Genomic DNA, 115,343 nt, shown 5'->3' with positions numbered 1-115,343 from the left:
GAATAAATAAATGAGTAATATCAAAATAATATGCAAAGATTTATGCATTAAATCAACTTTAGAAAATCTACCTCTTACCTTTCATGAAAAAGAAAAATTTAGACTATTTACTGATAAATACTTTATCGATGATTACATGACTATTTTTGTTAATCCATTTTGTAATAGCTACTTAGTAAATGATGTACGTAATCTAAACATCTTCATCAAGGAATTTAAGGAAATTGCTAGTAATAGAAATGTAATAAAGAGCCTTGAGGGTTGTGAAGGATTGATACCTTACTTATCAGCAGCAGTTGGTAAAAAACGTATTCATCTCGTGAGGTGGCGTGACGGGTCATTTTGGGTCAACGGTGAGAGAGTCTCTTTTTTGTGTCAAGAAGGGCTAAGTGCAAAGACGCACGCAAGATGCACAGATACTCAACCATCTCGTATAAAGCACTTAGAGGATTACACAATTTCCACAGGGTATTCCTCAACCGTGACTGAATTGTAGCACGCAGGTTACTCACCTACCGAGATTGCAACCTATTTGAGCTTGCATGTACCGACTTATGGACTTGAATCAGAACGACACGATAGTTTTACGTTAACTTATGCAGAAGCAGGAGAAGACGTACACGAGGTTCAAAAAGCTTATCGTGAACAATATAAAGAAAGCTGTCCAGAATCCCAAAGCAAGCAATAATATTTAACTTCTGTTAATCATGGAGTTAAAAAGTTGATTATTCTTATCTATCTCCCTAAATCTAATACTCTTTTAACACTTAAGTTATTTGTACGAGGTGTATTTTTGTACGAGATTTTACAAAAACGGAGTATGAGAGATGACAAGTTATTTACTACAACTAATCATAAACATTTTAAAAACAGAGGGATTAAAAAAGTCGAAAAAAAAATGCACTATATGTACTTATATTCACGCTTAGAAAACACCCGAAAGTTTTTAACGTGTTCGATAATAATAATATTAGCGAGGTCGGATTGGCTATAGATTGGCTTTGTTCTAACCCTGAAATCACAGGGACATACCCTAACGATGTATTTAGAGAAGATTTGCGTGTAATGCTTAGAATGTGTGAACACAATTTTAGTAAAAAAGTTGTTGGAGAAGTTCAGCTACTTCTTGCATGAAAAAGTTAAAAAAAAATCCTTCACTTGATGAAGGATTCATTACTTGTATTGCTAGTTACAGACTAATATACATTTTAATATAACAATTAATATCATAATCTATTGACATTGACTTATAGTAAAAAAACTTAAATACTAAGCCCTTTAGTACCAACACATTTACAGAAAATCATATAGATTTTTGCACAGATAACCCACTGATTTTGTGGATAACTGAGAAAAGATCCAGAACGATTAGATCGAAGGCTGTTGATATCTTGATGATACCATCTTATAAATACTATTTTTAACTACTAAAATCAATAAGATAAATGTTATTACAGGTGTTATGAGCCAAAGATCAATATGCCATTGAGGATCACTGTCAAACACTTGTAGCATAATCAATGAACTGAGTAAGTCAGAGATCATACTGGAAACCAACCCTGCGACAAGCGCCATTACGCCGAACTCGGCCCATAGCGTCATGGTGATGGTTTTACGGCTCGACCCTAAGATTCTATAGAGTGACATCTCTTGAGTTCGTTGGGCCAAACTTAGCTTCAGTAATGTCGCAATTAACAGAACCCCTGCAGCGACACCAAATAATGCCAAAATGGAAACGGCGGAGACTATCTGATTCAGCAAGCCTTGGATTTTCTCCAACATCGACGACATATCCACAACACTCACAGTAGGATACATCTTTGACAATTCGTTCAGCCGTTCTTTTTCCTGATCGCTGATTCGATAGCTCACCAACCAGGTAGCTGGAAACTCAGCCATCACATCGGGCGTAAAAATAAAGTAGAAATTAGGTTTCATTTCACGCCATTCGACCTGACGAATAGAATTGACCTTAGCACTAAAATCGCGACCATTGATCGCAAAAGTTAAACGATCACCCAGTTTTAGGCCAAGATCTGATGCGACTTCAGATTCAACAGAAACCCCATCATTTCCAACCCACTCGCCTTCTAATACCCCATTGTATTCGGGAAGGTCATTTGCCCAAGTAAAGTTGACTTCACGCCTCAAAGAGTCACTAGTTTGTTCTCCTCCCGCGTATTCTTTGGCATCGGAACCATTAATATGAGTGACACGACCGCGAGCGATAGGAAACATCGGAGAAGAATCCAATCCTTGTAACTTCGCTTGATACGCGTCTTTGTCCTGATCGGCAATATTAAATGCGAAAACATTCGGCGCATTTTCAGGAATGACGCGATTCCAATCAGAAAGTAAGTCACTTTTCACCAACCACAATGTTGTTAGGAGCAACAAAGATAAGGTCAATGATCCCAATTGCATCCCCGAAGTTACGGGGGTTCGGTTTATACGGCTAAGTGCTAGTTTTAGAGGTGCTCTCACGGTCACATAACCCATCAGTTTAAACAAGCCCAAACTAATACACCCTAGCAACACAATCAGCAGGACAATAGCGAGAATAATTAACCATATTATCGGGTTATTGCCGTACGCGACCAATCCAACCACAATCGTAGGTAGCAACAATAGCCACCACTTCGGATCAAATCGTGTATTCTGCACCGTTTGAATAACCGCCATTGCAGGTAGATTGATCAAACGTAAAATAGGTATTCCCATTGCCGGTATAGAGACTGCAATACAAGTCAATATCGCCACTGTGAATGGTTGGCCACCAAGAGAAGGTAATGGGTCGGGAAGAAGATCCGCCATAGGAATCCGTAAGATATATTCAAAACCCAACCCAAGTGCGACACCAATAACCATGGCCACAGAAAGAAGTATTGCAATTTGTGTTAATAACCACGCTGAAAGCCAACGTTTGTTTGCTCCCAAACTTTTCAGCATTGCGATTGTTTTACGACGAGATTGCGCATAGTGATGACAGGTTAAAAACTGCGTTGCACTTGCCATGAGAACCACAATAACGACCACCAGAGATAAATATTGCTGCGTCTTGGTAAAAATATCCGTGGTACGACTGCGCCGATCAGTATCTCGCCATTCATCTCCCGGTCCTAATTCCACCCCCTGCTTGAGTAATGCTATTTGCTCGGCATCACCATCAATAAAAAGGCGGTATTGAACACGGCTACCAATTTGTGTTGCCCCAGTTTTATCAATGTCGCTTGCGTGCATAAATACGGTGGGTCGTTGACGGAAAGGATTGAAATTTAATCCAGGCTCCTCGCTAATGACACCGGAAACCTTCGCGGCAAAATCCCCAACGGCTGCTTCTTCTCCCGTTTTAGCCTTTAAAGACGCGGCTAGTTCAGGATCTAGCCATAACTGACTTGAGGAAACAGAAGAAAATTCCGTCCCATTTTGATCAAGAACTAAATTCCCTTGCAACGGAAAAAGATTTTCTACCGCTTTTACCGTCACGAGCTTCATTTCATCACCCACAAACATCATGCTGGTGAAGCGAGTCATTAAGCTTGAAGTTAAGTCCCTTTCTTCTAGCTGATCGAGCAGTGTTGCAGGAATAGGGTTCGATGAAACAAAAACGATGTCGGCCATCAACGCATCTTTGCCTTGTTTGATGACGACTTGCTCCATCCTGTACGCTAACGACGAAAGTGCAAATACACTCGCGACAACCAAAATCATCGCCATTAAAACAGGCCATAAGTCACCTTGGCGTACTTCTTTCCAGCTCCATCGGAATAAAGCTTTTGCTAGTGAAGCGTTCATCTATTCGACCTCCCGCAATACACCAGATTCCATATGTAATCGTCGATCACAGCGAGCAGCAAGCGCAAGATCGTGAGTCACCAACACGAGGGTTGTTCCATTTGACTGATTGAGTGAGAACAGTAACTCTATGATTTTGTCTGAAGTAGCGCTATCTAGGTTTCCTGTAGGCTCATCAGCGAATAAGATTTGTGGATTAAGCATAAAAGCACGAGCAATAGCTACGCGTTGTTGTTCACCACCAGATAATTGAGAAGGTAAATGGTGAATACGTTTACCTAAGCCCACCTGTTCAAGCAATTTTGTTGCTCGCACTGGATCTTCATTATCTCCTCGTAAAAGTGAAGGCAATGTCACATTTTCTAACGCACTTAAGGTAGGGATAAGTAAAAAGCTTTGGAAAACAAACCCTATTGACTGACTTCTTAACTGAGCACGTTGTTCATCGTCCATCGCATTCATCGACTTACCCATAATCGCGACGTCTCCTTCACTCGCGGTATCCAATCCGGAGATTAACGTCATTAATGTCGACTTACCTGCCCCTGAAGTCCCAACTATCGCCACACTCTCTCCAGCAAAAATCTCAAAATTTGCATCAGAAATGATTGTTAATTGTTCTTCATTAGTAGAGACTATTTTTTTTACTGAATTTACTGCAATAATTGGAGAATTCATGATTCGACTGATTTCCTTTATGTCATTATTTATTTTATCAGCACAAGCGCACTGTTCGTCGCTTCTCATTCTTGGTGATAGCTTAAGCGCCGGCTACCAAATGGCATTTGAAAAAGCATGGCCAACATTATTAATTGAAGAAATGGAACAACTCGATACTCCTGTTACTGTCATCAATGGTAGCGTATCAGGCGATACCACTGCCAATGGGGTGATCCGTCTGCCTTCTTTGCTCAGTCATCACCAACCCCAATTTGTTTTGATAGAGCTCGGTGCGAATGATGGTTTGCAAGGTTTTAACCCTTCGATTGCTCGAAACAACCTGCAGAAAATCATTGACCTTGTAGCGCAATCAGGTGCAACCCCAATTCTGATGCAAATCCGAATTCCAACCAACTATGGTCAACGCTACAGCGATTCTATCAAGAATCTTTACCCAGAATTGGCCAAAGAAAATAGTATCAACCTAATACCATTTTTCCTTGAAGGTGTGATTACAAAACCTGGCTGGATGAAACAAGATGGCATTCACCCGAATGAGCTTGCCCAGCCATGGATTGCTCAATTTATGGCAACACACCTTGCGCCTATAATCCAAAGTTCGACAACTAATTAATTATACGACAATAGGAATTGTTTGCATTTACTAGTGTTTACAACAATATATTTACTGCGTTAACTCAATGATATTTACCAAGATTTACAATAGTGTTAACGCAGACTGAGTTCTACCATATTAAGTAACTTATTATCTCTAAACATAACGAGCTGAAAATTATAATATTTTATTTAAATCAGCTTGAACAAAATTATATATATCCTCATGTCTCGTCTGAAAGACTTATTCTCTCCAAAGTAGCAAATGAAAAATACATCTCATTTTTGAGAGGTTATTAATAATCATGTTTATATGCGATGTTTAAAATGTGAATATTTGCTAATATTTCCACTTATTTTTCAAAGAAACATTTCGAGCAAGATGAAGGTAATAGAAACAAAAACAGGCACTTTAGCTACTGGCGTACATTATTCTGAGGCAAACGCTCTCAGAGGTTCACGTCGTGCTTTAGTTATAATTCAGTGACCGAATCATGATGAAGAAACTATTTGGTAACTGGCGCATTATTGTCGATTCAATATCTGATTATTTGGATGTTTCAACGATCGAAATCGTGCTCTGCCAAGACGAGCGCACAGAGATCATTTGTCGCAGTAAAAATCTTAACCAAGTCGGCGATACTAACTATATTGATGTTGAGAACATTAAAAACGCTCTTTTCCATTCGCTAACGCCAACTTCCTGCAACGAATTCATGGAAGGTCAAATAATTCAAAAGTCTGAATCCATTTGGTATTGCGGCATAGCCTTGTGTGATCCTCAACTAAAACCATTTGGTTTACTACTGATTGCTGATAATAAACCGCACCAACTACAAGATTCGCATTACCTACTTCTCAATAGCTATAAGTTGATTATTGAAGCTCAATTGAAAATGGAAATACAAGAGATAGAAATTAATCAACTCAAGATTAGTTGCGGGCAAGAACTGTCAACGGCGCTAGATACACCATGTAACTTAGTCACCGACGCGCTAAATCAAGAGATTATTAAACGAAAAAGTGTCGAAGAAGAACTCAATTACCATCGATATTACGATACAGGGACAGGGTTTCTTAATCGATTCGCTTTAGAAGTTGAGTTAAAAAATCACTTTTCCAACACAAAAAATGTGCAACCATTTGCACTTATTCATATTGGATTTAGCAATGCCAAAAGCCTACAAACGCGATTTGGCTATAAAGAATGGGAAACGGTATTAACTCAATACCACGATCGCCTAAAAATACTGGAAAATACCACTGGTATAAAAATAGCACGCCCAAATTCCATCGATCTTGCGCTGTTGGTTCGTTCTCACAATCTCCATCATCAGGTTGAGTCAATTTGTTCCCAGCTTCTAGCAATTAACAAGTCTGTTTTTAATATTCATAATCAAGTAACCCATTTACACAGCTATATTGGGATTTCTACATCACATAACAGTTCATCCGTCGATGAGATACTTGATCAAGCATCCTCTGCAATGTTGTCATGTCGAGATTCCGGATTAAGTCACTGTTATCATTCTCAAGCACTATCTGACTCCCAATCTCACCACCATCAATTGGAAGATTATTTGCTGCAAGCGGTTCGCAATGAAGATCTCATGCTTTATTTTCAGCCTAAAGTTTGTGCGAAAAGTAAACGTTGGACTGGTGCAGAAGCCCTGTTACGTTGGAGTCACCCTACATTAGGCGATATATCCACTGAAACATTAATCCATATGGCGGAAAAAAATGGTCTTATTTTTGAAGTCGGGAGCTTTGTTCTAAGAACTGCGATAGAAAAAGCGAGCCAATGGGTTGGCCACATTAATGACTTTAAGATGGCTGTCAATATTTCGGCTAAACAGTTAAAAGATGTTCGATTTGTTGAGCAAGTTAAGCAGCTACTTAAGGATTACAAACTGCCACCTCATTTCCTCGAGATTGAAGTGACCGAAAGCAGCTTAATCACAGATGAACATATAGCGTCTGACACTCTAAAAGTATTGCACAAGCTTGGCGTCACAATATCACTCGACGACTTTGGTACTGGATATGCTTCGTTCAACTATTTAAAAAAGTTTCCGTTTGACTGCATAAAAATCGACAAAAGCTTTATTCATCCACTTGAACATAGTGAAGACGATCGGGAAATTGTGCGTTCAATAATCCAAATTGCGAAAATTCTAAAGCTGAAGGTGATTATTGAAGGAGTCGAAACGAAAGAACAAGAAGCCTTTCTTATGGGAGAAGGCTGTGACTATAACCAAGGTTTCTTATATGGTCATCCAATGCCCGCTGACGATTTTGAAAATGGCTTAATCAATCAATATCCGTCTTTTAGCCAAACATGGACGCGTCACTGAGTACGTTTGTACTACCCCAGTTCCATTGCATTCGCTATAATCAGTTCAAATTTAAAATTAGAGTATTCATTTACTCTAATTTTTTTGTTCAACAACAGCGAAAGGCTCCATGGATCATTTAATCTCAATTCTTAAACCATTAGAAAAACAGAACTTTCGCGCCTATCAGAAGATAAAAGGCCAGTATGAATTTGGAGATTTCTCCCTAATCATTGATCATGTCCAAGCAGACCCTTATGCCTCATCATCGAGGTTTCGTAGCATAAAGCCATGGGCTCCGAGTGGACTTGGATGGTTGAGAGAAAAATCGCAACAGTACCAAATCGCAGCTCGAGATTACATCGCTCGTCATTTTGCTCAATTGGCCCATAGAGACAATGCATTGCAAATGGCAAGCAGCGGACAAGTAGTGCTAAATAGTACCTCTGTCGTTTTTACTGAAGAAGGTATCGAACTTAGATTTCGCGTAAACCTGCCTGCTGAAGGACGAGATATTTTAGGTAAAAAAGCCGTCAACCTCCTCACCTTTCACTTACCAAAATATATTCGCCGTAGTACTTCCGAACGTGAATTGGACATTGAAGCCCTCGAACGTCACTGCGAAGTCATTGAAGATCAGGCCTATCTAAGAGAACAACTTGCTCAACATGAGCTAGTTGCCTTTGTCGCCAATGGAAGTCTATTACCGCGAACATCGGGTAACAGTGATACGCCAATGAAAGAGGCTATCCTTTTTCAATCGCCTGAATCAATGCAAATAGAGCTCGACTCTATTTATCATGGCAAAATTAGCGGAATGGGGATAAAGAAAGGGATAACCTTGATCGTTGGTGGCGGTTTCCACGGAAAATCTACACTTCTCACTGCGTTACAAAAAGGCATCTACAACCACATTCCCGGAGATGGTCGTGAATTTGTAGTCACAGATGAAAGTGCTGTAAAAATCCGAGCTGAAGATGGACGCTGCGTTCATGAGCTTGATATTTCAAATTATATCAATCATTTACCACTAAAGCGTGATACTCACTGCTTTAGCACACAAGATGCTTCTGGCTCAACGTCGCAAGCTGCTTGGCTGCAAGAAGCGTTAGAGGCAAACTCAAAAACACTTTTGATCGACGAAGATACCTCAGCAACCAACTTTATGATCCGTGATGAGAGAATGCAGGCTTTGGTCAACAAAGGTGACGAGCCCATTACTCCTTTAGTCGATAGAATCGGTCAACTAAAAGAAGAAGCAGATATATCGACAATTATCGTTATGGGTGGGTCGGGAGATTATTTGGATCTTGCAGATTGTGTCATTCAAATGCATGACTACAATGCGCTGGATCTCACTGATAAAGCGAAACAAGTGGTCGCGCTTCATCCTTCAACGCGTACCAATGAAAGTGAAGCGAAACTCTCTTTTCCAAATGCCCGTTCGATTCGAGTTAATCCTCTAGAGAAGTTGCTCAAGGAAGGTAAATATCGCGTATCTTCAAAAGGAGAGAAGTTTCTCCGTTTTGGTGCTGAATCTATTGATTTAACCGCACTAGAGCAGCTTGAATCTAACCAAGAAATTAACGCAATAGGTTGGCTATGGTTCCAGTTAGTACAACAAGGTCAAAATATTGTACCAACTTCTTGCTTTGAAGCCATGCTTGACGATGATTGGTACGCTAGAATGCCGCCACATGGCGATCTTGCCAAACCTAGAAGCATCGATATTTTAGCGGCGCTTAATCGATTGAGAAAAGCGCAGTTCTTATCAAATTAAACTATGCCTCTCTATCAACGAGCCTATAGACAGAGTACAAATGCGAATTAAGCTTGGTCATTGTGTCTTAACACATGCCAAGCTTCACACATAAGCCTAAACTGCTCAACATCACCATCATCTCTATCAGGATGCCAACGTAAAGCGAGTTTTCGCCAACGTTTTCGAATATCTGAGAAACTCGCGTCGGAAGATAACTGAAAAAGATTCAGCGCATGAGTCCGGTCCATATTGAGCGCTGGACCACAGCCAACATAATCACGGTACTGCTGCCAAAATTGATTCAACAAACGCTTTACTTCTGTATCTGATGTTTCGTAGTTGGCCCAATCGGTATAGTAGCTACGTAAAGGGTCTTCAACATCAATACCCATCCGTTGACTATCTGTAGCAGATTCTTGAGATGACAATACAATATTCATCGAGTTAACTTGCAGCCAGTTGTCGGGTAACAGCGCCTCTTGAAGCTGGTATAAGCCATTCATGATGAGAAAGTTTCGCTTAAACATATCTCGGTCTGGTGACGCATCAAGATCGGAAATATAACCCTGTTCATTTAGTTTCGCTGCGAGCGTATGCACTTTCCAAATTTTCGGCTCACTACGCAGCACGTCAAAGATAGGCCAAACTAAAGGATTATCCATCAACGCTTGTTCTGTCACTATCGTATCTTGGATCGAACTCATCAACATTGCCTCCTAGCAATCCCACTATTGAACTGCAATCGTCTAAGTTTGTCGACTGTTCAAATCAATAACACGCAATATCTGAGGTTAAGATCAAAAAATTAATTGTACATTGTTCGATTGGGTAGCATAATGAGATTTTAATGATGTAGCTGGATGAATTATGTTCTCACGAGTCCCCAAACCACTGTCGATTTTCTCATGTTGTTTCCTGTTGCTAGTGCTTTTTTCACTTTGGCGTCCAGCATCGATGGAAGTTTGGCTTGCTGAAATGATACCTGTTTTCGCCATACTCTCTTTAGTTTGGGTAATCAGCTTCTCATTCAAATTTAGTATCGCAAGTTACTTATTTATGTTTGCTTGGCTTACTTTACATACCATTGGTGCTCGATATACCTTTGCGGAAGTGCCGTTTGATTGGTTCAACAATCTAATAGGGTCAGAGCGAAACAATTTTGACCGCGTCGCGCACTTTTCTATCGGGCTTTATGCCTTCCCCATCGCTGAATATTTAATCAGAAAACAATACTGTAATACACAATTAGCCACTCTTGTGGGTTTGTTGTCCATTATGAGCCTTGCCGCTGGCTACGAGATTATTGAATGGTGGTATGCGGTACTTGCTGGCGGAGATGCTGGGATAGCTTTCTTGGGCTCTCAGGGGGATATTTGGGATGCACAAAAAGACATGCTATGCGATACACTGGGGGCAGTCTTAGCTCTTGCTTTCATCCCGTTTGCCGTTAAAGCCAACTTTTGGACAAGAGATTATGTTTCATTATTCCTAAAATAAGAGTCACAATTAACTATCGCTCTAATAGAACGTAAAAAAGCCCGCGATAACTGCGGGCTTCTTAATGACGTCAATGTTCTAAATGAACTTACAGAAGATTGATACAATCTTGAGCAATGACCAACTCTTCATTGGTAGGAATAACTAATGCAACCGCACCAAGCATTTCCGACCGAGCAATCACGCCAGATTCACCAAATCTAGCCTGTTCGTCTCCAGCTTCATCTTCGACAAATCCAAGAATTTTAAGCTTTTTCAAAATTTCACGGCGAATAGGCAATGCATTCTCACCGATGCCGCCAGTAAATACGATTGCATCTAAGCTATCTAGTGGAATTAAATAAGAACCAATGTATTTAGCAACACGATAAGTAAAGACTTCAAATGCTAACGTTGCTCCTTCGTGACCTTCGGCCATTGCATCTTGAATACCTCGAGCATCAGAGGTTAGGCCTGATACACCCAAGAAGCCGGACTTTTTATTCAACACTTCAAAAACTTTTTCAGGTTCCCAGCCTTTCTTCAATAGAAACTCAATAATACCTGGATCTAAATCTCCTGAACGCGTGCCCATCATCAAACCAGCAAGCGGAGTGAAGCCCATTGAAGTATCGTAGCTCTGTCCATTTCTCACGGCACACACTGATGCGCCATTACCTAAGTGAACAGTAATTAAGTTACACTCTTCTGCGGGCTTGTTCAGCATTTTTGCAGCTTCACGGCTGACAAAGTAGTGGCTAGTGCCATGGAAGCCATAGCGACGAATACCATATTCAGTGTAAAGCTCATTGGCAATCGCACCAGTGAAAGCGCGTTTTGGCATGGTTTGGTGGAATGCAGTATCAAATACAGCAAATTGAGGTAAGCTAGGAAATGCCTCCATAGCGGCACGAACACCAATAGCACCAGCGGGGTTATGCAGCGGCGCTAAATCACTTAGGCTTTCAATTTCTTCAAGTACCGTGTTATCAATTCGAACTGAAGATGTGAATTTCTCTCCACCATGAACAATACGGTGTCCTACCGCAACAATATCTTTATCAAACCCTAAACTTTCAACAAGAGCAACAATACGATTTATGGCATGCTGGTGATGACTGTCTGGATGAGAGATAGCTTCTTCTGTTTTCTCACCTTGATATTTCCAGCTCACTACAGCTTCAGGTAAACCAAAACATTCACCTAAACCACTCACAATTGCATCACCAGAATTTGAATCGATGACAGCAAATTTTAGCGATGAACTACCAGAGTTGATAACCAATACATACGAATTTGACATGGGGGGTACATTCCTGTTTGCGGATTAATTAAGAAGCGCTCCGCTTCTCCATCTTACATACCCCATTATTCAATATCTTTTGAAATACTCAACTTTTTTTTAATCTATTCATTTTTTTTATAATCATTTGTATGATCTAACTCAAAAAATTAATTATTTTTTGGCTAAAAGTAAATAAATAGTACAAAGAACACACCGTTCATTACTGAAATGTTAAATCTAGAAAAATATGAGAATTATCACATTCAAAAATATTTTAATATGATCGTTATAACTTTAAGGTTTGAAAATAAGGAAGTGATAAAAGAAGAAATGCTGCAAAGAATACATATGCAATTACAGCACAACTCAATTGATTTGCAGAGGCTAGCGGTATCGACGCTCTCGAACCCCTTTCTTCTGAACATTATGATGCCCAGTATCGTGGTACACTGGCTTACCACCACCTCGACCATGCGTTGGCCCCCAATGTCCAACACAACCCGATAGTATCGTCACCAATACTCCAACAGCAATAAATCTAAGCATCTAATCCCCTTATTAAGAATCTAATTGAACGCTGTTCATTAAATTTACTAAAATTTAAGAATCAGCGCTACTCCAATTACTTAAATTTACATTAAGTCTCAACATTCTTAGTATTGGATATAGCACTGGAGTTGTTCTGAAGAGACGTTCAGTTTTGCATGAAGCTGCGCAACAAAATTATTTATATCACCAAACTGACTGTTTGCCTTTACTACAACATCTGATACTAGTAGATCATTGTCTTTCAATGTCACTATGGCACAAGCGACAGGATCACCATTTTCATAACCAAGATATAACTCACATGGCTCGGAATAGATAACTTGAGTAAGAAACTCGATAATGTGGCCTTTATCTAAATCACTATCATATTTTTCTGCTTGCAATAGCGCAAATGTCACTGTTAATCGATGAAAATCAACCAAGTAAATGTCGTCAAGGTACTGTGGTAATATTGGTAACGGGCACCATGCCTCACACAAATAATGCTTCTCTTGTTCCATATATAAATCACATCCAGCAAGGCTTTCTTTGGTTGGATGCTCTACCTCGACTTGCTGACGTAGCCATTGATTTTTTAGTTTTACAATGGCATTAGCACTATCTCTCATATTGTTCCGTATAATATTGGTTAAAAATATTACTCAACAAAGGTCAGACTTAAATAAGTCACGTTTCATTCAGTCAGTGATATTGCTATTATGACCTTTACTTCAGTTAGTTGGAAATTGTTATGAAAAAAACTTTACTGCTTGCTCCTCTTCTCGCAACAATGCTAAGCGCTTGTGATAACAGTGAAGTAGGTGATGTGAGTCTTGGCTTGTTCACAACTCAAGATATTAAAATTAATAACCTTGTTGATCCCATAGTAACAGGCGTGACCTGTCACGTGGCGAGTATTGAGGCGGATTTAAGTCTTGCAGATCCATCAGATTCTTCAATCGCTTGTCGTCAAACCGGTCCGATTACCGCGGAAATGATTGCTAAAATTGATAAGTCTAATTCAGGTGATGTGGTCTTTAAAAAATCAAAAAGTATTTTCTTTAAGACAATGAAGATTCGTAGAATTTTAGACGCTGATACGCAAACTTTGTTGTATGTATCATACTCAACCAAAGAAACTTCTGGTAGCTTCAAACACAGTTTGTCGACGGTTCCGCTTTGGGGTACTCCTGCTTATACAGAGCCACAGCCAAAACCATAACGAAATCGAAAGCCAACACAAGCAGTAAAGATTTAGAGCGACAATATTACTTCATGTCGCTCTAAATACCTTTTCATTTAGATATGCCCGTAACTTTGTGCTCTCGTTAACGAACTGAGCGCATTCTCACGCGACGAATGACAGCAACCAACGCCATCAGCAATAAACCAACCTCGTGAATAGCACCAGCAGCAGCGCCACTTGCCGATGCCGCTACGATATCGTTGTCTAATGATTCGTCACCGGTAAAGTCTTCATCTGCAGGGTCCTCACCTGAAGTGCTCTCCGATGTATCTTCGTCAGAAGCATTGTCATCAGAAGTGTTATCACCCGAAGCCTCGTCATCTGGCGTATTATCATCTGAAGTGCCACCACCCGAAGCGCCGTCATCTGATGTATTGTCATCTGAAGTGTCATCACTCGAGGCCCCATCATCTGATGTATTGTCACCAGAAGTGTCATCACTCGAAGCCCCATCATCTGATGTATTGTCACCTGAAGTGTCATCACTCGAAGCCCCATCATCAGACGTGTTTTCATCTGATGTATCCGAAGAATCATCAATCGCTGAAACATCATCTAGTGGTTCACCGTTAACAAACGCTTCTCGTTTTGCTTCCGTTGCAACATAGACTGATGTAACACTTGAATCGTAAGTGCCGGCCATTACGCCTTCTATCCAACCAATATAGTCAGCTAGCTCAGTATAGTAGGAAGTCACGTCTTTACTACCACACCTTGATGGACCAAAGCTCGTAATCCCGACTTGAGTATATGTGCTACCACTAACATGATAGATAGGGCCACCAGAGTCTCCAGAACAAATTCCAGCCACTAGATTATTGGTTGTTGTATCTTTATCTGAGCCTTCAAAGCATATCTGTTTATCGGTAAATCTATCACTGTAATTCGTGCCATAATCCGACGCGAGAGATGACTTACATCCGTCATTGTCTATATAGTTCATATTTGCTGAGAGCAAGGTGTTGTCAGAAGTTAAATCATCGTCATCCGTTTTACCTAATCCGATCGTCACATAAGTGCTATTTTCTTCGTCACGATATGATTCATCAGCAGGTATGGTTACAATTCCTGCACTGTTTAAGCTGCTCTCAAGCTCAATAATAGCAATATCGTTAGCCCATAAATCTGAGCCAGAATTATCAAAAGAAGTGAAATAATAAAACTTTGAAGCGCGGACGGTATCTACGGTATCTAACCAGTTAGACATGTCATCAGTTTGTCCAACGGCAGTAAAAAGCATATATTCTTGATCAATATCTTCGTCATCAAAAATACAATGTGCAGCCGTTAAAACGAAAGTATCACTTAGAACGGTAGCACCACAAAACGATGCACTACGATATGTTCCATCGTATTCAACACTGTCCCAAAATAGGCTGGCGAAGTTGGGATATGAGGTAAGTGACGTTTCATCACCATTTACGATATAGGTCGAAAGATCCATTGCCATTACAGCTGGTAAGCAACTGAACGTTGAAAGTAGAGTCGTTAACTGGCGTTTCATGATGGCATGTCCCCACGCTAAAATATTGACACCATCATACTCTAGACAAAATAAAAGGGGAACACTTAGTGATCCCCTTACCATATCAAGCCTCAAAAACATCGCACGGCTAACATACCATTATAAAAACGAGTCGAAAGTCAATTTTATGACTTCCAATAATAACTAACCTTATTTGCCTTTACCTTTTGAGAAGCAAGAAAATATGTTGAAACGGCGTATTAATGCAATGCATGCCATAAGTAATAACCCTAGAGTATTGATAGTACCAGAGCTCGCTGATGACGAAGAGATCACTTGAAAAGAACCATCTGAACCACCAGATGAACCACCGGAAAAGCCGAAGGATAAATACGCCGAACGTTTATTATCTGTTGCGGTAAACACACTCGTTGTGCTGGAATCGTAACTTCCATTCATAACACTTGTTATCCATCCAGTGTAATCCGCCACTTCTGTGTAGTATGACGTCACCGTTGTCGAACCACATTCACTAGGTCCAAAACTGGTAATTCCAACCTGAGTAAAGCTACCACCATTTTCGTAATATATAGGGCCACCTGAATCGCCTGAACAAACACCAGCAACGAGGCCATTTGTAGTGCTACTCGAGTCAGCTCCCTCAAAACAAATTTGCTTGTTGGTAAACAAGCCACTATACCCCGCGCTATAATCTGCGATTAATGCGTCTTGGCAGGCTGCATTAGTGATATACGTCATGTTGGCAGATAATAAAGTATTGTCATCAATATCATCATTATCATCGGTTTTGCCTAATCCAATAGTGACAAAATTATTACTCGTATTGCGGTAAGACTCATCTGATGGCGTACTTACAGTCGCATTGCTATTTAAGCTACTCTCCAATTCAATGATGGCAATATCATCAGCCCATAAGTCAGAATCTGTTCCACTAAAGGAGCTGTAATAGTAAAACTTTTTGGCACGAACTGTCGTCACCGAGTCAGGAAAATTCGATGCATCATTAGTTTGTCCAACGGTAGTAAACAACATGCTGTATTCGTTAGGTTCATCCCCATCAAAAATACAGTGCGCCGCGGTCAAAATAAAAGTCTGGCTTAGTACTGTCGCACCACAATATGGACCAGCATAAAGCCCATCATAATCAATACTATCGAAAAACAAACTCGCGAAATCAGGATGCTCGGTAAGCGATGTGCTTTCTCCATTCACAATATACGTGGAGAGGTCATTCGCGGTTGTCGTATTTACAAAACAAAGCGCGGCTACCAAAGTCAATAAATGACGTTTTATCATAGATTCGTCCTAGCGAAATTAACTCTTGTCATAATACGATACCCAATAGAAAAGGGGAACATATCATGTTCCCCTTTATCAACAGAATTGCATGATACGTGTCTTACCCGCGATAATAACTCTGCGGTACAAAAGGCATCTTACTTACGGTCATCGGTAACATTTTCCCCCGAACTTCCGCTTGAATTTTGGTTCCAACAGCTGAGAAATCACTCTTCACATACGCCATCGATACAGGTACACCTGCATTTGGTCCGGTCGTCCCACTAGTTACTACTCCGATAGCTTGACCCTCTTGATCAAACAATGGCGTTCCTTCTCGAACCGGTGCTTTAGTCTCACCTATCAGTCCCACACGCTTGCGAGCCGCAGATTTATTTGCGTGTTGATCATGAATAACCGATGCCCCAGGATAACCACCAGAACGTACACCGTCTGCGCGCCTCGCTGGGCTTAGAGCCCAAATCAGGCTCGCTTCGATCGGTGTTGTCGTTTCATCAAGATCATGACCATACAAGCACAAACCGCATTCTAGGCGCAGTGAATCTCGAGCGCCTAAACCGATCCATTCCACTTGCTCGAACGCTGTTAAACGTTTAGCAAGTGCAACTGCATCTTGACTAGAAACCGAAATCTCATAACCGTCTTCACCAGTATAGCCGCTTCTACTGACAATGCAGTCAATTCCTTCAATCGTCACACGTGCGATATCCATAAACACCATATCGTTAACTTGTGGTGCTAGCGTTCCAAGTACCGAAGCGGCTTGAGGACCTTGCAGAGCAATTAAAGCACGATCATCCAATTCGGTTAAAGTAACGCCTGGCTGTAAGTTTGCTTTCAAGTGAGCGATATCAGCTTCTTTGCACGCTGCATTCACCACGACAAACAAGCAATCGCCTAGATTCGCCACCATTAAATCATCGAGAATGCCACCCTGTTCATTGGTAAAAAAAGCATAGCGCTGTTTGCCCGATGGAAGATCAATCACATCAACGGGAACCAAACTTTCGAGCATTGCCGCGGCGTTTTCACCGGTCAACGTTAATTGCCCCATATGGGAAACATCAAATAAACCAGCGGCATCACGAGTGTGTAAATGTTCTTTCTTTACACCTAATTTATACTGCACTGGCATTTCGTAGCCCGCAAACGGCACTATTCTCGCGCCCTCTTCAACATGTAAATCATATAACGGGGTCTTTAACAACGTACTCGGTTGCTGCTCGTTAGCCATGACAATTCTCCATACCAATGAAATGGGTTAAGACTGGTCACAATAGATGACCAACTTAAGATGCTGTGTGTTTCCAATAATAAACAAGAATGAGAAAATTGAAACTATTTAACCATTTTTCTACTTAAAAACCGCTAATACATAGCAATAGGTAAGATATTTAAAGAAGAAGAGTGCAAAAACAGGGCAATTCAAGCACTGAAATAGTGATTTATTAGAAAAGTATCTTATAAGAAACGAATTATTTAGCCGTCACCCAGAGGATTTCTGCATCTTTTTCACTAATGGATACCAGCATATGTCCCATGTTCGCATCGTAATAAACACTATCGCCTTTCGCCATATTTACAGGTTCATAGAATTCTGAATAAAAGGCAATTTCACCTTCTAATACGAGAAGGAATTCTTCACCATCATGACGAACCCAATCACCATACTCTTCAAAAGTTCGCGAACGCACCTGTGTTTTAAATGGCATCATCTTTTTGTTTGATAGCTGAGTGGCAAGTAACTCATGTTCGTACGTTGGAGTAGGATGCGGTTTTCCTTGCATAGAGCGAGTGACATCTCGGCGTCCAGTTGCAATGATTTTCTTAGGTGGCTCAAATAGTTGAGGCATATTTATCGCTAGCCCATTGGCGAGTTTTTGCATAGCCTGAAACGTTGGCGATATTTGTTCATTCTCTATTTTACTTAACGTAGAGCGTGCCAAACCCGTCTTCTGGCTTGCTTCTTCCAAAGTAAGACCAAGATTCAACCGAATATCTTTAATCCGTTGGCCGAGTTTTAGAGGCTGAATATTCTCTTCTGTTGAATCTTTTTCTAGCAACAATGAAGGATAATCATCAAATATTTCATCTTGCATTCTTCCATCCTCGACCTTAGTCATTTTTATACGGTAAATCATACGAGTCACACTCCCCTATATCATAACGGCTTGGCGTGAAAAATGCACCTAACCCATAAACGCAAGAGAAACATAGTTTCCTATTGGAAATTTTAATTGAATGTTGCAGGTTGAAAAGGTATGTTATCGACATGTTGAGTACGCCTATAGTTGTGCGTTTATTACCCCTTATTTTAGATTTGATTATTTGGAGAATTTGTCATGGACAATACGTTGAAGTTTACTGAAAGCCACGAATGGGTTCGCGATAATGGCGATGGTACTGTCACGGTGGGTATTTCCGAGCATGCTCAAGAAATGCTTGGCGACGTGGTATTTGTTGAATTACCAGAAGTCGATGCCGAGCCAGAAGCCGGCGATAACTTCTCACTTGTTGAATCTGTAAAAGCAGCGTCTGAAATTTACATGCCTATCAATGGCACGATTATCGAAGTTAATGAAGATCTTGAAGGCAGCCCAGAGCTTATCAACGAAGAACCATACGAAGGCGGTTGGATTGTAAAAATCAAAGCAGCAGACCTTGCAGAACTTGATGGCCTAAAATCGGCTGAAGATTACTTCGCCGCTATCGAAGACGAGTAATATTTTCGAGGTGGTGAACACTGCTTTTAACGAAAAAGTAGTTTTTGCTGTTTTCAATATCGTCAACCACCAACCTATTACGGTGGTTGAAGTGCAACGCTAGATTTACCAAGGTACCGGAATAATGACACAGTTACTGAATCGTCTTTCGACTCAAAATGAGTTCGTCTCACGCCACAATGGCCCTAATTCAGCGGATCAGCAATCCATGCTTGAAACGCTTAACGTTGATAGCCTAGATGCGCTCATTGCTCAAACAGTGCCTCAGTCGATTCGTCTAGAGCAGCCAATGTCATTAGCCGCACCTATGAGTGAATCTCAGATGCTGAGCGAGCTGAAAGCCATTGCTCAGCAAAATCAAATTAAGCGTACCTTTATCGGTCAAGGATATTACAACACGTTCACACCCAACGTAATTTTACGGAACGTGCTGGAAAACCCAGGTTGGTATACTGCTTATACGCCGTATCAACCAGAAATATCTCAAGGCCGACTCGAAGCGTTACTGAACTATCAACAAATGGTGATGGATCTTACCGGCATGGAAATCGCCAACGCATCGCTGCTTGATGAAGCTACAGCGGCAGCAGAAGCCATGACCCTGTGTAAGCGCGCTGGTAAAAGTAAGAGCAAAGTATTCTTCGTTGCCGACGATGTTCATCCGCAAACTCTAGAAGTGGTGAAAACTCGTGCCGAATACATTGGGTTTGAGGTCATTGTTGGCGAACTCGACTCGCTTCCTGAACAGGATGTGTTCGGCGCATTGATTCAATATCCTGGCACCACAGGTCAGGTTCGTGACCTTACGGATGTGATTGCAAAAGCCCAAGCCAACAAAACCCTTGTTGCCGTTGCGACTGATTTACTGGCCTGCGCACTGCTTAAGCCTGTGGGAGAAATGGGCGCTGATGTCGTGATTGGTTCAGCGCAGCGTTTTGGTGTCCCCGTTGGTTATGGTGGTCCACACGCCGCATTTATGGCGACACGTGATAAACATAAACGTACCATGCCCGGCCGAGTAATTGGTGTGTCTATCGATACTCACGGTAACCCAGCGCTGCGCATGGCGATGCAAACTCGCGAACAACATATTCGCCGCGAAAAAGCGACGTCGAACATTTGTACCGCGCAAGCGTTGCTCGCAAATATGGCCTCTTTCTACGCAGTATTCCACGGCGCAGAAGGATTACGTACCATTGCTCGTCGTACTCATCATATGACCGCAATTTTAGCCGCTGGCTTAACAAAGTCTGATTACGAGCTTGATCACAACAGCTTCTTCGATACCATCACACTAAACACTGCTAGCGATACCGATGCACTCTATGCTAAGTCGCAAGCAGCCGACATCAATTTACGTTTGCTTCCGGGTAAACTTGGCATCAGCTTAGATGAAACCACCACCACCGAGGATATCGCGGCGTTGTTTGCTATCTTCGACGTGAAGGAAAACATCGAAGCGTTGTCTTCAGCTATTGCCGACAATGAGTTTGCTGCGATTCCCGAAGCCTGTCGCCGCGAATCTAAGTACTTAACTCACCCCGTATTCAACACGCATCACAGCGAAACTCAAATGATGCGTTACCTAAAACAGCTTGAGAACAAAGACTTCTCACTGACCCACGGCATGATTCCGCTGGGCAGCTGTACCATGAAGCTCAACGCAGCAGCAGAGATGATTCCTGTTACATGGCCTGAGTTTGGTGCGATTCACCCATTTGCTCCTCTTGAGCAAGCGGCGGGTTACACCGCATTAGCGAAAGATTTAAAAGAGAAGTTGTGTGAAATTACCGGCTACGACGATTTTTCTCTACAGCCAAACTCAGGCGCGTCGGGCGAATACGCGGGTCTAATTGCAATTCAGCGTTATCACAAAAGCCGAGGTGAAGGCCATCGTAATGTGTGTCTAATTCCGAGTTCTGCACACGGAACGAACCCAGCGACAGCTTCTATGGTGTCGATGAAAGTGGTCGTGGTTAAGTGTGATGCCGATGGCAACATCGATATTGATGATTTAACTGCGAAGATTGAGAAACACAACGACAATCTTGCGAGCATCATGATCACCTACCCATCAACACATGGCGTGTACGAAGAGCACGTTCGTGAAGTGTGCGATTTAGTTCATGCTGCTGGCGGCCAAGTCTACCTTGATGGCGCTAATATGAACGCACAAGTCGGCCTTACGTCACCTGGGTTTATTGGTTCAGATGTATCGCATTTAAACCTACACAAAACTTTCTGTATTCCTCACGGTGGCGGCGGTCCAGGAATGGGCCCAATTGGGGTGAAATCTCACCTTGCACCTTTTTTACCGGGGCACATTGAAAATGGTGTAGAAGGAACTGACTACGCGGTTTCTGCGGCGGATCTAGGCAGTGCATCCATTCTTCCAATCTCTTGGGCGTATATCGCTATGATGGGGGAACAAGGTTTAACCGAAGCCACACAAGTCGCGATTTTGAACGCCAACTACATGATGGAGCGTTTGTTGCCACACTACCCGGTTCTTTATCGTGGCGGCAATGGTCGTGTTGCTCATGAATGTATTATCGATATTCGTCCGTTGAAAGAAAGCAGCGGCATCAGCGAAGAGGACATTGCAAAACGTTTGATGGATTACGGTTTCCACGCCCCAACCATGTCGTTCCCAGTTGCGGGTACGTTGATGATTGAACCAACGGAATCTGAAGATCTTGAAGAGATCGATCGTTTCTGTGACGCGATGATCGCCATTCGTGCCGAGATCGACAAAGTGGAAGCGGGTGAATGGCCAATCGAAAATAATCCATTGGTTAACGCGCCTCACACTCAAGTTGATTTGTCATCCGAGACTTGGGAGCGCCCGTACTCACGTGAAAATGCGTGCTTCCCAACCAAACAAACCAAGGCGTCGAAGTACTGGCCAACCGTTAACCGTGTCGATAATGTCTACGGTGACCGTAACTTGATTTGTTCATGCCCGAGTATTGAGAATTACGAAGAGTAGAGATTGGTAATGATCACAAATAACTAAGTTGGAAACTAACTTAAGTAAAAAAAGTGAACCGTTTGGTTCGCTTTTTGTTTGCAAGTGTGTCGCTAGCGAGCACTCCCCTATTATTTTCTTTTAAAGCGCAAGGCGAGTTGAGCGATACGGCCAATTGTTTTTTTTTGAAACTTCCAGAAAAAACGAAACTGACCACTAATAGACCCAAAAATCAGCAGCAGTAATTGATAGGTGAAAAAGCCCAAAACATACGGGATTACTTTTAAAAGTGTGTGCGACTCACTCTCAATCTCAAGCCAGGAAAAGTACTGAACGACGCACCAACCAGTAACGGATCCGGTAATCGAAAATACAATTAAAATAATACAAAATTGAAGGTGACTTTCGACTCCCCACTTGGTTTTGAGCTTTGCTGCCCAACCATTATTTTCGGGTTTTGAGGCGAGTTTGGGTTCACTATTCATATAGATTCATCTTTGTTTTGGGACACTTGTTTACAACATGAATAGTATCCGTTAATCAATCGTTAGTTATTCACAACTTGCCGAGTTGTAACCAAGCACAATGTCGAAAACTGATCGGTTAAAAAGGCTTCTTTCCCGGGCGTTCTTTTACTCTCTAGTACGACGGTGCGCTCGTTTAACTTTCCTTCAAATGTCCACTTACTGAACGCTTCATGTCTGGCATCCGAGCAGGGAGTTTGCAGTACGTAACTTTCTGTTACCGACGTATCGCATTTTCCCAGTGAATTTCGAACACCATGAAAGGTAACATGGCTATCTCGATCGCGATAACTGGTCACCGCTAGAGCATTAAATAGGTGAACATCATCAATACCAGTTTTCTGCTCTAGCATCCGATGAGGGTTTTCTTTAAGGCTGACTCGAGCAAGATCTATTAACTCTTCAGAACACGGGATAGGCTGCTCCGCAGCAATATGCTCCATCGAGGTTTCTTGAGCGTATGTGAGCGTAGAAAAACCGATCGAGAGCAAACATACCAAGGAAGTAGATTTTGTTTTCATACTAGCTCCAAATAAACAACGAGCGTAACACCATTAGGAGAGAGACGATATCTTGAATTAAAGCTATCGTCTTTAATTATTAATGAGAAGGCGTTGGAGCCACTTTCATGACTGTCTCATAACGGGCGCCATCTTCACTTATCAATGCTAAAGGAAAAGACTGTCCTTCCTTGAAGGGTTCTTTTATAGATATAAACATTAAATGGTAGCCATGAGGACCGAATTCAAGCGACTCATTAGGGGCCAATTCAATGACGTCGACCTTACGCATTGCCATTTTGTTTTCTCTCATAAACATTCGATGAAGCTCAGTATGGCTGGCTACTGGAGTTTCCGCACCGACCAATCGTATTGGTGCTTTGCTTTCATTGGTGATCCTCAAATAACCAGAACTCACTTTTACACCGGGAATGGTCGGTTTTGCCACCACATGGCTAATCGCTAAACCTGATCTGACTTCACTAGTTGTATTGTGAGCGGCTACCATCGACTTGGTTGTCGTGGGCTCATGAGCATGATGCGCTGAATGGTCATCCGCAATGACCGGAAGGTGGATAGATCCGAATACAATAGCGAAGCTAAGAACCATGGATTTCATTATTCGTTTCCTTTTGAAACCGTGTACTGTTTAACGACTCTTTCAATACGGGAGGCTAACTCAGTAGGAGTAGTACTGTGACTCATTGCATCAACTAGCCCGCCATTTGGATCGAGCACAAAAAAGCGTGAAGAGTGATCGACTGTATAATCGAGTACTGATGATTCCATACTTACGATATCAACATAGACCCCATAATTATCAGTTACCACATCAACTTCTTCCTGAGTGCCGGTTAACCCGAGTATCCGTTTGTCAAAATACTGAGAGAATTGATATAGGGATTCATAATCATCCCGGCTAGGGTCGACACTGATAAAAAAGCCTTGGACTTGTTCATAACTACTTGGTTTAAGTAAACTAAATGCCGCTGACATAACACCCATTGAAGAAGGGCAGACTTCGCTGCAATTTAGAAATCCGAAATAAAGGACGACGGTTTGACCTTTATAATCATCTGAATCAACGGGACCATTTAGACTGGTTAGTTCAAACCGACCACCAAGCTCATCGATAGACCTTGGTGTTTCGCCGATGGGAACCGTCGTATTGTTGAAATACAAAGACAATAAGCCTAACAATATGAGCAAACCAACGGCTATCGCCCAACGTGAAGGGTTCATGCTCATTAGCTGTTTCCAGTAGGAATTAGTTGCACCAAGCTTGCCACAGTTTGTTCGACACTATTTAATGTTGAAAAATCGAGCGAGATTAAGATACAAAATACAAAAATACTGACGATAGAAAAAATCGTTAATTGCTTACCCCATTGTTGAGCAGGCATTTTCTCGAACCGTACTTTTGCAATATAGAGCCAATAAAGACTAACCAAACCCATTCCTAATGCGTACCAGCTACCGACATACCCCATATAGGTGAGTGCCATTGCTGCAAGTGCAAACGCGACAATATAAGCAATGATATGTGTGCGTGCTTTCAAGATTCCAGATTGAATCGGTAATACAGGAATCGAAGCAGCTTTGTAGTCATTGAATCGATATATCGCAATGGCGTATGAGTGAGGAACTTGCCAAATACAGAATGTCAGAAACAGGATTGCCGCACCAGCATCAAACTGATTACTTACCGCACAATAACCAATGACCGGTGGACACGCTCCAGATAAACCACCAATCAAGGTGCCATGAACAGAATGACGTTTGTAGTAGAGCGAATAAAACCCTACGTAAATTAGCACCCCTAATACACCGAAGACAATTGCTAATGGTGTGGTATAAATTGACAGTACAGCAAAACCAATAATACCGAGTATCACGGCATAGATTAGAGCGTGCGATGCTGGAACAATTTTCTGTACTAACTCACGTTCGCACGTTCGCTTCATCAGCGCGTCAATGTCTTGGTCAATATAATTATTGAACACACAGCCTGATGCGACGATACAAACCACACCGATTGAAACTGCAAGAAACAGTTGCCAGTCAATATGTCCCTGTGAAGCTAAGAAAAACCCGCCAGCAGTGGCAATTAAATTGCCACGAATAATGCCGGGTTTCGTCAAGCTTATATAGTGTTTCCACATAGAGAACATCCGTTTAGTGTCCCATCAACATGTTGTGATTCAAATGCTGCATGATCCAAAGTGAACCGATCAGAATAATGGCAACGATAACCACAACAAATACAGCAGAAGTGGTGTTCCACATCTGATCAGATGATGTGTTCATATGAAGAAAGAACACTAGTTGTACAAGTATTTGGGCCACAGCACACACTAGAATGACAGGAATTAGGAACTGTGGAGAACCTAATTCAGCTCCAACCAGAATAAATGGAATTAGGGTGAGTATGACGGACAGAATAAGTCCCATCTTATACTCTTTAACGCTACCATGTGCTTGACCGCCATGGTGCTGTTCAGAAGATTGACTCATTAGATGACCCCCATCAGGTAAACAACGCTAAAGACACAAATCCAGATAACATCTAAGAAGTGCCAGAATAAGCTTAAACAAGCCAAGCGGGTTTTGTTTTCGGTTGTAAAACCATCACGTTTAAAGTGAGCAAACAGTACTAACATCCAAACTAGGCCCGCTAAGACGTGAAGTCCGTGCGTACCCACTAGCGTATAGAAAGAAGACCAGTAAGCGCTACTGTGGAAAGTCGCCCCTTCATGGCTAAAGTGATAAAACTCATAGAGTTCCATGACCAAGAAAGCAAAGCCGAGCGCAAACGTAATCAGTAACCATTTTACGAGACCGCGCATATCTTCAGCGTTTGCTTTCAACATTGCGATGCCAAAGGTAAAGCTACTCGCAAGCAACAGTGCGGTTTCTGCCATGACAAACGGCAAGTTAAATAGCGTTTGCGGATCGACTTGACCCGCGAAGCTGTTAGAAAACACAGCAAAAGTCGCGAAAAGTGTTCCAAATAGAAGACAGTCGCTCAGGATATAAATCCAAAAGCCAAACAGGGTGTCTCCAGCATAGTCATGATGATCGTGATCATCATGACTGTCTTGTTGAGTGTTTACCGAGTCAGTATCGAGTAATTCATTTGTAACGGTCATCTATACTCCCTCCTTAGCGGTATTGAAGGCATCGGTATTCCCCGAGTTGTTTTTTTCTTCAGAATCGCTGGCTTCTTGTTTTGCTTGAGCAACACGCTCTAAGTGGCGACCTTCAATCTCTTCAACTTCGGCAATTTCCACGTAATAGTCTTTACTACGTTGGAAGCTGTAAATTATCCAAGACGCTATAATTCCGACAAAACTAACGGCTACCAACCACCATATGTACCAAACAAAGCCAAAACCAAGTGTTAAGGAAAATAAACTAATCACAATACCTGCCCAAGTATTTTTCGGCATATGGATACGCTTATAACGATCTGGTTTTTGATAAGCGGTACCGTTCTCTTTTTGGTAAAAGTGCTCATCACGATCATGAATTTTTGGTAACACAGCAAAGTTGTAAAATGGAGGTGGTGACGATGTCGCCCACTCTAAAGTACGCGCATTCCATGGGTCGCCAGTGGTATCGAGGTTCTGTTTTCTATCTCGAATACTGATATACACCTGATACACCTGTGAGGCGATGCCTGAAGCAATGATCATTACACCGAGTGCAGACAACCATAATAGAGGCGCCCAATCAGGGTTATCAGCGACGTTTAATCGACGAGTCATACCACTGAAACCAAGTACGTAAATCGGCATGAAGGTAACGAAGAAACCGAGTGTCCATAATGAACACGAGATTTTTCCCCACTTCTCGTTCAACTTAAAGCCTGTCGCTTTAGGGAACCAGTAAGTGAAACCGGCAAAGTATCCAAATACTGCGCCACCAATAATAACGTTATGGAAATGGGCAATAACGAATAAGCTGTTGTGCAGTAAGAAGTTGGCTGCAGGTACGGCTAACATTACGCCCGTCATACCACCGATAGTAAAGGTGAATAGGAACGAAATGGTCCACCACATGCTGGCGGTAAATTCAACTCGCCCTTTGTACATGGTAAACAACCAGTTGAATATTTTAACCCCGGTGGGTATCGAAATAATCATGGTCGCAATACCAAAGAACGCGTTTACACTTGCTCCTGCCCCCATCGTAAAGAAGTGATGTAGCCACACGATAAACGACAGCACCATAATAACGGCAGTCGCCCAAACCAGAGAGGTGTAACCAAATAGGCGTTTACGTGAGAAGGTAGCGGTAATCTCGGAGAAAATACCGAATGCCGGCAAGATCAGAATGTAAACTTCAGGGTGACCCCAAGCCCAAATCAGATTCACGTACATCATCTGATTACCGCCCATATCATTGGTAAAGAAATGGGTGCCGATGTAACGATCTAAAGTTAGTAACACCAAGGTTACCGTTAGGATTGGGAAGGCTAAAACGATCAATGCGTTTGCACAAAGTGATGTCCAAGTGAACACCGGCATTTGCATCAATTTCATGCCTGGAGCACGCATTCTAATGATGGTAACGACAAAGTTAACACCAGTTAGCAAAGTACCAATACCGGATATCTGCAATGACCAGAGCCAGTAATCGACACCAACCCAGGGGCTATACTCCATTCCTGAAAGTGGCGGATAAGCCAACCATCCAGTTGCTGCAAATTCACCGATGAAAAGTGATGCATTAATTAATATGGCACCAACGACGAATAGCCAGAAACTCAATGAGTTTAAAAACGGAAAGGCAACATCTCGCGCACCAATTTGCAGTGGAACGATGACATTCATCAGACCAACAACTAAAGGCATCGCGACGAAGAAAATCATAATTACACCATGAGCGGTGAAAATTTGATCGTAATGTTCCGGCGGTAAATATGAGGCATCAACAGTCGCGGCCGCTTGTTGGGTTCGCATCATAAAGGCATCAGCAAATCCCCGTAGCATCATTACCAATGCCACGATCATATACATCACGCCGATTTTCTTGTGGTCAACTGAGGTAAACCACTCGCTCCATAAATACTTCCATTTACCTAGATAGGTAATGAGGCCGAATAGACCTATTCCGCCTAAAACAGCAATTATCATTACTGGTAAAATAACGGGATCTGTGTAGGGAATGACGTCCCAGTTTAGCTTACCGAAGATCGGATCGGGTGCAGCATAAACATCACCTTTATAAGCCATTGATTACTCCTGAATGTTTCTCGATGATGTCCTTGAATCTAAGCGGTTCAATGGATTGATAGTACGTTACGGGGTGAGGCGTCTTAATCTGCTCTTTCGAGTTCGCCTCCAACGCAGCGTACGTTGTATCGTCTAAAATATTCTCTGTGGACTGAATGTTCTCAACCCATTGATTAAATGAAGAATTGTCTTTTACGTGAGCTTGGAAGCGCATGTTTGCGAACCCAAAACCACTGTAGTTTGCAGAAATACCTCGGTAGACACCGATTTCCGACGCCATCAGATTGAGGCGGTTTTCCATACCTGCCATCGCATAAACCTGACTACCTAATTGAGGTATGAAGAATGAATTCATGGTGGCGTCAGAGGTAATTAAAAATTCTACCGGTCGGTCAACAGGAAACGCGACTTCGTTTACCGTAGCAATATTTTGCTCTGGATAAATAAACAACCATTTCCAATTCATCGCAACAACTTGAATGGTCAATGGCGGCTTTTCAGATTCGATTGTTTGTCGGGGATCTAAAGAATAAGATGTTTTGTAAGTCACCCAACCCAATGCAAGAATGATTAGACATGGTACAGTCCAAACAACGATTTCAATCGAAGTCGAATGCTCCCAGTCAGGCTTATATTCTGCATCTGTATTGCTATGGCGATATTTGTAAGGAAAATAAAACACCATAAATATCACTGGAACAATAATAATACCCATAAGCAAAACCGACGTGATTATCAGATCGCTTTGTGCTTCTCCAGTGCTTCCTTTAGGGTCAAATAGCACCATGTGACTACTGAACAATATAAGAAAAAAGCCAACTATGGCTAAAGCCACCAGTGCCAGCGCTGTTTTCTTGCTAACCCTTATTTTCATTGCCTCTCCGATTTAACATATTTAACATTGTATAAACTATCTGTTAACAATGCGTAGTGTTTATGGGCGTCCAGGTACTTAAAATGTTTTTAATGGACACTTAATTAAATTAATTAACTCTACTCTATATTATGACAGGTTAGTTCATCAAATCCATAGATAAATCAAGCTTTAAAACCATACTTTTAATAGGGCTAAGTGGCTAATATCTATAATATTAATTACTAATATATTGGGTTTTGCTTTGTTTATATATCTAGACTTACTAGTTAGGATTTAGTCTATATTATTGAATTTTATTACTAAAATTTAAAAGAATAATGGGCAGGAGTGTAATCAGAATGAAAATAAATTGCTTCTTAGAGGTTAATCTTTATAACCGAATTAGGTTACAAAGCCTTACAAACGTCATCGACATGGCAATATAAGTAACAAGTTTACGAATAGCGGGTTTTTTAGTCGAGAGATCTGATCGCTGAACCAAACAAACCAAGGCGTCGAAGTACTGGCCAACCGTTAACCGTGTCGATAATATCTACGGTGACCGTAATTTGATTTGTTCATATCCGAGTATTGATAACTACGAAGAGTAGAGATTGGTATAGCCACGATACTGTTTGTGGTGAGGTTATCGATAGACATAGAAGCGAGCCATTTGGTTCGCTTTTTGTTTTTATTCGGAGGTGGGTTGGTTAAATTTATTAGTACGTCTCAGATATATCGTACTTTTGCATAAATGCACTAGAACTAAAACACCCGACTAAACTTCCTAATGATATTGAAAATGCAAGAATAAAAATGACTGCCTTGGATATGTCCCCACTAAAGATACTGCCTCCAAAAAAGTAGCTCAGCATAGAGACAGCAAACCCAATAAACGCATACTTATTCAAAAGAAAGAACCAAGGAATCTCAAAAGCCCAAAGCTCACTGCGGCCTATAAACGTAGACAAGCCGCCAAAGACATATATTAATGCTCCGAGCAACCCAATGAAGATTACTGATAATATATAGGGGAAGAATGCCTTACCTGTAAACAAAACGTATCCCATACGCCAAGTATAAAAGAAAGAAACAATCCAAAAGATCACGACTGGCCCGATTATTAGTCCCATTTATTTTCCTTGAGTTTGACGCACATTAAGAGGTGAAAAGCAGTTGACAAAAGTTTCTGAACGAAGCGAATTCGAGCCAACTGTTACGAATCCGACTTTTACGACTTATTAGGCTACTGATTTTCGCCTACGCGCCACAACACACCACCCGGATCTGTTAAACAAAACTCGAGCATTCCCCACGGCTGTTCAATAAGCTCAGTGACCTTTACACCAAACTCTTTGTCTAGATTGAGATTTAAAATATGTGTATACCAACTTTTAGCATCTTCAACTAATAGGTGCATCATAAAGTTGTTACTGTGAGCAGGTTCGTAAAAGTCTTGAAGCAAGAAGGAACAAGAGCCTGACTTGAAATATGCGATACCGTCAAACTCAGATGCCATTTCAAAACCCATTGTCTGATAAAAGTGTTTAGAGACTTCAAAGTCTTTAGCGGGAACGAATGACTTTATTTCTACGGTATTCAGGTTTTCCATTTCCATCTCCATTTTATAGCGACTGGTTGTAGTCTCTTAGTGACTTGTTAGGCGATGTTTGACGATAAACTAAAACAGGATGGACAAGGATTCGTGGATACCTGCAAGTTCTTACCATAGCTTCCATCCCATCAAATCCACGGAACATTCCTCTAAACGCATTCTCAACAGATTCATAATCCTCAAGTTCGTCTTTTTCAAACTCACTTAAGGGTTTAAAATTTTCTTCTTCTGAACTGGGTACAGAGGTAACAATACCTATAATTGTAAGTTCTTCTGTTGGGAATGAACCATAAGTAAAATGAAAAGCCGTAGGATCAACAATTGTAAAATTAGATGATTCTAAATGGCCAAATAGATGCTCATCATTTTCTTCACTAAATGGGTACACCCTTATATTCGTTATATTAGGTAGGAAAGCATCTATCCATGTTTTCATTCCATCAAGAACCCATTGAGGTACAGTATCTACATCTGTGATAGAAGCTTTAAATTCATCTAACTGACTCTGTAATTCTTTAGCTTGTTGTTTTGCTTTGTTTTTTAAATTTCGCTCACCTGAAGTATTTCGTAAAACACTAATTTGCTCGACAATACTTTGATATTCAGGTGATTGCTCAATTGTGCTTAATTGACTCTTGTTAATTAATGCGGCTATAGAAGGAAAATCTTGACCTATTTTTTTCATTCTTTCATAGTCTTCGAAAACCACTCGTCCTGTGCATTTAACGCAGAGTGTATTTTTTAATATATCTCTCACTTCTGGTGATTTAAGAGTTTGGTTTTCACCTAACTTAGAAAGGTTTAACAAATACCCAGAAGAGCTCAACTCTTGCTCGAGTTCTTGTAGAAGTGCATGGTGAGGTTTAATTGTTGATTTATCTTGCTCTTTTTCTTGCTCAACACCACCAGCATCATGCTTAAATACTTTAAAATCATAGTTTCTTTTGTTATCAGCCGTAGAGCTATTTTCACGTTGAGTTTCTCTTAATTCAACTACACCACCTGTTAATTGGCTATATAAAGAAATTGCTTTATCTAAATCAACGTATAAATAGTCATATAAATTCATTTTTCTAAATATCCTTATTAAGAGAGTGATACTAATTAAGTCGCCTAACGCCGCACTAAGCGGACTAAAATTGTGGGTTATAATGTGTAGCGAAGCGAAACGTAACCCACTGTTTTAGTTCCGTTTAAGTGCTTTGTTATGTGATAATACTCGGTATGGTTTTTGCTGGTAGTGGGTTAACTCCCAAAGTAGCAAGTTTATTTGAAACCAACAAGGTACGAAGCTCCTTTATTAAGTCCAAAATATGACAACCCCAATTTTGTTTGATTAAATTTAGAACTGGTAGTAAAGACGAATCATAATTTGCCTTTTGTTCTGGTCCTAGAGTCATAAATGTTTGAATAGTACCAATTGCATTGTGAAAGTCTTGAACAATAGAGTGATCACTTTCAATGATAATGACATATTTCCAGCCATAATAAGTTTGAACCCATTTACCCGTAATAGTTGGTGGTTCAGGTTCAATTTTACCAGTAAAAATATTAGGAGCTTTAAAATTTCGTTGCTTTACGCCAACACCAAAAGAGTAATATTCTCCTTTCTTTTTCTTCCAAAAAGAGTCAAGCAATAACTCACTACCATGATTCCCTTCAACTTCACCTAATATTCCATAGTTCGTATGCTCTTCATTTTTATTTTTTAGCAGAATACAAAGATCTGCATAAGCTACTTTATTAGCAGCATCAGAATGGGTTAAGTTGTCATAACCTATTAAGCATGGGTTATAACTTTCTATAAACCGCAAGCCACTATTAAAGTCTTTACAACTTACATGAACACCATATTCTTGCGTTTCGGCCATAAAATCATACGAATGTAAGTCTGATAATTTTGAAACAATATCAATAAATATTGGTCTGCCTTCATCGCTAGTAAGATAATGACAGAGTAATGTTTGAAGACCAAAATTTTGTAAAGACTGCTTGATACCATTAAAAAATGCAAAGCCAGCTTTAGAAGCCAAGTTTTCGAGGGTAGGTTCAACGTTCTTCATATAGGGGCGATTGAATCCATCAGTCATAGTCTTTTGTTCATATAGCACTTCAAGTATTGAACAGTAATGCATAGCCCAGTACGAATTTAAATTTATATGAATCCCAGGCTTAATGATTTCTACAATATTTTCATTCATTTTATCGAAACCAATTCCTTTATCACATAACGCCTTGTTAAGGTGTGAGGCACGCAATACCCAAGCTTCCGCATAACACCTTAACCACTAAAACCAACGCATAGTAAAAATGCCACGCGTGCCGAATCACTCTTGAACAATTTGTTATGTTTCTAACTCACGTTTGACGGCAATATCCTCAGAATCTGTCAAATCGTAGAATTTACGTTTTGCTATTGCACTCACTGGGTTATCTAGCTTTCTGATATTTTTTAACTTCCATGCCAACCAGCCCTCTTCAAACTCTGACTCATCACAGCCTGAATGTTTGCAGTCCTCTTTTACCCATGGTTCACTTGAGACAATATCAACAATAGCCACAACTCGACCATCAACATCTTCGTCACCGTATTTCGTTAGACGTGTGTTATTTTGAACCAAAGCAACATTTAGCATTGGTAGTAGTTCTGGACTCCATGATCTAATTTCCAATGACTTTAATCCATTGGCGATCATTGTTCCCCACGGCTCAACTACTGATAGAGCTTTCAAGTTTTCCTCCATGAAACATAACATCTTTAATAATATGCCGGCTCGTTTTCGCAGGCTAGCTGTATAGCAAAAAAACCAACAAACATCTGATTTATATTAAATAAATATTAGTATTTAAGTAATTTATTACTAGAAAAAACGAGCCTACATAAATCATTCTTCAATTTTGGCGCGTTATCTCAAGAGTACTAATACCTAACTTTATAATATGTAACATATTTCGTATTTCACTACTAGAAAATCGAGCCAATTTAAACGACGTTCTCTCCAGATAGTGATAAAATCCCCGCACCAAAATTTCCGAGAACTCTCTATGTTTATCCATCGTGTTAACGACATCGACTGGCTGGTGATTACAGCTTATGAAGAACTGAAAACTATGTTTATAGAAGATGCCGGTGCTATCCCCTCTTGCTTCTCTACCACTAGTGAATTGAGCCTGATTGACCAAGCTAAGCGCACGTATGGATATTTGCCTCCACTCAGCGGCGTGATCACCGATACCGGCACGTTTCAAAGCCAAAATCTCGAGGAAGATTTACACCCACAGCTTGCCTGCTTAGTTGAAGGGCGTGGTCGGGTATTTATCTATTACGGCGACTATGTGGCTTTTGTCGATGACGAGCAAACCTTTATTACCCGATTGGACTGAAAGCTACTCAGTAAGTTGAAATCGGCGAATTGAATGAGGTCGGTTAACTGGCGATCGGTTTACCTAGCAAGAAATAGAGCAAACGATTTAGAATTGCTGCCTAAATTTTTCAGCTATTAAACCCAAGTTATGCATGATAGTTCGATTACGGGCTTGCTCATGAGCATCAGGTGCAAGGATGGCGATTAACAGAAAACAACTAAGGTCATTCCAGCCTTGGCAATACACTAAATGCTTATCACTCGTTTGGTAAAATTGGATGGAACTTAAAAACGGAGCATCACTAGAAGCTAAATGAATGTGCTTCACTTCCTCTGACTTCAAGATCGGTAATGTATTGGGATGATTATAAGCTTCATCTCGACCAAAAAAATCTGGTTTCTGACCCGTCTCCTTATAGTGTCTAAAGTCGTTAGTCAAAAATTGAAGCTCACTTTCAGTAAGCGAATCAATTAAGATTTTATGTTTAAAAATCCTAATATTTAATGACTTACTCACTCTTGAAACTCACCCAAATTACTCTCATCTAGCTCTGTCAATGCTTGAGCGTTCAGGTGTGCAATGGTTTCTAAGCGAGCGCTCATTGGTCTAAATGATGAAACGGAGTCAGCATTCTTCTCTTCTAAAGCTTTCATAAGTCCTTCAAAAAAAGTGGCGCTCATCATATAACCAGCAGGCTCATTGTTCGATAAAACCACGACAGGCTCCCCTGATAAGCAATCTTTAAAATGCTTTCTAGCTTCGCTTGATGACACTGCTTTTTCTGCATAGATTGTACTTATTTTCATAACACACCTGAGTACTTGATTGTGTACTTAATATTGTATATCGGCATTATGTGTTTGTACAGAATCAAGTTGATTGAGGTGTGTACTGTCACGAAATGAGGTGATTTTGAATTACAGTCCGTGCGCTAAACGCTTCCTGCCAACTTAAGAAATTAACTTAATAAATGATAAGCTAAGTTAGCTTTCCGATTAAAACGCTAACGCCAGTAGCAACGCGACAAACAGAATCAATGATATTCTCTGCCAAAACAGAATGGGATTGCGCTCTGCGATCGGCTTCCACCTGTTTTTATCCGCCTTGGGGTTTGGATTCGTGAGATCAAAGACAAATTCAGAGACCTCTTCATAACGCCGATGAGGCTCGACACTGGTGGCTTTTTTCAAGGCAAAATCGATCCAGTCTGGAAGATGGGTATTGATCGACGATGCAGACACATATTGCAGTTTCTGTTGGGATTTAACCGTGGTGGATTTTGATACCATAACACCATATGGGAATTTACCCGTGAGCATCTGATAGGCAATCACTCCTAAAGAAAAGATATCCGATCGGTGAGAACCAGCATGGCCAATAAAATACTCTGGGGCTGTATACTGGGCCGTTCCCATTATTGATTGTGGGTGAGAATAGATTTCGGTAATACCGGCGACATTCGTCGCACCAAAATCGATGATCTTAACAACGCCGAATTTGTCAATCATGATATTGTGCGGGCGGATATCCTGATGGATCATTTCCTGCCGATGCATCGCCTGCAACCCTTTCGCTATCTGGGTGATGATTTGTCTGACCGTATTGATATCAGGCTCAAGGTTGTCCTTAATCCACTGCGATAACGTTAACCCATCAATGTACTCAGTTACAGTATATAAGCTACTTTGAACACGATTTGATTTATGCGATTGCATTAAGTGAGGATTACTCAGTTTTTTTGCGATCCAATCTTCCAACAAAAAAGTATCGAGGTGCGCAATGTCCTGACTACTTTCAGCTGAAGGGGTTTTTAACACCACAAAAGTCTCAGTTTGTGTATCTTGAGCAAGAAATACATGACTACGGCTACTTATGGAAAGCTCTCGGAGAATTTGATAACCATCGATAGAATCTCCTGGAGTCAAAATCGGTGCAGGAGAGAGGTTTAACGCCGTATAGGTTAGTTCCGTTAACTGAGGCTCGGGCAAAGCGATAACATCAACAATTTGAATCGATAGATTATCGTCACTTCCTTTATCTAACGCTTTCTGAATAAGGATGTCACAACGTTCTTTGGTGTCAAGAGTCAGCTGACTTGCTTGTTTAGCAATCTCTTTTTCCGCAACAAAGTTAAACAAACCGTCTGTTGCTAATAAAAACGTTTCTCCTTCTTTCACGGCAAATGATCGATAGTCGATCTCGATCTCTGGATCTATCCCCAAAGCTCGACTTAAGTAACTGGTCTCGTCATTAATTCTGCGCCTATGGTCTACTGTCAGTTGCTCTAGAGTGTCACCGGTCAGTCGGTAAACTCGCGAGTCTCCGGTGTGAAATAAATGGGCGGTGTGAGATTTAATGACCAAAGCACTAAAGGTACAAACATAACCTTTATTAAAATCAAAGCGGTGTTCGCTATTTTTCGTCTGTGAGTAGAGCCAATAGTTAATGGCTTTGAGAACTTTTAAACCCGAACTTTTCACTGTCCAAGCATCCGACGTAGAATAATAGTCAGAAAGAAAACTCAGAACGGCGATTTCACTGGCGACTTGGCTCACCTGACTGGAACTGATCCCGTCACTGATTGCCACTGCGACACCTTTACTCGTTAAAGTCGGTTCATCAGGAACACGAGCGCCGACACTGTCTTGGTTAACAGGCTTCAATCCCGCGACTGAAGCCTGACCTATTTTTATATCAAGCACGATAGAACAATTACATTTCTACGGCTTTCTTAGACGCATCAATCTTACGCTCTGATTTTGTGCGAACGTGAGTAAGGTAGATTGGCAGTCCCACTAACAAGAAGCCACCAAATAGGTTTCCTAATGCTGTCGGAATTTCATTCCAAACAAAGTAATCAAGAACCGTAAATTCACCACCCATGATCATAGAGAAAGGGAACAAGAACATATTTACAATTGAGTGCTCAAAGCCCATAAAGAAGAACAACATGATTGGCATCCACATTGCCATCATTTTACCAGCCGCAGACGTTGAAATCATTGCACCGACAACACCCATTGAAACCATCCAGTTACACAACATTCCTCGGATGAAAATGGTGAACCACCCTGCAGTACCATGCTCCTGATACCCTAAGGTACGTGACTCACCTATCGTACTTACTTTGGCGGCTAGTGCTCCACCGTCAGTGTTGTAACCATAAGTCAAAATAAATGAAGCGAAAAATGCAACGGTTAGCGCGCCAGCGAAGTTTCCTAGAAATACTAAGCCCCAGTTTCGGAAAAGTTGATTTGGCGTACATCCGGGACGCTTATCAATGACGGCCAACGGGACAAGCGTAAACACACCCGTTAACAGGTCGAACTTCATCAAGTAAAGCATGATAAAACCGACTGGGAATAGCACCGCACCAATTAATGCGTTGCCCGTCGTGACGATAACAGTAATGGCGAAAAATGCTGCTAGAGCAAGAATAGCGCCTGCCATGTAGGCTCTTACTAGGGTATCTTGGGTTGACATAAATATTTTCTGTTCGCCTGCATCAACCATCTTGGTTGCAAACTCACGGGGTTCTATATAAGACATCGTTACTCTCCTTGAAATGATTGTCATTTAGTTGATAGCGATTTTCATGCCAACCCCTCAACAGCCTTATATCTCTAGTGATCGTTGGCTTTTTTGTTGTTTATTTGTTAACAATTCATACCATTGTAGAACAGAGAGCACATCGATTGGGCAGATAAACTACTACTAAAGGGTTAACTTTACTTAGCGGATTTGTCTATCTAACTTGTTACTTTTAAATAAACTTATCTTAAAATAAGCAGTACAAATTAATCTTAAAAACAAACTAGGACGTCATATATGTTGGTTATAGCGGTTTATGTTCCAGAAGATCATGTCAATGTAGTAATTGATGCCATGGCAACGGCAGGCGCTGGAGAGATCGGTGATTATCGGCGTTGCGCCTTTACAATAAAAGGTGAAGGAACGTTTCAACCCAAGGCTGGAGCGACACCCTTTATTGGTACCGTTGGTGAAGTTGAAGTGGTATCTGAACGAAAGATCGAAATGGTGTGTTTAAGAGACAAAGCAAAGCTCGCCATCCAAGCGATGATTCAAGCACACCCCTACGAAACGCCCGCCTATCATATCCTTGAAGCCAAAACCCTGGAGGATTTAATCTGATTAATGAAAGAGGCTCATACCTCCGCCAATAACTAAACACGATACGCTAATTTTAAGAAGCTTCTTTCGCTTCTCGGTGTTATTAATCATTGTCAGGGATAGTAAAAAACACAGTGACACGATAATAAAATACATCATTAACAGAGTATAAAAAGGCATAAGCAAGCTCCATTTTTTCATTGATGAATCTATATTTTCAATGAGATTTAGATAAATACAACAATCATTAATACGTCTCTATAGACATAATGACTCTCCGTAAAAATATTAGACCACAAGTTATCTAGGTTAGTTTCACCGCAGCGACACTGCATATCATCTACGAAGCTGAACCACGTGACACCAAGGCTTTTCGTTTAATCAGGAAGACACGATTTTCAGTTGTGTCTTCACTGCGCTATCGGGGATGTCTTTCACGTCATGCGTGACCAATACTGCGGGAATGTTTTGAGTTTGAATCTGACTAAACACCCAACTTCTAAATTGGTCGCGCAGCGTTTCATCGAGCTTTGAGAAAGGCTCATCGAGCAAGATCACTTTAGGCTCTGAAAGCAAGGTTCTCAGTAGACTAATACGTGAACGCTGCCCACCCGATAATGTCGCAATATCTCGCTCTTCAAATCCTGATAACCCCGCGTGATTCAATGCGCTCGAAATTCGTTCATACTTCTGTTGTTGGCTCAATTTAGAGGGTAAGCCAAACACCAAGTTTTCGAAGACATTTAGGTGCGGAAACAGCAAATCATCTTGAAATAAAATGCCGATTTGACGCTTGGAGGTTGGGATACCAGATAGCTCTGTACCGTTTAATATCATCCCGCCCTTGCGAGAGAACACTGGCGCTAAATCACCCAAAATATCCGATAAAATGGTCGACTTACCGGAACCACTCGGGCCCGTTATCGCGCCAACTTGCCCCGCTTTAACGGTTAAAGAGAAAGGTTCGAACAGTGGGCTATCACCCATGGCGATTTGAAAATCAATTAGCTCAAATGACATACTTTATACTCTCACCTATAACGAGCTTTGCTGCATCGCTTTTCGGTTTCTAAACAAAACGGCAGGCACTAAGGTCGCCAACAAAAAGATCACAAGCGGTAGCAATTGTTGCCACATCGCCATGACCGAGATTAACCGACGATCTCCACCGCTGGTCATCGCGACGGTTTCAGTCGTAATGGTGGCAAACTTCCCTGCTCCGACAAAAAGCGTCGGTAAATACTGAGCAATTGAGACGGAAAAACCTGTCGCAAATGCGTAGAGTATCGGCCGCAACAACATTTGAAATTTCACTTTCCAAAAACTTTTTACCGGACATGCGCACAAAGTGACAGCGGCAACACTATAACGCTGATCGAATTTCCGGTAAGGCCCACTCAGCGTTAGAAACACATAAGGAATAACAAACACGCTATGTGACCATAATAAGGAATAAAAATTTGCATCTAAGCCCGTTTGAATCAGAAAAACCTGAAAACCAAACAGAAAGGCAATTTGAGGAATCAATAATGGCAGATACACGATGAACAACGTTTTATCCGCATCATAATTTGGCTTTCTCTTTTTCACCCTAACTTCATTTTCAAGCATGACAATGGCAAGTACGAGCGCAAAGAATGCAGACAGACTTGCCAGTAACAAACTGTTATAGAAGGGTTCTTCGATGCGGTTAAAAATTCGGCTCCACGACCTCATTGATACCTGTTCAGGAATAAGGTCTGGATAACGCCAACGCGAAGCAAAGCTCCACATCAGCAATTGTACGATTGACGCAACGTAGAGTGAGATTAATGAAAACATGGCGAACATCGCCACTGGGTATTCCCAATATACGCTTCTTCTATGCGAGACACCGCGCAGCAATTGTCGACCACGCAGGTTCCTTAATGGCGCTTCTACGAAATGTAAACCAACCAACACCACAACATTGATAGCAAGTAACAGCGTCGCACCTGCTGCCCCTATCGTTCTATATTGAAAGTCTGGATTATAAAACCATTGATTAACCATAACCGCCAGTGTTGGTGGCGTCGTTGGCCCGGCGATCATCGCGATATCAACCACCGTTAACGAATACGCTACCACAGCGAAAAACGGTAATTTGATTTGTTTATAGAGCCTTGGAAACAACAACCAAGCCCACGCGTAACGTTTTGTGTGTCCCAAGCTTTCCGCCAAAATCAGCGTCTGCTTTGCTTTCAAGGTTGGTAAAATCGCCAACGACATAAACAATAGAAACGGTATCTCTTTTAGAGCAAGAGTTACGATTAAACTGATGCCATTAACATCCTGAAACGTTGTCCATAATGGCGGGAGCGATAAGCTTTCGGTAAATTGCGCGGCAAAACGAACCAGCCAACCACTCGGCATCACCAGCAAGCCTAACCCTATCGCAAAAGCGGCATGAGGTATTGATAATAAAGGAGCAAGGCTACGTTCAATTCGATTGAAAACCGTTGATGGGTATAACCCAATTAAAATCAGTAAGGTCACGATAAGTGCTAATAAAGAAGCACCTAAGCCCGTAACTAAGGTTTTTATGGTCGCAGGAAGCGCACCGGGATGGGCGAATAATTGTTCCCACGGCGTAAAGCTAAGCGTGTTGCTATTTATTGCCGGAAACCAACCGAAGGCAGGTAACCATGTTCCAAGAAGGCCAACAACAACAGGCACAAGAAATAGGCTCGTTGTAAGCCAAGGTGAGGCCCCAAAAATGGAGCCTCTTGATAAAACGGATTTTAAAATACTCAAGGTCGCTATTAGTTTCCGTATCGTTCTAACCAAGCTGCTTCAAGTGCTCTAACCCAACTGGTATCAGGTTCGCGCAATACATTAGAAAGCTCTTCATTTGAAAGGGTTGCAACGCCCTTTGGTAAGTTCTCAAATATAGCACGATCGCTATCGGTTAGCTTGCCCATTGCAAGAACGGTTGGGTCTCCCCAAATATCGGTGTTGGCTTTACGAGCCTGAGCTTCCGGTGACATTAGGAAGTTAGAAAAGACCATCGCACCTTCTGCGTGACTGGTATTAAATGGAATGGTCAAGAAATGGGTATTACCGATTGTCCCACCTTGGTGAATGTAAGTACGGACAGTATCCGGCAGCTGACCTGTCGCAATTGCGCTGCTGGCGTCAAATGGGTTAAAGCTAAGTGAAATAAAGATCTCACCATCATTCAACAACTGCTTCATGCGAGGTGCGCCATCGGTGAATGTCGTGCCCTTTTGCCACATGTTTGGATGCAACTGGTCAAGATAGTTCCACAATGGAGCTGTCACTTCATCGAAATTACTCTCTTCTACAGGCGAATAAAGTGCCGGATTGTTATCGGTAAGTTCCAATAACACTTGTTTTACAAACGTAGTGCCGTGAAAAGCAGGTGGAGCCGGGTAAGTAAATCGTCCAGGATTCTGTTTCGCAAACGCCAGAAGATCTTCAACATTGTTAGGTGCTTTAGAAACGTACTCAGAATCATACTGGAAGATTAACTGTGCCATGCCCCAAGGTGCTTCTAAATTATCAACAGGAACAGTGAAATCAAACACCGTTGTCGGTTTATTCTCGACATCAACATACTGATAACTCGGCAGGTCTTGTGTAAATGGGCCGTAGAGCAAACCATTCGACTTCATGTTGGCGAAATTTTCACCGTTAATCCAAATAAGGTCGACCGCACCACCTGTATCCTTACCAGCAGACTTTTCAGCAAGCACTTGACTCACCGCATTCGGCGCAATGTTTTTGACATGTTTTACCGTGACGCCATACTGATCGTTCACTCGGTCAGCGGCCCACTGAATGTAGTCATTTATATTTTCATCCCCACCCCAGGCATGAAAATAAACGGTTTGTCCTTGTGCTTTTTCAACAATACTATCCCAGTCTGCTGCCGTAGCAACCGAAGTAGACAATGCGGCGGCAAGGGTAAGTAAACGAGTGGAAAGTTTCATGTAATTCCTTATTTTTTATATGATTATAGTTAATAAATTCTGATACTCTCACAAAATTCAAGACTATCGTTTCACCAAATAGTTCCGAACTTACCAAGTAAACATAAGTAGCTCCTTAAATAAGGATAGCTCATATGAGAAGTTATCTGATTATCATTAGTCGTTCTTAACGGGACTATTGTTACAGTAGTTATCACAATATTTTTAATCATCTTTGTAAGCATATGTTTTCGCATGACTAACCTCAATAAGAGACACTGTAACTAAAACAACAAAGGCGAACCATTCAGGCTCGCCTTTAATTTGCAGTTACCACACTTTTTAGCCCACAAACGCTAAATTGATTAGGCTAATACATATTCACTAATCGCACGGTTAAACGTGACAATATCGAACGAACCTTTTACTTCAAAACGAACGCATCCGACTTCGCTCAAATAGAGTTCAATTTCGCAATCTATGTCGAAAGTTCCCGACGTTTCTACCGAGAATGCATTTACTTTACTGAAAGGTAGCGACGTATAGTCAACCTTTGAACCCGTAATCCCTTGAACATTCGCCGCTATAACGCGCTTATTTGTAAAGATCACCTGATCACGAACACTTTTAAATGCCGTCAGTATGGTTTCACCGTCTATTAGAAACTTATGAAAATCTTCTCTCGCATCCGAAAGCTTAATCGGCTTGAGTTTAAACACTGAGGAGTTTTTGAAATCAATCATTTATCTACCCTATTTCGATAATTTATACGAGTGTATTGAATTGTAAGGCGAATGGGTGAATTGAATGTGATTTTTTTGGAATTGGTCTGAATTAATGAAATCAAATTTACTCTAATAGAAATTCGAGTCACTTCATCGATTTCAAACAAGAAAAACGTCAGAATAAAACATCAATTTGAGAAAAATATCAGAATAACTTTTATTGCCTCACCAAATGATACCGCGTGCTTCGGCCACCTGCCCCAGATTTTACAAGACAACCAAGCTCAACCAATGCCGCTAAATGACGAGTGGCGGTGGGTTTACTTACCTTGGTGACTTTGTGGTATTGAGACGTATTGATCCCTTCGGGGAAATCACCATCCAGCATTCGATTCAGCACTTTGGTTTGTTCTCTCGATAACCGAGATTGATCGGTTTGTCGCCAAAAGTTCGTTTTGAATACCGTTTTATCTATCTCCTGTAACGCCGCATCAAAAGTTTGATTCAATGTTTCAAAAAACCACTTGAGCCATACGGTAATATCCATTCCACCTTTTTGAGTTTGCTCTAGAATGTCGTAATAGCTTTTTCGATTGGCGAGAATAGCCACCGACATGGCATAAAACCTCACAGATTGATGCTCTGCTTGAGCTAACGCTAGATCAGTGAGTAGACGCGTGATTCGACCATTGCCATCATCTAAAGGGTGCAAAGTAACAAACCAAAGATGAGTAATGGCTGCCCGTAACAATGGGTCGAGCGTGTTATCCATCCTCGAATCGTTAAACCATTGAGTGAATACACTCAACTCATTATCTAACTCCTCTCTATTTGGAGCCTCAAAATGGACAACAGGTTTATCTAACCGACCCGATATAACTTGCATCGGCGCATCACCCCGTAATTGCCCACCTACCACGGGGTTAAACATGGTATATCCCTCTGGAAATAATAAGGCGTGCCAATCCAGAATCCGCTGAAGCGTTAAAGGTGCATCTAGGTTATTAACCGCATCAAGCATTATTTCTGCAAGACCATCGGTTTGATTGGTGGTTGGAAAAGGGGTCTCTTCTGTTATATCCAATTTATGCGCGAGCGATGACCGCACCGAGAAGGCATTCAGCTTTTCGCCTTCTATCGCACTGGAATGCACAATGTTCGCCAACAAAGTATCGAGCATATTTTCTGTTTGATCAAAGGGTTGGCATAACATCTTACCTAGCAAAACGCCTTGGTTAAGGCGCGTCTCTCTAACGAGTGGCTCGATGATACCTTTATCCCAGTTAAAACTTGGCCATGACTCTTGCTGCCAAATCCACATAGATAACTCCTTAATTTGAAAACACCGCCTATTCAAATCACATTATGATTCGAATAGGCCCATTAATCAAATCAAAATATGATGTGAATAAGGACATTATTCGCATCATTAGAGAGTTTTAGGATGGGATAATTTTAAGGTAAGAGGCAAGAAATCGATCTAAAACGCATAGCGAGTTGAAAGGATCAATCGGTCTCGGTCACTTACATCTGAAAGAAGCGAATAATCTCCGCTCACATAATCGACATAACGAAGCGTAGTTTTCCAGTTGTCGCTGATGTCGTATTCCAATTTGATCGACTGAATTCGGCCTCCTGCCATATCCGCATCATACGCTAACATTTGAGCCGATAAACTGAGTTGTTCATGGAGAAAACTTTGCGTGTAGATCAACGCCCAGCGCGCAGTTGCTTCATCTGGAGCAAAATCGGTCTCCATGAAATCATAGCTATCGAAGTCAACGATGGTTGAGGCTTGGAATTCCACAACCAATCGACCAATACTCGAGGGATCGTAATCAAACCCTAGCGAACCAATAACGCGATCGTAACGACTCATTTCACCATTATTACTCTGTGCTTCCATCCCATTCTCAAACGCACCTTCTGCTTTCAGTAAAAACGCATCAATAACATAACTTGTGGCCAACGCAATAGTGTGAGTTCGAGGGTACTGAACATCGACAATAGAGCCATTTCCCAATTCCAGAACTGGAGTGTGAGACAACTGAGTAATAAGGTTAAGCTGCCAATCAAGCGCGCCTTTTACCCCAGAGAATGAGCTAAACCAGCCCATATTCTCTAGCGAAAACGCTTCCGCTTCGAGCTCGAAACCAGACGCTTCTAACGTACTTTGAATACCGATATCAAAATCAGAACCGGTGACTGGGTAACGTAATAATTCATGAGTATGAACAATCCCAGCTTTAATCAAAATATCACCGACATTCCCCTTTAGCGCGGTGGTCCACGCTGGAGCATAACTGTCACCAACATCGACAATACCGGGTACTTCCAAGTTCTGCGCATACAAAACATTCGAGGCGGACAGAGCGTCGGCCATACCCAAAGTAATACGTTGAATACCTGTACTGATTTGCCAATTACCCAATTGATAAGAGGCTTTGAGCTCATTTATATCAGAATCAAATTCTCGAGCATCAACATCGTCATCACTCCACGTCTCATCAGATCGCAGATCGAAAATAAGATCGGTGCTTAACTCAATATCCGCATCAATACGAAACTCGTCATTCGGTTGATAGGTAATGTCTGGATTGAGACTAATAGCCAGACTTGATAGGCCAGAATAAGCCTCGTCAACGGCGGTATCTTCATTACTATTGGTGTTGATAATCGTTTTAACACCTGCTGCCAATTCTATTTGGAGTGGACCTGTTTCACTTTGAATGGTTTCGATTTCAATATCGGCAAAGAGATCTTCGGCGAATAAATCAGAAAATTCATCTGCAATTGCCGAAACCGAATATAACGAGAGTCCCATCAGTACAGTAAGGGATCGAACTCTCAATCCCTGATACTGTTCTAACTGTGCTGGCTTAGGATAATTCAAAGCCATACGCCTTCTCCTCATTATAATCCCCGTTCTAAGCGATTTAAGGTAAACTCACCGTCATCCAACGCCGGACCAACGTCAACATCGTCCACTTTCATTAACGTGCGGTGCACCGTTTTACCGTTTTTCTGAGTGATCATTTGCGTTTCTAGGTTAATCCAGTAGCCATTTATAAACTCCGATTTCGCGATATTAAGGAGCTTTATTTCTCCTTTTTTCTTCTTGTAGCTAATGCCGCGAACAACCTGAAAATTATCTTGTTTCACGTAGATGATTGAGCGGGTATAGCCATACTTATCAATGATCTCGTCGCTCACTGGGAGAGATTCAATAATCCAAACGGAAGCGCCATTGACTTGATCTTCTTTAATTATTTTATAGTTCCATTCTTCTAGGTTCCGGTCGTTCATATCGGCGTAAGAGAAATCACTCCCCATAAAACTCGAGGTCTTATCGGCGCTGGCAATCCGTTTCGTTTTCTTCAGCGAAGGCAATAGCATCCATTGGTCGTCATCTTTAACGGCTTCGCCATAATCGACCATAAGAAATCCTGTCCCTTTCACATCTGACGGTTCTAAAAAGAACATCAGCGATTTTTCATCATCACCAAACTTTTTTCTCGAAGTCGTTAATGAACGAATACGCTGTTTCCCTTTATTATCTACCAGCACCATGCTCATTTTTGAGGTTAGAGAATCCGGCTCAGGAAAGGCATCAACGTTTTGCATAATTTCATCAGCAGTTAGCGCCAATGCCGAGCTTGATAGCGCGATAGTGGTTACGGCAGTCACTAATTGAACGATTTTTTTCATGTTAAGCTCCTGTGTGAGCAGTCGTTTGAGACTGGTGATTTCGATAGTACCAGCGCAATAAAAAGGGAGTTAGAGTGAAGTTAGAAATCAGTGCGAGAATAAAGGCGGTACCGCATAAAAAGCCTAAATTAAACACACTCGATACTTCACTGAATAGAAATACATAAAAGCCAACGGTCAAGACAATACACGTGGTGAGCAGTGCCTGACCTGCCCCAGCAAAGGCATCCAACATCGCATTATAACTCGTGTGTCCTTGCTCCAAACCGTAGCGGAAATGGTGGGTAAAGTGCACGGTGTTATCCACCGCAATACCAATTGCAATTGTTGCGACTAGCATGGTCAGCATATCGAGCGGAATCCCCATCGGATGCATAAAGCCCATCACTACGATGATCGGAGCCATATTTGGGATCATCGCAAGCGCACCTAAGCCAAATGATGACAGCAGTAACATCATCATGATGCCAATCACTATGGTCGCAATCAGATAACTAAATGCCGTCGACGTAATCAGGGCCGACAACGCCCCCGCCATAATGGCGACCAGCCCAGTGACTTTAACCTTAGCGCTGTCACCGAATATCTCGGCACCTTGCTGTTGCAGCTCGTCGACAAGGTGGCTGTAATGGATCAAGTCATTCCAAGGCAATACCAAGCGCATTTTGGTTTGGCTGAAATCACCATCTACAATTTTGAATAGCTCATCGGAGGCACTATTTTCAAATAAGAACAGTTCTTCAATCAAGAGCTGCTCTGAATTGGGCAAACGATACTGGCTATTTTCGCCGCCTTGAAGAGCGCGATTCGATTCCCGCACCACATCAATAATAGAGCTAGTTCCTTTTATCTCGACTTCACCATCTTTAAAACCATTAAGCTTGTCTTGCCAAATCGCCAATTTTTTCAGTAATTCGAGATTTTTTATACCATTGCTTTTACCCGTATCAATCACCACATCAAAGGTCATGGTTCCGCTCATATTGTCATCGATAATTAAGGTGTTTTGAGTGATCTCAGACCCCTGCGGCATCCAGTTCATCGGGTCATGAGAAAACTTAAGATTCGCGATTTGAGTCAGTGAAATCAATACCACCACTAACCAAGCTATCGCAAGCTTACCGCCATGACGCCAACTAAAATTCGCGATTATTTCCATCACATGACTAGCGCTGTGACGTTCACTTTTCTGTGTCACTTTTCGCATTGGCAATATCATAACAACCGCAGGAATCACACAAATGGTTAATACGAATGCGAGCATGACTCCGACAGCAGCAAACACACCTAAATTTCTAATCGGCACGACATCGGCTATACCCAAAGACAGCAAGCCGCCTGCGGTGGTTAAAGAGGTCAATAACATCGGAACCGCGGTACGCTCAACAGCATGGATCATTGCGGACTTTTTATCGTCTCCAATTCGAATCTTACGATAAAAATGCGTCAGTAAATGCACGGCGTCACCAATGGTGATCGCCAATAAAAATGACGGCAACAGAATAAGAGGAAGCTGAATTTTATTTCCGGTTAAGACCAATATCGATATCGTCAGCAGTAACGCCGCCAAAACCGCAAACATAGGCGCAGCCACCGCGTTTAACTGACGGAAGAAGACAACCAAGGTTAACGCTATCAACAATACCGTCAAACGCAGGAAGAAACTCATTTCCGATTGCATCGTGTTTTGCAGCGCTTGATCAATAAGCGGCATCCCAGCAAGTACCGGTTTCAAATCTTGGTAGTTTTCTAGCTCAGTTCGGATCATAGAAATAAGGGATATCACTTGATCACGGCTAACTTCTGGCAGCTCAGTGTTTAGTTCTGGATCTGGATTTTCTGAGTCAAAATTTGTGGCCGAAAAATCAAAATCATCTGTGGCAAAAGGATCTTGCTCACCGTCTATTTCACTTTGGTCTTGGCCATAGTCGTAGGTTTGTAACTCAATAATGATCAACGCCATGCTCCGATCTTCATTCACTAAGATCTCATTGGCCAATTTGTTTTGAGTTATTCGTCGTTCTATTTCAGCAACATCTGTATCGTTTTTTGGCAATTCATCAATCAGGTCTAGCACCTGAAGTTCATCTACCGAACCCTGTTGAAATGGCGCATTAACCAGACTGGTGACATCGCTGACATACGGTAACTCGTATTCAATATATTCATGGAGACTTATTAGCTTAGTTAAAAACTCAGGGGTTAATACTTCACCCTGTAATGCCAACATGATTACATCATTGCGACCAAACTGCTCTTTTACTTCATTGTAAATAACGCGCACATCGGCTTGTTCGTCGACAAAGCTTTCCATTTCAGGATCAAACTCAACCGATCTCAGTGCTGTCGAAAATGCCGCCAACAACATGACAAAAACCAGCAGCGATGTTTTCGGACGCTGCATAATTTGGTCGCTTAGCTTGGAGAAAAACCCTTCCAACTGCTGTCGCCATGTCGTCATCTTATTTCTCCAAACCAAAAAATTGCGTCAGTAATTGGCTATTCAGTTCCGCCAACTGTTCATAAAATTCATCATTCATTCGGCCTGGTTCAAGTTCCTCAACCATAGGCTGGAGCACCTTAGGCATCACCAACATGCTCTGAATAACGGTTCGAATAAGGTGAGGGTCATAATCCTTGCCACTCTTATCACCAATTTCGCGAGAGGTTTTAAGTGCTAATTGCAACACTCGTTTAAATATGGTGTCCATAATCCAGTCACGCATGTCATTGCGTTCGTATAAAACGGTTCGGAGTATTAAATGAGTAAATTCTGCAGGAACAGAACGATAGAAATTGAGAAAGAAGCTATTTAGATTTTCATGATTCAAATCATCCAAGATGTACTCTAAACGATCCAAATTATGATTGAGGTAAGAGCCGAGCATTTCGCGGAACAAGCCGCTTTTTGACCCAAAATAATACCCAATCAGTGCGGAGTTAACTTGCGCCCTATCGGCAATTTTTCGAATTGAAATATTGTTGTAACTGTTTTTAAGAAAGAGTTCACGGCTCGCATCCAACAATGCTTGTCGTTTACCATCATCAGAGGATTTGGTTTCGGTCATTGTTAAGATCCAAGCAAATTAATCAACTGATTAACAGCTTAGATCTTTGCTTACAGTTAAGACATCTTTTTCGCTAATCAAATTTAATCATTTGATTAAAGTCAAAAACAACTTAACTCGTCGACTGCAATAACAAACAAATCACGATCAACCCCATGCCAAACCAGCCGATCAAAGGAATCACCTCACCGACCACCAACACGGCTAACGCAGCGGCAACAACAGGCTCAAACAAGGTTAATAACGTCGCGCTGCTGGCCTTAACATGCCTTAATCCGAAGCCAAACGCGATATACGCAATACACATTGGGATAATAGCCATGTAGCCCAAAATCAGCGTATTTGATGCAGAAGTAAACAAATTGCCACCCGTAAATGCCAGTGTGGGAAGCAGCAACAGCGCGCCAAGACCAAAAATACTGCCAAGTGCCGCTTGAGATGGGATCCCCTCATCAATCATGGCTTTCGCTATCCAAGAATACGTTGCATAGGTGAGGCCTGCGACAAGGCCCAAAACAATGCCCAACGTTTGTAGGCTTTCATCCCGTGTTGGAACAGAATGAGCGGAAACAGAATGAGCTGAAACGGAAGACTCAGAAAATGTGAGTAAGGCAATACCAACCATTCCAATAACAAAGCTAATTAGCCACTTTTTTGTAATATGACTATTATTGCTAAAAAGACGCTCTAATAACACAGTAAAGAAAGGCGCCGTAGCGATGGAAATTACCGTTCCTACCGCCACACCAGCAAGTCGCATCGACGTGTAAAAAGCCAGTGGATACACAGCTAACGCTAACGCGCCGATCAACAGCATTTTCTTGTGTTTGATTAATTGGCTCGATGCCTGATTTAACGCCTTATAAGCAAAACATGCTTGTAAAAGTCCACCAACGCCCATGGAAAAAGCACCTATTGCGAGAGAACTAATCTCAGGAGCAAAGCTCGCAGCCGTGCCAGTAGTACCCCATAAAATTGACGCGAACAAGATTGCGAAGCTACCAAATTGATAGGGTGTAATTCGATGTTCAGCCATTAACATTGTCATTTTAACTCTTTCCCGTGCGTTATCTTAGTCATTAGGATAACGAAGTTAAAAACATATATTTGTGCTAAAAGGACGTAAACATTGATTAACGAGACGCTTTTAATCAAGATTGACTAAACTCTCGAGGCGTACGCCCAAAGTAAACTGAGAATCGACGGCTAAATGCAGAAAGGTCGCTGTACCCAACTTTCTCAGCCACCAACTGAACCGGTAAGTCGGTATACGTCAATAGGGCTTTCGCTTTTTCCATGCGTTGCTGCGTAATGTATTGAAGAGCACTCATTCCCAAGCTCTCTTTGAAGAGCTTTTTAAATTGCGTGGGACTTAGAAAAGCCGCCTGAGCAAGCTGAGTAATCGTTAGCGGTTGGTCAAGATGTTCAGCAATGAATGACAACACCGTACGAATACGAGGATCAAGCGTTTGAACGATATCCTGCTGTTCAAGCAACATCCCGAAAACACTCAGTATCGATGCTTCCATTCCACTATCAACTTGATGCTCTAATTGCTTTTCAACAAACTGAAGAAAACTCAGCATCGGCGGTGACACAGAAAATACACTCAGGTGACTATTAAGCAAATGAGCGGGTAGCTCAGCCATATCGGCCACAATAAAACGCGAAGCTTCGTCGGCTTTGAATCCATGTGCCACACCAAGAGGAATCACCACACATTCACCCACCGACACTTTGCCCACGTAATCATTCATCACCATGCTAATACTGCCTTGAATCGGCAATACCAGTTGGTGATGATCACTGTGCGAGTGACTTTTCAATTGCTTGGTGTAACAGCGAATACTTAAACTTGTTTTCATCAGGGCCACAGGTAAATGAAAAGAAAAAATAGTATAACGCCTAAATACCGATCCTTAAATCTTGAATAAAGCGAGTCATATCTGACAAAAAGAACTAAGCACTTCTACTGCAAAATGATTCCGATATTAAGCCTATTTAATTCAGCCTATTTAATTAAGATAATTAACCTTGGAATAAAAAAAACCACTTCCTACTTTTCTTTAAAATATAGAGTAAAAAAACATCATTTAGAAATGATGCCATAACACTAATTGTTAATTTATTAATGATTCAGATCAATTTTATATCAAATGTCTAAAAAATAAAGTTTTAAAAAATAAATTTATATTTTACAAACACTTACAACTAAACATACCCCCAAAGTAGTAGCACGTGCAATTGCATTTATTTCGCGCCGTGAATAAACTAAATTCACACTAAGAAACAATAAAAAATTGATCATTATTACTCGCTGTTTTAGGCAAACTATTTTTGTAACGTATCGATAAAAACACCAAATAAAAACCGAAAACCTAATTCAAAAATAGCCACCAGATTCAACAAAAATGTCTTCGAATTTGGTACCACAACGGCGAGAACAGATTTAAAATTACTACAAGGACCTGGGACATGAGCAAGCAAAGAATAATCGTGGTCGGAAATGGTATGGTAGGCCATAAATTTATCGACACTCTCATACAAACTGAGCGCGATGACTTTGAAATAATTACGTTTTCTGAAGAGCCACGGTTAGCCTATGACCGTGTTTATCTTACATCATACCTTGAAGGAAAATCAGCTGAAGATTTGGCTTTGACCAGCGAAGCTTATTACCAGGAAAACGATGTTACTTATGCGGTAAACGAAAAAGTAGAACAGATAAAAATCGAAGAAAAGCAAGTTATCACCACCAGCGGTCGCGTCGAAGCTTACGATAAATTAGTGTTTGCGACTGGGTCTTACCCGTTTGTTCCACCGATCCCTGGAAACAACCAAGAGCATTGCTTTGTTTATCGCACACTGGAAGATCTCGATGCAATTGAAGCATCAAGTAAACAAAGTAAAAGTGGCGTTGTCATTGGCGGAGGCTTGCTAGGTCTAGAAGCCGCGAATGCAATTAAATCTCTAGGTTTAGAAACTCACGTTGTTGAGTTCGCACCACGCTTGATGGCCGTACAACTCGATAACGGCGGCGGTGACCTACTACGCAGTAAAATTGAAAGCATGGGCGTTTCTGTGCACACAGGCAAAGCAACTACCGAAATCGTCGCCGGTGAGCAAGCTCGTTACCGCCTTAACTTTTCCGATGACACATTTATAGAAACCGACATCGTAGTCTTTTCAGCCGGCATTCGTGCTCAAGATGAATTGGTAAAAGGCACCGAGATCGAACTTGGTGCGCGTGGCGGTATTGCGATCAACGACCATTGCCAAACCAACCTTGCCGACGTTTACGCAATTGGCGAATGTGCCGCTTGGCAAAACCAAACCTACGGCCTTGTAGCACCGGGCTACCAAATGGCCAAAGTCGCGGCAATGCATATTCTAAAAGATCAAGCAGCACCTGAATTTGTCGGCGCAGATATGAGCACTAAGCTCAAGCTACTCGGTGTTGATGTGGCTAGCATTGGTGACCCAACCGGTGAAACCCCAAACTGTAAGAGCTACGTGTATCTAAACGAAACCCAAGGCGTCTACAAACGTTTGATCACATCTGAAGACAACAAAACCTTACTTGGTGCTGTTTTAGTGGGCGATGCTTCTGATTACGGCAATTTACTTCAGTTAAAACTGAATGACATGGAGCTGCCAGAACATCCTGATACTCTGATTCTCCCAGCTCATGCAGGTGCAGAAAAACCCGTGATGGGCGCAGATTCACTGCCAGAAAGCGCGGTAATTTGTTCTTGTTTTGATGTCACCAAAGGAAAAATAGCTCAAGCTGTTGCCGAAGGCCACCACACCATCGGCGATATTAAAGCAGTAACCGGTGCAGGTACCGGCTGTGGTGGCTGTGTTCCTCTTGTGACCGATGTACTCAATGCTGAACTTACGAAAGCGGGAATCGAAGTTAACGACCATGTATGTGCACACTTTGAATATTCTCGTCAGGAATTATTCCACCTTATTCGCGTTGAAGGCATCCAATCCTTTGATGAATTAATAGAAAAACACGGTCAAGGTTATGGCTGTGAAGTATGTAAGCCAACCGTGGGTTCTATCCTTGCATCTTGCTGGGGTGAACATATTCTCAACCCGCAATTGGTCGGCCTTCACGATACCAATGACAACTTCCTTGGCAACATGCAAAAAGATGGCACGTATTCTGTCATTCCTCGTATGGCTGGCGGTGAAGTGACGCCTAAAGCGCTCGGCGCTCTCGCTAAAGTCGCGGAAGATTATAACCTGTACACAAAAATTACCGGTGCTCAACGTATTGGGCTATTTGGCGCTCAAAAAGACGATCTTCCAGCAATTTGGCGCGAGTTAATTGACGCTGGATACGAAACCGGACAAGCCTACGCGAAAGCCTTACGCATGGCGAAAACCTGTGTCGGTAAAACCTGGTGCCGTTATGGTGTGCAAGACAGTGTCGGCCTTGGGGTTGAGTTAGAAAACCGTTACAAGGGAATCCGAACGCCTCATAAAATGAAGTTTGGTGTGTCTGGTTGTACTCGCGAATGTGCCGAAGCGCAAGGTAAAGACCTCGGCATTATTGCCACTGATGCGGGCTGGAATATGTACGTATGTGGAAATGGCGGGATGAACCCTCGTCATGCCGACCTACTCGCCTCTGATCTTGATAAAGAGACTCTGATTAAGTACATCGACCGTTTCATGATGTTCTACATCCGTACTGCAGACAAGCTGCAACGTACGTCTTTATGGATGGATAACCTAGAAGGTGGCATCGATTACCTACGCGATGTTGTGATTAATGACAAATTAAACATCAACCATCAACTCGAACAGGATGTCGAGAAGCTGATTGAAGAATATCGATGTGAGTGGACCGACGCCATCAACAGCCAAGAGCAATTGACACGTTTCTCTCATTTCATCAACTCAGGTCAACGCGATGACAATGTTGTGTTTGTGACTGCCCGTGAGCAACATCGTCCGGCAACTTTTACTGAAAAACACCCTGAACTTAAAGGCGACATCATGCACGTAACTTTGGAGGAAGAAGTATGAGCAATTGGACCAAAATCTGCGAAGTAAACGCGATCGCACCGGGAACAGGTGTTTGTGCTTTAGTCGACAATCAACAAGTTGCGGTATTTCGCCCGCGATCAGATGAAAACGTGTTCGCGATCAGCAACATGGATCCATACGGAAAAGCGAATGTGCTATCTCGCGGCTTAATTGCCGAACATAAAGACGCACTTTGGGTGGCGAGTCCGTTAAAAAAACAGCGGTTTAACCTCGCAACTGGCGCGTGCATGGAAGATGAAAACTACAACGTAAAAGCCTACAGCACACGCGTGGTAGATGGCTTAATTGAAGTCTCCGCATAAGCTGATTTAAATTTTCGCCATCGAGATTCAATAGCTTAAACACTCTCGGTTTTTCGTATAAAGACTGAACCACCGAGAGTATTTCACTATTTAATTTTAACTTTTAACTTTTAACTTTTAACTTTATGTAGGTATTAACTATGTCAGATCCAAAACCAATGGAATTCGTTCAAACCATGATTGATGTGGGCGAAGCGAAAGTAAAAACCGGCACTCGTGATCTTATTCTTCGCGGCACAATGGCGGGCATCATTTTATCTTTAGCGGTTGTGGTTGCGATTACCACAATCGTTCAAACCGGTATCGGCATTGTGGGCGCACTCGTGTTCCCGGTCGGTTTTGTTATTCTGAGCCTAATGGGCTATGACTTGGTTACTGGCGTATTTGGTCTAGCACCACTGGCTAAACTCGATAACCGCCCGGGTATCACCTGGAGCCGAGTATTTCGTTGTTGGGGGCTCGTTGGATTGGGCAACCTAATTGGTTCTCTCATTGTTGCTGCGTTAATTGCTGTTTCACTGACGAAAAACTTCAGCATCGACCCAAATGCAATCGCACAAAAGTTCATTGCTGCATCGACCGCTCGCTCTGCTGGTTTTGAAAGCTTGGGAACCGATGGCTGGATCACTTGTTTTGTTCGCGCTATTTTTTGTAACTTAATGGTATGTCTAGGTGTAATTGGCAACATGACCGCTCGCTCAGTTCCAGGTAAAGTGGCCGCAATGTGGTTCCCTATCTTTATCTTCTTCGCACTCGTGTTTGAGCACACTGTTGTTAACATGTTCCTATTCCCACTGGGTATGATGTTAGGCGCCGATTTTGGTATCGCAACTTGGTTAAATTTCAACCTCGTTCCAACCATTCTAGGTAACATCGTTGGTGGCTTAGTGTTCACGTGTTTACCTCTTTACTTAACTCACGCAAAAACAGCGCCAACACTGGATTCAGAAAAAACTGAACAACGCGCTTTAAAAACTGCAGTTAATACTAAATAGGTCCTATCAAATCCCCCATTCATCCCCTTCGATTACTTAGGGGATGAATTTAAATGCTTCAAATTTCTTCCAGCTAAAAATTACATTCTTAAATCCGTAAAACTAGCAACCTCTAACTAGGATATTATTTCCCGTTTTGGACGCGAGATAACATTCCATTAACACCGCGCTACGTCTTTAAAATAAACTTCCAAAATTATTTACAAATCTCAGATCTCGTCTAACTTTTAAATATGTAACAAATAATAATCATAACGTTGAAGAGAGTAAGCATGAAGATTAAACATAAGCTGTGGGGTTTAACGCTTTTCGCGCTCCTAGCCCTAGCGTCAGTAGTCGCGATAACTGAGATCGCGAACTTAAAAATATTAAAAATCGAAAAAACCTTAATTGAAGTTAAGTCTCTAGAAATCTCACTACTCAGCCTAAGCAACTATGAACTGGAGTATCTTTACTCTCATGATGTGACTTTAACAGAGAAGTTTAGTAAAGAAGCGAAACATTTTGATGCTTTCCTCAAGACTTTTAAAGAGGAGCTTGAAGCTTTAAATATCCCTACAGACAAATTTTCGACTCTGCAAGAAGAAATTCGCCTTTACAAGAAAGACTTTGCTCTGCTGGTTGATGGGTTTAATGCCACTGGAATAAATGACAAAAAGTTAGTCGGTGAAATGAAACATCTCCTTGAAGATATCAATTCTATATTTCTAACGTTTGAAGAAGCTCTCGAACATGAAATTGAGACAAACCAAGCCAGCATAGCCACTACCATTGTCGTATCGATACTCCTAGTTACAGGCATTCTTCTAACTATGTCTTTCTTTATAACAACTCAAATTATTCGCAAGATTGGTGACTTAGGTCAAATCATGGCCGATGTCCAAATTAATAATGATTTCACCGTTAGAGCTGACTCGAGTGGTATGGATGAATTTAGTTGCATGGCCTTTAGGTTTAACGATTTACTTTCAAAAGTTCAAACTCTCATAAAAAGCACACAAAACACTATTACTGAGCTAAATGGGACATCTAAAGAACTCGAAACGGGTAGTGTCCAAACTCAGGAAGCATTAAGTCAGCAGCAACTAGAAACCGATAGTGTTGCAACAGCAATGACGGAGATGAGAGAAACGATTAGAGAAGTTGCAGTAACCACAGAACATGCGGCAGAAAATACTCAAAATAGCTATCAAGTCGCTCAAGCGGGACTAGAGGATATCGAAAAGACTCGAAATACCATTACCGAATTATCGTCGGAGTTGGTAACAGCGAGCAACGAAGTTGATAGCCTTTCAGCCTTATCAGAGCAAATCAATTCAGTACTCGATGTAATTAAAGGGATTGCCGAACAAACGAACTTACTGGCTTTAAATGCTGCTATTGAAGCTGCTCGTGCAGGTGAACAAGGCAGAGGATTCGCGGTTGTTGCTGATGAAGTAAGAACATTGGCAGGTCGAACGCAAAACTCTACTGAGGAGATCAGTACCATTATCACATCGGTACAACAACAGACTCAGACCGTGGTCGATACAATCACACACTGTACAGAAAACGGACAGAAAAGTGTGGTCAATGCCGGTGAAGCACATGCTAGGATCCAAACAATGATGGCAGATCTGCAGAATATCTTAGACAGCAGTACTCAAATAGCAACGGCCGTCGAAGAACAAAGTGCGGTATCTGAAGAGATGTCTAGAAACATTAACAACATTAGTAATATCGCGTTGGATAATGTTCAAGCCGTAACTCAGAACACGGCATCGTCAGAGCAATTGGCGGTTCAAGCAGATGAATTAGCACATGCGATATCGCTATTTAAAGCCTAGTTAACTGTATTGGTTCAAACTAGAGCTGAAACATCGTTACATGAATGATTGTTAACCAAACAAAAATGCCCCATCTCTTTAAACTCTAGAAAGGACATGGGGCATTCTGGTTAAGAGACAAATATACAAAGGCCTAGTTTGCAAACTAGGCCTTTGATTTATACTCTAAGTAAACTGATACCGTTGCAGGTCAAGCTTTTACAACCGTCAACATTACATCGACATCGCTTTATCAAATACAACGTGACTGTATGCGCCGACTGGTTTCTTGGAGATCACGGGGGCAGATTCACTACCCAACAAAATTTCAACAGTACGTTCATAGGCCGCAGGATCTAAATAGCCGATTCCTTTGCCCGATGTATTGAGCAATTTCGCCACCTCACCCATCATACGAACCTGATGCTCTTCAGTTTGAGCACCTGTGTCATCGTAATCGAGAACGATCATTGCAGCGTCTTCGGTATTGTCCGCTGCCCACTGCCACCCTTTAATGGTTGCTTTTAAGAACTTCGCGTAGTTTTCCACTTTTTTCGCGTCGGTTAGGTCCTCTTCCATCACGTAAAGTCCATCTTCGAGTGTTGCAACACCTTGATCTTCATATTTAAACAAGGTCAACTCAGAAGGCTCTAAACCACCGTCTAGCACTTGGCCGTACTCATTGTAAGTCATGGTTGAAACACAATCTGCTTGGCCTTGGAAAATCGGGTCGACATTAAAGCCTTGCTTTAGAACGGTCACACCATCACCGCCCATCGTTTCATAGCCCAATTTAGACATCCAGCTCAAGAACGGGTACTCATTACCAAAGAACCATACACCAAGTGTTTTACCGCCAAAGTCTTGCGGTGTGCTGATTCCACTAGATTTCAAACAAGTTAACATCATCCCAGATTTGCCGTAAATCTGTCCGATATTCACCATTGATAAACCCTTTTCACGTGTTGCCAAAGCAGAAGGTAGCCAATCGACGATAATATCAGCACCACCACCAGCCAAAGCTTGTGCTGGAGCAATGTCGGGCCCTCCGGGTTTAATCGTGACATCCAAACCCATCTCTTTGTAATAGCCTTTTTCTAGAGCTACGTAATAGCCGGCAAACTGAGCTTGGGTTACCCACTTCAGTTGTAATGTTAATTTTTCTGCCGCATTTACAGCCATGCTTGAAGCAAACATAACTGCACAAACTGCTAGTGAAACGTATTTTTTCATCCATGTATCCTCGTTTATTGCCTAACAATGAGCGCTTTAAGTTACTTGATATGCGTTGTTCGCACTGACTGATGCCAGAACAACACAATCCTTTCAAGTAGCGCTAAAGCACCGTAGCTCATGGAACCAGCCAAGGCTGCAACGAGAATTGTCGCCCAGACCATTTCCATATTCATCCGACCCACTTCAGTCGAAATTCTAAATCCCATACCAACGATGGGAGTACCAAAAAACTCCGCAACAATAGCGCCAATTAACGCCATGGTAGAGTTGAGTTTTAAAGCATTAAAAATAAAAGGTAGCGCCTGTGGAAGCTGACTTTTAAAGAAAATATGTCTCTTCTTAGCGGCATACGTATGCATAAGATCTTTGTGTAACGGATCAACAGACTGCAAACCGGCCAGCGTGTTAATAAACATTGGGAAGAATGTCATCACCACGACAACAGCCGCTTTTGACTGCCAATCAAACCCAAACCACATCACCATAATCGGGGCGATACCCACAATAGGAATAGCCGAGACAAAGTTACCCAATGGCAACAAACCGTTCTGTAGAAAACGACTTTTAACCGCCCACTGCGCAACAAGAAAACCCGACGTACACCCAATGACATAACCCGCGATCACGGCTTTCATAAATGTTTGTTTAAAGTCCGCCCACAGAGTGGGTAAATTAGAAATAAAAGCCATGAAAATATTACTTGGCGCGGGTAACAGAACCTGTGGAACTTCATAGCCTTGCGTTAAACTTTGCCAACAAACCAACAGTACCAGAGCAAACAGTGCAGGAACCAAAGGCTTAATCAGTGTTTTATTGCCCTTGTCATTTACCACGAGTTTGGCTAGATAAGACATCAACATTGCCGCGCAAAACACCGAAATTGGCAGTAATACAATGAGCAACGCCTGTCGGTTATAGAAACCCGGCTCCAAGAAAAAACAGATATAAACCTGTACCAATAACAGAAAAAAATACGCAGCATTTTTTTGCATTAGACTCATACTTTCATCCCTCTGCGCCGTAGTAGCACTTTTTCAAATATCGCGACGATGGTCACCAAGCTCGCACCTAATATTGCGGCCATGAACAGTGCGGACCATATTTGTTCGGTTTGCCCATAGTACGACCCGCTAAGTAAGCGAGAGCCTAGACCGCCTTGTGCCCCAGTCGGCAACTCCGCGACCACCGCGCCTACAAGCGAAGCCGCAATACCAATTTTGAGACTAGCGAAAAGATATGGCTGTGCAGAAAACCAGCGCAATTTCCAAAACAGCTGAGATTTAGACGCGTTATACGTTTGCAGTAATTCCATATGCAATTTATCGGACGACCTAAGCCCTTTAACCATACCAATCGTTACCGGGAAGAAAGAGAGATACATAGATATAATGGCTTTCGGGATTACGCCAGTGAGGTTTATTGCGCCAAGTACAACAACAATAATGGGCGCAATCGCCAATATAGGGATTGTTTGCGACGCAATAACCCATGGCATAAAGCTCATTTCCAGCGTTCGGTTGTGAATAATACCGACGGCAATCATAATGCCCAGCAAGGAACCAAGCAAAAACCCTAACATAGTCGATTCGAGAGTGATCATCGAGTGATAAACGAGTGATCGCTTCGAGGTCACTTTAGTATCAAAAACCGTTTTATACCATTGCTGAGCAACCTGATGAGGCGGCGGCAGCATTGGCCTTTTTACGCTATACGCTTCCTGTGCGATTTGACTGTATGACCATTCCTGGTTTTTACGTTCATAGGTATTAATCAGTTGATTGCCATTCATCCATAATGACGCTCCATACCAGATCACAATGACGGTAATCACAGTACACGCGACAGCAAACCATTTTTGGTGTGTGAGTTTTTCTTGCATAACCTTACCCGTCTTAGTCATTAATCGATGGCATGTTCATCTGCCAGCGCTTCACGAATTTCAGCTGCGAGTGCGTGGAAGGTATCGGTGTCTCGTAGCTCCAATGTCTTCATTTTCGGCAACGGACTCTTGATAATTTTGGTAATTCGACCCGGCCTCGGAGACATGACGACGATGTGCGTTGACAACATTACCGCTTCCGAAATTGAGTGCGTAACAAACACCACTGTCTTGCGTGTCTCTTGCCAAATTTTTAACAATTCAATATTCATGTGGTCGCGAGTAATTTCATCCAATGCTCCAAACGGTTCATCCATTAGCAGTAAGTCAGGCTCAATACACAATGCACGTGCAATCGAGGCACGTTGTTGCATTCCTCCCGAGAGCTGCCAAGGGTACTTTTCATGAAAATCTTGCAGTCCCACCATTTTCAAATATTTATCAATTTTCTTATTTTGGTGGTCCTGAGAATGACCGGCAATCTCCATGGGCACTGCACAATTTTTGTTGATCGTTCGCCAAGGCAATAACGCTGGCGCTTGAAAAACATAGCCGTATAACCGATTTAAACGGGAGTCTTCAGGTGTTGTTCCATTAACTTTAATCTTTCCCGATGTCTGCTTTTCCAAATCTGCGATCACGCGCAACAAGGTTGTTTTGCCACAACCTGATGGCCCAATAAACGATACGAAATCACCTTCGTTAATTTTTAAATTGATATTGGATAGCGCATTGACCGGACCATCGTTAGTTTCAAAAACCAACGACAAATCTTCCACTTCAATCATTGTTCTATTTGAGTGCGACACTGCATTCATATTGACTTCTCTTCTAATCGACAGGTTTATTAATCACGCGTAACGCTAACCGGTTGGTTATCTGCGTTGTATTTTTTAACCGCATCAAAAATGTTTGGAAAGGCCGGTCTCTTGATGTAACGCCCTGCCCCTTCAACGACATTTAATTCGCCGTTAGCGTAAACAACCTTACCCTGACTAATCGTAATAATTGGCGCGCCCTTGACAGTGCGTCCTTCGAAGATATTGAAGTCGATATTTTGGTGATGTGTCTTGGCGGAGATGGTGTGCTCTTGATCAGCGTCCCACACAACGATATCGGCATCCGAGCCAACCGCTATGCACCCTTTTTGTGGAAATATATTGAAGATTTTTGCAGCGTTGGTAGACGCTACCGAGACAAATTCATTTTCCGATAGGCGTCCTTTATTGACGCCGGAATCCCATAAGACCTTCATTCGATCTTCGACACCTGCGGTACCATTTGGAATTTTCGTAAAATCATCTTTACCCGCTGCTTTTTGCTCGGCGCAGAAACAGCAGTGATCCGTTGCTGTGGTCTGTAACGTTCCGCCTTGTAATGCGCTCCATAGAACTTCCTGATGTTTTTTAGGACGGAATGGAGGACTCATCACATGGGCAGCCGCTTTCGCCCAATCTTTGTTGTAATACACCGAATCATCAATTTCCAAGTGACCGGCAAGCACTTCACCATAGACTCGTTGGCCTTCATGACGTGCTCGAGCAATTTCATCCACTGCTTCCTTACAAGAAACATGAACCAGATAGAGTGGCACTCCCAAAGATTGCGCAATCCGAATGGCACGGTTGGCCGCTTCACCTTCTACTTGGGTTGGGCGAGATTGTGGGTGCGCTTCTGGTCCTGTAAGTCCAGCAGCAATTAACTTTTGTTGTAAGTGATATACCAGCTCGCCATTTTCGGCGTGTACCGTTGGCATTGCACCAAGCTCAAGGCAACGGTTGAAGCTGTTTACTAGAGTTTCGTCTTCCGCCATTATCGCGTTTTTATACGCCATAAAGTGTTTAAAACTGTTGATGCCATGTTCGTTGACCAACTTACCCATATCTTCATAAACCGAGTCATCCCACCAGGTGACCGCAACATGAAATGAGTAATCAGAGACAGAGCGCGAGGCCCAATCCATCCAAGTATCGTATGCTTCCATCAGCGGTTGTTGAGGATTTGGAATCACAAAGTCAATGATCATCGTTGTACCACCAGCCAAACCTGCGGCAGTGCCGGTGTAAAAATCTTCGCTTGCGACCGTTCCCATGAATGGCAATTGCATGTGAGTGTGGGGATCAATACCACCGGGCATCACTACCTTTCCAGTAGCGTCAATGACTTCAGTGCCGTCTGGTACTGATAAGTCAGTTCCGATTTGCTGAATAATGCCATCTTCACAATACACATCTGCAAATAGAGTTGTATCGGCGTTTACGACTTTTCCACCTTTGACTAATAATCCCATTCTGCCATCCTTTTCATCTGTCCATGTCTAGCGGCTTCGAAACAACAATGAATCACACGCTAAGTTTTATATTGATTCCCTATGCAATCATCTGACCAATTGGACAAGATATATTTTTAATCACCTATTAAACCACCCCTAACACCATGAAATTACTAAGTTTATTAATTTAAAAAATAATTCTACTCCCTAAATAGTGGACTAATATTTATTTATCCAAATACTCACTTTGACCCAAAACTGGGCGTAACATAACTGAGTGGTGCAATATCGTTCAATAATCTCATGCTTCTATCTTTCTTTCTGCGGAGTCCATTTAATCCCCAAGAGTAAAAATATATAATAAACAATAAGTTAACAATATTTTTATCAAAATCTGTCCAACTGGTCAAAAGATTGCATCTGTCAATTTGATTATTTTTGCACTCGACACTCGATTGCTTAGGAGCCATACATGAAAACATTTAAAATAAATAGCGACCGTTTATGGGATAGCCTGATGCAGATGGCTAAAATAGGCGGGACAGAGAAAGGCGGATGTCGCCGACTTGCTCTCACCGATTTAGATAAACAGGGTCGAGAGCTTTATATAAAGTGGGCTGAGGAAGCTGGTTGTACGGTTAAAGTTGACCAAATCGGTAATATTTTCTGCACTCGACCTGGAACGGATAACAGCCTTCCGCCTGTTGGTACTGGTAGCCACTTAGATACGCAGCCAAGCGGTGGAAAATTTGATGGTGTGTTTGGCGTACTTTCTGGCTTAGAAGTAGTGCGTTCGCTAAACGACCATAACATTGAGACCAAACACCCAATTGAAATTTCAGTGTGGACAAATGAAGAAGGGTCACGCTTTGCGCCTGCTATGATGGGTTCGGGTGTGGTTTCGGGACGCTTCTCTCTAGAAGAGATCTTGGATACGAAAGACGTCGATGGGATTCGCTTAGGTGATGAATTAGAGCGCATTGGTTTTGCAGGAAGTGAACCCGCAACACAACGCAGCTACCACGCCTTTTTCGAAACCCATATCGAACAAGGACCTTACCTCGAAGCAGAAGACAAAATTATTGGTGTCGTCACAGGTGGTCAGGGTCAACGGTGGTTTAATGCGACCATCACAGGTCGTGAGTCACATGCAGGGACCACACCAATGCATCTAAGAAAAGATGCCCTACTGGCAACGACAAAACTGATCCAAAAAATTGAAGACATTGCCAATGACCACCCACCTGGTTGTGGCACTGTTGGATTTGTTCAGGTGACACCAAACTCTCGTAATACCATACCCGGAGAAGTGTCCATCAGTATCGATATGCGACATCCAATCGATGAAGAACTTACTAAGATGGACCTAGAGCTGAAAGCTTATGTGGAGGCGTTACGTATAAGCGATAGCGTTGACATCGCTCTTGACCCATTCTGGTACTATGAGCCGATCCATTTTAACCAGAACTGTATTAGTGCGGTACGGAGTGCGACACAAGATTTGGGCTATAGCCATATGGATATTATTGCCGGTGCAGGCCACGACGCTTGTTATGTTTCGGACTTCGCTCCGACCAGCATGATTTTCACACCTTGTTTGAATGGTATTAGTCACAATGAAATAGAGAGTACCACACCAGAAGAGTGTGAAGCAGGCTGTTCTGTCTTGCTTAACGCGATGCTAAGAATGGCAGAATCGGCATCACTTATCGAAACCACAGAGACTGAAGCCGAAATCACGTAATCCGAATTCTAACGCTTTACGAAATAGCGCTTTTATTACATAAAACGCCATTACAGAAAATGGAGTGTGGCATTACACCAAACTAATGCCACACCCTTTTAATACCAACCGTGTAATCAACTCCACACCGGTATCGTAATCTTCATCATCCAACTCTTTTTTATCGAGCATAATGCAACTTTGTAAAGCGTGATCAGCGTAACCTTGGGTCGATGTCCATAGCATAAACATCAGATGTTCAGGACTGATCGGATCCATCCACTTTTTGGCAATCCAGCCACGAAAAACATCGCAAGTTCGGTCAAATTGATCTTTCAATTCCGTCTTGAGCTGCTCTTCCAAGAATTCCGCACCATGCAGTATCTCTGCTGCAAATATTTTTGAGGCTTTCGGATGCTCCTTAGATTGCTTTATTTTATTGCGAATATAGTTACGCAGAGCATCTCTTGGATGTTGATCCACCGTCATGGCATCCATGTGTTTCATCCACAACTTTAATTGGTTGTTCAGCACTGCCTGATACAATGCTTCTTTGGTTTTAAAATAGTAGAGAATGTTTGCCTTAGGTAAATCGGCCTCTTCAGCAATCGCAGCAATGGTACTTCCGCGATAACCTCGCTCAGCAAAAATCGTTTCAGCCACCGATAAGATTTGCTCCGAATTTCCTTTCCGTATATCCGCTAATTTTCGACGTACAGAGGTTCCTGTTTTCTCTTTTTTCATTTCGTTTCTATGCACCCTTATGAAACTTCATGCCAAATTATAGTGCGAACATGTCAGCGAGTAAGATTCAATTTGTGAATTGAATTTGAGACTCGGTGCTCCATTTTCATTGAAATTCTATTATAACAAATAATAACAAACTAATTAACTCATTGTTTTTAATGAAATTTAACTAATCCATCCTAAAAATACTAACCATTTGGTCAGGAGTTGGCACAAGCAATGCAAGCGTCATCCAGTATTCGTTTAACATTACCATGGAAGGGAACCCCGAATGAATTCCTATACCTCTGCTATAGATGCGACACAGGAATCGGCACTGGACGAGCTGTTCACTGATATTAATCCTGCGCTAACCGATCGCCAAGCTAATATTGAAAGCTCTCGCTGCTATTATTGCTACGATGCGCCATGTATAAAGGCCTGCCCTAGTGATATCAATATACCAAGCTTTATTTCTAGTATCCACAATGGAGACTTAGAAGGTGCGGCTAAAACCATTTATGACAACAATATTTTAGGAGGAAGTTGCGCCCGAGTCTGTCCGACTGAAATACTTTGTGAGCAATCGTGTGTGCGTAATAAAGAAGAAGAATGTTCACCCGTGTTGATTGGTCTATTACAGCGCCACGCGACAGATAACGCCAAGTTTACTGACCACCCGGTCAACAGAAATACACCCACAGGTAAAACCATCGCAGTTGTCGGAGGCGGACCTGCCGGCTTATCGTGCGCACACCGCCTATCTATGCTTGGGAATGACGTAGAAATCTTTGAAGCAGAATCAAAAGCGGGTGGACTCAATGAATACGGAATCGCCAAATATAAACTGACCAATAATTTCGCTCAAAAAGAGGTCGACTTCATTTTAAGTATTGGTGGCATCACTCTGCATACAAATACCGCTCTTGGCCGTGATATTGAATTAACCGAACTGACTGAAAGATTTGATGCGGTATTCATCAGTATTGGCTTGCAAGGAACCCGTGCTTTGGGTCTAGAAGGTGAAGAAACAAGTGGTGTCTATAACGCTGTTGATTTCATCAAGGAGCTACGCCAAGCCGAGGATATCGACAAGCTCGACGTTCCTAAAAATAGCGCGGTTGTCATTGGCGCAGGTAATACCGCTATCGATATCGCCTGTCAGTTAAAGCGTCTAGGAACAGAAGAAGTAACCTTGGTTTATCGCCGTGGTTATGAGCATATGACAGCGACTGAGCACGAACAGCAAATTGCAAAGAACCACGAAGTTAGGATCAAAACCTGGTCTCGTCCTGAGGCCATTACGTTTACTGATGACGGTAAGGTCAGTGGCATGGTGTTTCAGAAAACAGCCCTTAAAGAAGGCAAACTCATCGATCTAGAGCAGCAATTTGATGTTCCTTGCGAAGCCATATTTAAGGCTGTGGGCCAAACATTAACCTTACCGGAATCTAAACAATGGTTACCTGAGATGTCTGGTGGAAAGCTTTTCACCACAGACAACTTCCAAACCAATTTAAACAATGTATTTGCTGGTGGAGATTGCACAAGCGTAGGTGAAGACTTAACAGTAGAAGCCGTACAACAAGGCAAACTCGCCGCGATCGCCATCAATGAGCAACTCACTATTGGTGCCAACATAATTGCAGAGGGCAAATAACATGGCTGACTTATCAACGAATTTTATTGGTATTAAATCTCCTAACCCATTCTGGCTTGCTTCAGCGCCACCAACTGACAAAGCTTACAACGTTGAACGTGCCTTTGAAGCGGGCTGGGGTGGCGTTGTTTGGAAAACGTTGGGTGAAGATCCCGCCGCAGTCAATGTGTCATCTCGCTACTCAGCAATATATGACACTTATGGTGAGGTAGCAGGGTTTAACAACATCGAACTCATCACCGACCGCTCATTGGAAGTAAACCTACGCGAAATCGAAGCTGTGAAAAAAAGCTGGCCTGACCGAGCATTGGTTGTATCGTTAATGGTGCCATGTGAAGAAGAGTCATGGAAAAAAATTGTTCAGGAAGTGGAAAAAACCGGAGCGGATGGACTCGAACTAAACTTCGGCTGCCCTCATGGCATGCCAGAACGAGGCATGGGTGCGGCAGTTGGCCAAGTACCAGAATACGTTGAGCAAGTTGCACGCTGGTGCAAGATGTACTGCAAGATACCAGTGATCGTGAAACTAACGCCTAACATCACAGACATTCGCTTCCCTGCTCGAGCCGCTAAGCGTGGCGGTGCCGATGCCGTTTCCTTAATCAATACCATTAATTCAGTCACAGGAATCGATCTCGATAATATGGTGGCTCGACCAACCGTTGATGGCAAAAGTACCCATGGTGGATATTGTGGCCCAGCAGTCAAACCTATCGCACTAAGCATGACGAGCGAGATTGCACGAGATCCTGAAACCTACGGTTTACCGATTTCAGGCATTGGAGGGATCAGTAATTGGCGAGATGCCGCAGAATTTATTTCGCTCGGTGCTGGTTGTGTTCAAGTATGTACCGCGGCAATGGTCTATGGCTTTCGAATTGTCGAAGAGATGAAATCTGGGCTTTCAAATTGGATGGATAGCCAAGGGTATGAAACGATAGAAGACTTCCGTGGTTTGGCCGTACCAAATACCACCGACTGGAAGCATCTAAATATGAACTACAAAGTCGTAGCGAGTATTGATGAAGATAAATGCATTGGATGTGGTCGTTGCTATATTGGCTGTGAAGATACCTCACACCAAGCCATATCTATGGTTGAGCAGCAAGAAGGCACGAATAAGTTCAGCATCATCGAAGAGGAGTGCGTTGGCTGTAACCTTTGCCAAATCACATGCCCTGTTGATGATTGCATTACCATGGTTCGTAAAGATGAAGACAAGCCTTATATGGCCTGGACGCAGGACCCGCGTAACCCTTATCGTGATGCCTCATAAACAAGAGATAGCTATCCGCATTAGGTCTCATTAAAAACCAAATGCCCCATAACCTTTGACGTAAAAAGGTGATGGGGCATTTTATATTTCCAGTGGTACTTTGACGTCTATCGATTACTTAGCGTCGAGTGTTAACAGTACACTGCTGCTGTCTTGTTCGATATCGAAACGACTATCGAGCAAGAACACGCGAGATGCATCGACTTTGATAACATCAACCAAGTAAGCTTTAACAGCTTGAGCACGCTGTTGAGCGAGTAGACCAAGTTCCGCTTCCGTCACTTCTTGTTTATTCAACACGAAGTTATACAGAGCGATATGCCAACGTTGAGCCAAGTCTTCCTTGGTTAACTTAACGCCTTTGCTCTTCTGCTCATCGTTAATGGTGTCTCTAACTGTTTTGGCTTTTTCACCAAATTGTGTTTTGTAGAGTGCTTGTAATGCATCTGACAAATCACCAGAAACCGGCATCGTACTCGCGCTGAGATCAGAAGGTAACTGCTCGACCGTAATTTTCGCTTCTTGCGCTAATAGCTGATTGAACTTACTAAGAGCAATCGCCTTACTATCTTCAACTACATTCACCGCACCATCCACACTGACAGAGAGCTTAGGACGAGAATCTAGTGCGTCACCCAACGTTTTCAGCTTCTTTTGTTCTGCAGCGGTTAGTGAATTAATACCGTAATCAAATGCGATGCTATTTAGCTCCTCATCTGACCCAACAAGGTTACCAATCAATGCGAATGGCGCTGTTGCGGCTTTAACAATGACATTGGATATGGCGTGCCAAACAATCGCGCCAATTCCAAATTCAGGATCATCTACATCTCCTGAAACATCAACACCGAGATCAATCACGCCATTACGGTCTTGTAACAGTGCGACCGCCAAATCAAGAGGTAAAGAGGCAGCTTCTTTACTGTCACTCGATTTACCCAATTGCAGTTGGTTAATGGTAACGTGGTTTGAACCCTTAAGTTTGTTTTTCTCTAGCTGATAATTTAATGCAAGAGATAACTGACCTTTATCGATATAACGACCAGCATAGGTACCTGAATATGGGTTTACTGTGGTGAGTTCAACACTGTCGAAAATAACGTCCAAATCCAAGAATGGCTGTTCAAGTAACGGGTTAATTTCTCCGTTGACCTTAACCGGCGCATAACGGTCGATTTTACCGCTGATATCAACCGATGCTTTCGTTCCCGGGATACTTGATATTTGACCAATTTTCCCCTCAAGTTGCTCAATGCCAGACGCAAAATTAGGCGTTAATGAGTTATCTGCAAAGAACGCCGATCCATCGTTGAACGCAACTTTTTTAACACTGAGTGCAAAAGGTTTATCGTTGCCCGAACTTTTTGTTTCTTTCTTAGCTTGGTCGCTACTTGGCTGCTCAACTACAAGGTCACCGATGTTGGTGGTGCGATCTTTATTGATCACCACGCGAGCATATGGTTGTTCTAACGTCAGCGTATCAATACCCAGCTTTGAGTTTTTCAAATCGAAATCAAACTGATTGACGGCCAATGAACGCCATTTCACAAACGGTTTCTTAAGCTGATTATCGCGAACAGACAATTTATCCACTTGCAGCCCACCACTCGCTTTAACCTTACCTTCCGCATTTGCATCTAACTTAACTTGAGTACTGAATGCACCATCAGTCAGCGTCGCATTCATTGCGGTTGCTAAGTACGGTTGAAATTGAGTCAGTTTCAGTGATTTTACATCGATATCGGCAAGAACCGCTTGCTGCTTAGCATCGGCTTGACCTTTCACGCTGATGTCTCCTTTGCCATTTACTGACGTAAAGAAATCAAAGTCTATTGGCGTTGAAAGATCACTAACGATTTTTTGAGTGGTTAAGTTAATAGGTGCGATAACCCATTGATTCGCCCCTTTGGTTACCACTTTTTCATCGACATTCAACTGATATTCTTTCAGTTCAATGCCATTAAGTGTCACTAACCATCCAGGTGCCTCTGTCGTTGGCTCTGCCGTCTCTTCCGCAGGTGTACTTGCTGTGTCACCACTTGACTTAGGGGTAAACAAAGTCGCGAGATCGGCTCCGTTTTCGTCAACCTTCGCAGAAACTTTTAGGCCATTGGAGGTAATAGACGCAATATCCACGGTTTGATTTTCAACATTAGTCGCAATGTCGTTCACAGCAAACGTGGGCAATGAGACCACAGATTGATCATTGGCATCAAAATTAAGATTGTTAACCGCAAACATGCCTTTAGCTGTGGTGATACTCATGGCATCGTCTTCTTCAGTCTGACCCAATGTTTGCACAATGTGGTAGTCAGACGAGAAATTAACGTCACCAGTTGTCAGTTTTGCTTCGATGTCTTTTTCAACAAATCCCCATAAACGTGATAATTGAAGACTCTTAATCTCAACATCACCGACGACTTCTAATGGCTTCAACTGTACTTGGCCTTGCACGGCAACCGTCGCAGAATCGGCATCGGTAATATTCAGTTGGTACTCATTCTTTTTCTCTGTATCGCTAATTAAGCTTCGTGTCGAGAATTCGCCCAGCGATACATTAATATCTGGATAACTAAGTTCCGTGTCCGTTACACCATCTAATAGGCGTACATTACCCTGAACCAATGCCGTTTTCTTGATGACCACAGGGAACAATGGCGCTTGTCGATCTTCTGGCTCTTCAGCAACAGGCTCTTCTTCCTGAGTCGTATTGCGAGCAACTGCCTCGAGAATATCACTGAAGTTAAACACCAATTCATCACTGTTGTTCAAACGTTCAATATTGATGAAAGGCTTGTCTAAGGTAATGTACTCAACCGAAACCGCTGCGTTAAAAATCGATTCCCAGAAATTAACTTGAATACTTGCTAGATCAAATTGAACAAACGGTTCTGATTCTTCCATAATCGCAAACTGTTCAACATCAAACTGAAGCGTAAATGGGTTAATGCGAATATCGGATAAAGTCACTGGGCGTTCAATCAACTTCGAAACCTGTTCCGGGATCTGCTGTTTGGCGACATAAGGTACTAATAAACCAAGCAAGGCTGCATAAATGAGATAGGCACATATTGCGTATGAGCCCCAGCGAATGGTCCGTGGGTATGACCGAAACTTCGCGGCGCCCGCTTTGAATTTGTTCGTCATGATGGCTTACTACTCCTCGGCTAAAACAATAATTATTGGTCACTCATCAAGATAATGCTCTACTTTACGATAATCCAGATAAGTCGTTATCTCTCGAAGTACTTTGCAAGGCCGTTCAAAGCGATTTACTTGTCACTCGAAACGACCTTATAGCGTAATAGTGCTTTCTAACGTTGCAAACGAGCTTTTGCTTCGTCGACTTTAGCAACATCTAACCCTAGCTCTTGCACCGCTTCTTTAATCAAAGCTGGGGTCTGCATCACCTGCCCCATTAACAGTTTTAACTCCTCTTGAGGCAACCCTAGTTGACTGATCGTCGCCATCGCTGCGAGAGGATTTTCTGTTAGCGCTTGAAAAATCTCGTTAATTTGTTCGTCGCCAATACTGTTTTCTTTTAACATTGCAAGAATCGGATTCATTCGATTACCTTTTTTATTTCCAAGTAAAATAGCAGTCTATCACTGGGTTCAATCGGATTGAACTCTCATTTGTTGTCATTGCATTAATATGAAAAATGGCGAACAAGGATCTCCCCTATTCACCACAATCGATAGACACTATATTGGTGGCTAAATAATACTGGAACCCAGTATCAAAAACGCCATATGTCTTGATTCTTATTTGCCAATAACGCGTACCGCTCGCACCATATTGCGTGCATGAGTTTCGTCTCCTTGAGGATGTTTCCCCCCGTTCCAAGGGTAGAAGGTATCAGGTTGGGCTGAACGCGTATCGCCACGTTGCGCTCCTGCGCCATGAACATCCATCGGGCTACCACCCAACGCTCCCATACCACGACCAAAGCTGATATCGATACTTTCATTACGTTCACAAAAGGGAGTGGACGTCCAATAGTCACTCCAATCTTGCAAACCAGCCATATTCACAAACGGTGTACATTCGAATAGTGGATCAATGGCGGGAGAGTTTGTCACATCTGGACAACGGTCATAATCGACAATACTGTGCAGTTGCTTAGCATCCGGTAGCCGCCAATCATCGTGCCCAGCAAATAACAAGTTTTCACAATAGTTCATCGCAGATAGCCAATCCATTCTACCGTCACCCGTTGGTCCTGTACGAAAGAAACCACTGTCATATTTCATCCACATTAGACCGGTAGCCAAATCTGAGACGGTTCCATCGCCGTTATCAACAAGCATATTTTGGCCGTAATGAGTATTGCCGCGTACATAGAAAACGGTAAACGTTTTAACCGAAGGGTAACCTTTCAAAAAGCCATCGCGGAAGTTATACCCAAACATCGTTGTGGTGGAGCCTAATGTTCTGCTGCGATAGATAGTACTAGTCACGGTTTGAGTATCTAAAAAGCGGTCACCTGGATTTAATACCGCTGGCTCATCGGGCATTTCAAAAAAATCGGTATTGAAAAATGGCTCTGAAGTATCAAATTCAAAACCAAATGAACCAGAAAAATCAGCCAGAGAATAAAGCTCTTTAATCGTTGGGATACGCCAATCATTAAAACCACCCAGCTTCTTGGCGTTAAAATCATTTAAACCTTCAAGTGCCTCACGGAACGTTTTTTTCTCTTTTCCAAATAAAAACGGGCTACTTGTCCACATCAATCCCGTCACTTCATCTTCAACAATATTCTTTTCAGCATCAAAAAATTGATAGCTCGCCTTATTTACCTTATCCGTTTGATTGTAGTAAGCACTTTGCTTACCGAAATCTTGTTCTGGTTTAGGCTCCGAACCTTCTTCATAAACACCCGTATTGTGGTAATACTTTTTCGTACCGCAACTAACGATTGGATAGCCACCTTCGGCAGCGGTATAACCAACCTTATTATGAAGCTTCTTAGTGAGTGCTCTAGCTTCTTCAACAGTGAATTGAGGTGTGTTTGACAGTAAAAAGGCCAGTGTATCGGCTTCGGTGTCATTCAATAATCCAACTTCTTTTGCGATCTCAATCGCTTTTTCTTCGTCACCATCAGCTTCACCGTCAAGAATTTCAACAAACTTCACCTGTTGGTCCCAGCTAATGGCGTGCTGAGTATGAGCTTGCGCCACCCGTGGGTCGATATAACCTAGCACGTCTTTAGCTTTCATTCCGGTTCCGATACAGAGTTTTGAATTGGTGATGTAATTCATGCTCGTGGGCCTCATTCAATATGCACTTACTGATAACTTATGATTGACTCAATATAAAGATTCACAGACAACTGAAAATACTTAAGAACATTAAGTCACTATTCGAGATTGCTAAACACTGTAATATATATACATGATTCAATTCGAATAGTTGCTCACAAATTAATGAAGCACTATTGGCACAACCTTGTCACTAAAATAAAAACGAAGAAAATATTAGATTTATTTTATGGTATCTATCAATAACAATAATTACATACAAAACATTAATTTAATTATTGCCTTCAATAAAATATATAAACATTTACTCGTAGGGAGGAATATAAATCCACTTTAAAATTAAGGATTTCATTTATGGGAATGTGATTTTTATATATGGGAGTTAATTTATTGAAGAAAAAAAGAATAAATTTAATTTTTATACAACAATGCTAAATGAATCTACAGGTAAATAAAAAGCCAGATTAAAAAACCTGACTTTCTAAAGTGCACTTCTATCTTGCGAATAATATCGAAAGCGATTATGACTTATTTAACCAAGGGTCAAACAGCTTACCTAATTTTGGCATGATAACCCAAGTTAGGAGGCCGATAACAACAAAGGTTTCAATCCCGAATCCAACCCAAGATGGTACGACACCTTGATGAAGTGGACCAAGTATTTTTGCAGCCGCATACACACATGGCCATACGCCAAACCATGTCACTAACGCCATTTTCCATGTAGGTGGATTTTTAAGACCATTCGAGGCAAAGAACGCTTCCATTCCGTGCAAAGTCTTACGAGTGTAGTCTGGTTCAACAAGAGGTTGAATGTACGCAGTCCACTCGCGGAAAGTATCAGAAGCATAAAACGCGTCATGATCTTCCTTAGTAGCAAAAGAACGAATAATGCCATAAACATGATTGTCTTCACCTGGCATAGGACGTATTAATTGTGCGCCAAGAGCACCCGGAGCTTTCGCTGATGTAGAAAAGAAATCACGAATTGCCTCTTCAAATGCCTTTTCTTTACCTGGCAGAACTCGGCGTGTGATCGCAACGTGAACAGTTTTACTCATATATCTTTCCTTGGAACCTCTTTATTTTCAGGCGGCAGTATAACGGATTTTTAACATATCTCAATCATACTTGGTAATATTTATTAACCAATGTTTTTCTTTCTTTACCATAAATCTTTATTTATTTTCTGGAGGCCCTGAAAAACCTAGCATTTTCACTTTTTAGTAAATGGAAAGTTTAATTTACCTATCTATCATTAATGAATAAAATCACGACTAAACATTAAGTTTCTCTGCTTAACTCTCACTTATATAACTAAAAACAGCTATTCAAATGGCTTGAAAAATATAGTTATGCGTACTGTATAAATAACTCACTATTACCGATGACCAATTGTGATCTCAAAATAGAATGGAATGTACCGGTCAACTTTCCTTTTTTAACTGAAATGCAGAATCATTTTGTCGAGCTTTATTGAATGCATAACTGGCGATCACTCCCCAACACAAAGTCTGTGCCCAAAGTAGAGTCCAATCACTTTTGACCTGAGCCCAATCGGCCCCCATCTGATTCAATTTAAGGAAGCCACTCACCGCGGGTTTAGTTGGAAATAATGAAGCTAACCAATTCAGTGGGGCCGGAACCATCTCTGACGGCCAAATAAAGCCCGCGGTAAATATCAATGGCATCGAACTAAGCAGTACAACAACCGTAACCCATTCTCGACTCGGTGTGACGGCACCAAGCCAAATACCGATAAAGCAGGAAGTGAGTAAAAATGGCAGCATCAACGTAAGAATATCGACTGGACTTGCAAGTCTGCTGATACCATAACTATCAAAGCTCATTCCAAAATAATACATCCCCATTAGATAATAGATGAGGACAAGCATGACCGTTCTAATCGCTAAAGTCGTGTAATTCGGCTGAGATTCCCAATAGCCGTAACTTTCTCGTTGCGTGCCTCCAATAAGCCCCGCCGCCATAGCCAAAGTTTGTTGAAGAATTAGGACAAACACCCCAGCAACAACATAGTCAACATAACCAAGTCTAGGGTTAAATGTCGGCTTAGTATTTAAATAGGTCGCAGAATATTGCTTGCTCGCCAACGCCAATGGAACGCCATCGTTAAGTAGCTTGGCGACTTTAACTTTCGCAGCTAACGTTCCTCCAGCCCCTGCAAGACCTTGAACAACAGTTCCATAGACCAGAATAAGAGATGCATCTCCGGCATAGGAAAGCACCGGGCTTTTTCCCAGCAGAAGGTTTTTGTAAAAATCTTCAGGAATCACGATATAACCCGTGATCTCTTCGTTTAAGAATGACTCCTTTGCAGCGGCTATTGAGTACAACCGGCTAACGACTTTTACGTTTGGTGACGCATCGACCATTCTCTCTAATTGATAACTGGTTTGACTTCCATCTAGATTGACAACCGCAATCGCTTGCTCTCTAGGTGTTTGATGGCTGTAAGGTAGCGGATAAAGAAAAGAATAAAATACAATCCCACCGAAGATCGTTAGTACAACAACGGGATTCGTTAAAATAGCTTTAAGCTCAAGCTTAATATGTTCCATTAGCCTCATGCCGCCATCTCCTTATTCATGTGCTTTTTAATCAAAAGCACGGTAAGAATGAGCGGAAAAACATACCCAACCATAGGAACAAGATGAGAAAGTGACTGCAACGATCCTACCCCAGCACTTGCTTGGCTTACTTGAACTTCAATATAGTGGCTAGCCGGAAGCAATCCTCGCCATATTTGCGCTAATGAGCCCATATCGGTAGCGGGAAATGTAATGCCCATAAAAGCAAATCCAGGTGCCGTAAACGCCCCAGCAAAACTCATGGCTCTAGCGGCGTTACATGTTAAGAAAAAGAAAAAACACGCCATAACCATACACGCCAAAGTCGTAATAGCTTGAGCAAAAAGCAATACCACCCAACTTCCTTCCATTGGCCACTCAATAAGTTTATAAAACCAAAGCAAAAAAGTGGCGCCTAACAACCAGAACCAAATAAAGTAAGGGAATAAGCTTTTGCTTAAATCTATAACCGTAGTTGAACGACCTAGCCATGATTTCAACCCAGTTATCTGATAATTTGCATTCAGCACTAACACCGTGAATGCAACGATACATATTTGCCAAATAGCTGGAATAATTGCCGAAACCAGAAACTGAGCATAATTCGTGCTTTTGTTATATAACGGTGTAATTTGAGTCCTAACGGAAACGGCACGACCAAAGGCAGCAGCACTTGTCGTATTACCCTTGGCTAAATTCTGAACCACGCCCACCTTCGCATTAAACGTTCCTTGTGCGCTTTGAGCAGCAGAACTGATCAATTTGCCAACAAGCAGGTATTGGCTGTTGTAAAATAGCGTAACTTGCGGAGGATTCGATTGGACAATCGATTTGGTAAATCCTCTGGGAATATAGAGAATTGCGTAAATATCACCGCTGACCATCGCGTGCTTAGCTTGAGAAATATCATCGAACTGATGGTTCACGTTAAGCATTGATGTCGCATCATAATGTTGAACCAATGATTGCGACAACGAGCTCTTACTCAAATCAACCACCCCTATCGGTAAGTTGTTTACGATGCCTTGAGAGAAAATCCAATACATGCAAAGACAAAGTAAGATTGGTACCCATGTGAGCGATGACAATAACCATTTATCTTGACGTACGACTTGCCATTGACTGCGAGAGCGCGTCAAATCATCAATTGACGCTTCGGAGGCTTGAGAAGAATGCGGCATCATATTTTACCTACATCTCAACCACTAAACTCATGCCCATTCTCAACGACACATCATTATCAACTGGGCGAGCTTCCACCTCAAACGTTCGTAAATCAAACCCTTGAGTTGCATCGGTTGAGCGCCAGGTTGCAAAGTCGCCCATCACCGCAATATGCGTTACTTTAAACCTCACATCGGCATTCAAAGCTGGAACAAAGGCATCAAACTCTTTACCTTTTTCGAACTGTTGAAGAAGATCTTCTCGAACATTTAGCACGGCCCACGTATCTTGAGTATCAATAACCGTGACAACTGGAAACCCTTGTGGAGCCAGTTCACCACTGTGAAGTAGAACCTGAGCGACTTCTCCATTGAACCATGAATGTATTTGTGTGTCCGCGGCATACGCTTCTACTTCTGCTACCGCACCTGCTGCCATGCGCTCTTTTTCTGCTGCCGCTTGCTTGGTTTCATCTCGAGCGCCTTCTTTGGTCATGGTAAACATTTGGTAGGCTGCACTTTCATTGTATTGAGCCGCTTTCCATTGCGTTAACGCTTCATCTCGCTTTTGCTCAGATACTACACCATCCTCATATAAGCTATTGATTCTTAGGTATGTTTTTTCCATCAGTTCCGAAGCAGCTTTGGCTTTACGCCATTGATCTTGAGAGGCTTGGATTTGTTGTTGTCGCGCACCGGTTTCGGCTTCTTTTGCCAACGCACCCGCCGCTTTTTGGCCTGCAACTGCTTGATCCAGTTTGGCATCAATTTCTGGACTATGAATGGTAAACACAAGGTTACCTTTTTTCACATTGTCACCCTTGCGTACTAAGACCTGGTCAATTCGCCCTGCGACTTTTGAAGAGATACTGTATTGCTGAGACTCAATTTGCCCTTGTATTCGAAAGGCTGGTGCTTCGTAAGCATCAAAAAATTTAAAACCAACCCAACCTGCAATGGCGAGTACTCCTAGTGAAATCAGAAGAGGTTTAACCTTATTCATGATGCATCCTTTAATCTAAGTTGTGCTGGCGTAATCGCATTTCGTTTATAGGTGTCGAAACTGTCCATTTCATTAGAAAGTGCGAGTAATTTATTCAGAGAAAGTAAATATTGGAAACTGGCCGCGTCCTGCTGAGTTTTGATATTGGCAAGATACAATTCGGCATCAACCACATCGAGGGATCGTCCCAAACCTTGAGTGAATGCTTTTTGTCTTAAGCGCAAATTCTCTTCCGCGAGAGTAATACTAGAGTTTAGTCCCATCACTTCTTCAAGTGCTTGCTCAGCTTCGAGGTACGTTTTTTCAACTAAGACGCTTAGATCTTGGCGAGCTTGCTTTCTTAAATATTGAATCTGAGAAACAGCACTGCTGGCCGCTTTCACGTTTTCACTACGCCCAGTATTTTCGGTTAACGGAATACTGACTCCAATACCAACTAACCACTCTGGTCGCAGTTGACTATACAGTGAGTCATTTTCATATAGGTTGTAATCACCGAAAGCATACACTTCTGGAAAGAACTTGCCCTTTTCAGCGTTAATCAAACTTCTTGCTTGTGTTTCTTTAGCATCAAGAATATCAAGGCCAGGGTATGTGTTTAACGTTTGGTCAATAAATGCTTCAAGTGCGGGTAAATGTTGATTAATAAAAATCTCATCACGCGGTACAACTGCTTCGGTTTGCCCTAACACTTGAGTGAGAGCTACTTGCGCGATATTTAAATTATGTTGAGCTTTTTTGCGTTCAACCACGGCTTTATCTAACGATGCTTCCGCTTGCAATCTTTCCACGCGAGCAATCTGCCCTTGCTGTTCAAGTTTAATTGCATGGCTGCGGTGGGCAATCAACCCTTGTTCGACCGCAAGTCGAGTTTCAACCACGTGATCAGCTAAAATGACGCTGAAATAGTACTTGCTGAGATCTTCATAACGGGCTTGAACTTCCATCGCAAGCTGACTCTCAGCCTCTTTAGTTCGCCCTTCTGCCGCACTTTTTGCGGCCGAAATCCGTCCTCCGGTAAAAATAGGCCAAATAGCACGAATCGAAGAGGTGAAGATCTCTTTATCAATTAGTGTCGCGGACACACCACCAAGCAAACTTGATAATGCACCCAAGCCAGAAATACTTTCAGTAAGATCTGATCCTGTAATCGTGACATCATCATCCAGTCGGGTGTAGGTCGCACCAATGGAGATTTGAGGCAAATTGAGGCTGTCAGTCGCATCTTCTAGATGACTATAGCGCTCAACACTGGCTCTTTGGGCAGCAATAGAATTGTTATTTTTTTGCAGTAATTCCCATGCTTCATCAAAGGAAACATCGGCTGAATTAGCGCCGAATGACAACATTCCTATCAGTGCGCCCATTGCATAAGCCACGGACCGACTCTTCATATTTGCTCCAGAAAAATACAGACGAAAAAAAGAGTTAGAGTATAAGCTCTACAACTACCCTACGCAACTAGTTAACACACACCAAATTCAGGGTCTAAGAATAGCTTCTAGACCGAATCTGATATTTGGATTAGTGGATGAAAGAGCGGCATTGTGCATAGCGAATTTAGGCGATCTATTATCCACCGAGGCATATTAATGTGACTTTAATCACGTTAATTACAAGTTGAGATCCTCACTACAAACAGAAAGGTTTATATATACAAAATATATACTCGGAGGTATTACCATGAGCGGTAAAAAAAAGTCATCGAATAAAAAAGACAGCCAACTTCTGCTGAGAATCAACAAAGAAGATCGAGATGAGTTTATCGCGTTATGTGAAGACTTAGACACCTCAGCGGCACGAGAAGTCCGTCGCTTTATTAAGCAATTTATAAAGGATCATAATAAAGGTTGAACATCATACGTTAGAAAGAAATATACGTGATTTACTCTGTTATGAACTCCCTCCTTAGATACACTTTAATTGACTAGAGACTAATGAAAACACCTTGCGTTGCTGCGTGCAAAAATGTCGATGGTATATGTTCCGGATGCCATAGAACAATGACAGAAATAATAGAATGGAAACAGTACAGTGACGAACAACGAGAAATAATTCTTCAGCGATTAAAAGGCGCGAATGAAACTCATCGATGCCCAAGTTGCAATGAACCCGTATCTTGTGGCATCAGCGCCGGAGAAAATACCTGTTGGTGCATGGGCCTTGAACGTCGCGATACATCATTGATAGTACCCAGTGATAGCTTATGTTTATGTCGAGAGTGTTTACGCAAAGCAAAATTACTAAACATCGACGAGTAGAGAATAAAAGACACTTCTATTCTCTACTACAAAGCTAACTACTTCTCTTTTAGTGCTTCACTCGTAAACTCAATGCCTTCCCAACCAAATTCGATAAAGTTACGAATATTTTGGTGATCATCATTGGTTGGGTAGAGTAAAACATCTTTACGATAAAAATCACCAAACAGTGCTAGTGCTTCCTCTGCGGCCAAACCTTGTAACTTGGCGAATGCGAAAATCTTACACGATCCATTGTTTTGATCGGCAGCATTGGTTAATGCTCCGTTAGTAAACTGAGTTGGTGTAAAATCGTAGTTGGCATCAATCACAGCAATGACATCACTAAATTCTATCGATTTAGGGTCATTCTTAACGGTTTCAATAAGTGTCGTGAGTTTCATCGTTTATCCTTAACTTAACACGGTTTTATTACGTTTTTTAAAGGTAATGTAGTCTAAAGAAATTCAACTCTGATGCAAGATCTCGATTTCTCTTGGTTCATTCCGTTGCTACTCCAATCAAGACCTATCTCATTTACTGATAGCTCTGTGTTTGTTCAATCAGTTTAATAACCGAAGGGGTTGTTAACCCTTCAATACTCTCTTTATTTTGCAAACGAGTTCGAATATCGGTACTCCGGACTTTTACTTTTTCAGGTAATGCCATCACTGAAAAATGATCCATAATCTTATCTGCATTATAAAACTTACCAAAATTCATTAGGTTATCAGGCCCAATAATAAACGTTAGGTTATCCGCTGAATACAGCTCAGCTAGGTAGTTTAACAATTGATAAGTCGTCACACTCTGATTAGATTCGAGTAACTCCTCTTCAACACGGCACAACTCAACGCGATTAGAACTCGGCGCAAGATCATCGATAAAAGCCTCAACAAGCTGACAGCGTAACTGAAAATCCAGCATCTCTTTGCCCCATGCATGAGCAATGCTTGGAACAAGCAAGATAAGATCAAATTGGGTCAGTGATTCAATAACATTTTTATGTCCGAATGACGGGGGGTTGAAAGCACTGCCAAAGACGGCAATATTCCTCATATTCATCCTTTAAACTCAATTGAGAGTTTTATAATCGACTAATTTCGGTATGATACTATGTACTATTTATTATTGCTTGCACAAAAAGGGAAGGCCTTATGGAACAATTAATCCGCGACGAGATGCGTGTCTCGCCAAGCATTGACCCAAATTTTGAGATAGAACGAAGAGTAGCGTTTATTAAAGACAAATTAACCTCTTCTGGATGCAAAGCTTTAGTACTTGGGATCAGTGGTGGCGTTGATTCCACAACGTGTGGACGTTTGGCACAACTTGCAATCAATCAACTTAACGATGAATCTCAAAGTAACGACTATCAATTTATCGCTGTTCGCCTGCCTTATGGCGAGCAAAAAGATGAAGATGAAGCTCAAATTTCACTTCAGTTTATCCAGCCAACACATGCGGTTGCAGTCAATATAAAATCGGGTGTTGATGGATTGCATGCAGCATCACATGCAGCACTGGAAAACACAGGCTTGTTACCAACCGATTCTGCCAAAGTCGATTTTGTTAAAGGTAACGTTAAAGCTCGCGCACGTATGGTCGCACAGTACGAAATTGCTGGTTACATAGGAGCATTGGTCTTAGGTACCGATCATTCTGCAGAAAACATTACCGGTTTCTACACCAAGTATGGAGATGGCGCTTGCGATCTCGCACCTCTATTTGGACTGAGTAAGCGTCAAGTTCGTCAAGTTGCAGCGACGTTAGGTGCTCCAGAAATTTTGGTCACCAAAACCCCTACCGCTGATTTAGAAGAGCTTGCTCCGCAAAAAGCAGACGAAGATGCGCTAATGCTGACTTACGATCAAATTGATGATTTCTTAGAAGGAAAACCCGTACCTCAAGAAGTCACTGAGCGACTAGTTGCGATTTATCAAGCGACACAACATAAACGTCAGCCAATTCCAACGATTTATGACTAATTAACTCAAAATTAATTGCATCACCAATTAAGCCGCCAAACTTTTAGTTGTTTGGCGGTTTTGTTTTATAAAATCAAGAATCAGTGCCGATCTCAATGATTAGCGACGCTTTTTCCCACGATTCGCATGGACATTTAATTTAGCCTTTAGCTTGCGCTTCTCAGATGAGCGGCTGCGCTTTTTAGGGTTACTGTCAGTATAAACTTCGGCATTTGGACTCGGTTCAAATCCAGCGAGCCACTCTTGTGGTAAGCGCTTATCCAGTAAGTTTTCTATCGCTTCCAATAAGTACTCTTCGTCGTGACCCATGAACGAATAGGCTTTCCCTGTTTGCCCAGCTCGCCCTGTTCTACCGATGCGATGGATATAGTCTTCGGCTTTAAAAGGCAGATCGAAATTCACGACTTGCTCTAGTTGCTCAATATCAAGACCACGAGCCGCGACATCCGTCGCAATTAATGCTCGAACCTTACCCGACTTAAAATCATCGAGCGCCTTCTGACGAGCGCCCTGACTTTTATCACCATTAATTGAAGCCGCATGAATTCCATCTAATTTAAGCTCTTTGGCAAGTGCATCACTGCCTTGCCTTGTTTTAGTGAAAACCAAGACTTGATGCCAATTTCGAGAGCCAATCAAGTAGGCTAACAATGCGCTTTTCTTGGAACGGTCAACCGGGTAAACCAACTGTTCTACGGTATCAGCTGTCGCATTTTGCGCGGCGACCTGAATCGGCACGGCGTCTCGCATCAGGTGTTGGGCAAATGCGCGAACTTTATCGTCGAGGGTTGCAGAAAAACACAAGGTTTGCCTAGATGAATTCAAGCGCTTCACTATCCGTTGAATATCAGGGGTAAACCCCATATCCAACATTCGATCGGCTTCATCAAGAACCCAAAACTCCACCTTCTCTAAAGTGATGATTTGATTAAAAAGATGATCCAGTAAGCGGCCAGGTGTCGCGACTAAAATATCGCACCCTAACTTGAGTTTATCGCTCTGCGCTCTGATACTGACACCACCATATACCGCAACGATCTTCAACTCTGTGTGTGCAGAATACGCGACTAAATTGTCATAAACCTGCTGGGCTAGTTCGCGAGTTGGGACAAGAATAAGCCCTCTTACTTCACCTTTTTCAGGCCGATCAATCGCAGCTCGTTCGGTTAAACGCTGAATCATCGGTAACCCAAATGCCGCCGTTTTCCCTGTACCAGTCTGAGCACCAGCCAATATATCCACACCATCAAGAACTCTCGGGATTGCTTGAGTCTGAATTTCCGTAGGCGTCTGAATATGTAATTTTGCTAAGGTATTACTAAGAAAAGTAGCGATACCTAATTGGGTAAATGTTGCGGACATATTTAATTTCCAGTTGAAATTTTGGTGAGTCTAACAAAATAACGCTAAGACTGCTCTTCCACATATATTGAAGCAATATCACGTTCTTACCAAGTCAGTTCTAAAAATGTATCAATATATCACTCAGTTACTAGATTTAGTTGCAGTAATCACATACGTTTATATATAAGAAAAATCATTGACTTAAGTAATGTGTAACACATATGCGTGGACAATCGGCGAATCTAAACACATTAACAAACAACTATCATTCGCTGCAAAATCGCGTTGGCATCATTCTGCCCGTCTTGGCAATTTTTATTATTACCTTTTTCGCAGGTAGCTTATACACCTATTACAGTACATTCAGCACCGCTCACACTCTTGGGCGACAAGCCATCTCTAACCTAGAAGTCTTCATTAATCGAACGGCGCATGATTTAGATCGTGTCAGCATTTCTGCCTCTGAAACATGCAATAAAAATGACATCTCAAAACTACGAAATTATGTGTTTGCAACCGATAGAATTAAAGAAGTCGGTATGTATGATGCTAATGGCAGTATTTATTGTACAAGTAATGCAGGACAAGCCAACATTGCTATCTACCGCTCTGTTTTAGACCGACTAGAACATTCGACGGATCGCACCACTATTGAATTAACTGATTCACCTGATGGAATTCCAACCTTTTTTATTTTCTCTTCTACCCCAAAAAAATCAGGCATCAATGCGCTTATTCCTCCACGCCACTTTCTCGAATTGATTTCATCTTCATTTGATGACATGTCTTTTGGGTATCAGATCCAAGTATTAACTCACGTTATCGATGGCCAACAAATCGTCCCGAGTAAATCAAACCGAGTATTAACATTTCGCTCCAATATTTATCCACTATCTATTCGATTAAATATAGGGTTAGAAGCCTATATTACCTATTTCACCAACCTAGCTTGGGTTATCATACTGTGTGCAAGTTTATTGACCGTTGGGTATTTAATTGTTCGGGATTATCGACGCAGCAACCACACACTTGATGCATCTCTCCGCTCAGCGATTCAAAACAATCAACTTAAGTTGTACTTTCAACCAATTGTTGATAGCCGGACTCGAAGTGTCGTTGGCAGTGAAGCTTTATTACGTTGGAATGATCCGAATAAAGGGTACATTTCACCCGCTATTTTTATCCCATTAGCAGAGCAGATCGGCATAATTAAGGAATTAACTTACCGAGTTATAGACTATTTAACTAACTACATCGAACGACATAAACTTGAATTTGAAGATCGTTATATCAGCATGAATATCAGTCGAACATTGGTATTGGACGATGAGTTCATTTCATATATTTACGACTATGCGATTACTCATCCGATTATGGCCAAAGTAGTAATGTTAGAAATTACTGAAGATAACAACTTTTCACCAGAAGAAATGGTCAAAGCTGTACACAATCTAACCCTTCTTAAAAACCTCGGTTTCAGAATGGCGATCGATGACTTTGGGACGGGGTATTCTGGGTTAAACTTTATCCACCAACACCCATTTGACAAGCTGAAAATAGATCAGGTGTTTATTCGAAGCCTATCTCAAAACGAAGCACTCGATGCAGTCGTGCTCTCAATGATAGATCTATCCAATCAACTAGGAATGGAAATTATTGCGGAAGGTGTCGAAGATTCTAAACAAGTTGAAGCACTAGCAAATATGGGCGTAACGCAAATTCAAGGATTTTATTACGCTAAGCCAATGCCCGCAGAAGAATTTATCGGCTACATTAAAGCCTCTGAAAAAAATGTATTGTAATTAACGATTCTGTTCACGCTTAAGCCTAATAAAAAGACCATAATGATCATGTCATTATGGTCTTTTTAGTTTAACTGCATAACAAAAAAGTTTTAGTTGCTACCTAATACAACACGAGCGTTGATCGCCTGTAATGGACGGTTATTTTTCCCCATAGCACCGCTCATTAACTGCTCTTGATTATCTGATAACGACTTAGCATTTTTTAATACAAACCAACGCACGCCTTCGCTACACGGTGGTGTCGTTAAAGAACCATTAAAACGGTAATATGAAGAGTATTCCGGTAGCATATCTTTCACATCAAATGACTCAGCCAACGTCACTGTTTCACCGTTTTTAGGAAGTGTTTGAATTAAGTTAGCCAGTTGTTCGTTTTTCTTACCCATATCGAACATCACAGCCACTACCGCTAGATTGCCATCTTTATCAGCATGAACAAAATGTCCCTCTAAAGGATAAGATTTGTTATTGATTTGATTTTCTGAAGGCGTATGGAAGTGAAACTGTTTCAATTCGAATTCTCGACCATCAATAGATAATGTATTGCTTCCTTCAATCGTTGCTTGCAACGTGTGACCATTATTCATCAAGGCCGTCACTGAACCCGTATATTGAATATCTAATGGCGCAAGCTTAGCGTCTGTGATTGAATTTAAATTAATTGGGCTTTGGTTTACACCAGTTGCACAAGTCTGAGATACCTTATCCCAGTGCTCAGGGCCATGTGCGCCTTCGTAACCCCACTCTGATGCTTGAGCAACGTTAAATAAAGAAGTTAGAGATACAGCCAAAATTAGTTTTTTCATTTCATGGTCCAAAAATTAGTTTTAAGTCATCACCATGTATTGTCATCATGATGAGCGATGGTAATCATCTTAAAGGGAGTGTTCGTGATTCAATAACACGTGCGCTACTGAAGGCATATGATAATACCGCAACATTATTCGTCGATAATAGATAACCATTTGAAAAATAAGATTTCATTAGCAACCCGATTCATTTGAACACACTATTTTTTCCGGCGATTAATCAATATGAAAAAACTCTGTAAGTAAAATGCAAAAAACAAAATAACCATGTGCAACTCGCGACATAATTCGCATTTTGCAATTGCAAAATGCGAATTATATTTGATGAATGATTGATTACGACGAATGGTCAACGACTTAGGAAGAAATAAACTTGGCACACTATATGCTTTATGTACTATGACCCTTATTAAGCCAAGGGTCACCTAGCCAACTGACGTTGTTAGTGAACGCCACTTGTTCACAATTAATATAACCAATCACCTTTTTGTGGTTGGTTTTTTTTCTTTTTTTACCAGCCATAATTGCTTTCAAACAAATCGCTTGAACTCCTCTTTGCGATCGTAGCGAAACCATCGTTCATATACTCTGACAAAATAACCACTCGACTTTTTATTGGAATGATAAGTAATATTTAGAACGGGACAGGCAATAAAAAAGGACCTGTTTTTCAACAGATCCTTTTTTATTTCTACTATGATTATTATTTTAGTTAGTGCTCTAGCCAATGTTGTTAGTCAACATTTGAATATTTTTGATCGATACTTTTTCTAAGTAATCTCGAATCATCTGATCCATTAAACGTGAACATCGAAATGAAATACAAGTTGAAGCTAAAATTTGTTATAAATATGCGTATTGGATTCCAAAAAGATAATTATATATCCGTAAATTTACATGAAAATGTGACCTTTATCACATTTAATATCTGTTCGATATCTCTACTTAAGAGCTATACCCATTAATATACTTTGCATGCCTTTAGGCGTATTTATTTTAAATGGTTGAGTAACCGATACCTCTGAGAAGCCAGCTTGAATCAACTCATCTTGCATCTCTATCAGCCCTAAGCCGAATCCGTCTTCATCATCAGCGACCCAATCCCAATGCACAAATACACCACCTTTATCTAACAGTGAATAGATAATGGCCAATACTTCAGATAGGTTGTCGAGATAACTGCACACTGCACATGCAATCACCCCATCAAATTGCTTTCGAAAGGCTGGATGCTGAGCAACGAGGCCTCGAGTTAACGAATCAACGACAGGCTCGACATTAAATAGTTCTTTCGTATCCAACTCTTCAATCATCGCTTCCGATGAATCTAGTGCGATGATTGATTTAACCTGAGGAGAAATTGATTGGCTTAAGCGACCAGAACCACACCCAAAGTCTAAAATGTGCTTTCCCGCTAAATCCATCACACTGCCAAGTGAAGCAGACGCCTTATCAGCTAACTCGATATTTTCGGGATTATCTTCCCAATCTACAGCAAGCAAATCCCACTGGTTCGCCATCGTGGTCTCCATTGAAGGTGGTCATGTCATCATTTAAAATAAAAGAATAAACCAAAATAAGACTAACTTCATAGTATTAAGTCACTATCTTAGCTCAGAAATGCTCATTGAGTCCCAACTATTTACCCCTTTAATTTTATCATTTGACATAATTTCTCCCAACACCTTACGAACAGTAAGTTATACTTAGTTTACAAAAACATGGCTCATTTGTTATGTGTAAGTAAATGATGAAAGGAAGTGAATAATGAAAAGAGAAACGACTCTACGTTTTCTTGCCGAGCCAAGCGATGTAAATTTCGGTGGAAAAGTCCATGGTGGCGCGGTAATGAAATGGATTGATCTAGCAGCATATGCTGGAGCTGCAGCATGGAGCGGTAAATACTGTATCACTGCATATGCCGGTGGTATCCGCTTTGTAAAGCCCATCACGGTAGGAAGTTTAGTAGAAGTTAACGCCAAAGTCGTTTACACCGGACGAAGTTCTATGCATATCGCGATCGACGTCCAAGCTAGCGATCCCAAAACACTCATAAACTGCCTCACTACCCACTGTATCGTTATCATGGTTGCCGTTGACGAAGAAGGCAAACCCACCAGTGTCCCAGAGTGGAAACCGACCGACCCCGACGATATCGCTCTTAGAGAGTCAGCCATTAAGCTTATGAATATGAGAAAAGAGATTGGAGAAGAGATGGAAGCTCACGTTAAATACTTAAAATCCATCCAATAAAGCGAATTTCCTTCTGTCATCGAACGGTCATTTAATTTTGCTTTAATAGGTCAATTATTTGCTCGTTCGGATTTTTTGAAGGTACCTTGGCTTGAAAACGCCTCAAATCACTCTCAGTATTAATACACTAAAAGACCAACAATCAGTTGAATATCAATGGGTTCGCTCGCTTTACGTTAGTGGGTACACGCCAGAAGAAATCAATAAATATATTAACAACTGCTTTGGTGGTGATCATATATTTGCCAACCTTTTCCGTCGGGTTGCACTAAAACAAGTTAGCCTATATGTACTACTTCAACATTTAGGGTGTGCGCCTTCAAATCAAGAGATCAAAAGAGATCAATAGTCACTAAGTTATACCCCAGCATGACAAAAGTTATTTTAGAAGCTAAATGACCACGACGTTGTCATATTAAATCAGCTTGTTCATCTTATTCTACTCAACTGAGATTTTTCACATCAAAAAATAAAATTAAATCATCGTTTCAAAAATATTGATTTATTCTTTTAAAAATATAAAATAGCTTTCAAAGAATGGATATTCCGGAGTAAAGAGCAGTGATAAAGCAACAGCGCGTGGCCGTTATCGGCGAATGTATGGTTGAACTTCAACAACATGGTGAGCTGTACAAACAAAGTTTTGGCGGCGACACTCTAAATACTGCTCTTTACCTTTCGCGACTGACATACGAGAAAGATGTTTCAACCTCTTATTTAACGGGTCTGGGCCTCGACCCTTTCAGTGAAGAAATGTTGAATCAGTGGAAAAAAGAGAATATCGATATATCGATGGTACTTCGTTCTCAAACCAAGCTTCCTGGTCTTTATACGATTGAAACACAAGATGATGGCGAACGTAGCTTTTACTACTGGCGAAATGATTCCGCAGCGCGATTTTGGCTAATGGAAGCAGACCTTGATGCTCTCGTCACTCAACTTTCAACGTTTGATATGATCTATCTCAGTGGGATTAGCCTTGCGATCTTGCCTTTAGAGTGCCTAAGTTCACTAATCGACGTACTTCAACGTTGTCGTGATAACGGCTGTAAAATCGCCTTTGATAACAACTATCGTCCAAAGCTTTGGAACTCTACCGAACAAGCTCAGCAGGCCTATCGTCAGGTGCTCTCATTAACCGATTGCGCATTCTTAACATTTGATGATGAAGTGATGCTTTACGGTGATGATAATGAACAACAAGCGATTGAACGTACTCAACAGCTCGGTGTGACAGAAATTGTTGTTAAACGAGGTGCGGATGCATGTTTTGTCGTCGTCGATGGCGAAATGCACATGGTTGCCGCGAACAAAATATCTAACGTTGTCGATACAACTGCAGCGGGAGACTCATTTAGCGCAGGTTACCTAGCCAAACGAGTAACAGGCGGTACACCTATTGAGTCAGCACAAGCTGGTCACCTATTAGCGGGAACCGTGATCCAATACCCTGGTGCTATTATCCCTAAAGAAGCGATGCCACATATTTAAAGTGTTTAAGACAAAGAAACATTGAAGTTGTCTTGAACGAACCAAATGTTCTCATTTTTGTAACCAAAATGAGATGAACTAGCTCTGCTAGTTAAAGAAGTCATAGGTTTGATCGACATGCCGATCAAGCTTGTGCCTAAATGTAGTGATTAAATTTTCTGTTTTGTTTTATTTTGAGCCCATTTATATGGGCTCTTTTTTTTGGCTACTCACAGGGCTTATCACCTCATGAGTCGACGCTCTTATCTAACCGGCTGACCTCGCTTGGCGTGATGACAACCGCTATTGATTTGGATGTTGGAGTATCACTAAATTCACCAACGCTCTCCAATGGAATCAGTGCATTTGCCTCGGGAAAATACGCGGCAACATTCCCTTTTGCAATCTGGTAAGGAATGACTTTAAATCCGTGTATCTTTCGCTTCTTGTCATCTGTCCACAGTGTTTCAATATCAACCAATTGTTCGGATTTCAACCCTAAATTATCGATGTCTGCTTGATGCATAAAAACAACATTTCGCTCGCCAAATACCCCGCGATAGCGATCATCATATCCATATACCGTTGTGTTATATTGATCATGAGAACGCATCGTTTGCATTACAAACACAGGCTTCTTAGAGGAACTTGGTGCATCAAAAATAAGGATATTTTCTGGCAATTCATGACTACAAATTTGAGCCTTACCTTGTGGGGTATTCCATACCAAATCCCGAGCACTATTTCCTAAATAAAATCCGCCAGGAATATCCAAGCGTTGATTAAATTGAGTAAAACCAGGAATGGTCTTCTCTATGTAGTCTCTGATATTGCTGTAATCATCGACCAATGATTGCCAGCAAACGGGATTATTTTCACCAAGAGTCGCTTTAGCCATACCCGACACAATAGCGATTTCTGAACGCATGTTTTCTCCTGATGCGTCCATTCTTCCAGCGGATGCATGTACCATGGAGAACGAATCCTCTACCGTGACTTTTTGTTCGCCATTTGCTTGCATATCAATATCAGTTCGCCCATAGCAAGGCAGAATGAGGGAATCTTTTCCCGGATTAACATGACTACGATTAAGTTTGGTTGCAATATTTACGGTCAGTTGGCACTGATGCATTGCTTCCATAACTCGTTCGGTATCCGGTGCAGCGGCGACTAAATTCCCACCCAAACCAATAAACACCTTGCTTTCGCCTTTACTCATTGCTTGCAACGCATTGACGACATTATGCCCATATTCTGTGGGCGGCTTGAAGCCAAAAACTTTTTCAAGATTTTCGAGCAATAACGCCGGCGGTTTTTCATTTATACCAACAGTACGGTCGCCCTGCACATTCGAATGACCTCTCACTGGACACAAACCACTGCCCGGTTTACCAATCTGACCAAATAGTAGCTGTAAATTGGCGATTTCTTGAATGGTTGCCACAGAGTGCTTATGTTGAGTAACGCCCATCGCCCAAGTCACAATGCGAGTCTTGGCATTGTGATAAATATCCGCGGCCTGCACGATGTCATCTTTACTCAATCCCGACTGATCTAGAATCTGCTCCCATGGCGTAGCCTCAACAGTCGCTAGATAATCATCCAACCCGTCTGTATGTTGCTCAATAAATTCGAGGTCGAATACATTTTTGCCCTTCTCCACCGCTTGCTTATGTAAATCCAACAAAACTTTTACCATGCCGCGAACCACGGCCATATCACCACCTAATTTGGGCATAAAGTAGTGACTGGTGGTTGGCGTGGAGCCGTTGCTCAGCATCTCAAGTGGATGTTGAGGATTGGTAAATCTCTCTAAACCACGTTCTTTAAGGTTATTGAAGGCGACCACTTGAGCACCACGCTTGTTTGCGGATGCTAAGGTTTCCAACATACGAGGATGATTGGTTCCCGGATTTTGTCCAAATAAGAAGATAGCATCGGCAACCTCAAAATCCTCGATCGTTACCGTACCCTTGCCGATACCGATTGATTCAATGAGTGCGTGGCCCGTTGCTTCATGGCACATGTTTGAACAGTCTGGAAAGTTATTGGTCCCAAAACGACGCGCAAATAGTTGATATACGAACGCGGCTTCATTACTTGCTCGACCAGAAGTATAAAACTCAGCTTGATTCGGATTCTCAAGTTGGTTTAGATGTTCAGCGACGACATTAAACGCTTCATCCCAGCTTATCGGCTCATAATGATCCGTCTCAGGGTTATAGCGCATCGGCTCATTTAAACGCCCTTGATACTCTAAAAAGTAATCGGTTTGCTTATTCAGCCAAGACACGGAATATTTGGCAAAAAATTCATGCCCAACTCGGCGAGTTGTTGCTTCCCAGTTTACGGCCTTCGCACCATTTTCACAAAAGCGAAATCGTCCAGGAACGCCTTTTTCACCCCAAGCACAACCCGGGCAATCAAAGCCGCTATCTTGATTGGCACGAAATAAATTCACGATGTTCTTAGCGACATTTTCGCTTTTAAAAAGATGTTGCGTAGTTGATTTTAATGCAGCCCAACCACCAGCCGATCCGGAATATTCTTTATAACTCATCTAATTATCTTCTCATCATTATTCTGGCTTCATTCGCCAGTACCCGTTGTATAAATTGAAGTGTTCCGCTGTGGTAAAACCAATAAGCGTAATATCGAACTGACGGGCAATATCCAGCGCGATTTTTGAAGGCGCTCCAACCGATACAATAACGGCAACACCAGAGATCACCGCTTTTTGCATTAATTCGTAACTGACTCGACTTGTCAAAACCACAACACCACGAGGGTGCCACTGTTGTTGGCGAGACAAAAACCCTAATAATTTATCTAGTGCGTTATGACGACCAATATCTTCAGCAACAGCGCTCAATTCCCCATCAATCATATAAGCGGCACCATGGACAGAGCCGGTTTCATGAAATTGAAATTGATGCTCAGCGAGTAAGGACGAGTAACTCAACACATCACTCGGTGACAGCCAACTCTCGGTTTTATCAATCGCCCTACGAGTCATAAATTGAAGTGTTCGGACAGACGTCGCGCCACACACACCACAACTGGACGTGCTCATGTTACGACGACTAGAAATCGACAAATTTGGTTCAATATCAGCTACTAAGATTACAACAACATGATTCATCGCATGACTCGTATGATCATCAAAGTAACGTATTGAATCAATATCAGACCAACGCTTTATAACGCTATGACTTAAAAGCAAACCATACACTAAATTTTCATCGTCACCGGGGGTCCTCATCGTCATACTCCACAATTCACACTGCGAGTGACCATTAGAAGTCCATTCAATACTTATTTGTAATGGCTCTTCTACAATAAGAGTGTCACGACTAAGGCTGTACCCCTTACCTTTCTGATAACGTTTTCGAGAAACCCGTTTAAGAGAAACAGGATCATCATTGTTCCATTGATTTGCGCTATCTGATTGCATTGACACCATTCTTTAAGGTTTGAGGCCCCATACGAAATTTATTGCGTAAGTTACTCCTTACATATAAATCCGTCAATAAAAACACCGAGTTTTTAATAATATTTATGAAACATTTGAGTAAAGTTTAACCTAACAGTTTCTAACATCTACTGGTATCTAATAACATTGCTTTTCACACTTACATCACAATCTCGCTACCTACAGAATTTGAACATTTGCCCAAAGGAAACAAACCTACCACAGGCTATTTCTTACTCGTTTACACATGGAGTCTACCTGTGGTTCGACATTGGTTACTGGCGATGTAAGTCATACCGTATGAGGATGAACTCATGGTATGGGCTCGGGGAAATTGATGATAAGCAGAAAAAGACAGAGAGGGCGTACGGCAGATTATTTAGTTAGCTTAGAACTATCCTGTAATTGAATTAAGAATTGAGCATCAACCTCTCTAGTGAATGCAAACTATGTACGGTAAAGCACTTTAATAACATGCCAACCAAATTTAGTTTTTACGACAAGTGGTGTTAACACTTCCCCATTAAAACAGGCTTTATCAAACGCAGGAACCATTTGGCCACGTTTAAACTCTCCCAAATCACCCCCCTTCTTACCCGATGGGCATAAGGAGTGTTTTTTTGCCAGCACATGAAATTTAGCCCCTTTCTTCAATTGACTAACAATATCATCAGCTTGATTCTTGTGTTTCACTAAAATATGCAATGCAGCTGCTGTCGTTGCCATTGGTGTTCTCCTTTTTTAACCGCGTAAGTGTATGGAGTTTACTCATAAATGTCATCCTCAAATCCTTTGATCTTACAAAAGCGATATGCAATACAAGCGAGTCGTTGCGAGATCAATAAAAAAGGAGATAAATACAGAATCATTTGAAGACTGGGGATTATCCATTAGTATTAAAAATAAGACAATTAAGGTGTCACAGTCATGTCCAAAATCACAAGTAAAACACATCAGTCTCAAGGAATGTTGATGTTTACTCTAAATAGTCAACGGCATCATTTTGCAATGGGAACATTAAAAATAAGAGAAATCATTTCTTTCCTCCCAATGACTCAAATACCGTACTCTCACCAACATGTAATTGGGACAGTGACAGTGCGAAATAAAACTATCCCGGTTATTGATATGGCTGCAGCGATCGGATTTCGGCGTATTGATCCAAGTGAATATAAAAACTGTTATTTGATTGTCACTGATTGTATGCGCAAAGTGGTGGCATTTATGGTTCGAACTATTGAAAAAATAGTGGAATGTGATTGGCGATCAATCGAGCCCTCACCGGATACGGCTGGACACAATGTTTTCGTCACGGGAATCACACGTTATCAAGAAAAACTGATTCAGCTACTCGATGTCGAACTCTTACTGTCTAAAATTTACCCTCAAGAAGAATCAACTAAACGCGCAATCTTATCTGATGTCGACAGAGAAAAATTAAAGCCGTTTAACATTATGTTGGTAGACGACTCTTCCATCGCCAGAAAACAACTTTCTGATGCGCTTGAATTCATTAATATTCCTTATTGTGTTTGCAATAATGGGCTTGAAGCACTTGAAAAGATGAAAGAGCTATCTCAAATGGGCCAAGGTATAGATATTCTAGTAAGCGATATAGAAATGCCGGGGTTAGATGGATATGAATTGGCATTTGAAGTTCAAAATGATGCGATGATCAATAACGCCTATACCATCCTCCATACTTCACTTTCGAGCGAAATTTGTGTTGATCGAGCCAAGCAAGTAGGCGCACAAGATGCCCTTGAGAAGTTTAATGCTCATGAACTCGTTCATGCCATGCTAAAGGGAGCCGAAAAACTTAACACAAAAACAATGCAACAAGAGCAATAAAAGCGACTACACTTTATTTATACAATTTCTGATCCATCCTGTTTGGGTAACAAATTGATATTGAGAACAATTAGAACCAGATTACCTATATACAATTTATAGATTTATCCAATTGGCATAAAATTAATTTAGAACAGTGACAGTGACTAGAGTGATTTCAATGAGTATTCAAGACGAATTTAAGCGTTCAGCAGAAAATTTGAAAAAAACAGTGCCCTTGATGCTGAAGTATAAGGTACCAACGACCCCTGCAAATTACGCACTTTGGTACACTTATGTGGAAGAATCTCACCCAAAGCTAAATGAAGCGATTGATCTCACTGTTGAGCAATATGGTAACTGTCCTCCGAGTGTCAATAATAGTCTTTATTCACAATTCATCGCTCAAGAGCACGAAACTGAGTTTAGCGACCTTAAGGCCAGTGTCGAAAAATTGTTACTTCAACTCTCTAATTCCATGAGCGACACCATCAATGAAACTTCTACTTTCTCGAATCAGTTAGAAAAAAGCTGTCAAAATTTAGAGCAAATTGAAGACGGTAAGTTTTCCGTTGAGGAAATCACTTCGCTAGTTAAAAAAGTCATATCCGAAACTCAAGACCTCAGTCATTCAACTAAAGACCTTGAGTCGAAATTAACCAATTCAAGTAAAGAAATAGAACAACTCAAAGATCAATTAGAGCAAGTGAAACATCAATCACTTCTCGACAGCTTAACTGGCTTGAAAAATCGTCAGTCGTTTGATTACGACATCGCTATGGTAACGAGCTCAAATAAGCCGATATGCCTCATTATTCTCGATGTTGACCACTTCAAATCATTCAATGACCAATTTGGTCACCAGTTTGGTGATGCGGTGCTAAAAGCAATCGGCAATAGAATGTCATCGCTATGTCGTGATCAAATCACCGCTTATCGATATGGTGGGGAAGAGTTCGCGCTTATTATCCCTAACAAGACTTTACCGATGGCAAGACAGTTTGCCGATAATATTCGTCGCTCTCTTGAGAAGATTTCAATAAAAGATCGTAAGTCTGGCACCATGGTAGGCACAATCACTGCGTCTTTTGGCGTTGCTCAGGTTCAATCAGATGACTCTATAGATTCATTTATTGAACGAGCCGACAGTTTGATGTATGAGGCAAAAAAACTCGGCCGAAACCGAGTCATGCCAATGCTCTAATCAACATTTAAATCATTCGCGTACAAAGTAAATTCCGAGCAGTTTTTACTAATGAACTCACGATCTTCACGCGAAACACAAGGCTTAGAATCAACATCATCGCGCAATAAACTTACCCAGTACCGGGCACGGCAAGTCATTGGAGTATTTTCCTCATGAACCATCATGTATGAGAGGGTCTCCATTTGAACATCAACCAAATAGCTGTCCTGAAGCTTCCCATTTCCCGTTTGACGACCTAGCATAATCTCAACATAGCAACCATCGCGCTGACGCAATAAAAGTGAATCAGGGTTTTCGCGCTCACCAATATATGCCACAAAATGACCAGGGTACTTCAAGCCAGTCTGTTGACCATCTTTAAAACAAGCCACGATATGCTTCATATCGATACGGTAGCTGCATACCTCTGAGTGACTTCTATCATTTAGAGGAAATAAGCGATCAAGCACACGTTTTGCTCGTTGTTGCTGATCAATGTCCATGTTAGTTCCTTGCTGGTCAACATGCACACAGTGCAACGCTTGATTTTTATGCTGCATTTCAGTTATTGGATTCGATAATTGTATAGTCATGTGCACGCCCTCTCTTAGACAAAATTGTTTGCTAATTCACAAATTCAAATGATTTAAAGTGATGTCTCACCGCTTTGTGAATTGGCTTACTATTTAAGCTACACGAATTTAATGTACAATTTCACAACAAAAATTTTACAATGTGAATTTTACAAATGGCGATATCTAAAAGCTTAATCAGACAGTCTCACTTTTTAGGAACAAAAATTCGCAATCTACGTAAGCGAAACCATCTCACGATGGAAGATCTTTCCACACGATGCGTCCGTATCAATGCGGAATATGCACCTTCGGTCTCTTATTTATCGATGATAGAACGTGGAAAACGAGTTCCAAGTGTTGAGATGTTAGAAGTCGTCGCCCAAGTGTTTCAAAAGTCTCCAAAATGGTTTTTAGATGACGAACCTGAAAACAATGACATCACTCCGGATAAAGGGAGCCGAGGTGGGATTAATGGTATTGCCCTAGAGCCGAGTTTTCTGTTCTCAAATGACATATTGCAGATAGCCATCCCAGAAATGCTGTCACAAACCGGCGTAACGGGGAAACAGTTTGCCCAGCTTTTGATTCGAGCCCACCAGGAAAACCTACAAAATCACTTCCCCGATTTAGAGCGAGCAGCAGAAGAAATAGGACTCAAACGCTTAAATTTATCGGTCGAAGATCTACAAGCAATGGCTAAGAGTCAGGGGATCAGCATCAAATGGTTCGATAAAGCTCCCGAATCAACAACCAACCTGCTTGGTGTATCTGCAAAGCAGTTGGTTACATCCTATTTTGAACCACCTAAATGCATCTATGTAAACAAAATTATGTTGCAATACCCTACGCGACTAAAATACGACTTAGCGGTATATATTGGACATGCGATCTTACATAACATCGATGAATTCCACACCATCCTTTCTATTGGTCATAGTCATCATGATGAGCTACACGCAGATAATTCTTCGGCCTACAACCTGAAATCTCAAGATATATTGAAAGCTTGGCGTGATTTTGAATCGAGTTTTTTTGCCGGAGCTTTATTGTGCCCCAAAGTTCCTTTTAGACAGTTACTCGACCGTCATAGCTATGATATTAATGTTCACAAAAAAGTTGGGGTCTCACCTTCTGTTGCCATGCGGAGAATGACCTCTGTCTCTCCATACCCACACTGGCATTATTTTGATGCCTATGGCCAAGGAAAGTTAAAAGCCGTCTATCGTGGCAATGGGATTCCTTTACCGTGGGGAAATATGAGAACGGTAAATGATCCTTGCCAACATTGGGCTGTATTTCGCCAACTGTCTCAACCACAACCAACAAGTTCAGCTCAAATTTCTATTTTAGAAGTCGATGGCAAACCTAGAATCTACTGCTGCGAGTCATTAAACGTTTCTGATGCCGCGGGAAACAATCGAGTGCTATGTGCTGGGATTGATCTCAATCCAGCCATAGATGCTCAAGGGTGGGATTCATCTTCGGTTGCAGAACAGTTAAAACAATCCTGTGCGCTTAATGGCGGATCAACAACCGTTCCATCTTCCATTCAGAAAGACTTAGTCACTGTCGGGAAAATTTTAAATATCAATTGGATAGAACGAGGCTTGGTCAATCAAGCTCGTTTAATTTGTTCCCGAGGAAACGTATGTCCTCGCCAACCGAGTTGTTACGAACAAGATAAATAAGTTTAAAAAAAGAGGCTATCCAATGGATATAGCCTCTCTTTTTTCTTCGCCTAAACCGATCTGCTATAAAAACCCATAAAAAGGTGTTTATAAATACTCGCATAGATACGCTGTTGGGATCTCGACCTTAAGATCAAATGATGAATCACCAATCACGTCAAAGCTCTCACCTGAAGAAAATGTCGTCCACTCGCTATCACCAACACGTTTAATTGTTAATGCTCCCGAAATGACAGACATACGCTCTGGTGCGGCTGTACCAAACGTATACTCCCCCTTATCCATAACCCCGACAGATGACGTCGCGCCATTCTGTTCAAAAGCCAGTGACTTAACATTACCTTCAAAATACACATTTTCTTTAATCATTTTTCTCATCCTTGTTAGCATAACCGCTATTCACACGCTTATTTTGGCAGCATGTTTTAACTCATTCACCTTTGATTCACAATAGCCACACCATAATATATTGAGAATAATACGCTCAACGAAAACGATAGACATATAATCGTTTATTTCACCAATTACTTGCCGACTTGAAGATTGTCTGCTGAACTAATATAGATCCTCGATAAATAAGTGGTAAATCGATTGAAAAAACTATTAATGCTATTAGGCTTGGTGATGCTTTCAATAAGCGGCGTGATTTTATATAAAACTTTGCATACTCCAGCTGATCCATCAATCATATATGGACGTTGGGTTGAGGTGCAAGTCCCTAAGAATCGCCAGGAAATTCTGACATTTTCATCATCACGAGTTCTACGTAACGATCATTTAGTCGCGTCCAAGTTCAAGTTTGACGGCTCAAATATATATTTTGAAACCGGCGAAGGACTGTTTCACTATGAATGGAATGGGTCAACTATTTCACCTCAGCTTGAGCGAAAATCCCCGCCGCAACCAACTCAAAGGTTAATAAAAATGGGCTATGAAGATAGCTTAAATGATTACAAACCCAATAAAATAGGTATGTAAGCGTCTAAATAAGAGTAAGTAGATAATTAATTTCTATATCAATTATTTATTCGCTATTTATCTATCTAACCATAAATAAACGGCACCCTAATGGATGCCGTTTATTTACGTTCAAAATCACAGGTTATTTACGTAGCGAGTTTAATTTAGCTTGCGCCGTTCCGTATACCGAATCAACGGGGTAGCTTCCATCACCATTCGACTGGCCAGCGACCTTGCCAGTAAACAGTTCTATCGCCTCCGTGACATGATCGATTGCCCAAATGTGAAACTCATTCTTATGTACTGCTTTTACGATGTCATCACGTAACATTAAGTTGTGACTATTTGAACGAGGAATGATGACCCCCTGTGCAGAATGACGCCCCTTGATCACACATACATCAAAGAAGCCTTCAATTTTCTCATTTACACCACCTATCGGTTGCGCTTCACCAAATTGATTCATTGATCCGGTTATCGCAATATCTTGCCGATTCGGTTGCTTGGAAAACGCCGACACAATCGCACAGAACTCCGCCATGCTCGCGCTATCCCCATCCACTCCACCATAGGATTGTTCAAAGGTAATCGTTGTATTCAGCGGCACTCTCGCGGTTTTACCAAATACCGAATTGAGATAAGCGGAAAGAATCATAACGCCTTTAGAGTGAATACTGCCTCCCAATTCGACGCTGCGCTCAATATCAATAATATCACCATCGCCATATGACGTTGACGCCGTTATACGATTTGGAATACCAAAAGCATGATCAGTCGTTTGCAGCACAGACAATGCATTGACTTGACCAACAGCACTGCCATCAGTTTCGATCAATGTCGTCCCGTTGATAAATGATTCCATCACGTTGTGTTGCATACGATTCACGCGCAACTCTTGGTTATGCAGCGCTTCGTCAATATGACCAAGACGAATCATTGTCGAATTTGCTTGGCGCGCGACATAGTTTGATTCACGTAATAAATTGGCGATGTTTGCCGAATGAAGAGACAACTTATTTTGATCACCGGCTAAACGAGAACTGTGTTCGACGATGCGAGCGATGGCTTTGCGATCACAATGCAACAAACCGTTATCATGGACAAAACTGGAAATAAAACGCGCGTATTGAAGTTCAGACTCTTCATGACGAGGCATCTCATCTTCAAAATCCGCCGTTACCCTAAACAGCTCACTAAACTCAGGATCGTAATTGGTGAGTAATTGATAGGTATGATAGTCACCAAAAAGAATTATTTTTACATCCAATGGAATCGGTTCAGGATCGAGAGAAACAGCGCCAGATAGCGTTACTTCTTTCTCTAGAGACGTTAAGCTAATTTGACGGGAACGTAGCGTTCTTTTTAATCCGTCCCATACATAAGGGCGCTCCAATACTTTTACCGCGTCAATTAGCAGGACGCCACCATTGGCTTTGTGCAGACTTCCTGGGCGTATCAGAGAGAGATCGGTAAATACGGTGCCTTTGTATGTTGCCGTCTCAATGCTACCGAATAAGGTGTGATAATTCGGGTTGTCCTCAACGACTATTGGAAACTCGCCTTTTTTGTGATTGATAAGCACATTAATTTTATAACGACGCGGCAATTTTTTATCCATAGACGCGGTCGCAAGCTCGCCTTGTTCATTGACATCATCTAGAAATAAATCGTAATTCTGAAGAAGATCTTTCTTCAAATCTCCAAGGTAGGTCTTAACTTCGGAATATTCGGAATACTGTTTTTTAAGACGCTTAATAATATGGTTAATGACATCAAGAGTGACATTTTCATTTAGCTTTGTAATTTTCTCACTAAATGTATCGTCCAACTCGGTAAGATCTCGAACCATGGTTCGTAACACAACCTCAAGCTCGTCAATGGTATCACCTAGCCTATCTTGCTCTTTCTCTGATAACGCATTGAATGTTTCTTCGGTATGAGGCTCTTCACCATTTAACGCGATAAACTGATAATCACCTTGTGGCGTCATCGCCAAACTGACACCACGCTCTTCCGCTTTTTTACTGATCGACTCTAGAGCGGTTTGTTGTTTAACCGCAAGATCATTTTTTAGCTTATCGGCTCGAGTAATATACAGTTCATTATCAAATGCCAAAGGTATAGCAGTCACCAACTTCGTCATTAATGCTTCGATATCATCACGAAGGCACTTCCCGACTCCTGGCGGCAGCCTTAGTATCTTAGGCGTTCGGATATCTTCAAAGTTAGAAACATAGCACCAATCAAACAGATCGTTTGGATCATGTTTATGCCTATTTAAATAACGTAATACCATGGTTCGCTTACCCAAACCATTACGCCCAATTGCATATATATTGTATCCTTTCTCCTTGATAGACATCGCAAACTCAACCGCTTTTTGAGCACGTTCTTGTCCAACGATCTCATCAATTGGTGGCAATTCCTTTGTCGATTTATAAGCTAACTGTTCAAACGGCATACTGCGATACAACTGTTCTGCTTCTAATCGTCTACTCGTCATAATCCACCTCTCCAGAGAACCAATCTCAATTTATATTATCAGTGTAAATGTAATTTGTTGAAATTTTAGTGATTTCGCGCCGAATGGCTACTGAGTGAACAAAAAATAGCCAATAGGGAATAGTTTCTCTACTTAACTAAGCCAAAATAGCGAAATCGATTCGGTTCGCGAATATGCTATAGTTCTATTCGCAGCTCACTTTCGAACTCGATCACCTAATTTGGCAACCCATGCAGTCACAAACTACTTCTCTTTCACGTCAACTCGTACACACAACTTGGCCAATGGTATTTGGCGTACTGTCTTTAATGAGCTTTCAATTAGTCGACAGTGCATTTATCGGCCAACTTGGTGTTTTACCACTTGCTGCTCAAGGCTTCACCATGCCTATGCAAATGATCATTATTGGTATTCAGGTAGGGCTAGGTATTGCAACCACATCTGTCATATCCAAAGCCATTGGTGAGAAAAAAAACCAGTATGCGCAGCAGCTTGGAGCTCTAATACTAACTTTGGGAACATTCAGCATCGGTGTGATCGCATTGCTCATCTATTTATTCAGGAATATCCTGCTTTCGATGCTCGATGCACCACAAAATCTCTACGCGATAATCGACAGTTATTGGATCATTTGGTTAGCGGGAGCTTGGTTAGGGTCGATTTTATATTTCTTATACAGTGTCTGTCGCTCCAACGGAAATACTGTACTTCCAGGTAGCATGATGGTTGTGACTAGTGTTCTAAACATTGCCTTAGACCCCATTTTTATATTCTATTTTGACTTGGGAATTCAAGGTGCGGCATGGGCGACAATTATCTCATTCGGGCTCGGAATTGTAATCGTCGCTCCCAGAGTGGTCACCAACCGCTGGATGGTTTTTGACTGGAAGGGGTTAAATTTACGTCGTAGCCTCAGTTCTATATTCCATATTATGGGACCCGCCATGATTAGCCAGCTCTTTCCTCCTCTATCTGCGGTGTTAGCGACAAAACTACTCGCCAGCTTTGGAGCTGCTGCGGTTGCCGCGTGGGCTGTTGCTATTCGCTTTGAATTTTTTGCTATTGTGCCAGTATTAGCTTTAACAATGTCAATGCCACCAATGATAGGAAGGCGACTAGGTGAAGGCAACATTGGTGAAATACGTCAACTCGTCGCCATCGCAGCAAAATCGATTCTGATCTATCAAACCGCGCTTGCATTGATCACTCTTGCCATGATTTCACCAATGACAGCCTTAATGACGAGTGATATCAAAGTTCAATCGATATTGACTTGGCACCTAACGTTAGTTCCCTTTAGCCTCGGCTTTCTCGGGATTTGTATCCTACTTGTTTCGGCGTGCAATGCTATTGGTCGACCTTATACAGCTCTAACCGTTTCAGCACTGCGTTTATTTGTCTTTTTCCTCCCATGTTTATGGATAGGAGCAAAACTCTTTGGAATTCAGGGGCTATTCTACGGCGCTTTCTTTGGCAATGTAATGGCAGGAATCGTTGCTTGGATTATCTACCAACGAGCCTTGAAGAGCATACCAGCCTAATACGCCTTCTAACGCAAAAAACCCTCACACTGCGAGGGTTTTATGTATATTTTGGTTTTTGGTGCTTGAAAAATTACGCTTTGGTTGCTCGACGAGCATTCACACCATCTGCTAACGTTCTCAATACTTTTTCAGTATCTTCCCAACCAATACAGGCATCAGTAATGGACTGACCGTAAGTTGCCGCAACACCATCACATAAATCTTGGCGCCCTTCGACTAAGTGAGACTCGATCATCACACCAAAAATAGCATCTTCGCCAGCAGCAAGTTGATCAGCACAATCTTGTGCCACTACCATTTGGCGCTCGTACTGCTTTGAACTATTGGCATGACTAAAGTCGATCATCACTTTCTGAGGTAAACCAATGCCTTCAAGTTGCTCTTTTACTTCTGTAACATGCTTCGCGCTGTAGTTTGGCTCTTTACCACCACGTAAAATAATATGGCAATCAGGGTTACCTGCTGTTTCTACAATCGCTGAGTGACCAAATTTTGTTACCGATAAGAAATGGTGAGACGCGCTTGCTGAACGAATAGCATCCGTTGCAATGCGAATATTGCCATCAGTGCCGTTTTTAAATCCTACTGGGCAAGAAAGGCCTGAAGAGAGTTCACGGTGAACTTGAGATTCCGTGGTACGAGCTCCAATGGCACCCCAACTGATAAGATCGGCCACATATTGTGGGGTGATCATATCTAGGAATTCACTCGCAGTCGGCATCCCCATATCCGTTAGATCTAATAGGAGCTTACGGCCAATACGTAAACCATCATTGATTTTATACGTATCGTTTAGGTAAGGGTCGTTAATTAGACCTTTCCAGCCCACTGTAGTACGAGGTTTTTCAAAATAAACACGCATCACGATTTCTAAATCATCGCTTAATTCTTCACGCAATACTTTTAGACGTTTACCATATTCAATCGCTGCTTCTGGATCGTGAATAGAACATGGGCCAATAACGACAAGCAAACGGTCATCTTTATCAGTCAAAATGTTATGAATTGCTTCACGTGCGTTATATACCGTTGACGCTGATACTTCTGTAGCAGCAAATCTCTCTAAGATAGCAACTGGTGGTAATAGCTCTTTTATACGTTTAATTCTTACATCATCATTTTTAAACATTTGTGGATTCTTCCTCTACAACTCAATTGCTTTATCTTGAACTTCCAGTATGAACAAAAAACGATGCCCATAACCATGATGTGGCTAAGGTAACGATAACATCTAATTTTTTCAATCATTTTTTTTAATAAAAGGCAATAGTATTGCTATTTTTACATACAAATTGAAATGTACAAAAAATTTTACACCCTAGCTAAACGTTTGCGTCACATAAAAGTCACCATATTGCTATTTAACATTTGATCAGACTGAAATATTACCGTTAGTATCTATACATTATTCCTATATATGGCCTAAAGCACAGCATGAATACTCAAGTAGAGAAATGGTTAGAACGCGATCCGGATAAAACCACTCGAGAGGAACTGAAGTCTCTGATCAATCAAGAACGTTGGTCTGAAATAGAAAAACGTTTTTCGAGTCGCCTCCAGTTTGGTACCGCAGGGCTCCGTGGTGAAGTCGGTGCGGGACCAAATAGAATGAACCGTTTAGTCATCCAAGAAACCGCTCTGGGACTTGGAACATATTTACTCGAATCAACACCAAATGCGGCTGAGCAAGGCATTATTATCGGATATGACGGACGTTTATTGTCAAAGCAATTCGCTTATGACACCGCATCAGTCATGCTCGCATTAGGGATTAAAGTATACCTAAGTCACAAAGTATCTCCGACACCAACCATCGCTTTTGGTATCACTCATCTTAATACGGCCGCAGGCGTCGTTGTAACTGCAAGCCATAATCCGCCACAAGATAATGGATTTAAAGTTTATTGGGACAATGGTGCTCAAATCATCTCACCTCATGATAGTGGAATCGCAAAAGCAATTGATTTAGCGTCTGTTGCCCCTATACCACTCTCAGATTTAGCCCAAGCGGAAAGTAACGGACAATTAGTCTGGCTCGATGATCAATTCTTCACAGATTATCAAGTGATGGTCTTAAGTGATTCATCCCACAAAAACCGAACCACTGCATTTAAAGCCGCTTATACCCCAATGCATGGTGTAGGCGCGGATATCGCTGAACAGCTCATTCAAGACCAAGGGTTATGTGAGCTTCATACTGTTGCGAGTCAGCGCGAGCCCGATGGTCATTTTCCGACAGTGAACTTCCCGAACCCAGAAGAGCCGGGAGCTATGGATCTCGTCATCGAGTTGGCCAACCAAATTGATGCCGAATTTGCCATCGCCAATGACCCAGATGCTGATCGCTTCGCCATAGCTGTAAGAACACCGACGAATGACTTTAAAATGCTCACCGGTGATCAGGTCGGTGTATTATTAGCAAATCATCTGCTCTCGAAAAGCCAAGCTAATGTTTGGGTCGGTAACACCATCGTTTCATCTCGCTTGCTCGAAAAAGTCGCGACGAGTTATGGCGCAAGTTACTATCAAACGCTAACCGGTTTTAAATGGTTGGCAAATATCGCAATGAATAAACGCAGCGACTCCAAACCATTCCTGTTTGCTTATGAAGAAGCGCTAGGGTACGCCGCAGGAGAAAAAGTGTGGGATAAAGATGGATTAAGCGCGTTAGTGATATTTATCGAGCTGATCGATAAGCTAAAGTCACAAAATATGACGATCTGGGATCAACTTGCTGCACTCTATCAACAACATGGCTTGCATACGACCGTACAAAAAAGCCTCCGTCTTGCAGCAGGCTCACCTTCGGTTGGAGAACGATTACGCCAACAACCACCAAATACCATTGCACAGCAAAACGTCACCGCGATACTGGATTACAAGACCAGCCAAGTGACATACCAAGATGGCACTACGAGTACTATCGACCTACCCCAAAGTGATGTATTGGTGTATATATTAGAAGATCAAACTCGTATCATTGTCCGCCCTTCTGGTACTGAGCCAAAACTCAAATGCTATTACGAACAGATCACAAGCTACAACACAGAAAACGATTTCTGGATTGAAGAACAGCAGGCCCAAACTCAGTTAGCGTCGTTAATCGATCAACATCAAGCCTCGATACAAGCACTGTTGAATTAACTGAATTTATTGTGCGACCCACTCAATTTCAAGTAGAGTGCGGTCGCCTGATTTTAAACGTGCAAGGAATATATCGCCCGATTGAACCACACCAACCCCTTGAGGCGTTCCTGTCATCACTACATCACCGTCATATAAGCTGGTATAGCTTTGAATTTCGTCCAATATGGCATTCGGAGAATAAATCATCTGATCGACCGAACCACACTGCACTCGCACACAATTGATAAGTAACTCTAAATTTAGCGATGCAATATCAATACTATCGAGTGAAACAAAGCGACTTAGTACCGCAGAGTTATCAAATGCTTTCGCGCGTTCCCAAGGTAACCCCTTATCTTTTAACGACGATTGCAACTTTCTCTTGGTCAAATCTAAACCAATACCGACTCCGCAATAGGCGCCGTTCTTAACCAAGAAACAGATCTCAGTTTCATAGTGAAGTTGCTCTTGATGAAATGAATGCAGCTTATGAGAAATAGCACTATTTGTTTTGTGAAACAGCACCATACTTTCGGGAACAGCATTGTTCAACTCTCGAATATGTTCCATATAGTTACGCCCAACACACACTACTTTGTTCGGCTGATAGGTCGTTCCATCGAGTTGAACACTTTTTAATTTCACATCCATGTTGCCATTAATCCTATTATTTAGTGTCGTTTAGGTTGCTGATACGTTCGCCCTGCTGCGGAATAGATGTCTTTTCGTTTCATATCGAAATAGGACTCAAAAAACCAAGATATAAAGACGATAGAATCATCATCTTCATTCATTACGTGCTCTACGTACTCAGTCTCGACACCTTCATCATTGAGTTCGGTCGTAACATGATAAATACGTTTTTCACCATCCACATCGGCGATTGAAAACTGTCCAGCTAACGAGTTGGCGACTTCGACAATGTCTAACTCATCGACTTGCTGCAAATACGCCAAAACCAAAGGTAAGCTTTTCATTTGATTTGCATCTTTGATTAAAGCTGAGAATGCTTGTTGATTCATAGTATACCTAATAATAAAAAAGGCGTGATGATCACGCCTTTTGATGATTAATTATATTCTTGTAGTGGCACAGGGCCCTCGTTAGCAGCGACTTCCAGAGCTTGATTATTCATAAGAAGATCTAGCTCATCTCGATGAGCAACAAACTCAGGCATCTCTTTTTTAGAAATCGATGTTGCCATTGGTATATCTGCTTTCATTGCATTCACTGCACGACCTTTAACAAGTAACTCGAAATGCAAATGAGGACCTGTTACTCGCCCTGACTTTCCTGATAAACCAATTTTTTCGCCCTTAAATATTTTTTGCCCTTTCGATACATAAATGCGACTTAAATGAAGATACCGAGTGGTGTATGTATTGTCGTGCTTAATCACGACGTAGTTGCCTGCATACGGATGTTTACGTACCGCTTCAACTCGCCCATCACCAATAGAAACAATCGGAATACCAACGGGGGTACCGAAATCGGTGCCATTATGTGGAGAAACACGACCAGTCACTGGATGACGCCGTTTCGGATTAAAACCAGAAGTGATGCGCCAACGTTTACTCATTGGGTATCGCTGAAACGCTTTTTGTAAACTTTGGCCATCCTTATCATAATACTGGCCATCGCTATGCAAATACGCACCAACCTCTTGACCGCGTGTGATAATTTTTATCGCCTTAAGTTCAGACTTCCCGGAACGTACGCCATCAATATATTGTTTGGACTGAACAATTTCAAAGCGATCGCCCTTGTGAATATCACGGCTGAAATTGAGCTTATCCTTAAATAAAGACACAATTCGTTCAACTTCTATGCTATTAATTCCAACTCGGTTCGCAGATTGAGAAAAAGAGCCATAGATTTCGCCTGCTCGAGCGTTGGTGTCCCATGTTCCTGGAAGTGAAATACTATTGGCAGTATAGGATTCATCAAGGTTTCGGCTATAAATTACCTTGTCAGCCAAATTCAGCTGAATCGCCATTTCATGAACGACGCCAGCTTCACCTTTCCAAAAGGTCAGATTGTCTCCTGGCTTTAAAGTATCTAACGCTAATATGGTGAGATCCGCTTCCATGATTTGCATTAAATCAGAGTAATTAAACCCTAGACGACTGAATATTTCACTTAAACTATCGCCTTTCTGAATTTGATACTCAAAACTTGGAGGCGCTAAGTCTTCAGCCTCTTGGGCTAACTTTTCGTCAATAACATTCTGTACGATTTGATTTTCTGAGAGAGAGAGAACAAGCTCTTTACGTGCAGATGAGTCGGTTGCGATAGGGCTATGTATCGCGACAGCAGCTAATATTGGTAAACCAAATAATGCTACTTTTTGAACTTTTGTGAGAACAGAAAAGCGTGCTGAAATCGCTTTAGTCACTGTTCTAACTCCTATTTAAATAAAATTACACTAAATCATAGTTCTTAATGTTAAAAAAGTCATCTATCACCATGTAAATAAACGTAAAAAGGCACTTGAGTAAGTGCCTTTTTGCATATCTAAATGTGACTCTCTAGCTACGCATATGTCGTCACTAAGCTATTGTCTTCACCTAGGCCATTAGAAATATAGTTATCCGCATTTGGATCGTTCATCCATTGCTGATCATCTAATAAATAGCGGAATTGAAACTCACCATTTTTTGGCAGGCGAACTTTAAATTTATATACTGGACGCTTGGCCATTTTCTTCATCGGCTCAGGTTTCCACTCTAAAAAGTCGGCGACAATTGAAACCTTTGAAGCCGCATCCTGCACTTCCAATTCAAATGTTACTTCAACTTCATCCTTGGTCTTAAAAAAACGTTTGTTAATCATAATCCGCTCCCTTGTGCTGCAACATTCATCAACTAGAAATCATCATAAGCAATATGACACACATACACAACTCTCATTTTGAACAAAAAACTGATATTTATTTGTATCAAACCTAACTTGATGAGGATAAATGATAACTTACTCTTCGTTAGGCTCAGGTTTTTTCTTCTTAGGAATAAACACCGAGTCACCCACTGGCACATTTTTGTAGAAACTCTTATCGGTTTGTTTTGTTGATCGTTTCTTCTTCGTAGTCGAAGAATGTTTTGCTTTATTCGTAGGCTTAGTATTTTTTCGTACCGCTGAAGGTGGCTTCAGTCCTTTAAATTTGCCTTTAAGACCTTCCAATTCAGAAAAAACAATCGTTTGTTGTAAATAAGCTTCAATATTCTTAAAACTATTCCAATCTTTAGGCCCGACAAGCGACATAGCATCACCATGATTTCCAGCACGTCCGGTACGCCCAACTCTATGGACATACTCTTCAGTGTGCTTTGGCATATCAAAGTTAATAACATGAGTGACATTTAAGATATCTAAGCCACGAGAAGCAATATCTGTCGTCACCAGAATCTTGAATACTCCACGCTCAAACTGACTCATGATTGTGTTACGTTTGGTTTGAATCAACTCTCCACTCAATGCTACCGCTTTTAAATTCTTTTCGTTTAGTTTTTCAGTTAAACGTTCGGTATCACTTCGAGTGGCCGTAAACACAATAAGTTGACGGTATTCTTCTTGTTCCAACAATTTATCCAAGATGGCTTCTTTATGGTCCAAGTGATCACAAAGAAAAAACTGTTGTGTGATGTCTTTATGTTGCTCGTTTTCTGAGCCCACTGAAATACTTTTGGGATCGTTCAACATTTGATTCGCAATATGGTTTACCGAAGTATGTCCAATGGTTGCTGAGAACATAAGTGTTTGACGGCGGCGATGTTTCGCTGCACGATGGATTTTCATTAATTCTTTTTCAAAGCCCAGATCCAACATTCGGTCCGCTTCATCCAAAATTAATGTTTCAACGCCATCCAAAAATAGAGAGCGATGTTCTAAATGATCGGCGAGTCTTCCTGGAGTTGCGACAATAAAGCGAGGGAAACGTCGTAAAGCATTCACTTGATCATTGAAATTCTCTCCACCAACAATCAATGAGGCGGTATAAGTTAGCCCCCCCATCATGGTTCGAAGCTCACCATACACTTGTTTTGCTAATTCACGAGTTGGGGCAAGAATAACTGCTCGGGGATCTCGAGCTGAAAGAGCTTTGGTTTTCAGTGCTTTATGTAGCATGGGTAATACAAATGCTAACGTTTTGCCAGATCCCGTTTTAGAGGACGCCAAAATATCTTTTCCCACCATAGCAACAGGAATCGAAAGCTGTTGAATCTCCGTCACCTGCTTAAATGCGAGGTGATTCAAATTCTTCAGTAAACGGTTATCTAGACCTAACTCTTTAAACTGCAAAGGATACTCCAACGTTAGCAATTATATTCAATAAACAACGCGACATAATAACGTAAACAGGTAGGGGTTGAATAGAAAAAGCGTGAATGAATGGATATAGAAAGAGCTTTAAGTAATGAACAGAACGGTCATTATTTGACTTAAAGTCATATATAGAACCTGGTTTTTCATAATATTTGTTTTTTGATGACTTCTTATTCATAATAATGGTGATACAATGTGCAACTAGATAAAGTTGCTCATGTGTTGCTTTCAAAGAATATGTGCAACATTTATTATGTATAGTCTATTTTTTATTATTATAAATCCATCAAGGAGTTCAGTATGAACAAGGTTTTACTTGCAGCAGCATCGTCCGTTATTATTCTTACTGGCTGTGCATCAGAACCAGCTGAAGTTGATACTTCATCATCACTTGCAGAGCTAAGCAATCAAGTTACACAACTAAGCGACCAAGTTTCTGCACTTTCTAGCCAACAGAGCACTCTTTCTTCTCAAGTAGCAGCATCTGAAGAAGCAGCAAACCGTGCTAACGAGCGTATCGACAACATCGCACAATCTTACACTAAGTAATTTAGTGTCATGAATTTAAAAAAGGGGTTAGCATTTGCTAACCCCTTTTTGTTTACTATTGTTTCTCTTCTTATTCAGCAACCTGCAACGGTAGACCACTTTGATTACTGATCGCAGCAATTGCTTTGCTGTCAGAATGTTCAAATTCTTGCAACCACCATGTTAACTCTTGTGGTACCGTGAGTTCTTTCTTTACACCGTCACTACGAGTCAAGGGTTCATGAACTTCCATCAGTACACTGTGATCGGGTTCAAGTGAAACTTTAATCGGTTCATTAATGATTCTTACTTTTTCGCCTTTTGCAACTTTCCCATACAACCACTCGATATCAGCAGGGTTCATACGTATACAACCCGAGCTTACGCGAAGCCCAATGCCGAAATCTTTATTGGTTCCGTGAATTAAATACTCTCCGTAACCGTAGCCTAAACGCAGTGCAAACAAACCAAGCGGGTTATCTTTCCCCGCAGGGACAACAGCGGGCAATGTTATGCCCTTTTTTAAATACTCATTACGAATGTTTTGAGTCGGTGTCCAAGTCGGGTTTGCACGTTTTTGTACAATCTTGGTTTCCATTTCTGGAGTATCGCGTCCAATACGTCCGATGCCTACCGGGAAAACATGCACAACCCCTTTACTGGGTTCGTAGTAATAAAGTCGCAGCTCGGCCAAATTAACAATAATGCCTTCATGAGGATACGACGGCAAAATCAACGACGTAGGTATCGTCAATACGTGCCCTGGATCGGGTAAAAAAGGATCAACACCTTTATTCGCCGCCATAAGCGCAAGCAAGCCAATATTATAGTCATCAGAAATTTTAGCTAATGTTTCCCCTTTCTGAACCTCATGATACTGAATATTCCCAACAAGGTTACTGCCCGGAGCGGGCAAAGAAAACGTATTAGCTAAGGTCAAATGACTCATTAGTAACATTAAAAGCACTATACAACATCGCATTAGTTTAACTTTCCTTCGCATTTTTTCGCTTCTTTATAGATCATTAGAGTCGTCTCTCTCTCTATTTTATGATCAACTATAGGAGAAGGATAAGATAAGGAGCTTGCATTCGTCCAGTACCAAGGCTGATGAATCACATTATCCGGAACATTTTTTAACTCAGGAACCCAAAAACGAACATATTCCCCTTGTTTATCGAACTTTTCACCTTGGGAAACTGGGTTAAAAATTCTAAAATATGGCTGAGCATCACATCCAGTCGATGCTGACCACTGCCAACCACCATTGTTTGCGGCATAATCCCCATCAATTAACTTCGACATAAAGTACGCTTCGCCTTCTCGCCAAGAAATATGCAAATCCTTGGTTAGAAAACTGGCGGTCACCATTCTAAGGCGATTAGGCATCCACCCATCGGCATTTAGTTGCCGCATTGCCGCATCGACAATTGGAAAACCGGTTTTTCCACTTTTCCACCGTGCCAGCCATTCATCGTTCACATTCCAAGTAAGTCCATCTGCCCACTGGTGAAAATTGCTTCCTTTCGATATGTCCGGGCGGAAAAATAGCAAATGTTGATAGAATTCTCGCCAAATCAATTCGTTCATCCATGCTTCTGCGCCGTCGCTAAGCACTCCATTGTTAGACTCCAGATACAGACGAGCAACGCATTGTCTTGGTGATAATATCCCTAACGCTAAATAGGGAGATAACTGACTACCGCCATTGGCACTTGGATAATCTCTTAGGATATTATAATCGTTCACATACGACCGACAAAATTGGCGAAGGCGTGCTTTCACGTCGGAGTGACTCACAGGCCAAGCATCGCTCGGCTGTCTAGGGTAGTGAAAAGGAGATGTGGAACTATCAAATAATAACTTATCAAACTTTTCTAATGACTTATCGACGTTGAGAGGCCTCATCTTTTTAATGTGAGGGTGAAAGAACGCTTTTTTCCACGCATTTTTAAATGGCGTATAAACCTTATACGGCAGCCCTTGTTGATTTAATATCGAACCGGGGGCTTGGATACATTTATCATCGAATTGAACCACATTGATATGGTAACGTTCAGCAAGCTCACTTAACTCCTGATCTCGCCGGATCTCATTAACTTCGTATTCTTTGTTTATTGAAATCGAAGAAATTGAATATCGCTTAGCAAACGTCACTAGATATCTAACACTGTCAGAAAAGTCGTCCACTTCCTCATAGACCAATGGAATGTTGAGTTGTGCTAGCTCTTTTTGTAACGCTGCTAAACGCCGGAATATTAAATCAGCTTGTATCGGTGCCAAATGATGCGCCGCCCATTGCTTAGGCGTTGCAAGATATATCGCAACGACAGGCTCACCATTCTCCACTGCATTAAGCAACGCCTTATTATCTTCAACTCGTAAATCTCGACGAAACCAGATTAATCGCACAATCAAGAACCAGATTGATCAAATTGAGATATCGTGCCTGCAGCCGTCACCAAAATTGGAGAATCGCTCAGTTTTTCTAAATAACGCCGTTGCATTTCTGTCAGTGTTTTATTGGAAAAAATTTCCATTGCCTTAAAATTGCTTAAGCCATCATGCTCGACCAACCCCGACAAGTCGTCCACACCATCGAGTAAAGTTATATGAAAACCCTGCTCTGCTTTGCTCATCGCCCAAAGCCACGCGTAGATGCTCCCGACCGGCTCAAGACTAATACACAACATCTTCCCCTTATTACTCGCTTTATTTTGAGATTCAATCACCGCGGATAAGCGAGTAATCAGAGTTGATTGAAAAAGACCTCTCTGAAGTGTTCGTAGCGGGGCTTTGACGCATGCCAAAGATTCCAATATAGGATCAATGAACTGGGACTCGACAATATTAAGTGGGTACTCCTTTAATGTCATTGCAATTATCGCTT

104 protein-coding genes and 1 pseudogene (1 of these 105 only partly in view) are annotated in these 115,343 nt (G+C 41.7%); 32 read left to right on the top strand and 73 right to left on the bottom strand.

All coding sequences use genetic code 11. From position 1 onward, the window contains the following. Positions 1 to 10: 10 nt before the first annotated feature. Together ACWU4D_RS04345 and ACWU4D_RS04340 are read left to right on the top strand one after the other, a co-directional pair. Positions 11 to 496, top strand: coding sequence for a hypothetical protein (locus ACWU4D_RS04345; RefSeq protein WP_456050168.1), 486 nt, complete (start codon positions 11 to 13; stop codon positions 494 to 496). 455 nt (positions 497 to 951) lie between these two features. Further along, positions 952 to 1,134, top strand: coding sequence for a hypothetical protein (locus ACWU4D_RS04340; RefSeq protein ID WP_456050167.1), 183 nt, complete (start codon positions 952 to 954; stop codon positions 1,132 to 1,134). Between the two features lie 234 nt (positions 1,135 to 1,368). Here ACWU4D_RS04340 and ACWU4D_RS04335 read toward each other — a convergent pair whose 3' ends face one another. Beyond that, positions 1,369 to 3,795, bottom strand: coding sequence for an ABC transporter permease (locus tag ACWU4D_RS04335; protein ID WP_456050166.1), 2,427 nt, complete (start codon positions 3,793 to 3,795; stop codon positions 1,369 to 1,371). Continuing rightward, positions 3,796 to 4,473, bottom strand: a complete 678-nt coding sequence (locus ACWU4D_RS04330; protein WP_456050165.1) for an ABC transporter ATP-binding protein — start codon at positions 4,471 to 4,473, stop codon at positions 3,796 to 3,798. Between ACWU4D_RS04330 and ACWU4D_RS04325 the strand changes: the two genes are divergently transcribed. The 3 genes from ACWU4D_RS04325 (at position 4,472) to ACWU4D_RS04315 (ending at position 9,183) form a co-directional block, all read left to right on the top strand. Continuing rightward, positions 4,472 to 5,089, top strand: coding sequence for an arylesterase (locus ACWU4D_RS04325; RefSeq protein WP_456050164.1), 618 nt, complete (start codon positions 4,472 to 4,474; stop codon positions 5,087 to 5,089). The genes ACWU4D_RS04330 and ACWU4D_RS04325 overlap by 2 nt on opposite strands. Positions 5,090 to 5,564: 475 nt before the next feature. Continuing rightward, positions 5,565 to 7,424 carry a putative bifunctional diguanylate cyclase/phosphodiesterase gene (locus ACWU4D_RS04320; protein WP_456050163.1) on the top strand — a complete coding sequence of 620 codons (1,860 nt, stop codon included), beginning with the start codon at positions 5,565 to 5,567 and terminating at the stop codon, positions 7,422 to 7,424. Positions 7,425 to 7,533: 109 nt separating this feature from the next. Next, positions 7,534 to 9,183: a P-loop domain-containing protein gene (locus ACWU4D_RS04315; protein ID WP_456050162.1), complete on the top strand. Its 1,650-nt coding sequence runs from the start codon at positions 7,534 to 7,536 to the stop codon at positions 9,181 to 9,183. Positions 9,184 to 9,230: 47 nt separating this feature from the next. Here the strand turns inward: ACWU4D_RS04315 and ACWU4D_RS04310 are convergent, their stop codons facing one another. Next, entirely contained in the window at positions 9,231 to 9,869 is a 639-nt protein-coding gene (locus ACWU4D_RS04310) for a DNA-J related domain-containing protein (RefSeq protein ID WP_456050161.1), read from the bottom strand. 163 nt (positions 9,870 to 10,032) lie between these two features. Between ACWU4D_RS04310 and ACWU4D_RS04305 the strand changes: the two genes are divergently transcribed. Further along, the gene (locus tag ACWU4D_RS04305; RefSeq protein WP_456050160.1) at positions 10,033 to 10,662 is read left to right on the top strand and encodes a DUF2238 domain-containing protein; all 630 of its coding nucleotides are present in this window, start codon (positions 10,033 to 10,035) and stop codon (positions 10,660 to 10,662) included. Between the two features lie 88 nt (positions 10,663 to 10,750). Here ACWU4D_RS04305 and ACWU4D_RS04300 read toward each other — a convergent pair whose 3' ends face one another. The 3 genes from ACWU4D_RS04300 to ACWU4D_RS04290 all read right to left on the bottom strand — a co-directional run bounded on the left by ACWU4D_RS04300 (position 10,751) and on the right by ACWU4D_RS04290 (position 13,083). Continuing rightward, complete coding sequence (locus ACWU4D_RS04300) at positions 10,751 to 11,944, bottom strand: acetate/propionate family kinase (RefSeq protein ID WP_456050159.1); 1,194 nt, start codon at positions 11,942 to 11,944, stop codon at positions 10,751 to 10,753. A gap of 366 nt (positions 11,945 to 12,310) precedes the next feature. After that, entirely contained in the window at positions 12,311 to 12,472 is a 162-nt protein-coding gene (locus ACWU4D_RS04295) for a hypothetical protein (protein WP_456050158.1), read from the bottom strand. Between the two features lie 107 nt (positions 12,473 to 12,579). After that, entirely contained in the window at positions 12,580 to 13,083 is a 504-nt protein-coding gene (locus ACWU4D_RS04290; protein ID WP_456050157.1) for a hypothetical protein, read from the bottom strand. A 122-nt stretch (positions 13,084 to 13,205) separates the two neighbouring features. Here ACWU4D_RS04290 and ACWU4D_RS04285 point away from each other — a divergent pair, with 122 nt between their 5' ends. After that, complete coding sequence (locus ACWU4D_RS04285) at positions 13,206 to 13,676, top strand: CreA family protein (RefSeq protein ID WP_456050156.1); 471 nt, start codon at positions 13,206 to 13,208, stop codon at positions 13,674 to 13,676. 106 nt (positions 13,677 to 13,782) lie between these two features. Here ACWU4D_RS04285 and ACWU4D_RS04280 read toward each other — a convergent pair whose 3' ends face one another. The 4 genes from ACWU4D_RS04280 to ACWU4D_RS04265 all read right to left on the bottom strand — a co-directional run bounded on the left by ACWU4D_RS04280 (position 13,783) and on the right by ACWU4D_RS04265 (position 18,584). Then, positions 13,783 to 15,204: a trypsin-like serine protease gene (locus ACWU4D_RS04280; RefSeq protein ID WP_456050155.1), complete on the bottom strand. Its 1,422-nt coding sequence runs from the start codon at positions 15,202 to 15,204 to the stop codon at positions 13,783 to 13,785. A 171-nt stretch (positions 15,205 to 15,375) separates the two neighbouring features. Then, positions 15,376 to 16,482: a S1 family peptidase gene (locus ACWU4D_RS04275; protein WP_456050154.1), complete on the bottom strand. Its 1,107-nt coding sequence runs from the start codon at positions 16,480 to 16,482 to the stop codon at positions 15,376 to 15,378. Positions 16,483 to 16,585: 103 nt separating this feature from the next. Further along, positions 16,586 to 17,719, bottom strand: coding sequence for a glycine cleavage system aminomethyltransferase GcvT (gcvT, locus tag ACWU4D_RS04270; RefSeq protein WP_456050153.1), 1,134 nt, complete (start codon positions 17,717 to 17,719; stop codon positions 16,586 to 16,588). A 241-nt stretch (positions 17,720 to 17,960) separates the two neighbouring features. After that, a complete protein-coding gene (locus ACWU4D_RS04265; protein ID WP_456050540.1) occupies positions 17,961 to 18,584 on the bottom strand; it encodes a helix-turn-helix domain-containing protein in 624 nt (207 codons plus the stop codon). A 243-nt stretch (positions 18,585 to 18,827) separates the two neighbouring features. Here ACWU4D_RS04265 and gcvH point away from each other — a divergent pair, with 243 nt between their 5' ends. Both gcvH and gcvP read left to right on the top strand, forming a co-directional pair. After that, the gene (gene gcvH / locus ACWU4D_RS04260; RefSeq protein ID WP_456050152.1) at positions 18,828 to 19,208 is read left to right on the top strand and encodes a glycine cleavage system protein GcvH; all 381 of its coding nucleotides are present in this window, start codon (positions 18,828 to 18,830) and stop codon (positions 19,206 to 19,208) included. A gap of 124 nt (positions 19,209 to 19,332) precedes the next feature. Continuing rightward, positions 19,333 to 22,197 (top strand): aminomethyl-transferring glycine dehydrogenase, encoded by a 2,865-nt coding sequence (gene gcvP, locus ACWU4D_RS04255; RefSeq protein WP_456050151.1) that lies wholly within the window; start codon positions 19,333 to 19,335, stop codon positions 22,195 to 22,197. 110 nt (positions 22,198 to 22,307) lie between these two features. Here the strand turns inward: gcvP and ACWU4D_RS04250 are convergent, their stop codons facing one another. The 14 genes from ACWU4D_RS04250 to ACWU4D_RS04185 form a co-directional block, all read right to left on the bottom strand. Then, entirely contained in the window at positions 22,308 to 22,661 is a 354-nt protein-coding gene (locus ACWU4D_RS04250) for a DUF6787 family protein (protein ID WP_456050150.1), read from the bottom strand. A 62-nt stretch (positions 22,662 to 22,723) separates the two neighbouring features. Continuing rightward, positions 22,724 to 23,221 carry a hypothetical protein gene (locus tag ACWU4D_RS04245; RefSeq protein ID WP_456050149.1) on the bottom strand — a complete coding sequence of 166 codons (498 nt, stop codon included), beginning with the start codon at positions 23,219 to 23,221 and terminating at the stop codon, positions 22,724 to 22,726. Between the two features lie 79 nt (positions 23,222 to 23,300). Further along, a complete protein-coding gene (locus ACWU4D_RS04240) occupies positions 23,301 to 23,819 on the bottom strand; it encodes a copper chaperone PCu(A)C (protein ID WP_456050148.1) in 519 nt (172 codons plus the stop codon). Then, the gene (locus ACWU4D_RS04235) at positions 23,819 to 24,448 is read right to left on the bottom strand and encodes an SCO family protein (protein WP_456050147.1); all 630 of its coding nucleotides are present in this window, start codon (positions 24,446 to 24,448) and stop codon (positions 23,819 to 23,821) included. Before ACWU4D_RS04235 ends, ACWU4D_RS04240 begins: the two co-directional genes overlap by 1 nt. Continuing rightward, positions 24,448 to 25,362: a heme o synthase gene (cyoE, locus tag ACWU4D_RS04230; RefSeq protein WP_456050146.1), complete on the bottom strand. Its 915-nt coding sequence runs from the start codon at positions 25,360 to 25,362 to the stop codon at positions 24,448 to 24,450. Before cyoE ends, ACWU4D_RS04235 begins: the two co-directional genes overlap by 1 nt. A 13-nt stretch (positions 25,363 to 25,375) precedes the next feature. Continuing rightward, positions 25,376 to 25,714, bottom strand: a complete 339-nt coding sequence (gene cyoD, locus ACWU4D_RS04225; protein ID WP_456050145.1) for a cytochrome o ubiquinol oxidase subunit IV — start codon at positions 25,712 to 25,714, stop codon at positions 25,376 to 25,378. Further along, complete coding sequence (gene cyoC / locus ACWU4D_RS04220) at positions 25,714 to 26,349, bottom strand: cytochrome o ubiquinol oxidase subunit III (protein WP_456050144.1); 636 nt, start codon at positions 26,347 to 26,349, stop codon at positions 25,714 to 25,716. Before cyoC ends, cyoD begins: the two co-directional genes overlap by 1 nt. After that, positions 26,350 to 28,398 (bottom strand): cytochrome o ubiquinol oxidase subunit I, encoded by a 2,049-nt coding sequence (cyoB, locus tag ACWU4D_RS04215; protein WP_456050539.1) that lies wholly within the window; start codon positions 28,396 to 28,398, stop codon positions 26,350 to 26,352. A 28-nt stretch (positions 28,399 to 28,426) separates the two neighbouring features. Continuing rightward, positions 28,427 to 29,311 (bottom strand): ubiquinol oxidase subunit II, encoded by an 885-nt coding sequence (gene cyoA, locus ACWU4D_RS04210; protein ID WP_456050143.1) that lies wholly within the window; start codon positions 29,309 to 29,311, stop codon positions 28,427 to 28,429. A gap of 701 nt (positions 29,312 to 30,012) precedes the next feature. After that, a complete protein-coding gene (locus tag ACWU4D_RS04205; protein WP_456050142.1) occupies positions 30,013 to 30,426 on the bottom strand; it encodes a hypothetical protein in 414 nt (137 codons plus the stop codon). A gap of 113 nt (positions 30,427 to 30,539) precedes the next feature. Next, positions 30,540 to 30,905, bottom strand: a complete 366-nt coding sequence (locus tag ACWU4D_RS04200) for a VOC family protein (protein WP_456050141.1) — start codon at positions 30,903 to 30,905, stop codon at positions 30,540 to 30,542. Positions 30,906 to 30,918: 13 nt separating this feature from the next. Next, positions 30,919 to 31,977 carry a DUF6414 family protein gene (locus ACWU4D_RS04195; RefSeq protein WP_456050140.1) on the bottom strand — a complete coding sequence of 353 codons (1,059 nt, stop codon included), beginning with the start codon at positions 31,975 to 31,977 and terminating at the stop codon, positions 30,919 to 30,921. 136 nt (positions 31,978 to 32,113) lie between these two features. Continuing rightward, positions 32,114 to 33,109, bottom strand: coding sequence for a hypothetical protein (locus tag ACWU4D_RS04190; protein ID WP_456050139.1), 996 nt, complete (start codon positions 33,107 to 33,109; stop codon positions 32,114 to 32,116). A gap of 144 nt (positions 33,110 to 33,253) precedes the next feature. Beyond that, positions 33,254 to 33,640 (bottom strand): hypothetical protein, encoded by a 387-nt coding sequence (locus ACWU4D_RS04185; RefSeq protein WP_456050138.1) that lies wholly within the window; start codon positions 33,638 to 33,640, stop codon positions 33,254 to 33,256. Positions 33,641 to 33,953: 313 nt separating this feature from the next. On the opposite strand from ACWU4D_RS04185, the gene ACWU4D_RS04180 reads away from it, so the two are divergent. Next, complete coding sequence (locus tag ACWU4D_RS04180) at positions 33,954 to 34,292, top strand: cytosolic protein (RefSeq protein WP_456050137.1); 339 nt, start codon at positions 33,954 to 33,956, stop codon at positions 34,290 to 34,292. An 87-nt stretch (positions 34,293 to 34,379) separates the two neighbouring features. Here ACWU4D_RS04180 and ACWU4D_RS04175 read toward each other — a convergent pair whose 3' ends face one another. The 4 genes from ACWU4D_RS04175 to ACWU4D_RS04160 all read right to left on the bottom strand — a co-directional run bounded on the left by ACWU4D_RS04175 (position 34,380) and on the right by ACWU4D_RS04160 (position 37,823). Next, positions 34,380 to 34,790 carry a type II toxin-antitoxin system YafO family toxin gene (locus ACWU4D_RS04175; RefSeq protein ID WP_456050136.1) on the bottom strand — a complete coding sequence of 137 codons (411 nt, stop codon included), beginning with the start codon at positions 34,788 to 34,790 and terminating at the stop codon, positions 34,380 to 34,382. Next, positions 34,787 to 35,080, bottom strand: coding sequence for a hypothetical protein (locus tag ACWU4D_RS04170; protein WP_456050135.1), 294 nt, complete (start codon positions 35,078 to 35,080; stop codon positions 34,787 to 34,789). The genes ACWU4D_RS04175 and ACWU4D_RS04170 overlap by 4 nt, the downstream gene beginning before the upstream one ends. A 189-nt stretch (positions 35,081 to 35,269) precedes the next feature. Beyond that, positions 35,270 to 36,976, bottom strand: coding sequence for a protein kinase domain-containing protein (locus ACWU4D_RS04165; protein ID WP_456050134.1), 1,707 nt, complete (start codon positions 36,974 to 36,976; stop codon positions 35,270 to 35,272). 10 nt (positions 36,977 to 36,986) lie between these two features. After that, on the bottom strand, positions 36,987 to 37,823 hold the full coding sequence (locus ACWU4D_RS04160) for a formate/nitrite transporter family protein (protein ID WP_456050133.1): 837 nt from the start codon (positions 37,821 to 37,823) through the stop codon (positions 36,987 to 36,989). Positions 37,824 to 38,102: 279 nt separating this feature from the next. Between ACWU4D_RS04160 and ACWU4D_RS04155 the strand changes: the two genes are divergently transcribed. Next, positions 38,103 to 38,426, top strand: a complete 324-nt coding sequence (locus ACWU4D_RS04155; RefSeq protein WP_456050132.1) for an NGG1p interacting factor NIF3 — start codon at positions 38,103 to 38,105, stop codon at positions 38,424 to 38,426. A 360-nt stretch (positions 38,427 to 38,786) separates the two neighbouring features. Here the strand turns inward: ACWU4D_RS04155 and ACWU4D_RS04150 are convergent, their stop codons facing one another. From ACWU4D_RS04150 to ACWU4D_RS04100, 11 genes are all read right to left on the bottom strand, one after another. Then, positions 38,787 to 39,425: an ATP-binding cassette domain-containing protein gene (locus tag ACWU4D_RS04150; protein ID WP_456050131.1), complete on the bottom strand. Its 639-nt coding sequence runs from the start codon at positions 39,423 to 39,425 to the stop codon at positions 38,787 to 38,789. Between the two features lie 15 nt (positions 39,426 to 39,440). Then, positions 39,441 to 41,099 (bottom strand): ABC transporter permease, encoded by a 1,659-nt coding sequence (locus ACWU4D_RS04145; RefSeq protein WP_456050130.1) that lies wholly within the window; start codon positions 41,097 to 41,099, stop codon positions 39,441 to 39,443. A gap of 86 nt (positions 41,100 to 41,185) precedes the next feature. After that, on the bottom strand, positions 41,186 to 42,376 hold the full coding sequence (locus tag ACWU4D_RS04140; RefSeq protein ID WP_456050129.1) for an ABC transporter substrate-binding protein: 1,191 nt from the start codon (positions 42,374 to 42,376) through the stop codon (positions 41,186 to 41,188). 344 nt (positions 42,377 to 42,720) lie between these two features. Continuing rightward, positions 42,721 to 43,098 carry a PH domain-containing protein gene (locus ACWU4D_RS04135; protein WP_456050128.1) on the bottom strand — a complete coding sequence of 126 codons (378 nt, stop codon included), beginning with the start codon at positions 43,096 to 43,098 and terminating at the stop codon, positions 42,721 to 42,723. A gap of 199 nt (positions 43,099 to 43,297) precedes the next feature. Further along, positions 43,298 to 44,401, bottom strand: coding sequence for a Fic family protein (locus ACWU4D_RS04130; protein ID WP_456050127.1), 1,104 nt, complete (start codon positions 44,399 to 44,401; stop codon positions 43,298 to 43,300). Positions 44,402 to 44,560: 159 nt separating this feature from the next. Next, complete coding sequence (locus tag ACWU4D_RS04125; protein ID WP_456050126.1) at positions 44,561 to 45,979, bottom strand: DUF1302 family protein; 1,419 nt, start codon at positions 45,977 to 45,979, stop codon at positions 44,561 to 44,563. A 14-nt stretch (positions 45,980 to 45,993) separates the two neighbouring features. Then, positions 45,994 to 46,788, bottom strand: a complete 795-nt coding sequence (locus ACWU4D_RS04120; protein WP_456050125.1) for an outer membrane lipoprotein-sorting protein — start codon at positions 46,786 to 46,788, stop codon at positions 45,994 to 45,996. Between the two features lies 1 nt (position 46,789). After that, a complete protein-coding gene (locus tag ACWU4D_RS04115; protein WP_456050124.1) occupies positions 46,790 to 49,249 on the bottom strand; it encodes an efflux RND transporter permease subunit in 2,460 nt (819 codons plus the stop codon). A 1-nt stretch (position 49,250) separates the two neighbouring features. Further along, positions 49,251 to 49,856 (bottom strand): TetR/AcrR family transcriptional regulator, encoded by a 606-nt coding sequence (locus ACWU4D_RS04110; RefSeq protein ID WP_456050123.1) that lies wholly within the window; start codon positions 49,854 to 49,856, stop codon positions 49,251 to 49,253. Positions 49,857 to 49,968: 112 nt separating this feature from the next. Beyond that, positions 49,969 to 50,898 carry a DMT family transporter gene (locus tag ACWU4D_RS04105; protein ID WP_456050538.1) on the bottom strand — a complete coding sequence of 310 codons (930 nt, stop codon included), beginning with the start codon at positions 50,896 to 50,898 and terminating at the stop codon, positions 49,969 to 49,971. 109 nt (positions 50,899 to 51,007) lie between these two features. Continuing rightward, positions 51,008 to 51,721, bottom strand: a complete 714-nt coding sequence (locus tag ACWU4D_RS04100) for a helix-turn-helix domain-containing protein (RefSeq protein WP_456050122.1) — start codon at positions 51,719 to 51,721, stop codon at positions 51,008 to 51,010. A 610-nt stretch (positions 51,722 to 52,331) separates the two neighbouring features. Here ACWU4D_RS04100 and nirB point away from each other — a divergent pair. The 4 genes from nirB (at position 52,332) to ACWU4D_RS04080 (ending at position 58,040) form a co-directional block, all read left to right on the top strand. Then, positions 52,332 to 54,896 carry a nitrite reductase large subunit NirB gene (gene nirB / locus ACWU4D_RS04095; protein WP_456050121.1) on the top strand — a complete coding sequence of 855 codons (2,565 nt, stop codon included), beginning with the start codon at positions 52,332 to 52,334 and terminating at the stop codon, positions 54,894 to 54,896. Then, positions 54,893 to 55,219 carry a nitrite reductase small subunit NirD gene (nirD, locus tag ACWU4D_RS04090; protein ID WP_456050120.1) on the top strand — a complete coding sequence of 109 codons (327 nt, stop codon included), beginning with the start codon at positions 54,893 to 54,895 and terminating at the stop codon, positions 55,217 to 55,219. Before nirB ends, nirD begins: the two co-directional genes overlap by 4 nt. Before the next feature lie 140 nt (positions 55,220 to 55,359). Continuing rightward, positions 55,360 to 56,214 carry a formate/nitrite transporter family protein gene (locus ACWU4D_RS04085; protein ID WP_456050119.1) on the top strand — a complete coding sequence of 285 codons (855 nt, stop codon included), beginning with the start codon at positions 55,360 to 55,362 and terminating at the stop codon, positions 56,212 to 56,214. Between the two features lie 272 nt (positions 56,215 to 56,486). Beyond that, entirely contained in the window at positions 56,487 to 58,040 is a 1,554-nt protein-coding gene (locus ACWU4D_RS04080) for a methyl-accepting chemotaxis protein (protein WP_456050118.1), read from the top strand. Between the two features lie 213 nt (positions 58,041 to 58,253). Here ACWU4D_RS04080 and ACWU4D_RS04075 read toward each other — a convergent pair whose 3' ends face one another. The 5 genes from ACWU4D_RS04075 to hydA are packed head-to-tail and all read right to left on the bottom strand — an operon-like array spanning position 58,254 to position 63,424. Next, positions 58,254 to 59,252 carry an ABC transporter substrate-binding protein gene (locus tag ACWU4D_RS04075; protein ID WP_456050117.1) on the bottom strand — a complete coding sequence of 333 codons (999 nt, stop codon included), beginning with the start codon at positions 59,250 to 59,252 and terminating at the stop codon, positions 58,254 to 58,256. A gap of 41 nt (positions 59,253 to 59,293) precedes the next feature. Next, positions 59,294 to 60,256: an ABC transporter permease gene (locus tag ACWU4D_RS04070; RefSeq protein WP_456050116.1), complete on the bottom strand. Its 963-nt coding sequence runs from the start codon at positions 60,254 to 60,256 to the stop codon at positions 59,294 to 59,296. Next, entirely contained in the window at positions 60,253 to 61,134 is an 882-nt protein-coding gene (locus tag ACWU4D_RS04065; RefSeq protein WP_456050115.1) for an ABC transporter permease, read from the bottom strand. The genes ACWU4D_RS04070 and ACWU4D_RS04065 overlap by 4 nt, the downstream gene beginning before the upstream one ends. A 20-nt stretch (positions 61,135 to 61,154) precedes the next feature. Further along, positions 61,155 to 61,952, bottom strand: a complete 798-nt coding sequence (locus tag ACWU4D_RS04060; RefSeq protein ID WP_456050114.1) for an ABC transporter ATP-binding protein — start codon at positions 61,950 to 61,952, stop codon at positions 61,155 to 61,157. A gap of 29 nt (positions 61,953 to 61,981) precedes the next feature. After that, entirely contained in the window at positions 61,982 to 63,424 is a 1,443-nt protein-coding gene (gene hydA / locus ACWU4D_RS04055) for a dihydropyrimidinase (protein ID WP_456050113.1), read from the bottom strand. 454 nt (positions 63,425 to 63,878) lie between these two features. On the opposite strand from hydA, the gene ACWU4D_RS04050 reads away from it, so the two are divergent. Further along, positions 63,879 to 65,150: an allantoate amidohydrolase gene (locus ACWU4D_RS04050; protein ID WP_456050112.1), complete on the top strand. Its 1,272-nt coding sequence runs from the start codon at positions 63,879 to 63,881 to the stop codon at positions 65,148 to 65,150. A 72-nt stretch (positions 65,151 to 65,222) separates the two neighbouring features. On the opposite strand, the gene ACWU4D_RS04045 is transcribed toward ACWU4D_RS04050, so the two are convergent. Continuing rightward, entirely contained in the window at positions 65,223 to 65,873 is a 651-nt protein-coding gene (locus ACWU4D_RS04045; protein ID WP_456050111.1) for a TetR family transcriptional regulator C-terminal domain-containing protein, read from the bottom strand. Between the two features lie 274 nt (positions 65,874 to 66,147). Here ACWU4D_RS04045 and ACWU4D_RS04040 point away from each other — a divergent pair, with 274 nt between their 5' ends. Then, positions 66,148 to 67,515: an NAD(P)-dependent oxidoreductase gene (locus ACWU4D_RS04040; protein ID WP_456050110.1), complete on the top strand. Its 1,368-nt coding sequence runs from the start codon at positions 66,148 to 66,150 to the stop codon at positions 67,513 to 67,515. Position 67,516: 1 nt separating this feature from the next. Then, positions 67,517 to 68,791: an NAD-dependent dihydropyrimidine dehydrogenase subunit PreA gene (preA, locus tag ACWU4D_RS04035; RefSeq protein WP_456050109.1), complete on the top strand. Its 1,275-nt coding sequence runs from the start codon at positions 67,517 to 67,519 to the stop codon at positions 68,789 to 68,791. A gap of 114 nt (positions 68,792 to 68,905) precedes the next feature. Here the strand turns inward: preA and ACWU4D_RS04030 are convergent, their stop codons facing one another. From ACWU4D_RS04030 to ACWU4D_RS03995, 8 genes and pseudogenes are all read right to left on the bottom strand, one after another. Continuing rightward, positions 68,906 to 71,938 carry a DUF748 domain-containing protein gene (locus ACWU4D_RS04030; RefSeq protein ID WP_456050108.1) on the bottom strand — a complete coding sequence of 1,011 codons (3,033 nt, stop codon included), beginning with the start codon at positions 71,936 to 71,938 and terminating at the stop codon, positions 68,906 to 68,908. Positions 71,939 to 72,105: 167 nt separating this feature from the next. Continuing rightward, on the bottom strand, positions 72,106 to 72,357 hold the full coding sequence (locus ACWU4D_RS04025; RefSeq protein ID WP_456050106.1) for a DUF2999 family protein: 252 nt from the start codon (positions 72,355 to 72,357) through the stop codon (positions 72,106 to 72,108). Between the two features lie 198 nt (positions 72,358 to 72,555). Then, a complete protein-coding gene (locus ACWU4D_RS04020) occupies positions 72,556 to 74,055 on the bottom strand; it encodes an Lcl C-terminal domain-containing protein (protein ID WP_456050105.1) in 1,500 nt (499 codons plus the stop codon). 521 nt (positions 74,056 to 74,576) lie between these two features. Further along, entirely contained in the window at positions 74,577 to 75,116 is a 540-nt protein-coding gene (locus ACWU4D_RS04015; protein ID WP_456050104.1) for an antibiotic biosynthesis monooxygenase, read from the bottom strand. A gap of 366 nt (positions 75,117 to 75,482) precedes the next feature. Further along, entirely contained in the window at positions 75,483 to 76,643 is a 1,161-nt protein-coding gene (locus tag ACWU4D_RS04010) for an ABC transporter permease (protein ID WP_456050103.1), read from the bottom strand. Next, positions 76,640 to 77,824 (bottom strand): ABC transporter permease, encoded by a 1,185-nt coding sequence (locus tag ACWU4D_RS04005; protein WP_456050537.1) that lies wholly within the window; start codon positions 77,822 to 77,824, stop codon positions 76,640 to 76,642. The genes ACWU4D_RS04010 and ACWU4D_RS04005 overlap by 4 nt, the downstream gene beginning before the upstream one ends. Before the next feature lie 10 nt (positions 77,825 to 77,834). Beyond that, positions 77,835 to 78,809 carry an HlyD family secretion protein gene (locus tag ACWU4D_RS04000; protein WP_456050102.1) on the bottom strand — a complete coding sequence of 325 codons (975 nt, stop codon included), beginning with the start codon at positions 78,807 to 78,809 and terminating at the stop codon, positions 77,835 to 77,837. Continuing rightward, positions 78,806 to 80,134 (bottom strand): annotated as a pseudogene (locus ACWU4D_RS03995) (TolC family protein); the annotation flags it as partial. The pseudogene ACWU4D_RS03995 and the gene ACWU4D_RS04000, both read right to left, overlap by 4 nt. A 358-nt stretch (positions 80,135 to 80,492) precedes the next feature. Here ACWU4D_RS03995 and ACWU4D_RS03990 point away from each other — a divergent pair. Together ACWU4D_RS03990 and ACWU4D_RS03985 are read left to right on the top strand one after the other, a co-directional pair. Beyond that, positions 80,493 to 80,663, top strand: coding sequence for a hypothetical protein (locus tag ACWU4D_RS03990; RefSeq protein WP_456050101.1), 171 nt, complete (start codon positions 80,493 to 80,495; stop codon positions 80,661 to 80,663). Positions 80,664 to 80,746: 83 nt separating this feature from the next. Further along, complete coding sequence (locus ACWU4D_RS03985; protein ID WP_456050100.1) at positions 80,747 to 81,070, top strand: DUF1289 domain-containing protein; 324 nt, start codon at positions 80,747 to 80,749, stop codon at positions 81,068 to 81,070. A gap of 38 nt (positions 81,071 to 81,108) precedes the next feature. Here the strand turns inward: ACWU4D_RS03985 and ACWU4D_RS03980 are convergent, their stop codons facing one another. Both ACWU4D_RS03980 and ACWU4D_RS03975 read right to left on the bottom strand, forming a co-directional pair. Beyond that, positions 81,109 to 81,453, bottom strand: coding sequence for a HopJ type III effector protein (locus ACWU4D_RS03980; RefSeq protein ID WP_456050099.1), 345 nt, complete (start codon positions 81,451 to 81,453; stop codon positions 81,109 to 81,111). A gap of 133 nt (positions 81,454 to 81,586) precedes the next feature. Next, positions 81,587 to 82,108, bottom strand: coding sequence for a nicotinate-nicotinamide nucleotide adenylyltransferase (locus tag ACWU4D_RS03975; protein WP_456050098.1), 522 nt, complete (start codon positions 82,106 to 82,108; stop codon positions 81,587 to 81,589). 98 nt (positions 82,109 to 82,206) lie between these two features. Here ACWU4D_RS03975 and nadE point away from each other — a divergent pair, with 98 nt between their 5' ends. Next, a complete protein-coding gene (gene nadE, locus ACWU4D_RS03970; protein ID WP_456050097.1) occupies positions 82,207 to 83,037 on the top strand; it encodes an ammonia-dependent NAD(+) synthetase in 831 nt (276 codons plus the stop codon). A gap of 99 nt (positions 83,038 to 83,136) precedes the next feature. On the opposite strand, the gene ACWU4D_RS03965 is transcribed toward nadE, so the two are convergent. Continuing rightward, a complete protein-coding gene (locus tag ACWU4D_RS03965; protein WP_456050096.1) occupies positions 83,137 to 84,399 on the bottom strand; it encodes a DEAD/DEAH box helicase in 1,263 nt (420 codons plus the stop codon). 203 nt (positions 84,400 to 84,602) lie between these two features. On the opposite strand from ACWU4D_RS03965, the gene ACWU4D_RS03960 reads away from it, so the two are divergent. Beyond that, complete coding sequence (locus ACWU4D_RS03960) at positions 84,603 to 86,183, top strand: EAL domain-containing protein (RefSeq protein ID WP_456050095.1); 1,581 nt, start codon at positions 84,603 to 84,605, stop codon at positions 86,181 to 86,183. A gap of 92 nt (positions 86,184 to 86,275) precedes the next feature. Here ACWU4D_RS03960 and ACWU4D_RS03955 read toward each other — a convergent pair whose 3' ends face one another. Both ACWU4D_RS03955 and ACWU4D_RS03950 read right to left on the bottom strand, forming a co-directional pair. Continuing rightward, a complete protein-coding gene (locus ACWU4D_RS03955; RefSeq protein ID WP_456050094.1) occupies positions 86,276 to 86,992 on the bottom strand; it encodes a carbonic anhydrase in 717 nt (238 codons plus the stop codon). 944 nt (positions 86,993 to 87,936) lie between these two features. Beyond that, entirely contained in the window at positions 87,937 to 88,515 is a 579-nt protein-coding gene (locus ACWU4D_RS03950) for a class I SAM-dependent DNA methyltransferase (RefSeq protein ID WP_456050093.1), read from the bottom strand. A gap of 247 nt (positions 88,516 to 88,762) precedes the next feature. Here ACWU4D_RS03950 and ACWU4D_RS03945 point away from each other — a divergent pair, with 247 nt between their 5' ends. The 3 genes from ACWU4D_RS03945 to kdgK all read left to right on the top strand — a co-directional run bounded on the left by ACWU4D_RS03945 (position 88,763) and on the right by kdgK (position 90,739). Continuing rightward, complete coding sequence (locus ACWU4D_RS03945) at positions 88,763 to 89,248, top strand: acyl-CoA thioesterase (RefSeq protein WP_456050092.1); 486 nt, start codon at positions 88,763 to 88,765, stop codon at positions 89,246 to 89,248. A gap of 91 nt (positions 89,249 to 89,339) precedes the next feature. Further along, positions 89,340 to 89,597, top strand: a complete 258-nt coding sequence (locus tag ACWU4D_RS03940) for a hypothetical protein (RefSeq protein ID WP_456050091.1) — start codon at positions 89,340 to 89,342, stop codon at positions 89,595 to 89,597. Between the two features lie 215 nt (positions 89,598 to 89,812). After that, the gene (kdgK, locus tag ACWU4D_RS03935) at positions 89,813 to 90,739 is read left to right on the top strand and encodes a 2-dehydro-3-deoxygluconokinase (protein ID WP_456050536.1); all 927 of its coding nucleotides are present in this window, start codon (positions 89,813 to 89,815) and stop codon (positions 90,737 to 90,739) included. Between the two features lie 226 nt (positions 90,740 to 90,965). Here kdgK and ACWU4D_RS03930 read toward each other — a convergent pair whose 3' ends face one another. The 3 genes from ACWU4D_RS03930 to ppiC form a co-directional block, all read right to left on the bottom strand. Next, the gene (locus ACWU4D_RS03930; RefSeq protein ID WP_456050090.1) at positions 90,966 to 93,278 is read right to left on the bottom strand and encodes an FdhF/YdeP family oxidoreductase; all 2,313 of its coding nucleotides are present in this window, start codon (positions 93,276 to 93,278) and stop codon (positions 90,966 to 90,968) included. An 18-nt stretch (positions 93,279 to 93,296) separates the two neighbouring features. Then, complete coding sequence (locus tag ACWU4D_RS03925; RefSeq protein ID WP_456050089.1) at positions 93,297 to 94,172, bottom strand: formate dehydrogenase accessory sulfurtransferase FdhD; 876 nt, start codon at positions 94,170 to 94,172, stop codon at positions 93,297 to 93,299. Positions 94,173 to 94,637: 465 nt separating this feature from the next. Then, complete coding sequence (ppiC, locus tag ACWU4D_RS03920; protein WP_456050088.1) at positions 94,638 to 94,916, bottom strand: peptidylprolyl isomerase PpiC; 279 nt, start codon at positions 94,914 to 94,916, stop codon at positions 94,638 to 94,640. 201 nt (positions 94,917 to 95,117) lie between these two features. On the opposite strand from ppiC, the gene ACWU4D_RS03915 reads away from it, so the two are divergent. Together ACWU4D_RS03915 and ACWU4D_RS03910 are read left to right on the top strand one after the other, a co-directional pair. Continuing rightward, positions 95,118 to 96,041 (top strand): chemotaxis protein, encoded by a 924-nt coding sequence (locus tag ACWU4D_RS03915; protein ID WP_456050087.1) that lies wholly within the window; start codon positions 95,118 to 95,120, stop codon positions 96,039 to 96,041. A gap of 160 nt (positions 96,042 to 96,201) precedes the next feature. Next, positions 96,202 to 97,224 carry a diguanylate cyclase gene (locus tag ACWU4D_RS03910; protein WP_456050086.1) on the top strand — a complete coding sequence of 341 codons (1,023 nt, stop codon included), beginning with the start codon at positions 96,202 to 96,204 and terminating at the stop codon, positions 97,222 to 97,224. Here the strand turns inward: ACWU4D_RS03910 and ACWU4D_RS03905 are convergent. Continuing rightward, complete coding sequence (locus tag ACWU4D_RS03905; RefSeq protein ID WP_456050085.1) at positions 97,221 to 97,799, bottom strand: hypothetical protein; 579 nt, start codon at positions 97,797 to 97,799, stop codon at positions 97,221 to 97,223. The genes ACWU4D_RS03910 and ACWU4D_RS03905 overlap by 4 nt on opposite strands. Positions 97,800 to 97,954: 155 nt before the next feature. On the opposite strand from ACWU4D_RS03905, the gene ACWU4D_RS03900 reads away from it, so the two are divergent. Further along, the gene (locus ACWU4D_RS03900) at positions 97,955 to 99,469 is read left to right on the top strand and encodes a DUF3612 domain-containing protein (RefSeq protein WP_456050084.1); all 1,515 of its coding nucleotides are present in this window, start codon (positions 97,955 to 97,957) and stop codon (positions 99,467 to 99,469) included. Between the two features lie 87 nt (positions 99,470 to 99,556). On the opposite strand, the gene ppnP is transcribed toward ACWU4D_RS03900, so the two are convergent. Further along, positions 99,557 to 99,838 (bottom strand): pyrimidine/purine nucleoside phosphorylase, encoded by a 282-nt coding sequence (gene ppnP, locus ACWU4D_RS03895; RefSeq protein WP_456050083.1) that lies wholly within the window; start codon positions 99,836 to 99,838, stop codon positions 99,557 to 99,559. Positions 99,839 to 100,060: 222 nt separating this feature from the next. On the opposite strand from ppnP, the gene ACWU4D_RS03890 reads away from it, so the two are divergent. Next, complete coding sequence (locus ACWU4D_RS03890; RefSeq protein WP_456050082.1) at positions 100,061 to 100,447, top strand: DUF2850 domain-containing protein; 387 nt, start codon at positions 100,061 to 100,063, stop codon at positions 100,445 to 100,447. Between the two features lie 124 nt (positions 100,448 to 100,571). Here the strand turns inward: ACWU4D_RS03890 and ACWU4D_RS03885 are convergent, their stop codons facing one another. After that, positions 100,572 to 102,932 carry a Lon protease family protein gene (locus tag ACWU4D_RS03885; protein WP_456050081.1) on the bottom strand — a complete coding sequence of 787 codons (2,361 nt, stop codon included), beginning with the start codon at positions 102,930 to 102,932 and terminating at the stop codon, positions 100,572 to 100,574. Positions 102,933 to 103,162: 230 nt separating this feature from the next. Between ACWU4D_RS03885 and ACWU4D_RS03880 the strand changes: the two genes are divergently transcribed. After that, positions 103,163 to 104,473: an MATE family efflux transporter gene (locus ACWU4D_RS03880; protein WP_456050080.1), complete on the top strand. Its 1,311-nt coding sequence runs from the start codon at positions 103,163 to 103,165 to the stop codon at positions 104,471 to 104,473. A 73-nt stretch (positions 104,474 to 104,546) separates the two neighbouring features. Here the strand turns inward: ACWU4D_RS03880 and aroG are convergent, their stop codons facing one another. Then, positions 104,547 to 105,605 carry a 3-deoxy-7-phosphoheptulonate synthase AroG gene (gene aroG, locus ACWU4D_RS03875; protein WP_456050079.1) on the bottom strand — a complete coding sequence of 353 codons (1,059 nt, stop codon included), beginning with the start codon at positions 105,603 to 105,605 and terminating at the stop codon, positions 104,547 to 104,549. A gap of 305 nt (positions 105,606 to 105,910) precedes the next feature. Between aroG and ACWU4D_RS03870 the strand changes: the two genes are divergently transcribed. After that, positions 105,911 to 107,620, top strand: coding sequence for a phospho-sugar mutase (locus ACWU4D_RS03870; RefSeq protein ID WP_456050078.1), 1,710 nt, complete (start codon positions 105,911 to 105,913; stop codon positions 107,618 to 107,620). A 6-nt stretch (positions 107,621 to 107,626) separates the two neighbouring features. Here ACWU4D_RS03870 and ACWU4D_RS03865 read toward each other — a convergent pair whose 3' ends face one another. From ACWU4D_RS03865 to ACWU4D_RS03845, 5 genes are all read right to left on the bottom strand, one after another. Continuing rightward, positions 107,627 to 108,253, bottom strand: a complete 627-nt coding sequence (locus ACWU4D_RS03865; RefSeq protein WP_456050077.1) for a fumarylacetoacetate hydrolase family protein — start codon at positions 108,251 to 108,253, stop codon at positions 107,627 to 107,629. A gap of 20 nt (positions 108,254 to 108,273) precedes the next feature. Beyond that, positions 108,274 to 108,624 carry a hypothetical protein gene (locus ACWU4D_RS03860; protein WP_456050076.1) on the bottom strand — a complete coding sequence of 117 codons (351 nt, stop codon included), beginning with the start codon at positions 108,622 to 108,624 and terminating at the stop codon, positions 108,274 to 108,276. 47 nt (positions 108,625 to 108,671) lie between these two features. Then, positions 108,672 to 109,997: a peptidoglycan DD-metalloendopeptidase family protein gene (locus tag ACWU4D_RS03855; protein ID WP_456050075.1), complete on the bottom strand. Its 1,326-nt coding sequence runs from the start codon at positions 109,995 to 109,997 to the stop codon at positions 108,672 to 108,674. Between the two features lie 137 nt (positions 109,998 to 110,134). Further along, positions 110,135 to 110,434 (bottom strand): isoamylase early set domain-containing protein, encoded by a 300-nt coding sequence (locus tag ACWU4D_RS03850; protein ID WP_456050074.1) that lies wholly within the window; start codon positions 110,432 to 110,434, stop codon positions 110,135 to 110,137. Between the two features lie 138 nt (positions 110,435 to 110,572). Continuing rightward, complete coding sequence (locus ACWU4D_RS03845) at positions 110,573 to 111,913, bottom strand: DEAD/DEAH box helicase (RefSeq protein WP_456050535.1); 1,341 nt, start codon at positions 111,911 to 111,913, stop codon at positions 110,573 to 110,575. 312 nt (positions 111,914 to 112,225) lie between these two features. On the opposite strand from ACWU4D_RS03845, the gene ACWU4D_RS03840 reads away from it, so the two are divergent. Then, on the top strand, positions 112,226 to 112,474 hold the full coding sequence (locus ACWU4D_RS03840) for an LPP leucine zipper domain-containing protein (RefSeq protein ID WP_456050073.1): 249 nt from the start codon (positions 112,226 to 112,228) through the stop codon (positions 112,472 to 112,474). 70 nt (positions 112,475 to 112,544) lie between these two features. Here the strand turns inward: ACWU4D_RS03840 and ACWU4D_RS03835 are convergent, their stop codons facing one another. The 3 genes in view from ACWU4D_RS03835 to ACWU4D_RS03825 are tightly spaced (at most 2 nt apart) and all read right to left on the bottom strand, a layout consistent with a single transcriptional unit that may run on beyond the window. Beyond that, on the bottom strand, positions 112,545 to 113,456 hold the full coding sequence (locus ACWU4D_RS03835) for a L,D-transpeptidase family protein (protein WP_456050072.1): 912 nt from the start codon (positions 113,454 to 113,456) through the stop codon (positions 112,545 to 112,547). Next, positions 113,435 to 114,865, bottom strand: a complete 1,431-nt coding sequence (phrB, locus tag ACWU4D_RS03830) for a deoxyribodipyrimidine photo-lyase (protein WP_456050071.1) — start codon at positions 114,863 to 114,865, stop codon at positions 113,435 to 113,437. The genes ACWU4D_RS03835 and phrB overlap by 22 nt, the downstream gene beginning before the upstream one ends. 2 nt (positions 114,866 to 114,867) lie before the next feature. Next, positions 114,868 to 115,343: the 3' portion of a MerR family transcriptional regulator gene (locus tag ACWU4D_RS03825; RefSeq protein ID WP_456050070.1), read on the bottom strand. Its footprint extends 331 nt past the window's final position; the window shows 476 of its 807 coding nt (coding positions 332-807); the start codon falls outside the window, past its right edge; the stop codon is at positions 114,868 to 114,870.

The organism is Vibrio phycocola (genome assembly GCF_053850235.1).
The sequence above is the reverse complement of the archived record's forward strand: the minus strand, read 5'-3'. Positions and strand labels throughout refer to the sequence as shown.

Excerpts from the sequence above, each read along its gene's own strand:
- ppnP (WP_456050083.1), bottom strand. The coding sequence starts at position 99,838 with ATGATTAAAGAAAATGTGTATTTTGAAGGTAATGTTAAGTCACTGGCT.
- ACWU4D_RS04325 (WP_456050164.1), top strand. The coding sequence starts at position 4,472 with ATGATTCGACTGATTTCCTTTATGTCATTATTTATTTTATCAGCACAA.
- ACWU4D_RS04195 (WP_456050140.1), bottom strand. The coding sequence starts at position 31,977 with ATGAATTTATATGACTATTTATACGTTGATTTAGATAAAGCAATTTCT.
- ACWU4D_RS04085 (WP_456050119.1), top strand. The coding sequence starts at position 55,360 with ATGTCAGATCCAAAACCAATGGAATTCGTTCAAACCATGATTGATGTG.
- ACWU4D_RS04190 (WP_456050139.1), bottom strand. The coding sequence starts at position 33,109 with ATGAATGAAAATATTGTAGAAATCATTAAGCCTGGGATTCATATAAAT.
- gcvP (WP_456050151.1), top strand. The coding sequence starts at position 19,333 with ATGACACAGTTACTGAATCGTCTTTCGACTCAAAATGAGTTCGTCTCA.
- ACWU4D_RS04045 (WP_456050111.1), bottom strand. The coding sequence starts at position 65,873 with ATGAAAAAAGAGAAAACAGGAACCTCTGTACGTCGAAAATTAGCGGAT.
- ACWU4D_RS04025 (WP_456050106.1), bottom strand. The coding sequence starts at position 72,357 with ATGAATCCGATTCTTGCAATGTTAAAAGAAAACAGTATTGGCGACGAA.
- ACWU4D_RS03980 (WP_456050099.1), bottom strand. The coding sequence starts at position 81,453 with ATGAAACTCACGACACTTATTGAAACCGTTAAGAATGACCCTAAATCG.
- ACWU4D_RS04300 (WP_456050159.1), bottom strand. The coding sequence starts at position 11,944 with ATGTCAAATTCGTATGTATTGGTTATCAACTCTGGTAGTTCATCGCTA.
- ACWU4D_RS03850 (WP_456050074.1), bottom strand. The coding sequence starts at position 110,434 with ATGATTAACAAACGTTTTTTTAAGACCAAGGATGAAGTTGAAGTAACA.
- ACWU4D_RS03900 (WP_456050084.1), top strand. The coding sequence starts at position 97,955 with ATGGCGATATCTAAAAGCTTAATCAGACAGTCTCACTTTTTAGGAACA.
- cyoC (WP_456050144.1), bottom strand. The coding sequence starts at position 26,349 with ATGACCGTTACAAATGAATTACTCGATACTGACTCGGTAAACACTCAA.
- ACWU4D_RS03930 (WP_456050090.1), bottom strand. The coding sequence starts at position 93,278 with ATGAGTTATAAAGAATATTCCGGATCGGCTGGTGGTTGGGCTGCATTA.
- ACWU4D_RS04245 (WP_456050149.1), bottom strand. The coding sequence starts at position 23,221 with ATGAAAACAAAATCTACTTCCTTGGTATGTTTGCTCTCGATCGGTTTT.
- gcvH (WP_456050152.1), top strand. The coding sequence starts at position 18,828 with ATGGACAATACGTTGAAGTTTACTGAAAGCCACGAATGGGTTCGCGAT.
- ACWU4D_RS04240 (WP_456050148.1), bottom strand. The coding sequence starts at position 23,819 with ATGAAATCCATGGTTCTTAGCTTCGCTATTGTATTCGGATCTATCCAC.
- ACWU4D_RS03915 (WP_456050087.1), top strand. The coding sequence starts at position 95,118 with ATGTCCAAAATCACAAGTAAAACACATCAGTCTCAAGGAATGTTGATG.
- cyoE (WP_456050146.1), bottom strand. The coding sequence starts at position 25,362 with ATGTGGAAACACTATATAAGCTTGACGAAACCCGGCATTATTCGTGGC.
- ACWU4D_RS03870 (WP_456050078.1), top strand. The coding sequence starts at position 105,911 with ATGAATACTCAAGTAGAGAAATGGTTAGAACGCGATCCGGATAAAACC.
- ACWU4D_RS04275 (WP_456050154.1), bottom strand. The coding sequence starts at position 16,482 with ATGATAAAACGTCATTTATTGACTTTGGTAGCCGCGCTTTGTTTTGTA.
- ACWU4D_RS03885 (WP_456050081.1), bottom strand. The coding sequence starts at position 102,932 with ATGACGAGTAGACGATTAGAAGCAGAACAGTTGTATCGCAGTATGCCG.
- ACWU4D_RS04005 (WP_456050537.1), bottom strand. The coding sequence starts at position 77,824 with ATGCCGCATTCTTCTCAAGCCTCCGAAGCGTCAATTGATGATTTGACG.
- ACWU4D_RS03910 (WP_456050086.1), top strand. The coding sequence starts at position 96,202 with ATGAGTATTCAAGACGAATTTAAGCGTTCAGCAGAAAATTTGAAAAAA.
- ppiC (WP_456050088.1), bottom strand. The coding sequence starts at position 94,916 with ATGGCAACGACAGCAGCTGCATTGCATATTTTAGTGAAACACAAGAAT.
- ACWU4D_RS04130 (WP_456050127.1), bottom strand. The coding sequence starts at position 44,401 with ATGTGGATTTGGCAGCAAGAGTCATGGCCAAGTTTTAACTGGGATAAA.
- ACWU4D_RS04310 (WP_456050161.1), bottom strand. The coding sequence starts at position 9,869 with ATGAGTTCGATCCAAGATACGATAGTGACAGAACAAGCGTTGATGGAT.
- ACWU4D_RS04315 (WP_456050162.1), top strand. The coding sequence starts at position 7,534 with ATGGATCATTTAATCTCAATTCTTAAACCATTAGAAAAACAGAACTTT.
- ACWU4D_RS03880 (WP_456050080.1), top strand. The coding sequence starts at position 103,163 with ATGCAGTCACAAACTACTTCTCTTTCACGTCAACTCGTACACACAACT.
- ACWU4D_RS04200 (WP_456050141.1), bottom strand. The coding sequence starts at position 30,905 with ATGGAAAACCTGAATACCGTAGAAATAAAGTCATTCGTTCCCGCTAAA.
- ACWU4D_RS03950 (WP_456050093.1), bottom strand. The coding sequence starts at position 88,515 with ATGGCGAACCAGTGGGATTTGCTTGCTGTAGATTGGGAAGATAATCCC.
- ACWU4D_RS03990 (WP_456050101.1), top strand. The coding sequence starts at position 80,493 with ATGAGCGGTAAAAAAAAGTCATCGAATAAAAAAGACAGCCAACTTCTG.
- ACWU4D_RS04065 (WP_456050115.1), bottom strand. The coding sequence starts at position 61,134 with ATGCAAGAAAAACTCACACACCAAAAATGGTTTGCTGTCGCGTGTACT.
- ACWU4D_RS04020 (WP_456050105.1), bottom strand. The coding sequence starts at position 74,055 with ATGAATTACATCACCAATTCAAAACTCTGTATCGGAACCGGAATGAAA.
- ACWU4D_RS04345 (WP_456050168.1), top strand. The coding sequence starts at position 11 with ATGAGTAATATCAAAATAATATGCAAAGATTTATGCATTAAATCAACT.
- cyoD (WP_456050145.1), bottom strand. The coding sequence starts at position 25,714 with ATGAGTCAATCTTCTGAACAGCACCATGGCGGTCAAGCACATGGTAGC.
- ACWU4D_RS04115 (WP_456050124.1), bottom strand. The coding sequence starts at position 49,249 with ATGACGACATGGCGACAGCAGTTGGAAGGGTTTTTCTCCAAGCTAAGC.
- ACWU4D_RS04030 (WP_456050108.1), bottom strand. The coding sequence starts at position 71,938 with ATGACGAACAAATTCAAAGCGGGCGCCGCGAAGTTTCGGTCATACCCA.
- ACWU4D_RS04290 (WP_456050157.1), bottom strand. The coding sequence starts at position 13,083 with ATGAGAGATAGTGCTAATGCCATTGTAAAACTAAAAAATCAATGGCTA.
- ACWU4D_RS04330 (WP_456050165.1), bottom strand. The coding sequence starts at position 4,473 with ATGAATTCTCCAATTATTGCAGTAAATTCAGTAAAAAAAATAGTCTCT.
- ACWU4D_RS04015 (WP_456050104.1), bottom strand. The coding sequence starts at position 75,116 with ATGAGTAAAACTGTTCACGTTGCGATCACACGCCGAGTTCTGCCAGGT.
- ACWU4D_RS03925 (WP_456050089.1), bottom strand. The coding sequence starts at position 94,172 with ATGCAATCAGATAGCGCAAATCAATGGAACAATGATGATCCTGTTTCT.
- ACWU4D_RS03985 (WP_456050100.1), top strand. The coding sequence starts at position 80,747 with ATGAAAACACCTTGCGTTGCTGCGTGCAAAAATGTCGATGGTATATGT.
- ACWU4D_RS04235 (WP_456050147.1), bottom strand. The coding sequence starts at position 24,448 with ATGAGCATGAACCCTTCACGTTGGGCGATAGCCGTTGGTTTGCTCATA.
- ACWU4D_RS04160 (WP_456050133.1), bottom strand. The coding sequence starts at position 37,823 with ATGTCTTATATAGAACCCCGTGAGTTTGCAACCAAGATGGTTGATGCA.
- ACWU4D_RS04000 (WP_456050102.1), bottom strand. The coding sequence starts at position 78,809 with ATGAATAAGGTTAAACCTCTTCTGATTTCACTAGGAGTACTCGCCATT.
- ACWU4D_RS04155 (WP_456050132.1), top strand. The coding sequence starts at position 38,103 with ATGTTGGTTATAGCGGTTTATGTTCCAGAAGATCATGTCAATGTAGTA.
- preA (WP_456050109.1), top strand. The coding sequence starts at position 67,517 with ATGGCTGACTTATCAACGAATTTTATTGGTATTAAATCTCCTAACCCA.
- ACWU4D_RS03860 (WP_456050076.1), bottom strand. The coding sequence starts at position 108,624 with ATGAATCAACAAGCATTCTCAGCTTTAATCAAAGATGCAAATCAAATG.
- ACWU4D_RS04070 (WP_456050116.1), bottom strand. The coding sequence starts at position 60,256 with ATGAGTCTAATGCAAAAAAATGCTGCGTATTTTTTTCTGTTATTGGTA.
- ACWU4D_RS03840 (WP_456050073.1), top strand. The coding sequence starts at position 112,226 with ATGAACAAGGTTTTACTTGCAGCAGCATCGTCCGTTATTATTCTTACT.
- ACWU4D_RS04265 (WP_456050540.1), bottom strand. The coding sequence starts at position 18,584 with ATGCAAGATGAAATATTTGATGATTATCCTTCATTGTTGCTAGAAAAA.
- aroG (WP_456050079.1), bottom strand. The coding sequence starts at position 105,605 with ATGTTTAAAAATGATGATGTAAGAATTAAACGTATAAAAGAGCTATTA.
- ACWU4D_RS04305 (WP_456050160.1), top strand. The coding sequence starts at position 10,033 with ATGTTCTCACGAGTCCCCAAACCACTGTCGATTTTCTCATGTTGTTTC.
- ACWU4D_RS04080 (WP_456050118.1), top strand. The coding sequence starts at position 56,487 with ATGAAGATTAAACATAAGCTGTGGGGTTTAACGCTTTTCGCGCTCCTA.
- ACWU4D_RS04075 (WP_456050117.1), bottom strand. The coding sequence starts at position 59,252 with ATGAAAAAATACGTTTCACTAGCAGTTTGTGCAGTTATGTTTGCTTCA.
- nadE (WP_456050097.1), top strand. The coding sequence starts at position 82,207 with ATGGAACAATTAATCCGCGACGAGATGCGTGTCTCGCCAAGCATTGAC.
- gcvT (WP_456050153.1), bottom strand. The coding sequence starts at position 17,719 with ATGGCTAACGAGCAGCAACCGAGTACGTTGTTAAAGACCCCGTTATAT.
- ACWU4D_RS03835 (WP_456050072.1), bottom strand. The coding sequence starts at position 113,456 with ATGCGAAGGAAAGTTAAACTAATGCGATGTTGTATAGTGCTTTTAATG.
- ACWU4D_RS04295 (WP_456050158.1), bottom strand. The coding sequence starts at position 12,472 with ATGCTTAGATTTATTGCTGTTGGAGTATTGGTGACGATACTATCGGGT.
- ACWU4D_RS03945 (WP_456050092.1), top strand. The coding sequence starts at position 88,763 with ATGAAAAGAGAAACGACTCTACGTTTTCTTGCCGAGCCAAGCGATGTA.
- ACWU4D_RS04135 (WP_456050128.1), bottom strand. The coding sequence starts at position 43,098 with ATGATTGATTTCAAAAACTCCTCAGTGTTTAAACTCAAGCCGATTAAG.
- ACWU4D_RS03865 (WP_456050077.1), bottom strand. The coding sequence starts at position 108,253 with ATGGATGTGAAATTAAAAAGTGTTCAACTCGATGGAACGACCTATCAG.
- ACWU4D_RS04140 (WP_456050129.1), bottom strand. The coding sequence starts at position 42,376 with ATGAAACTTTCCACTCGTTTACTTACCCTTGCCGCCGCATTGTCTACT.
- cyoA (WP_456050143.1), bottom strand. The coding sequence starts at position 29,311 with ATGAAAATAAGGGTTAGCAAGAAAACAGCGCTGGCACTGGTGGCTTTA.
- ACWU4D_RS04180 (WP_456050137.1), top strand. The coding sequence starts at position 33,954 with ATGTTTATCCATCGTGTTAACGACATCGACTGGCTGGTGATTACAGCT.
- ACWU4D_RS03955 (WP_456050094.1), bottom strand. The coding sequence starts at position 86,992 with ATGAAAAAACTAATTTTGGCTGTATCTCTAACTTCTTTATTTAACGTT.
- ACWU4D_RS03905 (WP_456050085.1), bottom strand. The coding sequence starts at position 97,799 with ATGACTATACAATTATCGAATCCAATAACTGAAATGCAGCATAAAAAT.
- ACWU4D_RS04010 (WP_456050103.1), bottom strand. The coding sequence starts at position 76,643 with ATGAGGCTAATGGAACATATTAAGCTTGAGCTTAAAGCTATTTTAACG.
- ACWU4D_RS04105 (WP_456050538.1), bottom strand. The coding sequence starts at position 50,898 with ATGTTAATGGCTGAACATCGAATTACACCCTATCAATTTGGTAGCTTC.
- ACWU4D_RS04280 (WP_456050155.1), bottom strand. The coding sequence starts at position 15,204 with ATGAAACGCCAGTTAACGACTCTACTTTCAACGTTCAGTTGCTTACCA.
- ACWU4D_RS04125 (WP_456050126.1), bottom strand. The coding sequence starts at position 45,979 with ATGGCTTTGAATTATCCTAAGCCAGCACAGTTAGAACAGTATCAGGGA.
- ACWU4D_RS04060 (WP_456050114.1), bottom strand. The coding sequence starts at position 61,952 with ATGAATGCAGTGTCGCACTCAAATAGAACAATGATTGAAGTGGAAGAT.
- ACWU4D_RS04150 (WP_456050131.1), bottom strand. The coding sequence starts at position 39,425 with ATGTCATTTGAGCTAATTGATTTTCAAATCGCCATGGGTGATAGCCCA.
- ACWU4D_RS04250 (WP_456050150.1), bottom strand. The coding sequence starts at position 22,661 with ATGAATAGTGAACCCAAACTCGCCTCAAAACCCGAAAATAATGGTTGG.
- ACWU4D_RS04320 (WP_456050163.1), top strand. The coding sequence starts at position 5,565 with ATGATGAAGAAACTATTTGGTAACTGGCGCATTATTGTCGATTCAATA.
- ACWU4D_RS04335 (WP_456050166.1), bottom strand. The coding sequence starts at position 3,795 with ATGAACGCTTCACTAGCAAAAGCTTTATTCCGATGGAGCTGGAAAGAA.
- nirD (WP_456050120.1), top strand. The coding sequence starts at position 54,893 with ATGAGCAATTGGACCAAAATCTGCGAAGTAAACGCGATCGCACCGGGA.
- nirB (WP_456050121.1), top strand. The coding sequence starts at position 52,332 with ATGAGCAAGCAAAGAATAATCGTGGTCGGAAATGGTATGGTAGGCCAT.
- ACWU4D_RS04285 (WP_456050156.1), top strand. The coding sequence starts at position 13,206 with ATGAAAAAAACTTTACTGCTTGCTCCTCTTCTCGCAACAATGCTAAGC.
- ACWU4D_RS04100 (WP_456050122.1), bottom strand. The coding sequence starts at position 51,721 with ATGAAAACAAGTTTAAGTATTCGCTGTTACACCAAGCAATTGAAAAGT.
- ACWU4D_RS04205 (WP_456050142.1), bottom strand. The coding sequence starts at position 30,426 with ATGGGACTAATAATCGGGCCAGTCGTGATCTTTTGGATTGTTTCTTTC.
- ACWU4D_RS03975 (WP_456050098.1), bottom strand. The coding sequence starts at position 82,108 with ATGAGGAATATTGCCGTCTTTGGCAGTGCTTTCAACCCCCCGTCATTC.
- hydA (WP_456050113.1), bottom strand. The coding sequence starts at position 63,424 with ATGGGATTATTAGTCAAAGGTGGAAAAGTCGTAAACGCCGATACAACT.
- ACWU4D_RS03965 (WP_456050096.1), bottom strand. The coding sequence starts at position 84,399 with ATGTCCGCAACATTTACCCAATTAGGTATCGCTACTTTTCTTAGTAAT.
- ACWU4D_RS03960 (WP_456050095.1), top strand. The coding sequence starts at position 84,603 with ATGCGTGGACAATCGGCGAATCTAAACACATTAACAAACAACTATCAT.
- ACWU4D_RS04110 (WP_456050123.1), bottom strand. The coding sequence starts at position 49,856 with ATGACCGAAACCAAATCCTCTGATGATGGTAAACGACAAGCATTGTTG.
- ACWU4D_RS04040 (WP_456050110.1), top strand. The coding sequence starts at position 66,148 with ATGAATTCCTATACCTCTGCTATAGATGCGACACAGGAATCGGCACTG.
- ACWU4D_RS04120 (WP_456050125.1), bottom strand. The coding sequence starts at position 46,788 with ATGAAAAAAATCGTTCAATTAGTGACTGCCGTAACCACTATCGCGCTA.
- ACWU4D_RS04050 (WP_456050112.1), top strand. The coding sequence starts at position 63,879 with ATGAAAACATTTAAAATAAATAGCGACCGTTTATGGGATAGCCTGATG.
- ACWU4D_RS04170 (WP_456050135.1), bottom strand. The coding sequence starts at position 35,080 with ATGAAAATAAGTACAATCTATGCAGAAAAAGCAGTGTCATCAAGCGAA.